The sequence below is a fragment of the Anaerobacillus sp. MEB173 genome, assembly GCF_052119505.1.
Lineage (GTDB): Bacteria > Bacillota > Bacilli > Bacillales > JBJMAU01 > JBJMAU01.
In genome coordinates this window covers 57,672-173,014 of sequence record NZ_JBJMAU010000007.1, presented here as the reverse complement: position 1 = coordinate 173,014, position 115,343 = coordinate 57,672, and the positions used below count along the sequence as shown (strand labels likewise).

Here is a 115,343-nt window from a genome sequence, read left to right as displayed (position 1 = left end):
AGATTGTAAATTCTGGTGCCATGATTCCCCATGGGTAACTAAGTAAAGTTTCTAAATCCATTTCTGCTTACCCCCCTATCCCTGACAAAATAATTTGCAACGTCACTTGTAATGGTTCAGCTAATACGCTTGGAATAACCCCAATTAATACGATAAAACCAATTAAGATTAACACAGGGACCATCTCTATTGGACGGATATCATTAAGATCCATCCACTCATCTTTTGTCGGTCCAAACGTTACATTTAATGTAGCTCTTAGTAAATAGACAGCCGTCAGAATGATACCTAATGTACCAACTGCTGCAATGATTGGAAACTGATTGAATAAGCCTAAAAATGCTAAAAATTCACTGATGAATCCTGACATCCCTGGTAACCCTAGTGAAGCCATAGCCCCGGTTAATAAGAAACCAGATGCGATCGGCATCGATCTCGCAAGTCCACCAAGCTTATCAATTTGTGAAGTTCCTGTTCTTTCATAAAATACACTGACAAGGAAGAACAGTAATGCTGAAATTAAACCATGTGATACCGTTTGGAAAATTGCCCCTTGAACACCTGCTTCATTAAGAGCAGCGATTCCGATTAAGACAATCCCCATGTGTGAAATACTTGAATATGCAAGCACCATTTTTAAATCGGTTTGGATAATCGCTAAGTATGCTCCGTAAATCAAGTTGAACACACCAAGGATTGCAAGAAGTACAGCTAATGCCTTTACTTGCTCTGGAAAAATCCCTAAACCAAAGCGGATTAAACCGTAAGCACCGATTTTTAAAAGAATTCCTGAGTGAAGCATAACGATCGCTGGAGGAGCTTGTACGTGAACGCGAAGCATCCAGCTGTGTAATGGGAAGATCGGCAGCTTTACACCAAAGGCTACTAATAAAGCAATGAGCACTCCCCATTTAAATGAATCATGTTCAGGTCCAAGCATACCCATCATCATTGTCAAAGCTTCAATATTTAATGTTCCAGTACGAACAAAGATAGCGACAAAAGCAATTAACATGACAGCGGAACCTAAACCGTTGTAGATTAAGAAGCTGTTTGCTGCTTTTTCACGATCAACATATCCCCATTTTCCAATTAAGAAGAACATTGGAATCAATGTTAACTCGAAGAATAGGAAGAATAAGAATAAGTTTTGTGCTGCAAATACTCCAAGCATACCAATCTCTAAAAGTAGGAAGAGCATGAAATAACCTTTCCATTCTTTTTTAATATGAATGGAAGCAATCGCTGCAAGTGTTGATACAATTGCCGTTAATAGTATTAAAACCATTCCTAAGCCGTTAAGCCCTACTTCGTAAGCAACAGGTAATCCATAGCCCATTGCTTCTGCACCAAATGTGATCCATTCGTAATATTCAACGAACTGGTTACCCGCGACTGTACGATCAAATGATGCATACGCATAAATTGCGAAAGCTAATGGTAATAACGTTGCTAAGAACCCAAGCAGCTTAATTCCTTTTTCTTGGTTCTTCGGCATAAATGCCAACAGAATGATCCCAATTAACGGGGAGAAGATGAGTAGACTTAGAAAATATGATTCGTTCATCTAAAATACCCCCCTGTGACAGTCAAGACAACAATAATAATAACAAGGCCGAGAAAGGCGACTGTTCCATATGTCTGTGTTTGACCGTTTTGAATTTTTGCGCCGATTTTTCCGACCGCTTGTGTCAGGCCAATGACTGCTTTCATTGCTCCTTCAACAAGGTAACGATCGATAAATAAGCATAGATAACTAATTACAGTCGTTCCATTCACAAATGTACGATTGTAAATTTCATCAATGTAATATTTGTTATACGAAAGTGCATATAAGCCACTGTACGATTTCGCAAGATTTTCTTGGGAAATACTGCGCTTACCGTAGATTAACCATGCCAAGTAAATACCTGCCAGTGAAACGATGACTGCTACAGGCATAATCCAGCCTGGGTCGTGCACATACGTATGACCACGAGTCCATGGGCTATCTGCCAGCCAATCACCTAAGAATGTTCCAAACCAGTGTGTATGTACAAACCCTGATACAACTGCAAGCACTGCAAGCACCATCATTGGGAATGTCATCACTGTTGGTGATTCATGAACTTTGCTGTGATCTCCACGCGGCTCACCCATGAATACCATAAAAAATAATCTAAACATGTACAACGCTGTTAAAAATGCAGTGATTGCTGCCATCGCAAAAAGTACATAGCGGCCATCTTCAAATGTTGTGAGGAGTATCTCCTCTTTACTGAAGAATCCTGAGAATAACGGGAACCCGGCAATCGCTAAACAGCCGATTAAGAATAATGGTCCAGTAATTTTCATCTTCTTCCACAATCCACCCATTTCAAAGATGTTTTGTGTGTGCACTGCATGAATGACACTACCTGCAGCTAAGAATAGTAATGCTTTAAAGAAAGCATGCGTCATTAAGTGGAACGTCGCTGCAACATAACCAGCTGAACCTAACGCAAGCATCATGTAACCAAGCTGACTCACTGTTGAGTAGGCAAGAACACGCTTAATGTCTTTTTGTGTAAGACCAATCGATGCAGCGAAAATCGCTGTAAAACCACCGATTACAGCTACTGTTGTCATCGCTGTAGATGATGCTGCAAACAGCGGGAACATTGTTGCGACTAAATATACACCGGCTGCAACCATTGTTGCGGCGTGAATTAACGCTGATACTGGTGTTGGACCTTCCATCGCGTCTGGTAACCACGTATGCAGTGGGAACTGACCCGATTTACCGATCGCACCAACAAAGATCAAGATCGCTGTTAATGTGATCATTCCTTCAGTCAAACCGTTCGCCTCTACTACAGTAAAGATGTCTGCAAAGTCGAAGCTTCCAACTTGCCAGAATAATAAAATCATCCCGATAAATAACCCAACGTCACCAATACGAGTCACGATAAAGGCTTTTTTCGCAGCTGCTCTTGCTTCTGTTTTGAAGTAATAGAAACCAACGAGTAAGAACGAGCAAACCCCTACCAGCTCCCAGAAAATATAAAGCTGTAATAAGTTAGGCGAGATGACCAGCCCTAACATTGAAAACGTAAATAACGCTAAATATGAATAAAATACTGGGAAACGTCTCATATCTGTCGCAGTCATGTAGCCTTTTGAATACATATGTACTAAAAAACTAACCAATGTAACGACAACGAGCATTAACGCATTTAACTGGTTAACTTCATATCCCATTGTGATTGTGCGCTCACCAATGGATAGCCATTCAAACACAAACTTCACATCAGGTGAAGTAAACCGTTCAAACAATACCATCACTGACATAATAAAAGCGACTAACATTAATGCCATTCCTACATAAGCAGAACTTTCCTTCAACTGACGACCAAAGAGGACGAGAATGAAGAAGGATAGGAGTGGTAAAAGCGGTATTAGCCATACAATTTCCATCATAATCTATCAAGTCCCCTTTCTATCGCTTCATTAGGTCCATCTCATCCACATTAACCGTTTTGCGGTTACGGTATAGTGCAATGAGGATTGCTAGACCTACGGCTGCCTCTGCAGCGGCGACGGTTATCGTAAATAGTGCAAAGATTTGTCCTGTCATGCTTGGAATCATCCCATATTTTGCAAAAGCGACTAAGTTAATGTTAACAGCATTAAACATTAACTCAATTGAAATAAGGACGATAATGGCATTACGCTTCGTTAGCGCACCATACATTCCTACACAGAAGAGAAGTAATGCGACAACAAGGTATACGGATAAAGGAATGCTACTCATTTCCCTTCGCCTCCTTCTCATCTTCATCTTCATTCTTTGCTAAAACAATTGCTCCAATTAAGGCAACAAGCAGGATCACACCGACAGTTTCAAATGGAATGACATACTTCGAGAAGATTTCAATCCCTACCTGTCTCGTATTAAACTCATGTAATGATGTTGCTTGTTGTCCAAACGACAAATCATTAATTCCGATAAACACGATGATAAAGAAAGCTGCAACCCCTGCAAATGAAAGCAAGCCTCTTTTAAACCCTACTGTTACGGTTGATTTATCATCATGCTTCGTTAACATGATTCCGAAGAGCATTACAATTGAAACGGCTCCTGAATAAATTAAAACTTGAACAAACGCAATAAATTCTGCTGATAATAGCACATATAATCCAGCAATACTTAAAAAAGTGAATGATAATGCAACAATGATGTGAACAACCTTTTTTAAGTTAATCATTAACACTGCACCACTGACAGTAATGAGGGCAAGCACAAAAAATGCGATTAATTCACCATTCACGGCTTATTTCCCTCCCTCACATTTGTATCATTGGCATCCAACCATTCCAGGTTTTTAAATAAATCGTCACGACTATACTCTGCTAATTCAAAGTTATTCGTCATGATGATTGCTTCGGTTGGACAAACTTCTGTACAAAGATCACAAAGGATACAAATTTCAAAGTTAATATCATACGTATCGATTACTTTCCCTTTTTTGCTCGGATCCGGATGTGGTTTTCCTGTTAGTTGAATACAATCCGTAGGGCAAATATTTGCACACTGATTACAGACGATACATTTTTCAGGGTAGAATTTCTGGATACCTCGGAACCGGTCAGGAAACTGTACAGGTTCATCAGGATACATTGTAGTGACCTTGTCTTTTGAAAATTGTTTTAGAGTGTATTTAAACCCTTTAAATAAACCTTGCCCAAACATGCTCTCACCCCTTTATATCAAATAGTAAATAGTTTCCCATTTGAACTTATATTTTAGAAGAAAAGCTCTTTAATCACTGCTGTAATAATGATGTTTACGATTGCTATTGGCAATAATACCTTCCAAGCGAATTCCATTAACTGGTCTCCACGCATACGCGGAAGTGTACCACGAACCCAAATCATAAGGAAGACAACGGCACAGAACTTGATGCCAAACCAAATCACTCCTGGAATAAAATCTAAGAATGAAAATGGTGCATGCCAGCCACCAAGGAATAATACTGTTGTTAAACAAGCCATCGCAAATAAGTAAACATACTCAGCAAGCATAAAAAAGGCCATACGGAATCCTGAGTATTCAATATGATACCCGGCAACAATTTCCGATTCACCCTCAGGTAAGTCAAATGGTGTACGGTTCAATTCAGCATTGGCACAAATTAAGAAAACTAGAAAACCAATAAACTGCGGAATGATGTACCATACATTTGCTTGGGCATTTACAATGTCAATTAAGTTTAAGCTTCCTGTAAGCAGTACTACCCCAACAACAGACAGAACAAGTGGCACTTCATAAGAAATCATCTGTGCAGCACCACGCATACCGCCTAGAAGGGCGTATTTGTTATTTGAAGCCCATCCTGCAGTTACAATCCCGATCGTTGTAATCCCTGAGATTGCCACATAATATAATAGCCCGACCCCGATATCGGTAAAATATAAGTTTTCGGAGAACGGAATAACCGCAAGAATAACAAAGGAAGGCGCAAAGGCAATAACCGGTGCAAGGATAAATAGTGGTTTATCTGCTTTCTTTGGAATTGTATCTTCCTTAAGTAATAGCTTTAAAACGTCGGCTACTGTTTGTAATAATCCAAAACGGCCACCTAGACGGTTAGGTCCGATACGTAATTGTAAGTATCCTAGTACTTTACGTTCAGCAAGGATAGCATACGAAACGAATCCTAGTATAACACCTAAAAAGGCTGCGGCAATGCCAAAGTAAATGACAAAGTTTAGCCATGTTGGTGTAGAGGTTAATAGATTGTTAATCATTATCCATCTACCTCCCCTAGAACAATATCAATTCCACCAAGGATCGCAATCAAGTCTGCCATTGTACTTCCTTCTAATAACTTAGGTAAAATTTGCAGGTTATAAAACGAAGGACGTCTGAATTTCAAGCGGTAAGGCTCTTTCTTTCCTTTACTTGCGATATAACAGCCAATTTCTCCACGTGGAGATTCAATGCGAACAAACGTCTCACCAGCTGGCGGCTTAATAATTCTAGGCGTTTTCGCCATAATCGGTCCCTCACTTGGGATCTGCTCTACGGCTTGCTCAAGAATCCGAATCGACTGTTCGATTTCTTCCATACGGCATAAATACTTTGCATACACATCGCCTTCTTCACGAACTGGAACATCAAAATCAAAGCGATCATAGATTGAATAAGGTTCATCTTTACGAAGATCCCATTTCACACCTGTACAGCGTAAGTTTGTACCACTTAATGAATAGTTGATCGCTTCTTCTTTCGTATAGGTTCCAACACCTTTGACACGCTTCAAGAAGATTTCATTTCCAGTTACAAGATCATGGTAGCCTTTGTATTCTTCTTTTAAGTATGGTAGTAGTTCGCGGACTTTTTCAATCCATCCGTCTGGAGCATCCCATTTGACGCCCCCAACACGCATATAGTTAAATGTTAAACGTGCACCGGAAATTTCGTTCAGTAAATTGATAATCATTTCCCGATCTCTAAAAGCAAATAAAAACGGGCTCATTGCTCCAAGGTCAAGTAAGAATGTACCAAATGCAACAAGGTGACTGGCAATTCGACCTAGTTCCATTACGATAACACGTAAATATTCGGCACGTTCAGGGATTTCCAAATCCATCATTGTTTCTACTGCATGACAAATGACATAGTTATTTGTCATCGCCGATAAATAATCCATGCGGTCAGTATATGGAATGATTTGTGTATACTGTAAGTTTTCAGCTAGTTTTTCTGTGCCGCGGTGAAGGTATCCTACAACAGGGATCGCTTCTTTAATAATTTCACCGTCAAGTTTTACAACGACTCGAAAAACTCCGTGCGTACTTGGATGCTGAGGACCTACATTTAGTAGCATTTCTTCAGTATGAATCATGTCTACACCTCCTCATCAAAAGGTTCGTAATCTTTACGTAATGGGTACCCTACCCAATCATCAGGCATCATAATTCTCGTCAAATTTGGATGTCCTGTAAATATGATCCCCAACAGGTCATAAGTTTCACGTTCAGGCCAGTTGGCTCCTTCCCACAATGGTGTGAGCGATTCAATCTCTGGCTTATCTCTATCAATTTTAACTTTTAGCGCTACCGATTGACGGTTTTTGTAAGAGTAAAAGTGATTATAGACTTCCATATGAGTTTCAAAGTCAGAGCCATGTAAGTTTGATAAATAATCAAAGGCAAGCTGCTCATTATGCTTTAAGAACTGGGATACCTTAAAATAGGAATCAGACTTAGCCACTAATGTTGGAACATCTTTTCCTAGCTTGTTGATATAGTAGTCTTCAAGAACATCTTCACCTAAATGCTCATGAATTACTTTTACATATTTATCAAGATACGGTTGATTTGGTGATGGTTCTTCGACTACTTCTGCAGGCTCTTCCGCAGCTGCTCCACCCGCTGCTTTCGCCTTCGCTGCTGCTACAGCTTTTGCCTTGGCAATTGCTGCTGCTTTTGCTTTCGCTTTCTCATCATCACCGGCACCACCGCCAGCAGCCTTTGCTTTAGCCGCTGCCGCTGCTTTCGCCTTCGCCGCAGCTACAGCTTTTGCTTTCGCATCTGCATCTGCTCCGCCTGCTTCTGCCTTTCCTGCTGATGCTGCTTTTGCTTTCGCTGCTGCCGCCGCTTTCGCCTTCGCTGCCGCTGCTGCCTTTGCTTTCGCATCTGCATCTGCTCCGCCTGCTTCTGGCTTTTCTGCTGATGCTGCTTTTGCTTTCGCTGCTGCCGCCGCTTTTGCCTTCGCTGCCGCGGCTGCCTTTGCTTTCGCATCTGCATCTGCTCCGCCTGCTTCTGCCTTTCCTGCTGACGCTGCTTTTGCTTTCGCTGCTGCTGCAGCTTTTGCCTTCGCTGCCGCTGCTGCCTTTGCTTTCGCATCTGCATCTGCTCCGCCTGCTTCTGGCTTTTCTGCTGACGCTGCTTTTGCTTTCGCTGCTGCCGCCGCTTTCGCCTTCGCTGCCGCGGCTGCCTTTGCTTTGGCTGCTGCGGCTGCTTTTGCTTTTTCATCACTCATCGGCTAGTCACCCGCTTCCCAGTTTTTGCTTCGTAGCGGATTTTTTCCTGTAATTTATTAATTCCATAAATTAATGCTGCTGGATTAGGAGGACATCCTGGAATGTATACATCAACAGGTACAATTTGATCAACACCTTTAACAACCGCATAAGATTTTACATATGGACCTCCTGCTGTAGCACATGATCCCATCGCGATTACCCATTTTGGTTCAGGCATTTGGTCATAAAGTCTGCGCACTAAAGGTGCCATTTTCTTCGTTACTGTTCCTGCAACAATCATGCAGTCAGATTGTCTTGGTGAAGTACGGAAGATAATCCCAAAACGGTCTTGGTCGTAGTGAGACGCCCCTGTTCCCATCATTTCAATCGCACAACAAGCTAGACCAAATGTCAATGGCCATATCGAGTGACTTCGTGCCCAACCTTTGACTTGTTCTAGCGTCGTAAAGAATATATTTCGATTTAATTCCTCTTGTAATTCTGGAGTAATTCCATCTAATTTTAGTTCCATGTCAACACCTTCTTCTTCCACGCGTAAAGTAATCCAATAATTAACATTACCATAAAGATAACCATCTCAATTAGCGCAAAAATACCAAGATAGTCATAGGCAACTGCCCATGGATATAAGAAAACGGTTTCTACATCAAACAATAGAAATAACAAAGCAAACATATAATACCTTGCATTAAATCGGATCCAACTTTCTCCAAATGGATCTACACCACTCTCATATGTAGTCTTCTTGGCTTCCGTTGGTTTGTTTGGCCTTAACAGACGTCCAAACGTCAACGCAACTACAGGTAGAAGTATTCCAAGGAAGATAAATACTGCTACAAACAAATAGTTGTTTTGATACAAATTGTACAGTTGATCCATGTCTCTCCCTCCAAACATGATATTTCCAATATATGATAATACTTTTTCGTCCGTACCCATTATAGCAAATAGTAATTAGGGTGTCGACATTCACAAAACTGTTAAATTTAGCATTTCACCAAAAAAGTAAAGTATTATGAGTCTTCGACAACTTTTTTCTCCAAAAAAATTTTTTTTACCCCAAAAAACATGTAGGAAAATAACGAAAAAGCCTATCACAACAGGCATTTTTACACTATTCTTACGTTGTAAAACATGGTTGATTTTCTTTAAAAATCTTTTCTTATTATAATGCTTTATCAAGCTACATACTGTGAAAAATGTCATAATGGGGGAAATTGCCAAATAGTAATTTGAGATGTGCTCCGCTTATTCACTTTAGTGACTGACGTAAAGTTGAAATTGATGTTCAGGATAAATACCGCTATACTAAAGCTTGTATAAAGTCAGTCATAGAAACTAGTCACTTCAATACATTCGGATCACCTCGATTTCTAGGTGATCGTATTGGAGTGACTTTTTTTTGTGAAAAAATCAGTGAGAAAGGAGTGTAAATGGTGTTACAGTTTGAACAAAATTTTGAAGTATGGTTACAGGAGAACATTTCTATCGAAACAAATCGAAGAAGACGTGAAATTCTAGAAAAAGGATTGGGACATGGAACTTTTGAATTTCTCCGCTCAATATGGTATCCCACGGTTGGTAATTTTGATCACCTCTATCCTGAATGGGAAGTACGCGATTTCAACAATGGTTACCGTTACCTCGACCTTGCTTATATGCCTGGGGGTGCTAAAGGTGGAATAGAGATTCAAGGATTCGGGCCCCATGCCAGAGATCTCGATGTTAGGCGATTTAAAGACCTTTGCTGGAGGCATTCCTTGTTAGCACTTGATGGCTGGACGTTCTTGCCGATTGCCTATTTATCCATTAAAGAAGAGCCAAAACAATGTCAACAGCTTATTCTTGCTTTCATTGGTAAATTCCTCTCAACAAATGTTCCTTCCCAACTATCTTACCTTGAAGCTGAGGTTGTACGTTTTGCCCGACGTTTACTGCGCCCCATTACCCCGCTTGAAGTTTCAACTCACCTTAACATTAGCGCCCGTCATACTAGACGAATTTTACAGAACCTTGTTGAGTCTCGAATTTTAAAAATCGTAAGTGGTAAAGAACGAATACGTGCATATACGCTAAATTATTAAGGAGAGAAATTTTTAGCGGACAGGAGAGACCTTAATACACTGAAAACTAGACTTCTTCCTTACGTAACGGTCACCAGAGACCTTATTCTCCCTTTTCCAACACAATCCTATCCATTATTAAGACAATAGTGTCCCTGATGGCCGCTTAACTTCTAAACACCTAACTTTTTCCTACAATAAGGTCTCTCTTGGCCGCCTAACACTTTTATATCAATTTCGCGGCCATCATGTCCCTTATGTCAAGTTTCCCAACACTATTCTCCCCATATTCAGACAATAATGGCTTTGATGGCCGCTTGAATCTACTGCTCTCTATAGCATTTCAACAGTTCCGTCCTGCTTAAGCTAAGACCAATCCAAATCCAATCCAAATCCCCTTCAACGCAAAAAGCGTCCAGGGCTTTTGCCTTGAACGCTTTTATACTTTAGTGCAATATTACTTCCCTGATACATTAAGGCGGTTAATGGCTCTTTTAAGGGCAAGTTCAGCACGTTTAAAGTCAATTGAATCACTTTTATCTTGTTGCATGCGACGTTCGGCACGCTCTTTTGCAGCACGAGCACGCTCAACATCGATATCTGATGGCAATTCAGCAGATTCCGCTAAAACCGTTACTTGATCAGGACGAATTTCTAAGAAGCCACCACTGACAGCAACGAGCTGTACATCTGAACCGGTTTTTAACCGAACAGCACAAACGGTTAGAGGAGCCACCATTGGAATATGTCCAGGTAAGATCCCAAGCTCACCGCTTTGAGCTTTGGCACTTACCATTTCAACATCTCCATCAAAAATCTTGCCATCAGGGGTTACAACATTGACATTGATCGTCTTCATGTAAAACCCTCCTTAACAGCAGCTGGAAATGGGGTCTCCCCCACAACTCCAGCTAGAGTACCTTACTCTAGTCAATCGTATTACTTCCTATTTAATAGGCTGCTGTGCAATTGCTGCTTAAGGTACATCTATTATTAAGCCATTTGTTTTGCTTTTTCAACAACTTCTTCAATACGTCCTACTAGACGGAATGCATCCTCTGGCAGGTCATCATATTTACCTTCAAGAATTTCTTTAAATCCTTGAACAGTTTCTTTAACAGGTACGTATGAACCAGGTTGGCCAGTAAACTGCTCGGCAACGTGGAAGTTTTGTGATAAGAAGAACTGAATACGACGAGCACGGTGTACTACTAGCTTGTCTTCTTCAGATAACTCATCCATACCTAAGATAGCAATGATATCTTGTAATTCTTTATATTTTTGAAGTGTTTGCTGTACACGACGAGCTACTTCATAGTGTTCTTGTCCAACGATTTCTGGAGAAAGAGCACGAGATGTTGACGCTAATGGGTCAACGGCAGGGTAGATACCCATCTCAGAAAGTTTACGCTCTAAGTTTGTCGTTGCATCTAAGTGAGCAAACGCTGTAGCTGGAGCCGGGTCAGTATAGTCATCGGCAGGTACATAAATCGCTTGGATTGATGTAACTGAACCTTTTTTCGTTGACGTGATACGCTCTTGTAATTGTCCCATTTCCGTAGCTAATGTCGGTTGGTAACCTACCGCTGAAGGCATACGTCCAAGTAGGGCTGATACTTCAGAACCTGCTTGTGTAAAGCGGAAAATGTTATCAACGAACAATAGTACGTCTGCACCTTGCTCATCACGGAAATGCTCAGCCATTGTTAAACCAGATAAGGCAACACGCATACGTGCTCCAGGTGGTTCGTTCATCTGACCGAATACCATCGCCGTTTTCTTAATAACTCCAGAATCACTCATCTCGTGGAAAAGGTCATTCCCTTCACGAGTACGCTCACCTACACCGGCGAATACAGAGATACCGCCGTGCTCTTGAGCAATGTTGTTGATTAATTCCTGGATTAATACGGTTTTACCTACACCGGCACCACCGAACAAACCGATTTTTCCACCTTTGATATAAGGAGCAAGTAAGTCTACAACTTTAATTCCTGTTTCAAGAATTTCTGTTTTTGTAGATAGATCCTCATATTTAGGTGCTGCACGGTGAATTGGATCTCTCTTTACATCTTTTGCTACTGGCTCATTAAGATCAATCTCTTCACCTAGAACGTTAAATACACGGCCTAGTGTTGCTTCACCTACTGGTACAGAAATTGGCGCTCCTGTGTCAAGAACTTCAAGTCCACGAACGACACCGTCAGTCGAAGACATCGCTACAGTACGAACTGAATCGTCACCAAGGTGTAACGCAACTTCTAGTGTTAAATCGATATCAACTTCACCAGCTGATTCAGCTTTTTTCTGAATCTTAAGTGCATTATAGATCTCAGGTAATTCACCACTGTTGAACTTAACGTCAACAACTGGTCCCATTACTTGAGTGATGCGTCCTTTATTCATCATTTTCCCTCCTAACTTGCTTGTAAACAATACCGATAACCTACTCTAAGGCTGCTGCCCCACCGACGATTTCCGTAATCTCCTGTGTAATCGCAGCTTGACGAGCTCGGTTATATGAAAGTGTTAATGAATCTATTAATGCCGTCGCATTATCCGTTGCAGAGCTCATTGCAGTCATACGAGCACCGAATTCACTTGCTTTTCCGTCAAGTAACGCCCCGTAGATTAAGCTTTCTGCATATTGAGGTAACAACTGTTCTAAAATTGCTTCTTCAGATGGTTCATATTCATACGAATATTTCACATCACTATCTCCCATATCAGTTAACGGTAATACTTTCTTCTCCGTTACTGTCTGCGTGATTGGACTTACGAAGTGGTTATACCATAGATATAACTCATCGAATAGTTCATCAGCAAACATCTGAACTGTCGAGCTAGCAATTTCCTTCACATCATTAAAAGCTGGTTGGTCCGATAAGCCGGTAATCTCGTGGATAATCGGCATATTTCGCTTCTTAAAGAAGTCACGTCCGACACGACCCATAACGATAATGCCGTATTCATCAGTTGAAGAATGACGCTCATTGATCGTTTTTAACACCGCTCTTAACACACTACTGTTGTAGGCACCAGCAAGTCCACGATCAGATGTAATGACAATATAGCCCGTCTTTTTTACAGGACGTTCCTGTAGCATAGGGTGAGATGTCCCGCTGCTCCCAGAAGCTATACTAACCACAACATCACGGATTTTATCTGTATATGGTTCAAATCTTTTCGCATTCTCTTGTGCTCGGTTAAGTTTCGCCGCAGCTACCATCTGCATCGCTTTGGTAATCTGCTTTGTTTTCTTTGTCGAGTTAATACGATTTTTAATATCGCGTAAAGAAGCCAATTTTATTTCACCACCTTTTCGCAAAAACTGGAATTCCGTTCATTTTCCTTTGATAGATGAAGCTAATCCTTATTCAGATACGGCAAAGCCTTTCTTCATCGCTTCGATTGCCGCTTTCATGTCTTCATCTGCAGGAAGTTTACCAGTTGTGCGAATGTGATCTAGTAAATCTTTCTTGTTATGTTCTAAGTATGTGAACAATTCAGATTCAAAACGGCGAATATCTTCAACAGGGATATCATCTAAGAAACCTTTTGTTAAGGCATAAAGAATCGCAACCTGTTTTTCTACTTGCAACGGCTCATGTAAACCTTGCTTTAATACTTCTACAGTACGCGCACCACGGTTTAATTTCGCTTGTGTTGCTTTATCAAGGTCAGAACCGAACTGTGCGAACGCTTCTAACTCACGGTAAGACGCTAAGTCTAGACGAAGAGTACCTGATACTTTCTTCATCGCATTGATTTGTGCAGATCCCCCTACACGTGATACAGATAAACCGGCGTTTACAGCTGGACGTACCCCTGAGAAGAATAAGTCTGACTGTAAGAAGATTTGTCCGTCAGTGATTGAGATAACGTTTGTTGGGATATATGCAGAAACGTCCCCTGCTTGTGTTTCGATAAATGGTAATGCAGTTAGTGAACCAGCACCTTTTGCATCACTTAATTTAGCAGAACGCTCTAATAAACGACTGTGTAGATAGAATACGTCCCCTGGGAATGCTTCACGTCCTGGAGGGCGACGTAGTAATAATGAAAGCTCACGATAAGCTGCTGCTTGTTTTGATAAGTCATCATAAATAACAAGAACGTGCTTGCCGTTATACATGAATTCCTCACCCATTGCTACCCCAGCATATGGAGCTAAGAATAGTAATGGAGCTGGTTGAGATGCACTCGCAGAAACTACGATTGTGTAATCAAGTGCACCGTGTTGACGTAATGTTTCAACAACGCCTGCAACTGTTGATTCTTTTTGACCGATCGCAACATAGATACAAATCATATCTTGATCTTTTTGGTTCAAGATAGTATCGATCGCTACCGCTGTTTTACCAGTTTGACGGTCACCAATGATTAACTCACGTTGTCCACGTCCAATTGGAATAAGAGCGTCAATCGCTTTAATTCCTGTTTGAAGTGGCTCGTGTACTGATTTACGGTCCATTACCCCTGGTGCTGGACTTTCAATCGGACGAGTTTTTGTTGTTTCGATTGGACCTTTTCCATCAATAGGTTGTCCTAATGGGTTAACAACACGTCCAAGAAGTTCTTCACCTGCTGGAACTTCCATAATACGTCCTGTACGTTTTACTTCGTCACCTTCACGAATTTCCGTATATGGTCCTAAAATAACGATACCCACGTTATTCTCTTCTAAGTTCTGAGCCATACCCATTACACCGTTAGAGAATTCAAGAAGCTCTCCTGCCATTGCGTTTTCAAGGCCATGAGCTAGAGCAATCCCGTCCCCTACCTGGATAACAGTACCAACATCGTTTACTTCAATTTCAGACTGATAGTTTTCAATCTGCTGTTTAATAAGAGAACTAATTTCATCTGGTCTGATGCTCATTTACTTCACCCCTATCTCCTAACATTTCCAGTAACCAATTGGCGCTCAAGGCGTTGTAATTGTCGTTTTACACTACCGTCATAAATACGGTCGCCAATTCGAATCTTAATTCCACCAATTAATTCAGGATCAATGATGTTTTCAACACGAAGTTGTTTTTTGCCGAGTTTCTTTGCAAACCCGCTTGTTAATGTATTTATATCTTCTTCAGAAATTGCTTTTGTCGTATAGACTTTCGCTTCAGCAATTCCTTGATCTTCATTCGAATGTTTGTTGAAGTCGTCAATCATCTCTAAAAGAACATTCTCTCTGCGATGATCGATGAGAACAAAGAAAGTATTCATCACAGTATCACTTACTGCTTTCCCAAAGATACTTTTAAAGATTTCCTTTTTCTTTTCAGCTGTTACTTTTGGATGTCCAAGCACTTCTGAAAAGACTGGATTCTCTTTTACTGCTTGTTGAACAGTACGTAATTGCTCTTGGGTTTCTGTAAGCGTACCTTTTTGTTTCGCTACTTGAAAAAGAGCAACAGCATAACGATTGGCTACAGCGTTTTTACTCATAGCTCTTCGCCTACTTCTTTAATGTACTCTTTAATCATCTTCTCTTGCTCTTGTTCATTAAGTTCCTTCTCGATTACTTTAGAAGCAATAAGAACTGATAAAGAAGCTACTTGCTCACGTAATTGTGTAACAGCACGTTCTTTTTCAGTTTGGATCTCTTTAAGAGCATCTTCTTTTAATCGCTCTGCTTCAGCACGTGAAGCTGTAACGATTTCGTTACTTTGTTGCTGAGCAAGTTTCTTCGCACTCTCAACGATTTCTTGCGCCTCTTTACGAGCTGTTTGAATCGCCACTTTTTGTTCAGAAACAAGCTTTTCAGATTCTTTGCGGTTTTTCTCCGCTTGTTCAATCTCGTTGACAATATGTTCTTCACGCTTTTTCATGATCCCCATAATTGGACCGAAAGCGTATTTTCTTAATAATGCTAATAAGATTACAAAGATGACGATTTGATAAATGATGTCACCCCAGTGAATTTCGAACACAGCGCTCACTCCTCTCTTATGAAGGTAATACAAAAGGAATGGCGAAGGTTCCACCTAGAACTAGCTTCGCCATTATGAACCAATCAAAGTACTTATTCTATTGCCCCATTACCATAAACGCGATAACTACGGCGATGATCGGTAATGCCTCTACAAGGGCAACCCCGATGAACATTGTCGTTTGTAAAGTTCCACGTAATTCTGGTTGACGAGCAATCCCCTCAACTGTACGACCTACGATAAGACCGTTACCAATACCAGCACCTAAAGCTCCTAAACCTACTGCGATTGCAGCTGCAATAAGACCCATAATTTGTGTCCTCCTTCAATTTGTGTTTGTAATATGATAAAATAGTATTTTTAAGTTCCTCTTATAAAAAGAGAGAAATCGTATAAATAAAGTAAACTTTTTAAAAATTAATGGTCGTCAGCAACCTTATGCGCTAAGTAAACCATTGTTAACATTGTAAAAATAAATGCTTGGATTGTACCGATGAACACACTAAAGCCTAACCATGCCAGGAAAGGAATAGCTCCAAAGATCGCTCCAAAAATTCCACTAGTACCAAGTGCTACAAGTAATGCAATTAAAACCTCACCTGCATAGATGTTACCGTAAAGACGAAGACCAAGAGTTAAGAAGTTTGCAATTTCCTCGACAACTTTAAGAGGAAACATCCACCAAAGTGGACTAAAGAACGTCTTACCCCAGCCACCAACACCTTGCATTTTGATGCCGTAGTAGTGGGTCAAAATGATGACCATTCCGGCAAGTGTTAATGTAATATGTGGATCAGCTGTCGGTGATTTCCACCACAAGACATGACCCGGCTCGACAACGATCGCAAACGGTAGCCCTAACATGTTTGATACAAATATGTACATAATCAATGTTAGCCCGAGCGTTAAAAAGCGTCCGCCTGTCTTCCAGTCCATAGTACTGTTGATAATACCTTTAACAAAGTCAATAAGCCATTCCATAAACCCTTGCATTCCTGATGGTCGCAGCTGTAAGGAACGAGCACCAGAAACCGCAATGATAAAGACAATCACGGATGCAACTGTTGTCATCAGCACATTCGAAAGATTAAAAGTAAGTCCTAAAAACTCGGCTGATGGATATCCATGCTCCATTATTTTTCACCTCTTTCTTTATACAAGCGTTTATGTTGAAATAGTGAATCTATAAAGATGATAATATAGGTTACCATTAACCCAATTACCACACTTACCAAATCAAAGTGTTCAGGATAGCGGGTAGCAATAGTGACTGCAAGGACTGCGAGCGCGAGCCTTGTAAGAAATCCAAGTGAATGTGCCTTTTTCTTCTCACCTTCACCTTTAGCGCTTTTCTCTACAGCTTGTCCCAAACGATTAATTTTACTGTACATACTCCAAAGGTTGAAATAACTAAAGATCGTACCAAGGAGTAAACCTAGAAATATAGTTGAATATGAAGTGAATCCCCAACCTAGCACAAAAAAGGCAGCCAGGAAGAGAGTGTATTTGGTGTAACGCCTCATGTTTGCAGAATATTGATCCATCACTTATCTCCTAAATAATCTCCAATAAAGCGAACGATTCCATAAATCCCAGCGGCAAGTCCTACGAAAATTCCAGTAATTAATAACCAAGGTTCCGTTCCGAAGTACTGATCCAGCCATCTTCCTCCAAACACACCAACGAGGACTGGTCCGACAAGATATGACAAAATTGCTGACATGGCTGCCATCGCCCGAAACATTTGTTTTTGCGGTTTTTTATGTACCAACTCATTCGCCTCCTGGGTAAGGAGTGATAAAAGTCACTGCAAAATTGTAAACCTTATCAATTTCGCCTTTTTAATCGTACAATAGTGAAAACTTTATGTCAACGAGTTTTCACATAAAAAAAACGGTGAAATTTCCCTCGAAATTTCGTTCACACTTTTGACAAATTTGTACGAATTTTTGCCAAATTTCTACGTTTAATGTTTGACTTATCAGATAAATCTAACTATTATATATTTTTTGTCTGTTATTTTGTCCTATGATTCGATATTTCCTTATTTTTTCTATACTATGCAGAATACTATATAAATATAACTATCTAATTGCAAATTTTAATCAAAAAGTGTGACCGTTTGAGTTATTGATCACACTTTTCTTTTTATTTTATCAGCTCTTGTTGTCCCTCCATACTGTGCTTCAATTCTGGTAATCCAATGTACAATGTCGTTTCAAATGTATCTTCTTTTCCGTCTTTTTTGGCGAAAATTAGCGCTTTATAGACTCCTTCGTCGAGCTTTTCCTGATCTATTTCCACCTCTAGTAATCCACGCTCCACATTCTTTTTGACATCTAAGTACTTGATAAACTGGAATGTATCCGGATCGTATAAGGCAATTCCTACCTCCTCTGCACCGCCGGGTAAATACATTTCATAACGATACGTTTCCGGTTGATCTCCAAAGTCAAAGTTAAAGGCCATTAATCTCGGATAATCAGGCTCTTCAATAAAAAATAAATACGGTATATGCAAATCTTCTTTTCCGCCTTTGACCAGAATTTCACCGTTATGAATACCTGTACTTAAGACAGATGGCATAATATCGATCTCAACAGTAATGTTCTTCTTCTCCTTTGGCTTTAATGTGAAGGAAAAAGGTACTTTCCACTGAACGCCATCAGGAACAACAAACGGTGGTTCAATGTAATATGTCACTTCTTGATCGGACTGATTTTCGACCGTAAGTTGAATTTCTTTTTCCTGTCTCTCATCACTTCTGAGCATTTTTCCGAATGTAACAGCACCAGGATAGACAAGTGTATCAGCTGTAACAGCTTTGTTAACTTGAATTCGCCCTGCACCTTGTTCATGCGGTGGATAGACATCACCGTTTCGGTCAGTAATCAGTGTCGCCGTATTCATTAATGCTGCTTTTACCTGTTGTGGTGTCCAGTCAGGGTGGGCCTGCTTGATTAATGCGGCCGCCCCGGCAACATGTGGTGCAGCCATGCTTGTACCATTTAAACCCAGGTACCCTTTTGGGACAGTACTATGAATATCTACCCCTGGAGCAACAACATCTGGTTTGACCTCCCACGTAAAGGTGACCGGACCTCTTGAGCTGAATGGCGCAAGCAAATCTTCTTCTTGCCGGTAAAATGTTTTTAAGAAAAGATCCTTCTTCTCCATCTGCTCTAATAACCATTCACCATCTTCATTTGAGAGTGAAGCAACCGGAATGTTAATCCCGTCAGCATCCAATGTCCCTACAAATTCTCCTTCGGTGTTGTTATAAATGAGTACGGCTTTCGCACCATTACTCTCAGCATTTTTTGCTTTTGTAGAAAAAGGAATAATCCCACGCTTAATCAAAGCTACTTTTCCTTCTACATCTGTACATTCATTCTCTCGTCCAAGGCCGCAATTAACGAGTGGAAAATCACGCTTTATCGTCCACGGCTTTGAACCACGCAATAATTGCAGTGAAAACTCCTTATCTTCAGAGCGATCAATCGTTAAATAGGGTACTTTGAGCGGCGGTGATGATGCCCCAACTGAAATGGCTTTTGTTGACGTACCCGGTGAGCCTACCGTCCACATTTTTGGTCCACTGTTTCCATTTGACGTTACAGCAATGACACCTTGCTCAACAGCCCGGTCAAGAGCAGTGCTTGTCGGCCAATCCGGTCCATTAACAGTATTACCCAGGGATAGGTTAATCACATCCGCACCGTCTGCTACCGCTCTTTCAATGGCTGCAATCACTTGCTCTGTTGTCCCATGGCCACCCGGACCTAATGCCCGGTAGGCGAGAATCTTTGCCTCAGGCGCTACACCTCGAATTTTTCCGTTTGCAGCAATAATCCCAGCGACATGGGTTCCATGCAATGTTGCCATTCCTTGTCCTGCAACAGTTTCCATCGGGTCATCATCTTCATCAATCAGGTCGTAACCACCTTTATAACTTTTTTTTAAGTCGGGATGATTGTAGTCAATACCCGTATCGATCACAGCAACCGTCACACCTTTTCCTGTTAAATGCTCACCATTTGAATCCAGCTCCTTCCATATCTTCTCGCCCCCAATAAAAGGAACACTATCATCAATAGTCGCTTGATAGGTTACAACCTCATCAACCCGAGTGACACCGCTGACCGCCGCTAGCTTATCTATATCCTTTTCCTTTACTTTGTAGGAGAAGCCCGAGAATAAGAAGGTAAACATTTTTCTAACTTCCCCTTCAGGAATCAGTTTCTGTACTCTTTCCATGACTTCACTTGGATTATCTTCTACTTCTACAATAACAATCTTTTCTTCATCGGACTTTTCCACGGGAACTGGAGGGCGTTCAGGAAATTGACTCGCAAGACCTAACGAAGTATTCATTGTTAATGATGCTATAACCATGATGGTTGAAAACAAGAGTATTTTTATCTTCAAGCACTTCCCTCCTATCCATCCATTTCTTCTCTTTATATCTTTTCTCAAAATGTAGTTGTTATGTATGCGGGATAATTTGGAGGAAATTGGAACTTGGCTGATAAATCGCGTATCCTATAATTTCTGAGGGCTTCAGAGGTAAAAAACAACTCCCATTTTGATAAAAATAGTTAACTAGAATAACTTTTTATAAAAAAATACACGTAAGGAAGTAATTTCCTCACGTGTATTCATCACTATACTTTAAATGGCTCCGGACGCTCATTATTTCTTTGGAAATGATAAAGGATCGCTTTTACAATTCGCTCTGATGCATGTCCATCTCCATATGGATTCGAAGCTTTTGCCATTTTTTTGTATTCTGTTTCATCGGTTAACAATTCTTTTGCTAAGCGGTAAATATCCGCTTCCTCAGTTCCAGCAAGCTTTAGTGTACCTGCCTCGATTCCTTCAGGACGTTCTGTTGTATCTCGAAGCACGAGTACCGGTGTTCCCAAAGAAGGGGCCTCCTCCTGCACTCCACCTGAATCCGTTAAAATTAAGTATGCTCGCGCGGCGAAATTGTGAAAATCCTGCACACCTAAAGGCTCAATTAAATGAATGCGCGGGTCATTACCTAACTCTTCACCAGCAATTTCGCGGACAACAGGATTTAAATGAACCGGGTATACGACTTGAAGATCATTATGTTCCTCAACAAGTCGCTTAATTGCACGGAACATATTACGCATTGGCTCACCAAGGTTTTCGCGACGGTGTGCAGTTAGAAGAATAAGACGATCATCCCCTAACCTCTCTAACACTTCATGCTGATAGCTCTCAGTCACTGTAGTTTTTAAGGCATCAATTGCTGTATTGCCTGTTATGTATACCGCCTTTTCATCCTTATTTTCACGAAGCAAATTGTCAGCCGATTTTTCTGTTGGCGAAAAATGCAAATCAGCAATGACTCCCGTTAACTGCCTGTTCATTTCTTCAGGAAATGGAGAGTATTTATTCCACGTGCGTAACCCTGCCTCGACATGACCAACTGCAATTTGATTATAAAACGCAGCTAAGCTTGCAACAAAAGTCGTTGACGTATCCCCATGCACTAAGACGATGTCAGGCTTAACCTCTTTCATAATTCCATCGAGCCCTGATAAAACATTGTTTGTCACATCAATTAGCGTTTGGCGCTCTTTCATGACATTTAAATCATAGTCTGGCGTCACCTTAAAAATCTCTAAAACTTGATCGAGCATTTCGCGATGCTGACCAGTCACCGTCACAATGGATTCAATTTCCTCAGGATATTTTTCAAGCTCCAATACGAGTGGAGCCATCTTAATCGCTTCGGGTCTCGTGCCGAAAATGGTCATGACTTTTATTCGTTTCATGTCTACTCTCCTCCCCCACAAACAAATGATTTATTTCGTTCCGAACAAACGGTCTCCAGCATCCCCTAAACCTGGGACAATGTAGCCTTTCTCGTTTAACTTCTCATCTAATGCCGCTAAGTAAATGTCAACATCCGGATGGTCATTTTGAATGACTTCAACACCTTCAGGAGCAGCAATTAAACACATGAGCTTAATGTTTTTGGCACCGCGCTTTTTTAAACTGTTGATCGCTTCAGAAGCCGATCCACCAGTTGCAAGCATCGGGTCAATGACAATAAATTCTCTTTCTTCTACGTCAGTTGGAAGCTTAACATAATACTCTACTGGCTGCAATGTTTCCGGGTCGCGGTATAAGCCAACATGTCCTACCTTAGCTGCCGGAATTAACTTCAAAATACCATCAACCATACCAAGACCTGCACGTAAAATTGGCACAAGACCAAGCTTCTTCCCGGCAATTGTCTTTGATTTCGCAGGGCCTACCGGCGTTTCCACTGTAACCTCTTGCAGCGTTAAATCACGTGTAATCTCAAAAGCCATTAAAGCCGCTACTTCATCAACCAACTCACGAAACTCTTTTGTTCCTGTTGATATATCACGAATATACGTTAACTTATGTTGAATTAATGGGTGATCAAAAACAAATACTTTGCTCATTCTCTAAATTCTCCCTTTCTAAGTACAAGTAATAGGTCTTTTTATTAAAAGTAGTTTTATGTAATCTTCTTAAAAAGTTTCTCACAGATAACGAATCCCTATACTTGCCCACTTTCATACACTCCTTGCAAATTTTACATAAAAAACATTGTCGATTCAAGGGAGATTTTATGAATTTAGAGTTTAGAGTGTAGAGTGTAGAGTTATTTTTGGATTTTTCAAGAAGGTTTTTTAAAAGATCTCTTAAAACATCAATGGATTATCCCACACCAACTCTAAACTCTACACTAAAAAAAGGCGCACGCGGCGCCTTTTCATATTAAAGGTTTGGATACATTGGAACTTTTTTCGTTAATGCTGCAACTCTTTCGCTTGCTTCTTTCAGTTTAGCTTCGTCTGTTGTGTTTTTTAGCGTAAGGGCGATGATTGCACCGATTTCATCCATTTCTTCCAGACCAAATCCACGTGATGTAACCGCAGCTGTTCCGATACGAACACCACTTGTTACGAATGGACTTTGCGGGTCAAACGGTATCGTATTTTTATTTGCTGTAATACCGATATTATCAAGCGCTTCTTCAGCCGCTTTCCCTGTTAAGTCTAAGCTGCGAACGTCTAAAAGAATTAAGTGATTGTCTGTACCGCTTGAAACAAGGTTAATACCTTCGCTCATAAGTTTTTCTGCAAGACGGTTCGCATTGTCAATCACATTCTGCGCATACGTCTTGAACTCATCTTGAAGTGCTTCACCAAATGCTACTGCTTTTGCAGCAATAACATGCATTAAAGGACCGCCTTGAATTCCAGGGAAAATTGACTTGTCAATTTTCTTTGCGAACTCTTCTTTGCAAAGAATCATACCGCCACGAGGGCCACGTAATGTTTTGTGTGTCGTAGTCGTAACAAAGTCTGCATATGGTACAGGATTCATGTGCAAGCCTGCTGCAACAAGACCTGCAATGTGCGCCATATCAACCATGAAATAAGCTCCTACTTCATCAGCAATTTCACGGAAACGCTTGAAGTCAATTGCACGAGGGTATGCACTCGCACCAGCAACGATTAATTTCGGCTTATGTTCTTTAGCTTTTTGAAGAACATCATCATAGTTAATTGTTTGTGTTGCTTCGTCTACTCCATACTCAATAAAGTTATATTGAACACCACTGAAGTTAACTGGGCTACCGTGTGTTAAGTGACCACCGTGAGAAAGGTTCATTCCAAGAACTGTGTCACCTTGCTCTAAAATTGTAAAGTAAACAGCCATGTTCGCTTGAGCACCTGAGTGAGGCTGCACGTTCACATGCTCAGCTCCAAAAATTTGCTTCGCACGATCACGAGCTAAATTTTCAGCAACGTCAACATGCTCACAACCACCATAGTAACGGCGGCCAGGGTAACCTTCTGCGTATTTATTTGTTAATACTGATCCTTGCGCTTCCATCACTGCTTCACTAACGAAGTTTTCTGATGCAATTAATTCAATTTTGTCTCGTTGTCTACCTAATTCGTCTTGAATTGCTTGATATACTGCAGGATCCTGACTTTGTAGATTTTTCATTTTTTATTTAGTCCTCCTTCAATATCTTACAAAACTAATCTTTCGGCTTATTATTAATTTTCCAAAAACTATTTCTATATTAACATGTTTTCAATATTAAAACCCGTACTTTTTTACATTTTTTTTAATAAACCTTCATGTTTTACATCAAATCGACAAAAAGCAGCCAGTTTATTTGCATGAGAAATCGGATTTTACCGGATATTCCGCCCTTGGACCACCGATATATTTCGGTCTTGTCTTCGCCATGGCCACATGGGCTTCACCAATTTGCTTTACCTTGCTTCTCACAGGAACGGCAACATGCTTAAGGTGCATTCCGATCAATGTATCACCGATATCAATCCCAGCATCCGCTTTAATAAATTCAACGACGACCGGATCACTTAGATTTTGATAGGCATATGTAGCCATTGACCCTCCAGCCTTTAACGAAGGTACAACTGATACCATTTCATAGCCATACTTCAAGGCTGTGCTTCGTTCCATCACTAAGGCGCGGTTCAAATGCTCACAACATTGAAATGCCACCTGCACCCCGCTTTTTTGCTGAAGGACTTTTATCGCTGAAAAAATCCCTTCTGCTACCTCAACGGTTCCGGAAGTCCCGATTCTCTCACCAATCACTTCACTCGTGCTTGTCCCAACTACTAACAAATGCGCTTCACTCATTGGAAACGAGTCGTACAAATCATCAAGCGCACCAGACACCTGATCAAAAATCAAAGCCATGGAAACACCTTCTTTTTAGTTTAGAGTGTAGAGTTTAGAGTTTAGAGTGTTTGTAAGCTATCCCAAGAAGTCTTTCAAGAACTCCCCTGAGTTACCCAAAAGCAACTCTAAACTATACACTCTAAACTCTAAACTAATTTAATTACTTCTCCTCATACTCCGTAATCTTCCCAACTCTGTTTGCATGTCGGCCGCCTTCGTATTCGGTTTCGAGCCATACTTTGGCGATTTCCCGAGCTAGTCCCGGGCCGATTACTCGTTCACCCATGGCAAGAACATTGCTGTCGTTGTGTTCTCTTGTTGCTTTTGCACTGAAAAGGTCGTGCACAAGGGCGCAGCGGATACCTTTTACTTTGTTCGCAGCGATTGACATTCCGATGCCGGTGCCGCAAATGAGAATGCCGCGGTCAACCTCATTTGCCGCTACCTTTTCAGCAACTGGAATCGCGTAATCCGGGTAATCGACTGATGTGCTGCATTCACAGCCTAAATCAACATATTCAATTCCCATTTCATCCATTAATGCTTTAATTTCTTCTTTAATATTTATTCCACCATGATCTGAACCAATGGCTACTTTCATTTTTTACCCCTCCAACGTTATTGTTATGTAGTAAATTTACCGATTGTTTGTTTTAATTTTTCTGCTTGTTTTGATAATTGTTGAGCAGTAGTGGCAATCTCCTGAATCACACCGGTTTGTTCTTGGGTTGTTGATGACACTTCGACAGCGCCTGCTGACGTTTCTTCAGCAATGGCAGCAACCTCTTGAGATTCTCTTGTCGTGTCATTCACGTAACTCATTTGTTTTGCGACAAGCTCGGTTATTTCGTTTACTGCATGGGCGACCTCTGTTACAGTTTGTGCCATTTCCGTGATTGCTATGTTCGTTTCAGTACCTTGAACTGAATGATTTTTCGCCACTTTTACTTGTTCACTAATTTGCTTAACAACTGCACTTACTTCATTCTGGATATTTTGAATGAGCTTTGTAATTCCTTGCACAGCCTTTGAACTTTCATCCGCCAGTTTACGGACTTCATCGGCAACAACGGCAAATCCTCTTCCTTGTTCACCAGCACGCGCTGCTTCAATTGACGCATTCAAAGCGAGTAAATTCGTTTGAGCAGCTATATCTCCTACTAATGAAATAATTTCTTCGACCTGTTTTGCGTGGGATTCTAAACGGCTAACAGAGGCTAAAGAATCTTGATTGTCTTCCGAAAGTTTTTGAATACCTGCTACGAGAGAATAAATGACTTTTTGACTGCCTTCTAGCGCATCAACCATGTTTCTTGATAGATCTTTCGATGAATTGGCCCGATGTTGAACTTGTTCGGCAAGATTCTTAATGTCCTCAATGGATTCGGCCGTATTTTGTATCGCTATTGCACTACTTTCAGCACCTGCAGCAATTTCATCAATTGTTCGGGAAATACTTTCCGATTGGGTAGCCGCTGATTCAGACGCCAAGGTAATTTCGGTAACTTTTTGATTTGTTTGCGCAAAATTGTTATCAATGTCATTTACCATCAAACGAAGATTTTTCAGCATTTCATTAAAAGCCAGTCCTAGTGCACGGATTTCACCATCCGACTTCTGAACAACGACATCTTCCCGAATATCACCATTTGCCGCCCTTCTAGCTGACAGCTCCAACTCATGCAGTGGCTTCGTGATTAATTGCGAACCGAAAAAGGCAAAAATAGCACACCAGATAACCCCGAACACCAACGTCATAATAATAAGAAATGTGTCACTTATTCCTAATAGCTCGCTTAACGTTTCATTCAGAAAGAAAATAAAAAAAGCACTTGTTGCATATGTAATACTTGCTAATGCACAGACACCGATTACCATTTTCTTTCTTAAGCTAGAACGGTATTTCTTCTTCTCCTCCATTAGCTGATTCCCCCTAAATTATTAGCTAGACAAGTACTTCTGATTGAAACGGTCGATCAATTCTTCTATCTCTTTCGCTGTCTCGCGATATACTTCGACCGTCCCACCGAAGGGATCTTTAATATCATTACTAGGAGCTTTTCTTAGTAATTCTTCGATCGCCTTTCGATAAGGATGTACCTGTTGATTTAACTCTTGCTCCAGCATATACATCTCTTGTCTTGCATCATTGCTATTCACATTTTGAAACTTTTCTAGCTTATCTTTATTTTCGGCTAATAGTTGAGCTTGTTTAATCTCTAATTCTGTATAAAGTCGATCTAATTCTTTTTGATATTCCTTCGCAAAAGAATCACCAATCACGAATTCCTTTAATGTATGGATTTTGTCTGCGTATGTTGGAAATCTATGTTCTAAACCTCTTTTGTGGTTTTCAGTCATCGTTAAAATAACATCTGCCCATTGAATCAGCGAATCATCAATTGCCGTTGCAGTGTGATTGCATGGGATTCCTTTTTCCGCCAAAACAGCTTTCGTACCCATCGAGGCTTCACTTCCCGGAAAGGCATTAACACCTGCAGATTTCACTTCAATTTCACCATTTGTTTTATGCCTTAAGATTGCCTCTGCCAAAGGGCTCCTGCACGTATTTCCGGTACAAACAAAGAGGACTTTTTTCATCGCTTCACTTCCTTCCTATCTTACATTATGTTACATCGTTTTCACGTTATACATCAGGTTTCAGTCCTAATAAAAAAAGAACCATTAAGGTTCTCTTTAAAAATTTTGTATATTTTAGTATATTTCATTTTCCTGCAGTTCGTCTATAGTTAACCTTTGTTTTTCATACAAGTGTCAGACTTATGACTAGACCGGCAGCAAAAGTTTGATTCCAAAGGCGAGGAGAATAAGTCCTCCTAATATTTCCCCATAGGAACCAATCCAGCCTTTCATATATTTCCCCATCAGTAAACCAACCCATGTCAAACACATGCTCATCAATCCAAAGGCCATTAGAACAATGATAGTTTTTGCGCCAAATAAACCGAGACTTAATCCAACGGAAAAACTATCGAGACTCACGCTGATTGCAAATAACAGTAAGCCGTAGCCTGCGGGTCGAATGAGGACATCATCGTTATTTCGCAATGAGGAAATACACATTTGAGCACCTAAAAAAATGAGTAAGCCACCACCAATATATGTAGCAATTACCCCTAAGTGTAGGGATAGAAATTTTCCGATGATAATACCCGCTAACGGCATAATAACGTGAAAGATTCCAATTGTTACCCCGATATTGAAAATTTGCCGCAAGCGAAGACCTAACATTCCCATACCAATTGCTAAAGAAAAAGCGTCCATTCCTAAGGCAAATGCCATGATGAATAATGTAACAATCTCTGAGAACATGCAATCCCTCCTTGGACTTGCTTCAATTAACTTTATGCAAGTCCAAGGGAAAATAGACATTGATAATTTACTGACAGATGAAGTTTCCTGATGCTGCCTTCTCTAGTCGGTTCATGACTGCTTTCCCGACACCTTCTTCTGGAAAGACTTCGGAAAAGATAATATGAACATCGTGATCATCAAAGGTGCGTAAAGCATCATAAAGCCTGCGGGCAACTGACTGTAAATCTGCTCGAACACCGCAAGCTAAGACGAGATCTGCCTTATAATACGTTTCATTTTCACTCGTCGTCAGCACTCCAACTTTATGCCCTTTATCTTGTTCCTTTCTCACAAGCTGTTGAATAAACTCCCGACCCCCGCTTACGAGATACATCTCTCCTTTTGGAGCATAGTGCTTATATTTGACACCCGGTGATCTTGGTGCTTGTCCATTTTCAGAAAGCGCAGGATCAACACTCACTTCCCCGACCACGTGTTCAAGCTGCTCTTTCGTTACCCCGCCAGGACGCAGGATCATCGGCACCTCTTCTGTACAATCAACGACCGTTGACTCAACACCAACACCTGTCTCTCCGCCATCAACAAGTCCACTGATTCTGCCTTTCAAATCATCATAAACATGTTTGGCAGCTGTTGGACTTGGCTTCCCAGATAAATTGGCACTTGGAGCAGCAATTGGAACACCTGCCAATTCAATTAACGCTAACGCTACAGGATGATCAGGCATTCTTACAGCGACAGTATCAAGTCCTGCCGTTACTTTATCCGCTACATCTTTTCCCTTTGGCAGAACAAGTGTCAATGGACCAGGCCAGAACGCTTTGATTAGTGCTTCCGCTTTTTCCGGCACTTGTGAGACAACCTCTTTTAATTGTGCATAATCGGAAATATGGACGATAAGTGGATTATCACTCGGCCGTCCTTTTGCAGCATAAATTTTATCAATCGCTTCATTTACTAATGCATTTCCTCCCAATCCATATACCGTTTCAGTCGGAAATGCGACCACCTCATTGTGGCTAAGCAAGATGGCCGCTTCTTTTAATTGTGGACAACCTGTTAATTGTTCCCCATTTTTATCCACAATCCACACCATTGTTTCCACATGCTCTGTCATGACAATTACCCTCATTTCATCTCAAAATAAAACAAGTTATCCACTAACTGTGAATAACTTGTGCATAACTTTCCATTATCCCCAACTTTTTTAGTGTAGAGTTTAGAGTTGTTAGTATGTTGATCAGAGAAGTATTTTAAATACCTCTTTGAAAAACCCAAAATAACTCTACACTCTAAACTCTCAACTCTACACTATCTACACATGTTTTCTCATTAGCTTTTCCAATGAACAGGCCATCACTTTGGTTTGTCCTGAAACAAACTGGCCAAAGTGATTTGATTTTTTCAAATGAACAGGAATCTCTTCCTCTCGTAAAGGCTCAAAGCCGATATGTTCAAAGAACGGAATAGCATTATTCGTTAACAGATATAATGTACGAACTCCTCTTTGTTTAGCGAACGCCATTGCCAGCTCTAAAAATTGAAGTCCAATCTTAGCATCCCAACTTGTTGACGCCATCACCAAAGACCGTAATAAGCCGTCCTCATCACTTAGACGCTCAATTCCAACCGTGCCAATTACCTGCTTCTCCTCATTTTCAGCGACTAAAAAATGATCAATCTGATCTTCAATCCCTTGATCTGATAAACCTGCTCTTGCAACTAAGCGCTGAACCGGTAATATATCCTTCTCTTCCGCAACTCGAATCACAATACTCATCACGTTCCCCCTACCTATTTCATACATGATAGCTTGTACTTCTACCAATGTGTATGCTAACGAGGGAAGGAGTAGAACAAAAATCCTTTAATTTAGAATTAAAAATTTAGAATTTAGAATTGGTAAAAGGTTTTCAGGTAGTCAACCTTCTTTGAATCAACCAAAACAATTCTAAATTCTACATTCTAAATTCTACATTTTATTAAGCAAACAAGGTTTTCATTTTATCGACGAGGCCTGTGAAGACTTCGAAGACGAAGAAGTTGACTTCGATTCCTTCTTCTTTTTCTTCTGCATTTTCACTGTCATCGGCTTGAGCGACTGCATCTCCATTGGCAAAGTCAAGGAAGCATAGCGGCGGGAAGAGAACACACCACCAATTTTCACCTTTTCCTTCACCTATAGTAATTAGGATTGCTTCATAATTACCTGCTGGGTAGACATAGTTTCCATAAAGCTTCGTAGGAAATTGAACTTCATCATCGAATGTCACGTTAAATGACTGTTTGCTTCCAATTCGATCAAGCTCACTCGCAACAATCGCCTCAATGTCAGCTAAATTGTCTTGAATTACTTCTCTTGCTTGATCACGGTCAACTAACTCTCCAACCCATTCGGTAACAGCAATATTAACTTTATCACGAATTTCACGTTTGATCCATTGATCTTGCGGTGAATCGCTATTTGCTAGAATGCGTAAGCGAATCGCTTCTTCAGGAATACGGCTTTCATCGTATGCCGCCACGATTTGATGATTGTTTTGACCTTCCCAACTCATGATTAAAACAAAAAATGATATGAATAAATAAATAAGTCCCTTTTGGTTCATTTTTTCCCCCACCTTTCACTAGTCACAGTGTGGTCGGGAAAAGCAAAAAACAAACCTAGAATTGTACGACAAATTTTTTATATTCTGAAAACTCAACAGAAATGTAAAATTTATAATGTAAAATGTAAAATTGATGTGGGATTATTCAGGAAGCCTTAAAAAGGACCTCCTGAGTTTACTAAACTAATTTTACATTTTACATTTTACATTTCATCAAGCATTCCAAACACCATTCGGTCTTTCCCATTGATATCATGAACGACTTCTACCGTCATCATTGGAAAGGCCTCTTTCAGCATGGCGGCAACAGTTTCTCCTTGTCCTATGCCAACTTCAAAAGCAATCAGTCCTCTTTCGTTCAGCACTTTTGGAATTTCCTCCATAAGGCGGCGGTAGAAGGCATAGCCATCCTCTCCTCCAAATAAGGCACGATGTGGTTCATTACCACGAACAAGAATATCAAGCTGCTCTAATTCCGTTTCTGGAATGTACGGCGGATTCGAGACTACAATATCGACTTTTTCCCCTGCTTCAATCAGCGGCTGCAGTAAATCCCCATGAACAAAACGAACATCCGCACACAGCTCTTTCGCGTTTTGTTTGGCAACAGTTAAAGAAGCTTCTGCAATATCAATCGCTGATACAGCAAGCAGACGATGTTCTAATGCGAGCGTAATTGCAATCGCTCCACTTCCTGTTCCCACATCAACAACACGCAGCGACTGCCCTTCACTAAAATGCTTTTTCACACGTTCCAACACTCCGTAAACAAGTTCTTCCGTTTCCGGACGCGGAATCAGAACCTCATTATTCACAACAAAACGACGACCGTAAAACTGCTCAACTCCTGTAATATATTGGACTGGCGTTCCTTCCGTCACTTGCTTAATATCCGCTTGAAAAATCTCAAACTGCTCATTATCCATAGGCTCAGAGAAGTTCATAAACAGTTGTGTACGATTATCAAAGTTTAAATGGTGGATGAGCAATATTTCAGCAATCGTCCTCTCGCGCCCCTGTTCTTCTAAAAAAGAAGAAGCCCAGTTGAGGGCTTCATGTACTTTAACCTGATCCATTATTCTTCCGCCTGCTTCATCAAGGTAGCTTGCTCTTCTACGATTAAAGCATCAATAATTTCATCAAGCTTTCCTTGAAGAATCTGCTCCAGCTTTTGAATCGTTAAACCGATACGGTGATCTGTGACACGACTTTGCGGAAAGTTGTACGTACGAATACGTTCAGAACGGTCACCTGTTCCAACTGCAGATTTACGCGTTTCCGCATATTCTGCTTGTGCTTCTTGTAAAAATTTATCATAAACACGAGCCCGTAATACTTTCATTGCTTTTTCTTTATTTTTAATTTGCGATTTTTCATCCTGACACGAAACAACCGTATTTGTTGGGATGTGTGTTAAACGAACTGCTGACATCGTTGTATTTACACTTTGTCCCCCAGGACCACTTGATGCAAATGTATCAACACGAATATCCTTTTCGTGAATTTCTACTTCGACTTCCTCTGCTTCAGGTAAAACTGCAACAGTAGCTGTCGATGTATGGATTCGTCCACCTGATTCCGTTGAAGGAATACGTTGAACACGGTGCGCCCCGTTTTCATACTTCAGCTTTGAGTAAGCACCTGCGCCATTCACCATGAAAATAATTTCTTTATATCCACCAAGTTCAGTGTAGCTTGCTTCAATTACTTCTGTTTTCCAGCCTTGACTCTCAGCAAAACGACTGTACATTTTATAGAGATCACCAGCAAACAATGCGGCCTCGTCACCGCCTGCTGCACCACGAATTTCAACGATAACGTTTTTATCATCGTTAGGGTCTTTTGGTAAAAGGAGTACTTTTAGTTTTTGCTCAAGCTCTTCCTTACGATCGCTTAATTCGCTCAACTCCATTTTTACCATTTCATACATTTCATCATCAAGCTTCTCTTCAAGCATTGATTTTGCATCTTTATATTGTTGTGATACGTCTTTATATTCTCGATACGTCAGTACTGTTTCAGATATATCAGATTGTTCTTTTGAGTAGTCTCTAAGCTTCTTTGAGTCACTAATGACGTCCGGATCACTCAAGAGCTCATTTAATCGGTCATAACGGTCTTCAACCGCTTGTAAACGTTCTAACATTTAGTTCACCTCATCTTAGTCCTGTTTTAAACAGGCGACTACCTTTCACATGAAAGTTTCAATTTATCCATAACATTCTAATTATAGTATAAACGTCGATTAAAATCAAAATAATTATGTATTTCAGCCTAGTCAAAAAAAGGATATCTCAAGTAACAGTCACCTCGATCAAAAAATAGAGTATTAATCTCTATTTTTTGTAAGCGTTCGAGGAGAGCTTTTACTTATGAGACATCCCCTTTTTCTTTATTATTGTTTCTGTTGTCCGCCTTCATTTACATTTAGGTGTACATCATAGCGAGGAATCGCATCGTTTAACGATTTTTTCAGCGCATTAAGCTTCTTTTCCCGCTCATTTTTTGGATAGGAATCTGTAAAGTGGACATTCACCCAAGCATCCTTACCAATAATCGCAACCAGTCCAGGGCGAATCCCTTTTTCATTAGCAACGACTAAGCGAATCATCTGTTCATCATCACCAAGGTCAGGACGAGTGTTGTCCAATGTTTTAAAGCTGGGGCTGTGATTTATATGGCCATCCTGCAAATAATCGCCACGATGATTATCATAAATCACCCCGTAGTTGATTGGACCCGGCCCAAAAAAGTGATAATTCATCCGCTCCATCGTGCCAGCTTCAGGTCGATCATTTGGCACTTGTAATGCTTGCGGTGGATTTGCTGGTGAGCATGCGGCAAGTAAGCTTAAAGCCAGTCCACAAGTAAGGATTGCTTTCTTCATTGAAAACACCTCCTGTACTTATGTTACCCTCCACTCAGAACAAATCACCCGTTAAAATTGACCAGTCGAACCTTCTTTTCCGGCTTATGAGGCACTTCATGGCACTGTCGGCACCGTGGCTCATATGATTCAGAAGCACCGACTAAAATGATCGGATCATCATAAGACGCTGGCGCTCCATCAATAAGCCGCTGTGTTCGGCTCGCCGATGCCCCACACGAAAGACAGATGGCTTGGAGCTTTGTGACCGATTCAGCTAATGACATTAATTCAGGCATCGGGCCAAAAGGCTCTCCGCGGAAGTCTTGATCTAGACCCGCTACAATAACGCGGACACCACGATCAGCTAAGATGCTACAAACATCAATAATCTGCTCATCAAAAAATTGAACCTCATCTACCGCTACGACCTCAGTTGTATCAGCAACAAGTGCCAAAATTTCTTCTGATGACTTAACCGGTTGGGCGACGACCTTTGTCCCATTATGTGAAACAACCTCCGATGAACTATAGCGGTTATCAAGTGCCGGTTTAAAAACCTCAATTTTTTGTCTCCCGTAGCTTGCACGGCGAACCCGACGAATAAGTTCTTCTGATTTTCCGCTAAACATGCTTCCACAAACAACTTCTATCCAGCCATGATTGTGCCTACCTTGCATTGATTGCACCCCTTTTTAAGTTTAGAGTTTAGAGTGTAGAGTTGTTTGCAAGCAACTTCTAAAAAAGTGTTAGAAAAATCTTCAAAGGATAGACCCTCAACCTTAACTCTAAATTCTTAACTCTACACTCTAAACTAAAGATCTTTAAATCATGGTTTTATAATTTCAAATCGTAAGGAAAAGAAAAAGCAGACAAGAGCAAATGCACTTGCCTGCTGTACTTTATAGATTACTTCATGTTGTAACGCTTCTTGAAGCGGTCAACACGTCCACCAGCATCAGTAAGTTTCTGCTTACCAGTGTAGAATGGGTGTGAATCAGAACTGATCTCCACTTTTAGAAGAGGATAATTGTTTCCATCTTCCCACTCGATCGTTTCATTTGATCCTTTAACAGAACCACCTAAAAACTTGAAGCCAGTGCTTGTATCCATAAATACTACCTTTTTGTAATCAGGATGAATACCTTGTTTCATTCTTTTCATCTCCTTCCGCCCTGAATCTATTCGAAACAGAGTTAACTTTTCACACATGACGAAATTATAACAAGGACCGAGCCAATTTGCAACTCCAATTTCTTCATGTTGAAAGTGAAATTCTTCGAAGCCCTTTTAGTTTAGAGTTTAGAATGTAGAGTTTAGAGTTGTTTGGTAAGCTGCTTCAGGAAGTTTCCACGAAGCACGTACTCACATAGGTTTTCACTCTAAATTCTAAACTCTACACTCTAAACTTTAATTTAAAGCCTCTAATTTTAGATTTTACATTATTAATTATACATTGCTCTTTAGTTTCTCACTTTCCGTTTCGTTCCATTCATGTCGTTTTCGATGGATTCGAAAAAGTCGATGTTTGTTTTTGTTTCTTTAATTTTCTTAATGAAATGATCGACAAAATCTGGTGAATCCGTCATTGTTTTACGAATTGCCCACAGTTTATCAAGATGATCTTTCGGTAGAAGCAATTCTTCTTTTCTTGTTCCTGAACGACGGATATCGATCGCTGGGAAGATACGGCGTTCGGCAAGTTTGCGGTCAAGATGTAATTCCATGTTCCCTGTTCCTTTGAACTCTTCATAAATAACATCATCCATACGCGAACCTGTTTCAACAAGTGCTGTAGCTAAAATGGTTAAACTTCCGCCTTCTTCAATGTTACGGGCAGCACCGAAGAAACGCTTTGGACGGTGGAATGCCGCAGGATCAATCCCCCCGGATAATGTTCGTCCACTTGGCGGGATGACTAAATTATACGCTCTCGCTAAGCGTGTAATACTATCCATAAGTATAACGACGTCTTTTTTATGCTCAACCAGTCTCATTGCTCGTTCAAGTACTAGCTCAGCTACCTTAATATGATTTTCCGGCACTTCATCAAATGTTGAGCTTACAACTTCAGCTTTCACCGAACGCTCAATATCGGTTACTTCCTCAGGACGCTCATCAATAAGTAAGACAATCAATTCAGCCTCTGGATGATTTGTTGTAATGCTGTTGGCGACTTCTTTTAAAAGCGAGGTTTTCCCTGCTTTAGGAGGGGCTACGATCAGTCCACGTTGTCCGAAACCAACCGGAGAAATTAAGTCAATGATTCGCGTTGATACTTTCCTTGGTTCTGTTTCAAGGACAATTTTTTTATCAGGGTAAAGCGGAGTAAGCGCAGGAAAATGCAGGCGGTCTTTTGCCGTATCCGGGTCTTCACCATTCACTGCCTCTACATGCAATAATCCATAATAACGTTCGTTTTCTTTTGGAGGGCGAACTTTCCCCGACACTTTATCACCGCTTCGTAATTCAAACCTTCTAATTTGTGAAGCAGAAATATAAATGTCCTCTGAGCTTGGTAAGTAATTAATCGGTCGTAAAAAGCCAAAGCCTTCTGACTGAATAATATCAAGTGTTCCTTCCATGAACATAAGTCCATCTTTCTCCGCTTGTCCTTTTAAAATAGCAAAGATAAGTTCCTTTTTTGTCAATTTACTATAGTAAGATACTTTATATTCCCGGGCTAGCTCATATAATTCGCGGAGCTTTAGATTTTCTAATTCTGTAATATTGAGTCCCATATTTTATTTACACCACACTTTTAGTTTTTAATTTCAATACAATATGCACTGACTTGCTTCTATAAAAAATAAAAATAAGAAATAAATTCGAAAGAAAAAATGCTTAGAAAAAAGAAATGGTAGAACTAGCGGTTGAAAAAATATACTGAAGGATCTTTTCACTTTTGAAGGGTGAATAAGAAGAAGAGATTAGTAAGTTAAAAATACAAGGGTTGCAATACTTATTTTAACCAAATTATTATTATTTATTCAAGTAAAATGTTCAAAAATGTTGATAAATTTTAACTAATATCATCATTATAACACAAACAGGAACGTTTGTTTTTATTTTTTGTAAAATAATAGAAAAAAGCGATTTTTCTCTAGCAAGCTATGAGTTCAAAATCGCTTCTTCATCTTTATTCTTATGGCCGAATGACTAGATCGGGCTTTTTCTTGAAGCTATGCTTTCCATCAATAAAACGAACTGTCCCTGATTTTGCTCTCATGACAACGGATTGCGTCGTTCCGGTTGCCCCTTTGTAACGAACACCTTTCAGTAACTCGCCATCAGTTACGCCTGTCGCAGCAAAAATGGCATCATCACCTTTAACAAGGTCTTCCATCAGTAAGACACGGTTTACATCTTCAATGCCCATTTTCTTACAACGTTCCAGCTCCTCATCTGACTGCGGTAAAAGCTTTCCTTGAAGTTCTCCACCCAGACATTTCAGAGCAACAGCCGCGATGACACCTTCAGGAGCGCCGCCAGAGCCAAGGAGCATGTCAACACCAGTATCATCAAATGCCGTATTTATGGCCGCAGCAACATCACCATCTTGCATAAGCTTAATTCTCGCTCCGCTTTCTCGAATTTCATGAATAATCTGCGCATGGCGCTCACGGTTTAAAATGGCAACAACTACATCAGAAATATCTTTATTCTTTGCTTTGGCTACCGCTCTTAAATTATCGATAACTGGAGCATTAATATCGACCTTTCCTACAGATTCTGGTCCAACGGCAATTTTGTCCATATACATATCAGGAGCATGCAAGAGATTCCCATGGTCGGCAACAGCTAACACTGCTAATGCATTCCAATCACCATTGGCAACGATGTTCGTGCCTTCCAATGGATCAACTGCAACATCGACACGTGGCCCATACCCAGTGCCTAATTTCTCCCCAATATAAAGCATCGGTGCTTCATCCATTTCACCTTCACCAATGACGACAGTTCCTTTCATTGGTACCGTATCAAAAACATTACGCATAGCTTCCGTTGCTGCTCTATCCGCTTCTTCTTTGTTTCCACGCCCCATCCATCTAGCCGAGGCTAGCGCTGCCGCTTCTGTAACACGAACTAATTCCATTGTTAAGCTTCTTTCCAAATCCCTCTCCCCCTATTATGTTTTATTCAGCTGTTAGTTGATTAGAAACCGAGACCTTAACCAGCCGTATCCTAACCCAACTCTCCAACTTTATTACGTTGTTTCCACACGTTCCAGCTCTTCACTCCCTAAATTTTCACGCCAAACTTTGGCGCCAATTCCCAGGAGTTTTTCTTCAAGAGATTCGTATCCGCGATCAATATGTTCCAAGCCTGAGATTTCAGTAATTCCTTCAGCCATTAAACCAGCTACAATTAAGGCTGCACCAGCACGTAAGTCACTTGCTTTCACTTTGGCTCCTTGCAATTGCACAGGTCCGTTTACTAGAGCTGAACGTCCTTCTACTTTTACATTTGCGCCCATTCTTCTTAGCTCATCAACATGCTTGAACCTGGCATTGTAAATCGTATCGGTAACAATACTAGTACCTTCAGCTTTCGTTAATAAGCTTGTAAAAGGTTGCTGTAAATCAGTCGGAAAGCCGGGATATACGAGGGTTTTTACATCAACCCCCTTAAGGTTTCTGCCACTTTCAATTAAGATTTGGTCATCAAAAGTGCGAACAACAACATCCATTTCTCTAAGCTTGGCAATTAATGACTCGACATGATGAGGGATAACATTATCAATTAAGACTTGTTGCCCCATTGCCGCTGCGATAATCATATAGGTTCCGGCTTCAATACGGTCCGGTATAATCGAATGTCGGCACCCATGTAACTTATCAACACCATCAATGCGGATGACATCCGTTCCTGCTCCTTTTATTTGGGCGCCCATACTTGTTAATAGCGTTGCAACATCAATGATTTCTGGTTCTTTCGCTGCATTTTCAATAATCGTTCTTCCTTTAGCTCGAACAGCAGCTAACATAATATTAATCGTTGCTCCTACACTGACAACATCCAAATAGATACGTGCCCCTTTCAGTTCATCGGCACGCAAATAAATAGCTCCTTGCTCATTGGTCACTCTTGCTCCAAGAGCCTCAAAACCTTTAATATGTTGATCAATTGGTCTTGGCCCCAAGTTACAGCCACCCGGCAGTCCAATAACCGCCTTTTTAAATTTACCTAACATCGCTCCCATTAAGTAATAGGAAGCACGCAGCTTTTTTACTCGGCCATTTGGTAATGGCATCGAAATCATACTTTCCGGATGTACAGTTAACGTATCACCCTCTAACGTAACTTTCCCACCAATTTCTTCAAGTAATTCTGATAAAGTTTGCACATCCGAAATTGACGGTAAATTATCGATTGTCACTGTAGAATCTGCAAGAATTGCTGCCGGGATTAACGCAACAGCACTATTCTTAGCACCACTTATTTGAACTTTTCCTTCGAGTGGATATCCACCTTTAATCATTAATTTTTCCATAACAGCTTCCCTTCTTATCGGTTATCTCACTTCCGGTCTGTGTTGCCAATAGAAATGTAACAAAAATTAAATGAGATTAGAAAATCTTATGGAACACGAAACAATATTTTCGTTTTTCGTATTTTTATACTAATAATTTACAATAAAGTAAAAAACGAAATTTATCAAACAGTATAACCAAGTTTAGTAAAATCATGTACGGTACTATTATACTTTTTTCATGCTCATATTGAAAAGCACCATTCTCTTTGAGTCGTTAGAAAAGGTGCTTCTCAATTTGGGGCTGCCAGGCTTCAAAAAAGGTATTTACTAGCCAAAAAATTGCTATCGCTTGTTCCAATCAGCTAAAAATTTCTCGATACCTTGATCTGTTAATGGATGGCGTACTAATTGTGTTATGACGTTATACGGAATTGTGGCAATATGTGCACCGCGCAGTGCTGCTTCAGATACGTGAAGTGGATGTCTGATTGATGCTGCAATAATCTCTGTATCGATATCATGAACGGCAAACATCTCTGCGATTTGCGAAATAAGGTCTAAGCCATTATGCCCGATATCATCAAGACGACCGAGGAAAGGAGAAACGTATGTAGCGCCAGCTCTTGCTGCTAACAATGCTTGAACGGCTGAGAAGACAAGAGTCACATTCGTCGTGATTCCTTCATCATGGAATGTACGAACAGCTTTTAGCCCTTCTAATGTCATCGGTACTTTAATCGTAATATTTGGAGCAATCTTTGCTAATTCTTTCCCCTCTTTGATCATACCTTCTGCTTCGAGAGAAATAACCTCTGCACTGACCGATCCAGAAACGACCTCAGTAATTTCTTTCAAACGCGTATGAAAGTCTATACCTTCCTTTGCTACAAGAGACGGATTCGTTGTGACACCAGCAAGAATGCCTAACTCATTAGCTTGACGTATCTCTTCTAAATTAGCTGTATCAATAAAAAATTTCATCGTAAAACACCCTTTCAAATTAGTTTAGAATTTATAGTGTAGAGTTTAGAGATGGTGTGGGCTTTTCTTCGGTGTTAATAGAATGTAGAATTTAGAATGTAGAATATAGAATTGCTTGAAAGAAATGCTTCGAAGTTCTTCCTGCAGCCTTTAATTCTACATTCTAAATTCTAAATTCTACATTAAAAACTTCTTTGAATTCGCTGAGAATATTACATTTTACATTATAAAAGAGAAGAGCTGAAAGTTTGAGTCGAGTGTATGTAACTCTAAACTCTAAACTCTCAACTCTTAACTCAGGTTTACGCTTTTTGTGATGAACCGAATTCACGCATTTTGCCGATTACTGTTTGTTTGATTGTTTCACGAACTGGTCCTAAGAATTTACGTGTATCATATTCATTAGGCTTTTCAGCTAAAACTTCGCGTAATGTTTTTGTAGATGTAATTTGGTTTTCTGTGTTTACGTTAATTTTGGCCGTTCCAAGTGAAATGGCTTTTTGAATATCCTTCAATGGAATTCCTGTTCCACCGTGAAGAACAAGTGGTACACCTGTAAGCTCCATGACTTCTTTCATACGGTCAAAGCCTAGGTTTGGTTCACCCTTGTATGGTCCATGAACTGACCCTAACGCTGGGGCAAAGCAATCAACACCTGTTTCACGTACTAATTGATCACACTCAGAAGGGATTGCATAAGCAGCTTCTGCTTCTTCAACCACTAAATCATCTTCTTGTCCGCCAATACGGCCAAGCTCAGCCTCAACTGAGATTCCTAGCGTATGAGCAACATCAACAACGCGCTTTGTTAACGCAATGTTCTCTTCTAGCGGGTGATGTGAACCGTCAATCATTACTGATGTGAAACCAGCGTACATTGCTTCCACACATTTCTCAAAGCTCGAACCATGATCAAGGTGGATGGCCACTGGTACCGTTGTTTTGTATTCTTCCATTAATGCTTTAACCATACTTACAACAAGCTTAAATCCGCCCATATATCGTGCTGCACCCTCGGATACTCCAAGAATAACAGGTGAGTTTTCTTCTTGCGCCGCTTGCAAAATTGCCTGCGTATACTCCAGGTTATTAATATTAAACTGACCAACTGCATAACCTTCTGCTTTGGCTTTCTCAAGCATTTCTTTCATTGAAACTAAAGGCATTATAAAAAATCCTCCTTTTAAATTGAACAATTTATGAGATGGGTCTTCTTGATCTCTGAAATTGCTGAATGTCATACTAAGTAAAGGTTCCCCTTCGATCTGTTGCATTATGTATTACACAAATTCCATAAAAAAGACCTATCACCATATTATAGCATAAGTTCCAAGGAGGGATTGTTTTAATGTAGAATTTAGAATTTAGAATGTAGAATTATTTAGCAGATTCAAGAAGATTCTACTTTGATTTACTTTCACCAATTCTAAATTCTAAATTATCAATTCTAAATTATACATTCAGTTGTTTCTTCACTACGTCTCTTACTTCGTCGATGTCGAATGGTTTGGCGAAGTGAGTCACTGCTCCGAGATCCATCGCTTCGTTAATCATGTCTAGTTCGCCGTATGCTGTCATCATAATCACTTGAATGTCCTTATTAATTTCTTTAAGACGTTTTAAAATTTCCAGTCCATCCATACCCGGAATTTTCATATCCAAGATTACTAAGTCGGGCATATCATTCTCCACAGTTGTTAGTGCTTGAACACCGTTTGCTGCCTGGAAGGTAGTATAGCCATCCTTTTGAAAAATTTCATTTAATAAAACACGAATTCCATATTGGTCATCTACTATTAAAATTTTTTTTGACATTATCTTCCCTCTTTTCGTGAATCTGTAACGGTATCAAAATCTTATCTTAAAACTATTCGCCACTTCCCACCTTTTTCCTTCTAAAAATGCCATATATATTTAAAATTCCCCAAATTAATTAAAAAAAGTCTGAACAGCGAAGAGCCATTCAGACTTTGTCATTATTCTTTCGTTAAGATTGATGCATTGATAAATTCTCTGAAAAGTGGTTGTGGTCTCGTTGGACGCGAGACAAACTCCGGATGGAATTGTGTTGCGACAAACCATGGGTGATCGGCAATTTCAATAATTTCAACTAGACGACCATCAGGGCTTGTCCCGGAGAACGTAAGTCCCGCTTTTTCCATTGCATCACGGAATTCATTGTTAAACTCATAACGATGACGATGACGTTCATAAACAACTTGTTCACTATAAGCTTGGTGCGCAACTGAGTCCTGTTGCAACTTACAAGGATATAATCCTAAACGAAGCGTACCGCCAAGGTCCTCAATGTCCTTCTGTTCTGGCAATAAGTCAATGATTGGATATTTCGTCTCAGGATTAAGTTCAGCAGAATGCGCTCCATGTAGACCTAATACGTTACGGGCATATTCTACTGTTGCTAACTGCATTCCAAGACAAATTCCTAAGAATGGCACTTTGTTTTCACGGGCATATTGGATCGCAGTAATTTTCCCTTCAACACCACGGTCTCCAAAACCACCTGGTACTAAAATACCATCTACATCCGATAGTAACTCAGCTGCATTTTCAGCATTCACTTCTTCGGAATTAATCCACTTGATTTCGATATCTGTATCAAACGCATAACCAGCGTGCTTTAATGATTCTGCTACAGATAAATACGCATCAGGAAGGGCTACATACTTCCCTACTAAGGCAATTTTTGTTGTACCCGAAAGGTTTGTTACTTTGTTAACAAGTGCTTTCCACTCAGTCATGTCTGCTTCATTACAGTTTAATTTTAAGTAGTCACAAACATACTTATCCAGCTTTTGTGCTTGTAATTCTAACGGCACTTGATAAAGAGTTTCTGCATCACGCGCTTCAATTACAGCTTCTTTTTCAATATCACAGAATAAGGCGATTTTTTCCTTCATATCATCTGGTACTGGTTTTTCTGTACGAACGACAATGACGTTTGGTTGAATTCCCAGACTGCGCAGCTCTTTTACACTATGCTGTGTCGGCTTTGATTTCATTTCGCCAGCTGCTGCTAAATATGGGATCAGTGTACAATGGATGTACATTACATTATTAACGCCTACATCGCTTTTAATTTGGCGAATCGCCTCTAGGAACGGCAGCGACTCAATATCACCAACAGTCCCCCCAATTTCAGTAATTACGACGTCTGGGCTCGTCTCACGGCCAGCACGGAAGACACGCTCTTTAATTTCGTTTGTGACATGTGGAATAACTTGAACCGTTCCACCTAAATAATCACCACGGCGCTCTTTCTTTAATACAGTTGAGTAAATTTTCCCTGTTGTAACATTACTGTTTTTACTTAAGTTAATATCAATAAAACGCTCATAGTGACCTAAGTCTAAATCTGTTTCAGCACCGTCATCCGTTACAAAAACCTCCCCATGCTGATAAGGACTCATTGTACCCGGGTCAACGTTAATATATGGATCAAATTTTTGAATTGTTACTTTCAGCCCTCTATTTTTTAGTAAGCGTCCTAGTGAAGCTGCGGTAATTCCTTTTCCTAAAGATGATACGACGCCACCAGTTACAAATATATACTTCGTTGCCATTCTGTTACCCCTTCTTTCAATCATTCTTTGTATACTGCCAATCATAAGCTCATGTTATGATTTTCTACACTCTTACCAGATAAAATACAAAAAAAAAACAAAAGTGACAGCAATCCCTTATATAAAAAGGGGGCCTACTTTTGCTTTTCGTATCGTTTAATCGCTTATATATATTCATTTAATAAAACTTTTTCAAAAGCCCAAAATTGATTTTACTTTACTCACTAATTAAAAGTCAAGTAAATCAAAAATTTATTTTAGAACATCATCGTCTTCATCAAAGTCACTATCGAAATCTTCATCATCAGTGTCATCAAAATCGTCATCATCAGCATCATCATCATCACCGTCGATGTCGTCTAACTCATCTTCTAAATCCTCAAAATCATCCTCTTCATGATCGAACAACTCATCATCATCAAGGAATTCATCATCATCTAAATCATCATCAGAAGCTTTCTTCTTTTTCGATTTTCCTGTTGTAATATCCTCTTCACTTTGTTCAAACGGATACCAGCTGCGAAGTCCCCAACGCGTCTCTCCCAGGCAAAGAAAGCGACCATCAACGTTTAAATCCGTATACAAAAATGACGTGCGATCTTTCACTTCATCTTCAGTCATCCCTTTAATTTCGGCAACTTTTTTCATCAGGTCATAATATACAAACGGTTGTTTATTCTCTTTCATTAATTCATATGCAACCTCAACCATCGACATTTCTTCAATTTCTTCTTTGCTATAATTATCAACAAAACTCAAGGCTAAGCACTTCCTTTCTACTCTTATCACTTGTCTATTTTATTGTAAAAGTTGAACCAGTAATTTTTAACTTATGTATTTGTCCATTACCTTCTATATTGACTAGAAAACAGGAAAATCATACCTTCCATTATAAACATAAATGAAAACAATATGCTAGTAAACCCTTTTTTAATTTAGAATTTAAAATTTAGAATTTAGAATTGGTGTATGTATCTTCATTGATGTTTTTTTAGTGTAGAGTTTAGAGTGTAGAATTTAGAGTTGTTTGAAAGAGATACTTCGAAGCTATTCTTATAGACCTTAATTCTACATTCTACATTCTACATTCCCTCGAAGCTTTCCCCTCAGCCCTCAACTCTAAACTCTACACTCTAAACTCTAAACTTCTTAATTCATGTAAAAAGAAAGAAATAGAGGTCCCCCTCTATTTCTTCTAAAGAACATATTACATATTTCTTCGATATTGTCCGCCTACTTGGTAGAGGGCGTTTGAGATTTGACCCAGGCTGGCAACTTTTACAGTTTCCATTAGCTCTTCAAAGACGTTTCCGCCTGATACAGCTACTTCTTGAAGACGTTTTAAGGCAACCTCTGTTTTATCTGCATGCTTCTCTTGGAAGGCACGTAGATTAATAATTTGCGATTCTTTTTCTTCCTTCGATGCACGAGCTAACTCCATTTCGAACTCTTCTTCTGAAGGTGCGTTTGGATTTAGGTACGTGTTCACCCCGATAATTGGAAGACTGCCATCATGCTTCTTCATTTCATAGTACATAGACTCTTCTTGGATTTTTCCACGTTGATATTGTGTTTCCATTGCGCCTAGTACGCCACCGCGGTCATTGATACGTTGCAGTTCTTGTAGTACTGCCTCTTCAACAAGGTCTGTTAACTCATCGATGATGAATGAACCTTGAAGCGAGTTTTCGTTCTTCGCTAAGCCTAGCTCTTTTGTAATGATCATTTGAATCGCCATTGCACGACGTACTGATTCTTCCGTTGGTGTTGTAATCGCTTCGTCGTATGCGTTCGTATGAAGTGAGTTACAGTTATCATAAATCGCCATTAACGCTTGTAGCGTTGTACGGATATCGTTAAAGTCAACTTCCTGTGCGTGTAGTGAACGTCCTGATGTTTGGATATGATACTTTAACTTCTGGCTGCGCTCGTTTGCACGATATTTGTTCTTCATTGTTGTTGACCAGATTCTTCTTGCTACACGTCCAAGTACAGCATATTCAGGATCCAGACCGTTACTGAAGAAGTACGAAAGGTTTGGTGCAAAGTCATCAATCTTCATTCCACGGCTTAAATAGTACTCAACAAATGTGAATCCATTTGCAAGTGTGAATGCTAACTGACTGATAGGGTTTGCTCCTGCTTCAGCAATATGATAGCCAGAGATCGAAACAGAATAGTAGTTTCGTACTTGGTTTTGAATAAAGTACGCTTGAATATCACCCATCATACGTAGTGCAAACTCAGTTGAGAAGATACACGTATTTTGTCCTTGGTCTTCTTTTAAAATGTCCGCTTGAACTGTTCCACGAACAGTTGCTAGCGTAATCTTTTTGATTTCCGCTTTTTCTGCATCTGTTGCTTCACGACCTTTTTCAGCCTCAAATTTCTCAATTTGTTGAGCGATGGCTGTGTTCATGAACATCGCAAGGATGATTGGCGCTGGACCATTGATTGTCATTGAAACAGATGTTGACGGAGCACAAAGATCAAAGCCTGCATATAGCTTCTTCATGTCATCTAGTGTACACACACTTACTCCACTCTCACCGATTTTCCCAAAGATATCCGGACGATAATCTGGATCTTGACCATAAAGTGTTACAGAGTCAAATGCTGTACTTAAACGCTTTGCATCGTCGTCTTTTGATAAGTAGTGGAAACGACGGTTTGTACGGTCAGGTGTTCCTTCACCAGCGAATTGACGTTTTGGATCTTCACCTTTACGTTTGAATGGGAATACTCCCGCAGTGTAAGGGAATGAACCTGGAACGTTTTCTTTAAGCGACCATTTTAAAATTTCGCCCCAATCTTCAAACTTCGGAAGCGCAACCTTTGGAATATCAAGACCTGATAAACTCTTCGTTGTTAACTCAGTAACAATTTCTTTGTCACGAACTTTTGTCACGAATTGTGTACCTGAATACTTTTCTTTTAACGCATCCCAGTTATCAAGGATAGCTTTTGCTTCTGGGTGCAGTTTACTTTCATAATGAGCTTTAACGCCTTCAAGCTGCTTGATTGTGCTTTCGTTCTCTTCAGCATTCAAGTCTTGAAGTGCTTGGATTGTACCAGTAACTTGGAACATTTTGCGAGCAATTTCAACTTGCTCATCCGTGTAAATTTTGTAATTGCGTACTGTTTGGACGATTTCATTTAAGTAGTGCGTACGATCAGTTGGAATGATGTTATTCTTTTTCACAACATCTTTACTAACGGCAATGTTTGTCTCCCACTCAGTTCCACACTTCGAATTGATTGTATCAACAAGTGCAGCGAATAATGTATTTGTACCGATGTCATTAAACTGACTCGCAATTGTACCATAAACAGGCATTGTATCAGGATCTACATCAAAGAGATTACGGCTTCGCTGGTATTGCTTCTTAACATCTCTAAGTGCATCTTCTGAGCCTTTGCGCTCGAACTTATTGATCGCAATAATATCAGCAAAGTCAATCATGTCGATTTTCTCTAATTGAGATGGCGCACCAAATTCACTTGTCATGACATACATTGCTACATCTGAAATTTCAGTAATTTCAGCATCACCTTGGCCGATACCACTTGTCTCAACGATAACAAGGTCATAGCCAGCTGCTTTTGTTACAGTGATCGCATCACGAATCGCATTCGAGATTTCCGTCTTTGAACCACGAGTCGCTAAACTTCTCATAAATACACGCGGTGTGTTGATTGAATTCATACGAATACGGTCACCAAGTAATGCTCCACCTGTTTTTTGCTTTGTAGGGTCAATCGAAAGGATCGCTACAGTTTTTTCTGGAAACTCGTTTAAAAATCTGCGAACAAGCTCATCTGTTAATGAACTCTTTCCAGCCCCACCAGTACCCGTAATCCCAAGTACAGGAGTAGTGCCAGCAAGTTCTTTTAGTTGAGTAAGCGTTTGTTCAGCTGTTGCTGCTACCTCACCTTGCACATCTTCCGTATTTTCTGCAAGTGTAATCATACGAGCAACGGCGCGGACATTCTTCTCCTTCAATAGTTCAATCTCATTAGTGAGGTCTTTGACAGTTGGGAAATCACATTCTTCAACCATAATGTTGATCATCCCTTGAAGTCCAAGCTTACGGCCATCCTCTGGTGAGAAAATGCGAGCAATTCCATATTCATGAAGATCTTTAATTTCCGGAGGGATGATTACACCTCCACCACCGCCAAAAATTTTGATATGTGTTGCTCCTCTTTCTTGAAGGAGGTCATACATGTATTTGAAATATTCAACGTGACCACCTTGGTAAGATGTTACAGCAATCCCTTGCACATCTTCCATAATCGCTGCATTCACAACTTCTTCAACAGAACGGTTATGTCCGAGGTGAATAACCTCAGCACCAGTACTTTGAATAATTCTTCTCATTATATTAATCGTAGCATCATGCCCATCAAATAGCGCTGATGCCGTTACAAAACGAACATGATTTTTCGGACGATAAATTTCAACGTTAGCCATGCTAAACCTCCATATCTTAATTTAGAATTGAAAATTTAGAATTTAGAATTGGTGTAAGTAATCCCAGAGGAGTTTTTCTACCTTGAATTCACTTAAATAATTCTAAATTCTAAATTATAAATTATACATTCGTTTTTCATGCTTTCTCCCTCAGCAATTGCTTGATCTGCAGTTGTGTGTATTGCTCGAGGGTGTATTTTTTTCTTAGAGACCAGCGTCTGAAGGTCCACATGTGACCTTGGATTATGATGTTGTTGGCCCATAATTCTACTTCTTCATCTGTCAGTTCCAGCTGCCCCATTGCAACGCAATCTTTGATAATCTGCTCAAACATGTTCGTCATTTCATACTCTTTTTGCAGTACGTAAGGCAACGCTTCTTTCGGTAATGACTTCGCCTCCTGATACATGACAAGAACTTCATCCTGCATGACATCAATAATTTTGAAAAAGGAGGCGATCGCCAGCTTCAGGCGATCGAGGCCCTCTTTATCAGGCGGCAGTTGTCTGAGCAAACGTTCGCTCACCTCGTCGTAAATGGAGTCACAGACTAAATACAAAATATCTTCCTTTGAGCCAATATATTCATATAGGGTACCGATGCTAAAGCCTGATTCCTTAGCGATTTCCCTTGTTGTTGTGCGGTGAAAGCCTTTTTGTTTAAATAAGGTCACTGCGCCACGAATCATTTGCTCTCGACGTTTTTTGATCAGCTTTTGATCCTTCACCATGGAAGGAACATTCTTTTTCTTCAACAAGCTTTTACCTCCCCCTATTGTAAAGTCGTTCAGTCTCTCTCCACTATCTTTTACTTTATGCGGGTCGGTTTGGCTTTGCTCTCATCAACTTCTTCAACAGAAATGCCCAGTTCTATTTTTTTATTTTGGCGCTTCTTAGAAAGTAATGATTAGTCAGCTAAAAGCATTTTTGAAATTACAAGACGTTGAACTTCATTTGTTCCTTCATAGATTTGAGTAATCTTCGCATCACGCATGTAACGCTCTACCGGATAATCCTTCGTGTAGCCGTAGCCGCCAAATACTTGAACAGCTTCAACTGTTACTTCCATTGCTGTGTCCCCTGCAAATAGCTTGGACATTGCCGATTCTTTCCCGTATGGAAGTCCTTCACTTTCGCGCCATGCTGCTTGATATGTTAATAGTCTTGCTGCTTCTACCTTTGTCGCCATATCTGCTAATTTAAAGCCAATTCCTTGTTGCGCACCAATTGGTTTGCCAAACTGCTTACGCTCTTTTGCGTAATCTACAGACGCATCAAGGGCACCTTGTGCAATTCCGACTGCTTGAGCAGCAATACCATTACGTCCGCCATCAAGTGTCATCATCGCAATTTTGAAACCTTCTCCTTCTTTTCCTAGAAGGTTTTCTTTCGGTACACGGCAGTTATCAAAAATAATCTCTAATGTAGGAGATGAACGGATCCCAAGTTTCTTTTCTTTCTTACCAAACGAGAATCCAGGTGTTCCTTTTTCAACGATAAATGCACTGCAGCCTTTGTGCTTCTTCTCAGGATCAGTTAGTGCAAACACAACGTAAATTTCTGCTTCACCAGCATTTGTAATAAAGATTTTTGATCCGTTAATGATGTAATCATCGCCATCCAGCTTTGCAGTTGTTTTCATGTTACCTGCGTCCGAACCTGCACCTGGCTCAGTTAAGCCATATGCACCCATTTTCTTACCTTCTGCCATTGGACGAAGGAACTTTTGCTTTTGTTCTTCATTACCAAATTTATAAATTGGCCATCCAGCTAATGATGTGTGTGCTGATAATGTTACACCTGTTGACGCACATACTCTTGAAAGCTCTTCTACAGCAATAACATAGCTTAAGTAATCAGCTCCGATTCCACCATACTCTTCAGGCCAAGGAATTCCTGTTAATCCTAACTCACCCATCATATCGAAAAGCTCACGATCAAAACGCTCTTCTTCATCACGTGCTTCAGCACTTGGCTCTACTTCATTCTTCGCAAAATCGCGAACCATTTTTCTAATCATTTCTTGCTCATCAGTTAATTTAAAAAACATGTTTCTCTCTCCCCTATCTCAATTTAGAATTTATAATTTATAATTTATAATTTAGAATTGTTGTAAGTAACTCTAAGGAGAATCTTTTCTACCTGAATCCGCTGAAATAATTCTACATTCTAAATTTTACATTCTTAATTAATCATTTAGTAAATGTTTCCCAATAACAAGGCGTTGGATTTCGCTTGTGCCTTCATAGATTTGCGTGATTTTCGCATCGCGGAAGTAGCGCTCAACTGGGTATTCTTTTGTATAGCCGTAGCCGCCGAATACTTGAACAGCTTCGATTGCAACATCCATTGCTGTTTTTGAAGCAAACAGCTTTGCCATCGCTGCTTCTTTTCCACATGGAAGACCTTGAGAGCGTAAGAATGCTGCACGATATACTAATAACTTTGCAGCTTCTACTGCTGTTGCCATATCTGCAAGTTTGAACCCTAATCCCTGCTGAGCTCCAATTGGTTTACCAAATTGTTTGCGCTCTTTTGCATATTGTTGTGCTGCTTCCAGCGCTGCTTCAGCAATACCTAATGCTTGAGCTGCTATCCCGATACGACCTACATCAAGGTTCGCCATTGCAATCTTAAAGCCCATGCCTTCTTCACCAAGCAGATTTTCTGCTGGGATGATGCAATTATCAAAAATGAGTTCATTTGTGTTTGAGCCGTGTAAGCCCATTTTTCTCTCTTTCTTCCCAACCGTAAATCCAGGTGTATCTTTTTCAACAATAAATGCAGATACGCCTTTACTGCTTGTATCTTCTGGATTTGTTCTTGCAAATACTACATACGTATCTGCTTCGCCGGCATTTGTAATGAAGATTTTTGATCCGTTTAATACGTAGTGGCCATCCTTCTTCACTGCAGTAGTGCGCAGGCTCGCTGCATCTGAGCCTGCACTTGTTTCAGTTAAACCGAATGCACCTAAATACTCACCGCTCGCAAGCTTTGGCACATACTTTTGCTTTTGTTCCTCGTTCCCAAAGTATAAAATCGGATTCGTTCCAACAGACGTATGAACGGATAAAATAACCCCGACTGTGGCACTTACTTTTGAGAGCTCATTGATCGCAATAATATACGAGATAAAATCCATTCCCGCTCCGCCATACTCTTCAGAAATCGGAACCCCCATTAAACCAAGCTCTGCCATTTCTTTAATAATCTGACGTGGAAACTCTTCAGTTTCCTCCATATGTTCCACAAAAGGAGCAATTCTGTCGTTTGCGAAATCACGAACCATTTTGCGCATCATTTCTTGTTCTTCTGTAAAACGTAATTCCATTTCTCTCACTCCACTTCTATTCAATCAATGATTAGTTATATTGATAGAATCCACGTCCTGATTTCTTACCTAACCATCCAGCCTTCACATATTTGCGAAGTAATGGACATGGGCGGTATTTATCATCACCGAATCCTTCATGTAATGTTTCCATAATGTAAAGGCAAGTATCTAAACCGATAAAGTCAGCAAGTGTTAACGGTCCCATTGGATGGTTCATTCCTAATTTCATGACTTCATCAACCGCTTCAGGAGTCGCTACACCTTCAAATACTGTATAAATCGCTTCGTTGATCATTGGCATTAAAATACGGTTTGATACGAAACCTGGGAAGTCATTTACTTCAACCGGGATTTTGCCTAGCTTCTTCGACATGTCTTCGATTGCGTTATACACTTCATCTGTAGTCGCTAAACCACGAATGATCTCAACTAGTTTCATAACCGGTACCGGATTCATGAAGTGCATTCCGATTACTTGCTCAGGACGCTTCGTTGCAGCAGCGATTTCTGTAATTGGCAATGATGATGTGTTTGTCGCTAAAATCGCATGTGATGGAGCAATTTCATCCAGTTGAGAGAACAAGTTGCTCTTAATCTCCATATTTTCAACAGCTGCTTCAACAACTAGATCAACGTGTTTTGCATTATTTAAATCTGTAGATGGTGTAATACGGGCAAGAATCGCTTCCTTCTCAGCTTCTTCCATTCTGCCTTTTTCAACTTGACGGCTAAGATTTTTTGTAATTGTATTCATTCCGCGCTGTACAAAATCATCTTTTAAGTCATGAAGATAAACTTCAACGCCTGCCATCGCATGTACTTGAGCAATCCCAGATCCCATTTGTCCTGCACCAATAACCATTACTTTTTTAATGTCCAATATAAAAACCACCTTTTCTATTAAATTAGAATTAAAAATTTATAATTAACTTCACTGTCGGTAGTTCTTGGGTGACTTTTTTAATTTAGAATTTATAATTTAGAATGTAGAATTGGTTTGAAAGAATCTCCTTCGATGTACCAAAAACCTCAATGAGTTATCCAAAGAAGTAATTCTAAATTCTACATTCTTAATTCTAAATTATTAATTGCCTTTAACCTCGATCATAATCGCATCGCCTTGGCCGCCGCCTGAGCAGATGGAGGCGATTCCGATGCCGCCGCCGCGTCGTTTTAATTCGTGGGCGAGTGTGATGATGATGCGTGCACCACTTGCTCCGATTGGATGTCCTAATGCTACGGCACCACCGTTTACGTTCACTTTTTCCGGATCAAGACCGGCGATTTTTCCACTTGCCAGTGCAACAGCTGCGAACGCTTCATTTACTTCAAATAGGTCGATTTCTTCCAGCTTCTTCCCTGTTTTTTCAAGAAGTGCATTAATGACAAGACCCGGAGTTTTCGGGAATTGCTCTGCTTCAATTGAAAGTGCTGTATGACCAATAATTGTCGCCAGTACTTCTTTCCCTTCTTTTTGGGCACGCTCTTCTGACATTAATACGAGTGCAGCCGCACCATCGTTGACTCCCGGTGCATTACCTGCTGTGATTGTACCGTCAGCTTGGAATACAGGCTTCAGCTTTGTTAGTGTTTCAACTGTTGTATCTGCACGCGGTGACTCGTCTTTGTCAACGATGATAGGATCACCTTTACGCTGAGGCACTTCAACTGCAACGATTTCATCAGCTAAACGACCTGCCTCAACAGCAGCGATTGTACGTTGATGACTTGTATAAGCCCACTCATCCTGCATTTCACGCGTAAGCTCTAATTCTTTGGCTACATCATTTCCATACGTACCCATATGTACGCCGTTGAATGAACAAGTTAGACCATCATGAACCATTAGATCTTTGACTTGACCGTCACCCATACGGTGTCCCCAACGGGCTTTCGGCATAAAATATGGTGCATTACTCATTGATTCCATTCCACCAGCGACAATCACTTCGCCATCACCGACACGAATGATTTGGTCAGCCATTGTCACACTGCGCAGGCCTGATGCACATACTTTATTCACTGTTTCAGTGTGAACACTCCAAGGCAAGCCGCCATGATGTCCCGCTTGTCTTGACGGGATTTGTCCTTGTCCGCCTTGCAGCACATTTCCCATAATTAATTCATCAACATCATTAGGATTCACTTCGGCGCGAGCCAATGCTTCTTTAATGGCAATTCCGCCTAATTCTGCAGCTTTGAAACTACTTAATGCCCCACCAAATTTCCCAAAAGGTGTACGTACTCCACTAACAATCACTGTCTTTGTCATTCAACACTTCCTCCTCATTCTTCATATCATTATCTGTTACAAGGTGTCAGTCTAGTTGATTGCTTGTTCTTTTCTTCTTCACGCCTTCGAGCGAACGCTCAATCAGGAATGACTATTTTCCAAAACTTGATATAATGATCAAGCTCTCACTCTAATATTCTATTAATATAACAATCTAAGCGCTTTCAAAACTGAGACACTTTTTTACTATTGTCTTGAGTAATGGTTCAGCCTGTTAATTCCTTTTTTGTCTACTTTACACATTATTCATGCCAACGTAAAACTATTCTCTTTCATAAGAAAAGGGTTCAAGCTCACTCCAATAGAAAAGCGCAAGCGCCTTGCTAGCCGCGACAAGCACTGGAGGGCCGACAAAAAGTGTCCTGCTTTTTGGACACGTTTGACGGACCGAAGTGACCTCGAGCGGCTAGGTGCTGGAGCTAGACATCCGCGGAGGAGCCTGAACATTTACAATTTTCACTCTACTAGTACATTATACTATGATTTTCTACAAAAATTCTACTGAACTATTTCTTTTTCTTGATCAACTAGTGATTTTTCTAAAATCTCTACAATATCAAGCGTCTTCACGTCATCTTCTACTTCTTTCATCTTCGTTCCATCACTGATCATTGTTAAGCAGTACGGACAGCCGCTTCCGATCATTGTCGGATTCGCCTCAAGAATTTGTTCAGTACGAGCAACGTTAATACGAGTTCCAGTGTCTTCCTCTGTCCACATGAGACCTCCACCAGCTCCACAGCACATGCCGTTTTCGTGGTGACGAGATGCTTCTACAAGCTGCACGCCCGGAATCGCTTTTAACACATCACGAGGCGGCTCATAAACTTCATTGTAACGTCCAAGATAACAAGAATCGTGGTACGTAATAATTTCATTTACTTCTTTTGTCGGTGTAAGCTTTCCTTCTTTAATCCATTGATCCAGTAATTCAGTATGGTGGAACACTTCTGCTTCCAGACCGAATTCAGGGTATTCATTTTTCAACGTGTTATATGCATGAGGATCCGTTGTAACAATCTTTTTAATCTCATGCTTTTTGAATGTTTCAATGTTGGCATTTGCCAGTTCTTGGAATAAGAACTCGTTACCGATTCGGCGTGGTGTATCTCCAGAGTTTTTCTCTTTGTTTCCAAGAATCGCAAATTTCACGCCTGCTAGATTCATGACTCTTGCAAATGATTGAGCGATCTTCTGACTGCGGTTGTCGTATGAACCCATTGAACCAACGAAGAACAGGTATTCAAACTCTTCACCTTTCTTCTCCATTTCCTTCACTGTTGGCACGTCAATGTCTTCACGACCGTCACGCCAGTTTTCACGCTCTTTACGGCTAATTCCCCAAGGGTTACCTTGACGCTCGATGTTTGTAATTGCACGCTGAGCATCAGCATCCATTTTTCCTTCTGTTAATACAAGGTAACGACGCATATCAATAATTTTGTCAACGTGCTCATTCATAACTGGACATTGATCTTCACAGTTACGGCACGTTGTACAAGCCCAAATTTCCTCTTCTGTAATAACATCGCCAATAAGGCTCACATCATAATCCAATGTTGCAGCTGCTTCCGCGTTTCCTGCTCCTTGCATCGCCAGCTGGTTTGCTTTTGTATTGCTGAACGCAAACTCCGGTGCCCATGCTGCTTTTGACGTCACCGCAGCCCCTTTTTCTGTTAAGTGATTACGTAACTTGACGATTAAATCCATTGGTGAAAGCATTTTTCCTGTTCCAGTAGCCGGACACATATTTGTACATCGGCCACACTCAACACAGGCATATAAGTCAACTAATTGCTTTTGGTTAAAGTCTTCAATCTTCCCGACTCCGAATTCTTCTTTTGTTTCATCTTCAAAATCAATTGAAGCAAGTTGGCCAACTTTGTGTGTTCTTCCTAGGTAAACGTTCGCAATACCGGCAATTAAGTGAGCGTGTTTTCCTTGCGGGATATACACTAAGAAAGCAAGTAAGAATAATAAGTGCAGCCACCAGAATACAAAGAACAACGCTGCAGCCGCTGTTTCTGGTAACCACGCAAATGCAATTGCAATTGCAGATGCAACTGGCTCTGACCATGTTGGCTCATGACCGTGCCAAACCAGTGCCATACCATTGGCGAGTAGTGTCGCCGTCATTAATCCAGTTAGAAAGATATAAACTAGTCCAGCAAGCAGACTACGCTTTAAACGAACAAGTTTCTCAATGTAACGGCGATAAAAACCCCAGATTGTCGCAACTAAAATCATTAACACAACAATTTCTTGTGAGAAAGTGAATATTGGATAAAGCGGCCCTAATGGAAGATGAGAATCGAATACAATTCCCTTCCAAATCAGATCAATGGCCCCAAATTGAACCATTAAGAAACCATAGAAAAACATGACATGCATGATTCCACTCTTTTTGTCTTTCATCAGTTTTTTCTGACCAAACACATTAACAAGAATGGCATCAATACGTTCTTTTACAGTTCGATCAAATTCTACTTTCTTCCCTAACTTAATATACTCAATCCTCGTTTTTACTAATTTCGCAAATAGATAGATTGCGTAACCTGTTACCGCTAAGAACAAAATTAGATTTAATAACGGTAAAAAACTCATAAAAAACTCTCCTTTCAATATCCGATTAAATTATTAAAATAATTGCATTTGATACGGTTTCCCTTTTAAATTCAGAATATTTAGTATCTCGAAAACGCTTTAAAAATACTATATTCTGAATTTAATTAATTTTGTAAAGTCATTATAACACAAAAAAACACTGAATGAGCATTCAGTCGGAGTAATTTTTAAAAATTTTTTTTCCTTGGATTTTTAATCATCACTTTTCAGCTTTTGGAAATAATAAAAAAATAGAGTAACGATAAGAATATTCGGATACATTCAAGGGGGCTAATAATGACTGCGTGGATCGTAATCTTTCTCATATTTTTACTTATCGTCTGGTTGCGTATTGATTTTGCTTTAGGAAAGAAAAAACAAAAAAGTGAAGCAAAACCCAGAAAGCAGGTCACTCGTTATGGTGAAGTTCAGCTATTTGACCATGGCCATGACCTTTTCGTTGATATGTTTCAAAAAATTGAAAATGCAAATGATCATATTCATATGCTTTTTTACATTATTAATGATGATAGTATTGGCCAAAAATTACTTGACCATTTAAAGGCCAAAGCAAAACAAGGTGTAACCGTCCGTTTATTGGTTGACCGCATTGGCTCAAAGCTGTCTCGAGCAACATTGCAGGAATTAAAAAAAGCCGGTGTTCTCTTTGCCTATTCTCATTCTCCTAAGTTTCCATATTTCTTTTTTACGTTAAATCGCCGTAACCATCGGAAAATAACCGTCATTGACGGAAAGATTGGCTATATCGGCGGCTATAACGTAGGTGATGAGTATCTGGGACGAGACCCTAAGTTTGGTCCGTGGCGTGATTTCCATCTCCGTATTGATGGAGATGGTGTTCAGGACTTGCAGGAACAATTTATTGAGGATTGGAAAATTGCTTGGGGAGAACAGCTAAACAGCGATGGCTACTATCCTCCTCTCGCAAAAGGAAGCATCGAATTAAAGATTCTGCCTACTGATGGAAGCTATTTGGAGGATACCTTTTTGCGCTTAGTGAATCAAGCAAACAAATCGATTACAATCGGTTCCCCTTATTTTATCCCCGGGGATGCTTTGCATTCTGAATTAATAAATGCTGCAAAGAGAGGCGTTTATGTTAAGATAATTGTTCCGAAAAAAGGTGATCATCCTTTAGTAAAGGAAGCAGCCTTCCCGTACTTCGGACCGCTTTTGAAATCTGGATGTCGCATTTACCGTTATTATCGCGGTTTTTACCATTCGAAAGTACTCATTATTGACGATCATCTATGCGATGTTGGCACAGCGAATTTTGATAAGCGCAGTTTTCATATCAATCATGAAATTAATTGCGTCATTTTTGATAAAGAATTTATTGAGCTCGTTCGTCAAGAAACAGAAAATGATATCGCTATTTCAGAGGAACTAACACTCGAAAAACTAAATAGCCGCTCTTTTTTTCATCGTGGAAAAGAACGATTTTCAACTTGGGTATCAGGGCTGTTGTAAATGAAAATTCGATTTGGTTTTGTAGCTAATGCATTAGGATTATGGGACTCATCCCCATCTAAGACAATGACTTTTGCCAGATGGGGACAGCTTTCCAAAGAAGAACGTCATGAAAAGCTTATTACCATTACTAGAAATAATTTAGCCAATACATTACGAGCACTTCATTATAATATTGCTCATCAGTTTCCATTACATCGTTTCTCATCTTCAATTGTTCCCTTAGCCACTCATCCAGATGTAAATTGGGACTATCTTTCTCCTTTTAAAGAACAATTTAAGGAAATTGGACGGCTTGTCCAAAAGAATCAATTACGAATAAGCTTTCACCCCAACCAATTCACACTCTTTACAAGCAAAGACGATAAAATTACGAAAAACGCTGTAACAGATATGTCATACCATTACAATGTATTAGAGGCCATGGGTCTATCGGAGACCGGAATACTTAACATCCATGTCGGCGGAGCCTACGGAAACAAAGACGAAGCAGTTAAACGATTTCACGAAAATATTAAGCAGCTTCCTCTTGAAATCAAGCAGCAAATGACATTAGAAAACGATGATAAAACGTATACGGCTGAGGAAACACTGGCAATTTGTCAGAAGGAAAAGATCCCGCTTGTCTTTGATTACCATCATCACCTTGCCAATCCTTCTGAAAAACCACTTGAAGATCTATTACCTGATATTTTTTCAACGTGGAATCATACACACTTCATTCCGAAAGTTCATCTCTCCTCTCCAAAATCCAATGATCAATATCGCAGCCACCATGATTTTGTTGAGCTTGATTACGTGCTTCCTTTTCTGAAACTAACCAAAGAGCTGCAGCAAGATTTTGATGTAATGATTGAGGCGAAACAAAAAGATCTCGCCTTAATCAAGTTACTTTATGAGCTATCCAAAGTCCGTGGATTTCAACGGATTGCAGGAGGAATAATTAAACTCAAATAACCACAAAAAGCACATTAGCCTCACGTAATGGCAATGTGCTTCTGCTTTTTTCTACTTCCTATTACTAACCACTAGTAACAGCAAATTTTCTTTCTATAAAGTCTTTCAGTAAATGATTAAATTCTCGGTAGTGTTTGGTTGGAACTTGATGCAATGATTTTGAAACATATACAATTTCAACATCATTAACGTTTTTTAAAAATATATCCTGGTAATGGTGCATATAATATTCTCTTTCACCATATACGAGTAAAATTGGGATCGTTAGTTCATGGAGACGGTTGCTTGATTTATAGTAAAGTCCTTCAATATAGGTTTTGGACAACACTTCAGGGTTGGTACAACGCATGTAATCTTCATGCTCTTTTTGTAAATCTTTTTCTTTCCAATGAGCTTTAGCCAGCACTTTCGCTAACAATCCCATAAATTTTGCCTTTGTTGTTAAAATTCCAAGCTTGAATTCGCTATTAAGGACAAAGCTGTTAACTTCTGAAAACCCACCACATAAAATTAATGCAGACGTACGATCAGGATAGGATAATGCAAATTCCTGGGCAATTGAACCTCCATTTGAATAGCCACAAAGTACAACTTTCTCAACCCCTGCATCATTAATTACAGCTAAGAGATCACTAACGATGAGTTCCATTGAAATCGCATCTCCACTATAATCACTTCTGCCATTTCCTCTTAAATCACATGTGATCACTTTAAAGTAGCGTGATAATTCTTTTTGCTTTGTAAAGGTTACATGTCCCATCCCAGGTGGATGGATAAAAAGAATCGGTAAACCATTGCCTTCTGTTTCATAATAAATGGGTGTTTCATTGTTATATGCATATGCCATTTACGGTCATCTCCATAACATTTTTCATAATAAGCTCAACTTCCAGTAAATAGTGGCATGATCCAACCTAATAATTTATAACCAAGAAAAATGCCAACAATCCCGACAATCCCAGAAATAACCGGCGGGGCTGGAATCGGCAATTTCAAAAATGCAAAAACTAATCCTACAATTAATCCAGCTAATAATGATAGTAATATTTCCTGCATCATTCTCACCCCTATTCTTATTTTTTAATGTTCCCAAAACAACCTTGTTTACCCACGCCACAAACAGGAAAAAGCCCCCAACACAAGCAATTGCGAAGAGGACTTTTTAAGTACAAATTTAGAATTAATAATTTAGAATTTAGAATTAAAACCTTTGTAGGTTACTGCAGGGTGGTTCTAAATACTTCCTTGAAGTAACCTACATCAATTATAAATTATACATTCTAAATTCTAAATTCGGTTTTACATTTTCTCCGGTGCTGATACTCCGATGAGTTTCAGGCTGTTTTGGAGAGTGATTTGAACTGCTTTTACCAGCGCCAGGCGGGCAGCGCTTTTTAGTTGATCTTCTTGATCAAGGACACGCTCAGCATTATAGAAGCTGTGCAGGTGTGATGCTAATTCGAATACATAGTTCGTAATACGGTGCGGTGAAAGCTTTTGAGCAGATTCATTTACAGCTTCAGGGAATTCACCAACCTTCTTAAGAAGGTCATATTCTTTTTCGGATTGAATCGCTGAAAGATCGACTTTGCCGTCAAACGTAATCCCCAACTCTTCCCCTTGACGCAAGATGCTGCAAACACGGGCATGTGCGTATTGAACATAGTATACAGGGTTTTCATTTGACTTCGATACAGCTAAATCTAAGTCGAAATCCAAATGCGTATCGGCACTTCGCATTGCAAAGAAATAACGAGTCGCATCAATGCCTACTTCCTCCATTAGATCACGCATTGTAACGGCCTTACCAGTACGTTTACTCATTTTTACCTTTTCACCGTTTTGATAGAGACTTACCATTTGAATGATTTCTACATCAAGCTGATCAGCATTATAGCCCAGCGCTTGGATTGCTGCTCTCATTCTCGGAATGTATCCATGGTGATCTGCTCCCCAAATGTTAATAAGCTTTTCAAAGCCACGCTTCATTTTATCTTGGTGATAAGCAATATCTGGTGTTAAATACGTGTAGCTGCCGTCGTTTTTAATTAATACACGGTCTTTATCATCACCATATGCTGTTGAGCGGAACCATGTTGCCCCGTCCTGCTCATATGTTTCTCCTTTTTCCTTTAAGAGGGCCAGTGTTTCTTCAACTTTACCTGAAGTGTATAACGATGTTTCCGAATACCAGTTATCAAACTCAACACGGAAATCCTTCAAATCATTTTTTAACTTCTCTAATTCACGTTTTAAACCGTACTCTCTAAAAAATTCCCAACGTTCTTCCTGAGGCATGTCCACAAATTTATTTCCATATTCCTCAGCGAGATCCTTACCAAAGCCAACAATATCCGCTCCGTGATACCCATCTTCAGGCATCTCTTTATCAAGGCCTAATGCTTTGAAGTAACGTGCCTCAACTGACAATGTCAAATTATGAATTTGGTTCCCGGCATCATTTATATAATATTCACGCTCAACGTCATAACCTGCTTTCGCTAAAATGTTGCAAAGTGAATCACCAACAGCCGCCCCCCGAGCATGTCCAAGGTGCAAGTTCCCAGTTGGATTGGCTGAAACAAACTCAACTTGAAGTCGTTTGTTATTTCCAGTATTTGTTTTCCCATACTGTTCTCCGGCTTGAAGAACTGTCGGGATTAAGTCTGTTAAATAATGATTATCCATATGGAAGTTGATAAATCCAGGACCCGCCACTTCAATGGTCTTAATGGAAGCTTTGTTTTGGTCTATGTTTGCCACTATTTCCTCGGCAATTTGTCGCGGTGCTTTTTTCGCAATTCTCGCCAGCTGCATTGCCATATTTGTTGCATAATCACCGTGAGACTTATCTCGTGGTAATTCAAGAACAACCTCTGGTAATTGCTCTTGATCTGCTAGTCCTGCTCTGACAACAGCTTCTTTAATTTCTTGTTTTAAACGGTCTTTCATTTGTTCAACAATATTCATTTTTTATTGACCTCCTCAATTTTCATCGTTATAAAATAATCGCCTACTTGTTCATCCTGTAGCGTTAATATGTATGCTATTTCGATCGTTCCTTGATTTCTCTCTTTTGTCCAGTCAACTTGTACTTTTTTTGTTTCGGTACTGATTAGCATTGACCCGTATGGACTTTGATAAACCGAATCTGTTGTGATTCCTGGGGAATACAACTGTCTTGACGATATAGACCCCTGTCTTACAATCGTAATCCCTTCTTCATTAATCTTAATGATATTCGAAACCTTTCCTGCCTCTTCAATCGTTTCTTCATAGCGGATAATTGTGCTAGTCTCTTTTTGATAAAGTTTGCCATTAGCCTTCATTGTAATCGTTTCACGTTCCCCTTGTACATGATTAATTGTTGTTTCCATATCAATGGTAACGCTAATGGGGTTCGTTGTTTTTTCCATTACTGCCACGTCCTTCTTATGCGATAACTTAACTATTATAATGGAAAATAGGGAGGGGATTCAAGAAAACCAATAGTAAAATGTAAAATTGAAAATGTAAAATGTAAAATTTAAACCTTTGCAGGAAACGCTCTGATATTTTTAAAAAGCATCCTTGAAACAGCTTTCACCATTTTACATTTTTAATTTTACATTTTACATTAAAAAAGCTAAGACCACTCCTTCGCAGCCTTAACTCTTTCAACTTTTAACTATCAACTATTTATTCTTGTTCACCCAGCCAAGCAGCATTTCACGCACAAATTTACTTGCGGCGATTTGCGTTTGTTCCGTTGGATCGTAGGCAGGAGCAACTTCAACAAGGTCAGAACCTACAATTTTTAAATCTGAGTTTGAAATCATTGTGATTGCACGAAGTAACTCTTTAGATGTAATACCACCAGCCTCAGCAGTTCCTGTTCCTGGTGCATGTGCCGGGTCTAAGACATCAATATCAATCGTTACATAGACAGGTCTTCCTTTTAATTCAAGAAGCACTTCTTTTAATGGTTCAGCTACTTCAAACTTAGCCATGTACATGCCAGATTCATTTGCATACTGAAATTCCTCTCGCATTCCCGAACGGATTCCTAATGAATAAACATTTGACGGCCCGATCAGTTCACACGCTTTGCGAATCGGTGTCGAGTGAGAAAGCGGTTCACCTTCATATTCCTCACGCAAATCAGCATGGGCATCGATATGAATAATCGCCAAATCAGGATATTTTCTGTACATTGCCTTGAAAATCGGCCAAGAACATAGATGCTCTCCACCAAGTCCTAATGGAAATTTCCCTGCTTCTAATAGCTTGTCAACAAATTCTTCAATCATATCAAGACTTCGTGCAGCGTTTCCAAATGGAAGCGGGATATCCCCTGCATCAAAGTAGTTTACTTCTTCAAGATGCTTATCAATATATGGACTATATTCTTCAAGCCCTAATGACACTTCACGAATACGGGCTGGCCCAAATCGTGAACCAGGTCGAAAACTTACCGTAAAATCCATCGGCATCCCATAAATTACTGCATCACTCTCTTCAAATGATGGTTTACTTAAAATAAAAACATTCCCAGAATAAGCCTCATCAAAACGCACGGGAAAACCCCCTTTATTAGTTTAGAATTTAGAGTTTAGAGTGTAGAGTTGTTCGACAGCTTATCCTAAGAAGTTTTTCAAAAACCTCTCTGAGTTAACCTAAATAACTCTAAACTCTACACTCTAAACTTTATTTTATTAGTTCCCCAACAAACTTCGGCAAGGCAAAGGCGGCTTTGTGGAGTTCTTTTGTGTAATATTTTGTTTCGATATCATGGAAGCGATCTTCGGCGACTTCTAATGGATCATATTTTTTTGAACCAATTGTAAACGTCCATAATCCACTCGGATACGTTGGGATGTTCGCTGTATATAGTCTCCTAATCGGGAACGTTTCTTTCACATCCTTGAATACATTTCGGATTAAATCACTGTGAAACCACGGGTTGTCCGTTTGAGCAACAAAAACACCATCTTCCTTCAATGCTTTTGAAATTCCCTCATAGAAACCTTTTGTAAACAGATTAACAGCCGGTCCTACTGGTTCGGTTGAATCAACCATGATGACATCATAGACATTTTCGCTTTTGGCAATATGCATAAATCCATCATCTACTTGTACATCGACACGAGGATTATCTAATTCCCCAGCAATCTCAGGTAAATACTGTTTCGAGTACTCGATCACTTTTCCGTCAATTTCAACGAGAACAGCTTTTTCAACAGAAGGATGCTTTAACACCTCACGGATGACACCACCATCTCCCCCACCAACAACAAGGACATGCTTTGGGTTTGGATGTGTAAAGAGCGGAACATGGGCAACCATTTCGTGATAGACAAATTCATCCTTTTGCGTCGTCATCACCATGCCATCGAGAATGAGCATATTGCCGAACTCTTCCGTTTCAACCATATCCAGCTTTTGAAAATCAGTTTGTTCCGTATGTAATGTCTGTTTAATTTTCGCTGTAATCCCAAAACGTTCAGTTTGTTTTTCCGTAAACCATAATTCCATATATCTTCACCTCTTCAAAATCATTCACTATTATCCTTCCCAGAAAGTAACACTTCCATCAAATGATTTTGTATACAGAAGCTGACCGCTCACTTTCGCTGAAAAGCATGCACTTCCGAGAAGTGAACTACAGTGAACAAAAAAAGTATAAAGGAAAATGGTGAAATTGCAAGGAAAATCTTTCCTAGCGCGTTTACTGACGTTTAAAACTTACTATTTTTACCCAAAATGGATGAATGGAGTTAAAAGTTTAGAGTGTAGAGTTTAGAGTTGTTCCGAACGTTTTTTCTAGGACGTCTTCCTTGAATTACCCTAATAAGGTCTTCACTCTACACTCTAAACTCTAAACTCTAAACTAAAGGGGGTGGATCAAATTTGGAAATTTTAACAAATAAGCGATTAAAAAGCAGCTGGAGAAGGTTCCGTCTATTATTTCGCTTAACATTACTAGTAGCAATTATAATAATGGGAGCACTTGTTGCTCTTCTTACGTATACGAAAATGCAAGGACCACCTCCAATCCAAGTTCAGCAAACAACTGTTATATATGGTAATGATAATTCCATCATCGGAGAGAAGCATTATGGGCAGAACCGGCACTGGGTTCCCCTGGATGAAATCAGCACGGATTTGATTCATGCAACGTTAGCGATTGAGGACCGGAAATTTTACAGTCATTTCGGGTTTGACATTATTCGTATTGGCGGTGCAGCTTTAACAAACATCCGTAAAGGAACAAAAGCCCAAGGGGCAAGTACGATTACGCAGCAATATGCTCGCAATCTTTACTTAGGCCATGATAAAACGTGGAAACGAAAAATGAATGAAGCGTTATATGCTCTGCGCTTAGAAATGAACTATTCAAAGGATAAAATCTTGGAAGGCTATTTAAATACGATTTATTATGGCCACGGCGCATATGGAATTGAGGCCGCGTCAAACTTATATTTTAATAAGAGTGCCAAAGATCTGACATTAGCTGAGGCCAGCATGTTAGCAGGAGTTCCAAAAGGACCTAGCTACTATTCACCGCTCTCAAATTTTGAACGAGCAAAAACTCGACAAGAAATCATCTTGAATGCCATGGCTGAAAATGGGTACATCACTCCGATCATGGCAAAGCAAACAGCAAGAGAAGAGCTGCAATTTGAAAGCAGTGAAGAGCAAGTTGAAACGACAATCGGCCCCTACTTTCAAGATGTGGTCAAAAGAATTCTTGTTGAAGAATATGATATCGATCAAAACGTTATCGAATCAGGTGGATTGCGAGTCTATACGACCCTTGACCCTGACATGCAGCAAAAAGCCGAACTATGGGTGAAAAATGAAATCGATCCGGCTTCCGATATTCAAGGCGCATTAGTTGCCATGGACCCTCGAAATGGAGATGTAAAAGCACTCATAGGCGGTCGCAATTACCAGGAAAGTCAATTTAACATTGCCACCCAAGCTAGAAGACCGGCCGGTTCAACGTTTAAGCCTTTTCTTTATTATGCTGCGCTGGAACAAGGCTTTACACCAGCAACAACATTACTAAGTGAACCGACAACATTTTTGTATGATGATGAAAGAAAAGAGTATTCGCCTGGAAACTTTAATGACAAATATGCCAATGATTTTATTACAATGGCTCAAGCTCTTGCACTATCAGACAATATTTATGCCGTGAAGACTCATATGTTTTTGGGTATGGATTATTTAGTCGAAACGGCAAAAAATCTTGGTATTACTAGTCCGCTTAAGAGTCTGCCATCATCGGCATTAGGTACAAATCCTGTAGGTGTATTAGAAATGGTGAAAGCGTACGGGGCGTTTGCAAACGGCGGGCGGGCGGTTGAGCCTCGCTTTATTAAAAAGGTCGTTGACCGCGATGGTAATACCCTGTTTGAACAAAATCCAAAATTAGAACATGTGCTGAATCCTGACTTAGCCTTTGTCATGACTGACATGATGACGGGAATGTTTGATTCAAGCCTAAATGACTATACATCTGTAACGGGTTCAAGCATTGCCAATCTCATAACAAGACCGATGGCTGGCAAGTCAGGATCAACAAGTACCGATAGTTGGATGATTGGCTATACACCTCAGCTTGTGACTGGAGTCTGGATTGGCTATGAGTACGGAAAAACGTTACACCCAATTAATGATACGCAGTACTCGAAGAAAATTTGGGTCAAATTTATGGAAGATGCTCTGCAGGATCAGCCAGTCCTTCCTTTCCGGCGTACATCGGGCGTTGTTGGTCTCTATATTAATCCGAAAAATGGTTTCCTTGCGACAGACGCTTGTCCTGTTCAGCGACTCACGTATTTTGCAAAAGGAACGGAACCAACAGAATATTGCATGGAGCATATTGAAGACCCATCCGTGGACCATGGTGAGCCTGAAGTAATAGATCCGGAACAAAAGGATAAATTTCTTGACCGTTTTAAAAAATGGTTCCATTAACTAAGAGATTTCTTATATTGCAATAGAAACATGAAAGGCGCAAAAGGTCATATCCCTTTTGCGCCTTTCATTGTCCTAGTATAAATGTGTGTGCTTTATACTAGCTTTAGTTTACTTTTAAATGAATGAAAGCTCAAGTACTTAATGTGAAATTCAAAAAGCTTTCATACATTTTTTAGAAAAGGTATAGACATTGCTGAAAAAAATGTTCTGTTTATTCACCAAGCAGCTGTTCCTTTAGTTCTACACTTGAACGATTCCATATGTCTTGATCAAAGTTTTTCAGGAAGTTGCCGAGGATCGTCTTTGATTCCTGATCCATTTTGTCGACAATAATACGGCGCTTTAACGCTTTATCCATATTATTTACATGTTCCGGCAGACTCTTATAACCACGACGGGATTCAGCATCAATGACCATCTCACATCCTGTGACGCCTACGTATGCCGGACCACCTTCAATATGTTCAATCGTCACCCAAACAAGCCAATATAATTTTCCATTAGGCACTTCATCTCTATTCGGAGAGAACTTAATTCGTTTCTCTACCTCACTGCGGGCATGCATCGCCCCCATATCAACATAGGCCTCTTTTTCAGCAAGGTCAACAATCACTGGAGAAATATTATTGAGACTTAATACCCCTTGTCCAAAGCCTTTATGCCCCGACGTTGAGTCACCACTAATAATAGTAAAGCCAGAACCTTTTTTCTTTTTCTTATCATCATTAAAAAGATCCATATTACGATCCCCTTTCCCATTCATTAATCTATGTATTGTCAGTTTACCACAGTACATTTATTGTTTACCTATTTTATGCCTTAGAAAACACATTCAGTATAATTATTGTCAGTTATGGTATAATTTAAAAAACGAATTTAGAATTTAGAGTGTAGAGTTAAGGGCTGTGGGATAAGCTTCGAAGCATTTCATTCAAACCACTCTAAACTCTACACTCTAAACTCTACACTAAAAAAGTTCTAAATTAAAAAGGGAGTTGTACATATGCCATACGTAACAGTAAAAATTCTTGAAGGTCGTAATGACGATCAAAAGAAAGCACTTGTTGAAAGAGTCACAGCAGCAGTTTCTGAAACGATCGACGCACCAGCAGAACGCATTCACGTCATCATTGAAGAAATGCAAAAAAACCACGTTGGAGTCGCTGGTAAACGATATAGTGACGTGTAGAAGACAAGATCCTGCAACATCTTCGTTGCAGGATCTTGTTTTTACAATTTAGAATTAATAATTTAGAATTAATAATTTAGAATTTAGAATTAAAAGCTTTAGAATTGCTTCGAAGCACCTCTTTCAAACCACTCTAAACTCTACATTCTAAACTCTAAACTAAAAAGGCTTCTTTGAATTTACATACACCAATTCTAAATTCTACATTCTAAATTCTACATTTCCTTTTAAGCTCCTCAATATACGTATACGCTTCTTCAACTTCCTCTTCAGAGTAATTTTGTTTTTCCTTGAGGGTGAAGACTTTTTCTTTTACTTCTTCTTTTGATAGATGATCGAAGTAGAGGACGGTTGAGACGAGTTCTAGGAAACGTGAACTTTGTCCATTCATTTTTTCAACAAAGCCGTCTAGTTGTGGTAAATCCCGTTCATAAAGACTTAAAAACTTCATTCCTTCATCCGTTAACGTATAGCGATATTGATAATACCCGCTCTTTTTTTCTTTGACTTCGCTTATAAAACCTAGGTTACACAGCTCTTCTACTCTTAATGTCAATTCTTCAGAATAAGGACCAAAGAAGTGAAAGTTAAACCGTTCATAAAACGGAAAGTTCATCTTTTTTGCGATATAAATCATTTTTTGCAGCTTTTTTCGACCAATAACTTCTCCCGCCTGTTGAAACATGGCCATAAGCTTCGCATGTTCTTTCAGCAAAACAGTTTCCCCCTATTTAAATAAAATATCTTTGATTTTCCGTTTTATCTCTCCATGCTCATGCTCGTCATCTAATAGATCCAATGGGAAATATAATTTATGATCAGTTCGTTTTTTTCCGGAAATCGCTTCAACGATCTCAGACTCACGAGATAATTCTCTTAGTTCACCTTTGGGCATTAATAGAAATATCGGAAGTCGTTCCTCCTCTTCACCCGGACGATAGAAGTCATATGGGAGATCGGATGAGGAATCAACAACCAAATAATAGTCCGGATCAATGTTTGCCTTTTTAAAAAGCTGGTGAAGTTCCATCCATTCGTTCATTTGAACATTTGGATTGCATTCGACATACTTGAACAATCTTCTATTAATAAATCTACCACAGAGGTCACGTAAAATGCGATCCCCCTCTTCCTGCCAAATTTGAAAATAATAGAGGATTATATGCTCATCCAGCTTTAAATAATCACTCAAGCTCAGTTTTTCGTCAAATAAACTGATAAAGTGTATCGGCTCCTGCTTAAAGCGATATCCCTCTTGATAGAGATGCTTCGCACGGTGCAGAATTTTACTTAAAATTACTTCTGCACTTCTTGTCACTGGGTGAAAGTAGACTTGCCAATACATTTGATAACGACTCATAATATAGTCTTCTATTGCATGCATTCCACTTTGTTTAATTACCGCTTGCTCTTCGGTTGGGCGCATCACACGCAAAATGCGTTCCATATCAAATTGACCATAGCTTACCCCCGTATAATAGGCATCACGAAGCAAATAATCCATCCGATCACTATCAATTTGACTTGAGATCAGACTCACAACAAGCTTATTCGGGTATGTCTTGGCAATCACATCCGCCACTTTTTGCGGGAAATCATCACCCATTTTTTGCAGTACATGATTAATTTCTGTTTTTCCTAAAATAATCTCACGTGTCCACTGTTCATGGTCAGTATGGAAAACTTTTTCAAATGAGTGAGAAAACGGACCATGACCCACATCATGAAGGAGAGCTGCAGCCAAACACAATAGTCGTTCATTATCATTCCAATGTGGCCGCCCTTGAAAAATGCTAATAATCCGGCGCATTATTTCATACACACCCAATGAATGATTAAAGCGCGTATGCTCAGCACCATGAAAGGTTACATATGTCGTTCCGAGCTGGCGAATCCTTCGCAAACGCTGGAATTCCTTCGTTCCGATTAACTCCCAAATTAAGCGGTCACGAACATGGATATACCGATGTACTGGATCTTTAAAAACTTTCTCTTCCTCTAATTGTCCCAATATGTTGTTCATGGCGACCCCTCTTTTTAATGTAAAATGTAAAATCGTCTTGAAAGTGTTACAACGGAGCATTTGCTTCCAAGTGTAGTTATTCAATTAAAGAAAAAAGACTACCTTTGTCGGTGTAGTGACTTAGGTAGACCTGTTCCGTTCGTTGTTTATTTATTTCTTTACGCAGTCTAAATCTCCTGCTTTATAAAGCTATCGGTTATTACTTAGAGATCGCTGTTTGATCTTTCTTTTTTGCTTTTTTCGCCACTTTCTCAATGAGTTCGTCCTCATTTTTCGCTGTGATTGGTCGGTTATTCACGATCGTAAATGCTTTTTTTCGGCCTGGTCCGCAATACGATTGACATCCGATATGAATTTCAGCGCTTGGGTCGACTTCTTTTAGTCTCGGTACTAATGTTTTTATATTTGTAGCCTGGCAGATATCACAGACTCTAAATTCATTTGCCACTGGTCACATTTCCTTTCATACATAACTTATCATTATCTTTGATTTTACAACGGATGTACTTGTTAGTGCAAACCTGTTTTCATTACTAACATTGCCAAATTCGATTGATTCTAGTATCGGAAACAACATTTATGCTATGCTATACTATTTCTAAATAGAAATTCAATCACTTTTGAACGGAGAAGAACAATGGATAGAAACACACAATGGCGATTTATCGACCAAACAACATTAGGCCCAACCTTTAATGCACTACAATCATTTGCAATTGATGACTCACTTTGTACGACCGTTGGAAATGAAGACTCCATTTCAACCATTCGCACATGGGTCCATCACAATACGATCGTATTGGGGATTCAGGATAGCCGCCTCCCTCATGTGCAAGATGGTGTATCATATTTGCAAGAGCAAGGCTATGACGTTATCGTTCGAAATTCAGGTGGACTTGCTGTTGTCCTTGACGATGAGATTCTTAACATTTCACTGATCGTTAAAGATGAAAAGAAATTTTCAATTAACGACGGCTATGACCTGATGGTACAGTTTATTCAGGAAATGCTTTCTTCCTATAAAGTAACAATTGAAGCAAAAGAAATTGTCGGCTCCTATTGTCCGGGCAGCTATGACCTAAGTATTGGCGGCAAAAAATTCGCCGGTATCTCGCAGCGCCGGATACGCGGTGGAGTCGCTGTGCAAATTTATCTTTGTGCAGCCGGAAGTGGCGCAATCCGGGCAGAAACGATCAAACACTTTTATAACTATGCCGTCCAAGATAAGCCAACAAAGTTTGCTTATCCAATAATAAAAAAGGAAACAATGGCCTCTTTGTCAGAGCTGCTTGGTGAACAATTGAGCATTCAAACATTGATGCTCAAATTACTGACTACATTTAAAAACCGCGGTGCAAGCCTTCATCCGGACCAGCTCACAAGTCAAGAGATCGAGCTCTATCAACATAATTATGAGCGCATTATCGAGCGAAACAAAAAAGCGCTTAATGAGTAAAAACTGTTTTAAGGAGCAGCTTCTTATTAGCGAAATTTGCCGTTTCCAGTCGAAGAATCGTTAAATCGTGTTGAACGAAAATAAATGAGTCGTTACCGAAAAGAAACTCACGAAAACTGAAAAGAAATCCTCCAAAACTAAAAAGAAACTACGAACTTACCTCGTTATCGCGACAAAGAGCTTGGATAGAGGCCATCTACCCAAGCTCTTTTTTCACTAGTTTTTCCCGTTCATCCCTTGCATTGCCGTAATTAAGGCAAGCTTATAGACATCCTCTGAATTACAACCGCGTGAAAGATCGTTTACAGGTTTATTTAACCCTTGAAGGATCGGTCCAATTGCCTCATATCCGCCTAAACGTTGGACCATTTTGTAGCCAATATTACCAGCTTCCAAACTAGGGAAAATAAATACATTCGCCTCGCCTTTTAACGGAGAATCCGGTGCTTTCTTTTTGGCAACGCCCGGAACAAAGGCAGCATCAAATTGAAACTCACCATCAATAACAAGATTTGGCGCTTTTCGTTTCGCGATCTCTGTCGCCTCTGAAACCTTCAATGTTTCAGGAGACACAGCCGATCCTTTCGTCGAAAAGCTTAACATCGCCACTTTAGGCTCAATGCCAAATACTTTTGCTGTATCTGCTGCTGCAATGGCCGTTTCTGCTAAATCATTGTTATCTGGGGAAATATTAATCGCACAGTCCCCAAAAATATATTTTTCGTCACCTTTTACCATAACGAAAACGCCAGAAGTTTTGCGTATCCCTTCTTTTGTTTTAATTAATTGCAATGCCGGGCGCACCGTTTCTCCAGTTGAATGTGCCGCGCCACTAACGAGTCCATGAGCCTTATCCATTTGTACAAGCATTGTGCCAAAGTAGTTCGCATCTTCCAGCAACAATTTACGTGCTTCTTCCTCAGTTGCCTTTCCTTTACGGCGCTCAACGAAAGCGGCAACAACTTGATCGAATTCTGGATACGCAGCAGGGTCATAAATTGTTACACCTTCCAATGTTAACCCTAACCCGTCTGCCTTTGCCTTCACTTCCTGTTCATTACCAATAAGAATCGGCTCTAACACCTCTTCTTTGGCTAACCGGTCGACAGCATCTAAAATCCGTTCATCTGTCCCTTCAGGAAAAACAATTGTAGGGTAGCTACTTTTAACTTTCCCTTTTATATCATTAAATAAATCACTCATCCGTAATAGCCTCCTAACATCTCTCTGTTCATCAATACATAGCATACTCTTCATTGTAGTAAAAAGAAACAAGCTTTCTTAATATAGAAATAGTAAAAGAATTTTAAATTTTCAAATCCTACCTCATTCCCCTTTACTAAAAGAATTTCCATAGAAAGTAGGGATCATACAAATGCCTTTTTAATTTAGAATGTAGAATGTAGAATGTAGAATGTAGAATGTAGAATTAAAACCTTTTTAAGAACTTCCAATGAAGAAAACTTCTGGGTATATCCTCCAAACAATTCTAAATTCTTAATTCTAAATTCTTAATTTGTTCACATATGTTGTTTCCTTAGTGATTGGATAAATTTTATGATATAGTTAACAATGATAAAAAGAAGTAATTATTCTAAATTATTCCTTAAGGGGTGTAAGTATTATGAGTCAAGCTGCGAAAACATTAGATGGATGGTATTGTTTGCATGACTTTCGTTCAATCAATTGGGCGGCATGGAAAGAGCTACCGAGCGAGGAGCGTCAACAACTAACAAATGAATTTATAAGTTTAGTTGAAAACTGGAATGGAACTGAGTCTGAGAAAAAAGGCAGTCACGCAATCTATACGATTGTTGGTCAAAAAGCAGATATCATGATCATGCTTCTTCGTCCAACAATGGAAGAATTAAATGAAATTGAAACAGCCTTTAATAAAACAAGATTTGCTGAATATACAATTCCTACATATTCATATGTTTCAGTTGTAGAATTAAGTAACTATATTCCTTCCGGCGATAATAGTGACCCTTACCAAAACCCGGAAGTTCAAGCCCGCCTATATCCAACTCTTCCAAAAACAAAACATGCTTGCTTCTATCCAATGGATAAGCGTCGTCAAGGTGATGATAACTGGTACATGCTTCCTATGGAAGAGCGCAGTAAGTTAATGCGCAGCCACGGAATGATCGGCCGAAGTTACGCTGGAAAGATTAAACAAATCATTACAGGTTCTGTTGGATTTGACGATTGGGAATGGGGCGTTACGTTATTCTCAGATGATGTTCTGCAATTTAAAAAGATTGTCTATGAAATGCGTTTTGATGAAGTAAGCGCTCGCTACGGTGAGTTTGGTTCATTCTTTGTGGGGAATATCTTAAAAGAGGAAGACATCTCTAAATATCTGCACATTTAATCATAATTAAAAAATCTGCTTCATACATTTATGTATGTAAGTAGATTTTTTTATTTACCCACTCTGTAGGCAGATAAAAATCCAAATAAGACTATAAGAATAAGCACCTATTTTAAAATTTGGATATATGTTAATACTGTAGCCTATTACAACGGGGGTGAATTAATGGCTGTTATTAAAACAAACTCAGAACAACGTAAAATGTTAGCTCGATTAATGCGGGCAGAAGCAGAAGGTGAAGGCGAGCTGGGGATGTTAATGGCTGGTAACACGATGGTCAATCGCGTTCGTTCAAGCTGTTTGGATTTCAAGGATATTAATACGATAGAAAGAATGGCATTCCAGTCACCAGGTGGTTTTGAAGCTGTTCAAAAGGGGTATTTTTACCAGGCAGCTCGTGAAAGGGATATCCGTTTAGCAGAAAGGCTTATTAATGGAGAGCGGTACCATCCTGCTGAGTTTTCTCTGTGGTTTTTCAGACCTGAAGGAGCATGTCCGGCTCAATGGTGGGGTCAGTGGAATTCTGGAAGATATAAATTACATTGTTTCTACACTCCATCAGCTGACGAATGTCCACAAGTATATACCGTTTATTAACATACGTCTTAGTTATAAACTAGATTTCTACTATTAGGAATCTAGTTGTACTTATAAAAGGTTTTTTTATAAAATTATAGCTTAGGAGTGATCAAATGTATCAATGGGATATGAACGCAATGCAGGGATACGGGATACCTCAGCAGCATTGGCAAATGGGCTGGCCGCAGCAACATGCGCAAATGGGCTGGCCGCAGCAGCATTGGCAAATGCCAACAGGTATGCCAGGTACTCCGGAGCCCCCACCACCAGGAACAGGAGGGCAATTTCCAGGTTTCCCCGGGCAGGAAGGGATGCTCCCACTCGAACAATCGTATATTGAGAATATACTGCGTTTGAATCGCGGGAAAATAGGAACATTCCACTTTACGTTCGAAAATAATAATGAATGGAATGCACTCGTTATCAGAGGTGTCGTGGAAGAAGCAGGACGTGACCACATCATTCTCAAAGATCCAGATTCAGATCGAGATTATTTAATGCTCATGGTAAACTTTGATTATGCCGTATTTGATGAGCACCTTGAATATGACTATCCTTTTAATGGAGCTGCAGGGCCAACCCAGCAACAATTAGCTACGTACTCGCCAAGATAACAAGAAGCACCGCTATGCGGTGCTTCTTTCGTATGTAATACAGCTCATTTCTACGCTCTGAACGCTGCAACAGCAACGAGAATCCAGCCAATGAGAAAGGCTACTCCACCGATTGGCGTTATCGCTCCCAGCTTTGTAATACCAGTAACACTTAACACATATAAACTTCCTGAAAATAGGATGATTCCAATAAATAAAGCCCAGCCAGCCCACACAATGGCAGTAGAATCAACAAACTTGTCTGCGAGAATTCCAACTAAGATTATCCCAAGTGCATGGATCATGTGGTATTGAACACCTGTTTGATATATTTCAAACATTCTTTCCGAAAGCCTAGGCTGTAAACCATGAGCTCCAAAAGCCCCTAAAGCTACTGCCAAAAATGCATTAATACTGCCTATCATAATAAAAAGCTTCAGCATTCCAATTCCTCATTTCAAGATAATAATATCGAATCATGATTAACAATACCACAACAATTACCAAAATAAAAAATCATCTGCTCAACAATTTACAAAATACAGCAATATTCATCGATCTATTTCATCTTAAAAGTCTAGCAATGAATCGCCATTCGCATCATCATCTACTAATTTTCGATCGGTTGTTTTCACTCCTGCTCTCTTACCTTCAATTTGTATTGGCCGACTCGTCTTTACATGAGAAGATTCAATATGCGTTGCTTCTAAGATAAGTTCACAGTAAGCTTTTATTACACTGGCACTCTCTCTAATTTCTCTTTCACTGACTTTACCGATTGTCACACCTTCTTTTAACTGCTGAACCTGTGTGGCAATCTTATCTACAAGCACTGAGACAGGTATTTCCATTTTCATAACCTCCTTTAACTAATCGACTTCTCATAAATCGCTAATTTTTCTTTATGTAATGTAGCCGGTAAAACAATATCAACCTTCGTCCCCTTATTTTCCTTACTGTTGATCTCCATTCTCCCTTGGTGATTTTCAATAATTTTGTAACTAACCATTAGTCCAAGTCCGGTTCCTTTTGTCTTCGTTGTGAAAAAAGGCTCTCCAATATGTGTCAGCTTCTCATCAGGAATCCCTTCCCCCTGATCTTCTATTGAAATAAGAACTTGATTGTGATCATACTCTCTCGCACTTACCTTCACTTCTCCTCCGTCAGGCATTGCTTCAATCGCATTTTTCACTAAATTGATGAGCACTTGTTTTAAATGATTAGCCTCACAATGAATCATTAATAGCGGTTCGAGCTGACTTTTAATAACGACATTTTCCATGATTGCTTGAGTGTTCAATAAGGTGATCACTTCATCAATTATTGTCTTTACATTATGCTGTTCAAACTTAGTTGCATTCGGCTTTGCCAAGACGAGAAATTCACTAATAATGCTATTAATTCGTTTCAACTCAGTTAACATAATGTCATACTTTCGCTGGTGGGTTCCATCTGTTTTTTGTAACAACTGAATATACCCTGATATAACCGATAATGGGTTTCGAATTTCATGAGCGACTCCAGCCGCTAATTGTCCAACTGCAGAAAGCTTCTCTGATCTTCGCAAGAATTCTTCCGTTTTCAAACGCTCACTAATATCACGAATAATAGCGGCGATGGCAATGACACAGCCTTCTTCATTTCGAATTGGCGAAATGGTAACACTTACCGCAACTTCTTCCCCGTTTTTGCGCAGTGTCACTATTTCAAAGTTACTTACTTGTCTGCCTTCTTCTAATTCAGCCCAGATCGCCTTAAGTTCTTCGATATTTGCCTCAGGAATAACAGGGACATGATGATGTATTAATTCGCTTTCTTTCCAACCGTATAACGTTTCAAAAGCTTTATTTATTTTAAGTGTCTTACCGTAACAGTCATGAACAATAATCGCATCTGTTGTTTGGCTGATGAACGACTCTAAATATTCCTTTGTCAATCCAAGCTCTGCTGCGGTTCTTCTCTCTTTCTTTTCTGCTTTTTGCCTTAATAATTCTGTCAGTCTATTTGAATAGATAAAAAAGACCGTGATTAATATCGCAAACAGAATAATATAAATGAGATCAATACTATCCGCTGCTGGAAAAATTTCCTCTTTATATGTAAGAAAACTATAAAGCGTAAAGCTTACCGTCAGTAACCCTGCTACAATTAGCGGCCGGTAATCTTTATAAATCGAACTTAAGATTAAAGCAAACCAAATGTAAATAAAATTAACAAGCAAGGGTTCATAAATAACAAGTGTAAAAAAGAAGCCGAACATCGCACAGATAATCGTATACATCGTAACGACTACATTTACTTTTTTCCATACTAAAAAGACGAGAGAACCACAAATAATTACTCCGGTTGGAACAATATATAGAAGTATGTATGGGTCTACAAAGGCATTAATTAATACACTAGTCGCTAAAAAGCAACAGAGCAGCTTAGCCATTAACTGGTTTCGATAATGAATTAGAGTCTCTTCTCCATTCATTTTATTACCTACCTTCTATTACAATCTTTTTCTTTTTACATTCTTTTATAAAGCAGTAAAAGGGGCCAAACCGCATCACAATAGTATTGTAATACAGAGCCCCCTCATGCTGTCTATTTATGATTTGTCGGAAGGATAATTGTAAATGTTGTTCCTACTTGTAACTCACTGTCTACCAGCATTCTGCCATTCATTTCTTCCTCAATAATTTTGTAGCTAGTCATTAAGCCAAGACCAGTTCCTGATTCTTTCGTTGTAAAGAACGGTGTTCCTAAATTCTCCAATGTCTTCTGATCCATTCCTGGACCGGTGTCCTCAAAAACAAGTTCAATTTTGTCCCGGTGGCTATTTGTTGTAATCGCCAATTGTCCTCCCGAATCCATTGCTTCAAATGCATTTTGGATTAAATTAATAAGCACCTGCTTCAAGCGTTTAGGATTAATCGTAATTAACGGTAACTCCGAAAAACTAATATCGACTGTTATATCCTTTAAAATCGCTTCTGACTGATAGAGTGTTACAACTTCTTTAATAACTTGGTTAATATCCGTTTCCATATTATCTTTCTCGTCCTTCGATGATCTCGTTAAGTTTAGTAAATCATTGACGATACTGTTTACTCTATCAAGTTCTTCGATAACAAGAGGATAATATTGTTTTTCCAAATATTGATTATCACTGTGATTAAACATTTGGATAAATCCTCGAATTGTTGTTAAAGGATTTCGAATCTCATGAGCAAAACCTGCGGCAAGCTGTCCTGCTGATTTCAGCTTTTCATTACGGATTAATTCCTGCTCCATATATTTCTTTTCCGTTATATCACTAAAAATAAGCAGCACTTCATCACTTTCAACGTCATCGAGTGTTGGCAGTGTTGTAATATTCATTAAAAAGCTATGCGATCGTCCAGCCATTTTACATTCAAAAAAGGACTTTGTCGCTGTTTGATTTCCCTCTGTGCACCATTCAAGCTGTGCCACCGCTTCAATAAAACGATTGAAGTCGATCGAGGCTGAGCAAATATCAGTAAGAGCTTTACCCAGAACATGTTCTTTGTTAAGACCGAACAGTTTCTCACAAACTGGGTTAAACGTCGTTATGACTTCATTTTTTTTGTCAAAAGAAATAATCCCATTTATTGTTGTTTCAATAATGAGAGAAGCCCTTTTGTGAGTTTTCTCCCGTTCTTCAAGCTTCTTAATCATGTGATTATACGTTGTATTTAACGTTTCAATCTCTTCATACTTTTTAAACCTTAATGGGCTCACTTTTTTCCCTGATGCAAAAGCTGAGGTTACATCAACTAACTGTTCAATTGGTTCAACAATAAATTTAGATAATTTAATTACGGCTATGAGAACGATTAATAGAACAATACTGAACAAAATCACATATTGTGCTAACAGTGATTTTAAAGGTGAATAGAGCTCACTTTCCGGGACGGAAATGATAACAAACCATTCATGATCAAACCCTGGCACCTGCGAAATAGGCGCTATAGAAAAAAGTAATTCTTTCTCTTCATTGAATAAAACAGTGTTATCATTGGCATACTCTCTAATTGTACCGATGTCAAAATTATTATTATAAAAGAAATTTTCAGAGAGAACGTAGGATTTATTTGGGTGGGCGATGATATCCCCTTTCCCATTGACTAGAAATGCATGGCCATTTAAACCAACACTCTTACGTTGGCTTGAAAAGCGATCAATCGTTTTCCAGAGCATTCTTAAATCAAAGGCTGGTGAAACAATCCCGATAATATTGCCATTTTCGTCTTTGACAGGTCCACCCATAACTAATACAGGTACTTTCAAAACAGGTGAAAAATAGATATCCGAAAGGAAAACTTCACCGGCACTTGCAGCATTAAACCAATTGCGTTCACTAAGGTTTTTCCCAATGACTTCATCAATCATACTGATTGTAATTGTCCCATCAGGCTCAATAAATATCGCATCATTATAAATGCCATGGACATCCAAAAAATACTGAAGCTCGTCTTTAATCGCTCCCGGTGCAGAATTAGAGTTACTAATGATCGGGTTTCCTAATAAGACTTTCAAATCAGCAATCCGTTCTTGAATCAACTCTTCAATCTCAACAGCTAAATTATCCGAATAAATCGATAACGTTTGCTCGAAATTTTCTGTCAAAACCTCTTTTTGCGATTGATATGATATATAACCAACAAAAAGCAATGGAATAAACGTAATTAATAAAAAGAAAACTAAAAGCTTTGAATGTAATGTATCAAACATAATTAGTGTACCCCGAATAATAAATTCATTGGTGTTCGATTGACGATGTATTTCTTTTCATTATAACAGTTCTAGTCATCTGTTTCGACTTATTATGACAAATAAATATTTTTTCACTTTCTTTGCCTTTTTGGTCATATTTTTTCATAACAATAACCAATATTCCTATTGGATAAAATAATCTGTAAATCTAGATTAAAAGCGAGGGGCTAAGTTTGAAGGAAAAAATTGTTACAGCCGTTAACTCTCAAATGCAGCAGAGGATCAATGATGAAATCCGTGGTCTTACATTCACAAAAAATTTCCGTTCGGCTACAGCCGAAGAATGGTACCTCTTTTTGCCTTCTTTTCAAGATAAGCGAACGAAAGGAGCCGCTGGAAAGGTGATTGTTCACTACAACTTATACGGAAACAAAGAGGTTTTCATAAATACAACGATTATTTTGGATGACCCAAGGCTATATCAGCCAGATCTGTATCCTCTTGTGTATGCAATTTGTGATGAAGTCATAAATCGTCTTATAGGCTTTGCAGATACTTTATTATCCGTTCACGCTGGCGATAACTCATATGATGCAGAGTATATCGGGAAGTAATGTATGGATATGCACGTTCTCAAGGATACCTTATTTTCGTCCACCCTTCGTGCAGGAGCAAGCCAACAAAACCGAGAGCCATTGAAAAAAAATAGACAACCGCTAATAGCATTGTGAAGGCAATCGATAATAGTAGTACAAGAGGAACTGTGATAACTGTTACGATACAAGCAATAATGAAATATAACCATCTCATGACGATCTCCCCGCCCTTCTCAAAGATAGGTGTACCAGTAAGTGTTATTCCATTTTTTTCATATCTGACTCTATATAAGATTAGCTAAACAAGATGAAAATTCCTTTGTTTTCACCAAATTACTCACTATCTGCAATGGAATTTATTAACGAAGTCGTATAAATAGCGATTTGTGGACTTTTATAGAAAGTATATTTCCTCTTGAGTTAAATCAATCTAAAGATGAAACACAAAACAAATGATTTTGAAAGGGGATTTTCGTTATGAGCAGGGCACGTACACGTAAAGCAAGGGATAAAAATGAAGCAAAATTGCCACAAACCCCCAAGAAAGATATCGCAACCGCAAATGACGATATCGAAATCGCTCAAGAAGTCAGTGAACAGTATGATCTTGAAGTTAAGCCAGGGTTCCAGCCAACAGCTGCAAAACGTAAAAACAACTCATAGTGCTAAGAGAGGGGATGTCTCACCCCCCTCTTTTCTACTCGTTTTTTTAATTGTTTTTTCAGTTTACTATTTGGAATCATTTACAATAAACCTTGTGAGTACATAATGTTGCCGCCAGTATCAAAAACTAACCAAATAAGGAGGCTAAAAAGCATGAATAAAATATCACCGGTCTTTTGGATTTCAATTCTTATGGCAGTTGTTTTTGTCTTATGGGGCGTTATCTTGCCGCAGCAATTAACAAGTGTTATGAATGTCCTACTCAGTTTCTTTCTTGTCAATTTTGGATGGTTTTACCAGATTGCCGCATCATTTTTCTTGGTGTTTGCACTGTTTCTCATTTTTAGCCGGTATGGAAAGATTAAACTTGGAAAAGACGAAGATAAACCAGAATTTAGTCGTCCAACATGGTTTGCGATGCTATTTAGTGCAGGAATGGGTATTGGTCTTCTTTTCTTCGGTGTTTCTGAACCGATCTCCCACTTTGCCGCTCCGCCAATGGGAGCCGGCGGTACTGCCGAGGCAGCGACATTAGGATTACGGTATACGTACCTTCACTGGGGTTTTCATGCTTGGGCAATTTATGCAACCATTGCTCTTGCTTTAGCTTATTTTAAATTTCGAAAAGGCGCTCCTGGTTTAATGAGTGCGACCCTTTATCCAATTCTTGGTGATAAAACAAAGGGACCGATTGGTGGATTTATCGACATCGTTGCTGTATTTGCAACTGTTTTCGGTGTAGCAGCTTCACTAGGATTAGGTGCGGCTCAAATTAATGGGGGCTTAAGTTATTTGACTGGAATACCGAATACATTTAGCATTCAACTCCTTATTATTGCGATTGTTACGGTACTTTTCCTATTATCTGCTGGTACAGGCATTAAACGCGGGATTAAATATTTGAGTAATACGAATATGATTTTGGCAGTCGTCTTATTTATAGCGATGTTATTTTTAGGGCCGACGATTTTCTTACTTAACTTATTTGTTACAACATTTGGGTCCTACATTCAGAACCTGCCTGCCATGGGGTTGCGCCTTGCACCATTTGACGCTGAAAGTGCTGCCTGGATTCAAGGTTGGACGATCTTCTATTGGGCATGGTGGATTGCTTGGGCGCCATTTGTCGGAACTTTTATTGCCCGTGTTTCAAAAGGACGTACAGTCCGGGAATTTACGATTGCGGTATTGATTGTTCCAACTGTTGTTTGTGCGTTTTGGTTTGCGGTCTTTGGTGGTACAGGTATACATCTTGAGTATAATTTAGGAATTCCAGTTTCTGAACAGACGCTTGAGACGGCTCTCTTCTTAGTTTATCAGAACCTGCCGCTTGGTACGATTTTAGCGGTCATTACCCTGCTGTTAATTAGCACATTCTTTATTACATCTGCGGACTCAGCTACATTTGTATTAGGGATGCAAACGACAAATGGGAGTTTAAATCCCCCAAACGTTGTTAAAATTAGTTGGGGACTCATTTTATCAGCGTCGGCTGTTGTATTAATGGCTTCAGGAGGACTAGAGGGTTTACAAACTGCGATTATTGTCAGTGCATTCCCACTCACCTTTATCCTCTTCCTAACGGCGATATCGACGTTACGCTCGTTTAACAAAGAGTTGGGACCAAAGAAGAAAAAAGTAAAAGAAAAGACAAAAAAGCCCGACCCAGAAGGAGAATTCAGCCCAACATAATATTGGGCTGAATTCTTTTCTGTTTCGGGCTAACGTTTCATTAAAACTTAGTATGATACGCTTCTAACTCCCAGCCGTGAACCGTTGTACGGAAGCTGTCCCATTCGCCACGTTTTAAATCAGTGTACTCATTATATACGTGGCTGCCTAATGTCTCTTTAATTAGTTCACTTTCTCCTAACGCTACTAATGCAGCTTCAAGGCTTGAAGGCAAGTTCTCAATCTTTAATTCATCCAGCTCAGCTTGGTTCATACTAAAGATATCTTCAACGACTTCAGCTGGCGGTGTTACATTGCGATTGACACCGTCAAGTCCAGCAGAAGCGATAACGGAAAATGCTAAATATGGGTTAGCTGATGGATCTGGGCAACGAATTTCAACACGGGTTCCTGCACCGCGAGTATTAGGAATACGAATCAACGCTGAACGGTTCGATGCTGACCAAGCAATGTAACATGGCGCTTCATAACCCGGAACCAATCGCTTATACGAGTTGACTAATGGATTTGTAACAGCAACAAAGTTTTTTACGTTATCAATTAATCCACCAATAAATTGGTATGCCTTTTCAGAAAGCTGACGGCTATCATTTTCATCATAAAATGCATTCTCTTGCTTCGCATCATCGAATAAGGAAATATTCACGTGCATACCACTGCCATTGATGCCGGCAATTGGTTTTGGCATAAATGATGCATGTAACCCAAATTGCTTAGCAATTGTTTTAACAACCCATTTGTACGTTGTTGCTAAATCAGCAGCTGTTAAGGCATCTGCATATTTAAAGTTAATTTCATGCTGGCCTTGTGCCACCTCGTGGTGAAGTGCTTCTATTGTGAAACCCATTTGCTTTAATGTTCGGTAAATTTCAAGTCGAACCTTTTCACCATTGTCATGAGGTGACGGTTCAAAGTATCCGGCATTATCTTGTGGCTTAGCTGTTGGACGACCTTCCTCATCTGTTTCGAATAAGAAAAACTCCAGCTCAGGGCCAACACTGATTGAATATCCTTGTTCCTTTGCTTTTGCTACAGTTTTTTTCAATACATTTCTTGGGTCGCCATCATAGTCCGTTCCACCAGGGTTTTTTACACTGCATAAGAAACGCGCTTCAGAATAATCTTCTTCCACTGACCAAGGTAATACCGCAAACGTCGTTAAGTCAGGTTGTAAGTATAAATCAGATTTATTAATAGGTGAAAAGCCTGTAATTGATGAACCATCAAACATAATTTTACCAGCTGCCACATCATCAATTTGTCTCGCTGTAACCGTAACATGCTTTAATGTTCCTTCGATATCAACAAATTGTAAATGCAATAACTCCACGTTGTTTGTTTCAATAATCTCCTTAATTTGTTCTAACGTAGCTCCTTTAGTTGGTACCATTGTCTTTGCCATTTATCAACACTCACCTTCCATGTAATGTTAGTTAACATCGCTTTATTTGATACTAATATTAAAGGAATTTCTGACTACTCACAACACTCTCGTCAGGAAATCTCACATAGGAATTATTATTAAAATCTCAGGGCTTTTGAGTGCTTCAACTGGAATTTCAATCGTATTTTTTCTAAAATGGTTTTATTAACCTGAAGCCATACTAGAACAGATAAATATTGAAATGTAAAGGGGCTCTTTCACATGTCTATTTATGATATAAACGTGAAAACAATCAAAGGAGATGAACAATCGTTAGCACAATACAAAGGAAATGTATTACTGATTGTCAATACAGCGAGTAAATGCGGATTCACCAAACAATACGCAGGACTTCAAGCATTATATGAGAAATATAAAGACGAGCACTTTGAAATTTTAGGCTTTCCCAGCAACCAGTTTGCCGGACAAGAACCAGAGGAAAACGAAGAGATCCTCTCGTTCTGTGAACTAAACTTCGGTGTCACATTCCCACTATTTACGAAAACTGATGTAAAAGGGTCAGCAGCTCACCCACTGTTTCAATACTTAACAGATCATGCTCCAGGTTTACTCGGCATAAAAGCAGTTAAATGGAATTTCACGAAGTTTTTAGTAGACCGTAACGGCAATGTAATCAAACGCTATGCTCCAAACGTCTCACCTGAAAAAATTGAGACTGACATTAAACAACTATTGTAAAAAAAGAAAAGCGCTCGATTCAATTAAAATCGGCGCTTTTCTTATGAAAATATATTAGCTAACTTTTACACTCAATTTATCTTTCAGTTTCATTAACATATCTTCAGTCATTTTATCTAAATCATATTCAGCCTTAAAGCCCCATTCTTCAGCTGCAGCAGTTGGATCAATTGAGTTTGGCCAACTATTTGCAATCGCCTGACGCACTGGATCGACATCATAGTCTAACTTAAAGTCTGGAATATGCTTACGAATAGACGCTGCAATTTGTTCTGGCTCGAAGCTCATTGCCGTTACATTAAAAGAGTTGCGGTGCTTAAGCTTGGAAGGATCTGCTTCCATTAACTCAATAATTGCATTAATCGCATCTGGCATATACATCATATCCATGTACGTTCCTGCACCAATATACGACGTATACTTTCCGTTTTTAATCGCTTCATAATAGATTTCAACAGCATAATCCGTCGTTCCGCCACCAGGTGGTGTAACATAAGAAATTAACCCTGGGAAGCGTAAGCCTCTCGTGTCAACTCTAAACTTGTGGAAATAGTAATCACATAATAATTCACCAGATACTTTATTTACACCATACATCGTTGTTGGACGTTGGATTGTATCTTGTGGTGTATTGTCTTTTGGTGTATCAGGACCGAATGCACCAATTGAACTTGGCGTAAAAAATTTACAATTGTGTTCACGGGCAACTTCCAGCGCGTTGACTAATCCACCCATATTTAAATTCCAAGCAAGAAGTGGATTTGCTTCAGCAGTAGCCGATAGTAAAGCCGCTAAATGCATAATTGTATCCACTTCATATTTTTTTGCAATATTATTCATTGCAGTTGCATTTGTTACATCAAGGATTTCAAACGGACCAGATTGAACAATTTGACTTTCGTTTTTTCTGATATCAGTTGCGACAACATTATTAGCGCCATATCTTTTTCTTAACTCTGTCACTAACTCTGATCCAATTTGTCCTAATGCACCAGTTACTAATATTTTTTTCATGTAAATGACCTCCTAACAGTTTGGTTTTACGGAGTCTCTAGATAATCTCTAATTCTTTCCCTACTTTTTCATAGATGGCGATCGCTTGATCAAGCATTTCTTTTGTATGAGCCGCTGTCGGCATATTTCTTACTCGTCCTGTTCCTTGTGGTACCGTTGGGAAGACAATTGACTTTGCATACACACCTTCTTCATACAGACGCTTACTGAATTTCTGTGTTAAAACCTCATCACCAACAATACATGGAGTAATCGGTGTTTCACTTTCGCCAATATTAAAACCTAGCTCTTTTAAACCTTTTTTCAAGTAGTTCCCGTTTTCCCACAGCTTGTCATGAAGCTCTGTACTTTCCGTAAGAATATTAATCGCCTCAATACAAGCGACAACATCTCCCGGAGTTAACGCTGTTGAAAACAAGAACGGGCGGCTTCTTACTTTTAACCAATCAATTAATTGTTGTTTTCCGGCAACATAACCACCAACAACCCCAATCGCTTTTGAAAGTGTTCCAATTTGGAAATCAACTTTATCAGACAAGCCAAAATGCTTCACTGTACCGGCACCTTTGCCAAGTACTCCTGATCCGTGAGCATCATCAACATAGGTGATAAGGTCAAATTCTTCTGCTATTGCCACAATTTCTGGTAGTTTGGCAACATCGCCATCCATTGAAAACACACCATCAGTTATGACCATCACCTTGTTGTATAGCCCTGATTCAGTCGCTTCCTTTGCTTTTGCACGTAAATCATCCATATCAGAATGGTTAAAACGAATAATTTTCGCTCTTGATAAACGACAACCATCAATAATTGAAGCATGGTTTAATTCATCAGATAAAATCGCATCATTTTTATCCATTACAGCAGAAATTGCAGCCATATTACAATTGAATCCAGACTGATAAGCGATCGCCGCTTCCGTATGTTTAAATTCAGCCAGCTTTTCCTCAAGCTTCACATGGATATCTAATGTACCGTTAATTGTTCGCACCGCTCCGGCACCAACACCATATTTCTTCGTCGCTTCCATATTCGCTGATATTAAGCGTTCGTCTGTTGCTAACCCTAAGTAGTTATTTGACGATAAGTTAATCAGTTCTTTTCCGGCAATTTTAATCATTGGACCGTTAGCACTCTCTAACGGATCGATGACATTGTATAGTCCTTTGCTTTTAAGATCCTCTAAATTTTCGTGTAAAAATTGCGTTAATGTTTTACTCGACACACAAATTCCTCCCTATATGGATCATTGATCTTATGAAAAACACACTTGTTACAGTCATGTTGTTTGTATTTCCAGAAAAACCAGATGTCTATATGGAATGAACACAACACATAGACAAGAACCCTTTAATTATCAATATCTTTGCATTAAATTTACCACAGATTATATACGATGTCTATAGGTAAAGTCCTCCTCAAAAAGACAAAATTATGATTTATATTTTCTTGATTATTTCCATTCAGCCGTTAGCTTACATTATCTGTACTATTATTTTATAAAAGTAATAATTAACTGGATCATTATTGGTCCACAAGTTTTTAATCGATCTATTCATTCAAACCAGGTTCATTCAAAACAAAAATAAAACCCGCTCGAATGGTAACGGTCCGAGCGGGCTTCTTCTTACTACATGGTTTCTGCTTTTTCTTTCGTTCGTCGAAATGTCATTCTGTGCAGCCGATCATTCGTATCATGTACAATGTTTGCTGCTGTACATGCAACGAAGTGACGGCTTGTTTGTAGTGGATGAGTTATCTTGTCTTTGCTCATCTCTTTTAGCTTATCAATGGTCACACCTTTATTTGCTAACGCTTCATTAAATTCCTTTTGCGCAGCTTGCTTTGCTTTAAAGAGCATCATTTGAATCCGGCTATAGACATTAACTGCACCATCACCCGTTGTTTCAATCGGTAAAAAGATGGCTTCAGGATGAATTTCGGTAATTAACGACTGCACGCCATCGGACACCCCTGAAGACGGCATACACCCAAACGGCTTAACAGAAATCGTCATATTTACTTTTCTCTTCTTCGTATTGAGAATTAATTTTCCAACTTCCATATGCCCTTCGCCACCGCGAACATTGTTGTCATAATACTCCTTCGCTGTTTGTGCGATTTCATCCATATCTGGTAAGTGGTAACCCTTAAGGCCAATTGCCTTCGCATACGTTTGGAAAAGAACTCTCACAGTTCGATCAGCGAGCTTTAACATACGCAAGCGTTTATGCGGATTTTTTCCTTCCAGTCCTTTGCTCTGGGAATCTGCTTTCTTTAAGCGCATCCGCTCTTTTGTATCATGGAGACCTTCCCAGATGAGGAACAAAATCCACGCAGTAATTGATTGAACTTCGACTTCAGCGCCTTCCTCTTCCAGAAACTTTTGCAGTTGATAATTTCCATCGCCCTCTGTTGTCATTGCCCAAAACTCGCCAATGATACTCACTTTTGGTTTTACAAGTGTACGATCAACCTTCACTGCACGAAGCACTTTACGACAACGATATAATGCTGGAAAGATTCCTTTTCGCTGACTCAGGGCATCATACAAAATGGTCTTACACCGTTCAATCGCGGCATTTGTCGCTCCTTCTTCAACTTCATAAGGCCGAATCCGATAGCCGATGGCATTTAAAATATCACCAATCAAAATCGTTTTAAGAAATGTAATAAAAAAGGCGCTGTCCAATTTTAATGCCGCTTCTTCGCCAGTTGCTTGCTTCAGGCCGCTTTGCTGTTGGAATAAAAGCACCCGAAAGCCATCAAATCCTGCGTCACGCAATGCTTTACGGTACTCCGTTACATACGTTCCGAAACGGCATGGGCCACACGATCCACTCGTAATAAACAAATAATTACGCACAATCTCCTCTTTTGTTTTCCCTTCGACATACCGTAAATGCTTCAAATGCTTAATTAAATTCCCAACGGTAAAATATGTAGGGTTACATTGCCCCCTGTTCCCATATTCCTTCCCAAAGCGTAACGAATCATTATCTGGGCAATCCAAATGCTGCACATTGTAGCCTAACCCTTTCAATCCCCCTTCGACCAAATAGTCATGGGCCATTGTCAAACCGCCGAAAAGAAGTGTTGTTGAGTCTTTATCCTTTGCTAAAAATTGCCGTGGCACTGGATCAAACCACTGATCGACAGAACTGTTTAAGTCTAACGCTTCTTCTTGTTCCTGCTTATATCTATTTAACTCTTCTTCAAATAGCTTCCCAACATCACTTTCCTTCTTCTCGTTTGTAAGAGGAATCTCTTTTACGAATTTCACCCTGAGGTCATCTCCTTTTTTATAATGTGCTAGGTTGTTGAGTGTTGTTCTGGCTTCTTCCCGGGAAATTTCAGACAAAGAAGCCCAAATGAACAAAATTTACATGTTTTGTGTACTGTTAACCTAATTTCGAATCGTCCATTAACTGACGGCGTTTTTCCTCAATTAACAGTTCAAGCTTTCTCTTCTTCGTTGCAACATCTTCTAATTTTTCTTCATGAAGTCCTAAGCTGTGTGCATATGTTTTGACGCGAATTTTAATTGAACCACTTGGTTTGTTGGCATCAATATCATGCAGTGCTGAGTACGGCGAACCAGAAGCAGAAATCACTGAATCAATTAAGCCGTATGTCGGTGCATCATGCCCGCACTTGAAGCTTGAAAGATCCAGAACAGCAACATTCGGATGACGTGCAGCAAATTTTGCTGCCCAAACTTTTTGAACACTGTTTGAGCTGAAGTTCTCTGGCCAAACGTCCGTTACGTCTAATGCATGCTCTGTACGACCCTTCTCCAAATCGTCTTTAAAGAACCGACGCAACCATGCTTCATCCTTTGGTATGGAACGCATTGATAAAATTGGATAGCCTAGAACCTGAAACTCATCAAGTACACCATGATTCAAGCCTGGATCTGAATGATACGGCCTGCCAATCATCAGTATGGCAATCCGATTTTCTTTCTCAACCTGCTCGAGGATATTACGTCCTTTCTCCTGCATTTCTTGATCAAACATTTCGATTGCTTTCCATGCTTCATCACAAGCAAAATTACTTTCATCCTCTGTCATTTGCAAAAAGTCTTTAAATGCTTCAAATAACTGCTTTTTCAATAAATTCGGTTCCGTTAACGTAACGGCAGGATCAAAATAGGTCACACCATTTTGCTTAAAGAAGTCCGTTTCCTTTGTGAAAGCAGCCTTGATCACATTCGGTGCTCCAGCTACGATTGGGCAACTTGCAGAATCGATGACATTTTGCAGATGTGTCGGAATATGCGTGATACAAGGGAAAAAGATCGCATCAAGAGGCTTTTTCTCACTATTTTTTTTGAAAAGGAGGTTATGCATATGTGCTTGCGCAACTTTCGATGGATAACATGGATCAATTGAGCCATACTTTCCACCTTGCTGCCACATCTCCTCACTCGTATAATCACTAAAGACAATATTTCGTTCATTAATGCCTAACGTTTCAAAATATGTTCGCCAAAATGGTGCAGTTGACCAAATGTTAAGTACTCGAGGAATCCCTATTCGCAGTTGTCCACGTCGTTCGATCGCTTCCTCTCGGGAACGCTCGAAAGGACGTTCTACCTTCACTTTACGATTGCCAAACCCAAGTAAACCTGGCTTTTCTTCTACATCCTCAACAACCGTCTCCGTGCCTGGCAGCGGCTCTGGATCATAAAAATGCTGGTACATCCGCTTCGCTTCATAATCAACAAGATTCGGATATTGCTTTTTCAACTGATTTCGCTCTCTCGTTAGCTTGATCACCGCATCTTTATCTTCAACTGTCCCTTTTTCACAGCTAAAGCCTGAGATGTATCGTGCTGTTTCTCCTGTTGGTGTCACGGTATCAATAAATGTTCGGCTGCAATGATTTGGACAAAAGTTACAACGTGTTGATTCATCATTGCGTGAGGCGTACTGCATCCCAACTGCATCATCCAAACCGAGGAACGTTGAATAACCTCGTCGCTTTACGACTCGAAGCGTTTCCATCGCTGCCCCAATTGCCCCGGCTTCTCCTGTATGAGGATGAACGTACACTTCAGCATCCGGGACACGCTCTTTAATGTAGTCAACCTGTGCTTTTACTGCTGCAAGGTTGTGCTGTGTACCACCTTGCAACACAAACTTGCGGCCAAGCTCTGCCATTCGCGGAATTTGAACAACATATTGCCAGACATTTTTCGGAAGTACCATCGCAAGTCCCGCTAACAGCTCTTCCTTCGCGTAACCTTCCTTTTGAAAGTTCACCCGGTCGGAATCCAGGAAGACAGCACAGCCATAGGAGAATTTGGGCGAAAGGTCGGCATTGAAAGCAGCATCAGCGTATTCTTGGATTGGGATTCCAAACTGATCAGCCATCGCTTGCAGGAGCATCCCGTTCCCCGCTGAGCATTGATTGGATAAACGGAAATTACGAATATCACCATTTTTCATAAAGAGAACTTTAATGTCTTGCCCGCCAATATCACAAATGACATCTACATCACCGAAATAATGAACCGCACTCATCATATGTGCCACTGTTTCGACAATATTGACATCTGCTTTTAACGTTTTTTCAAGAACATCAGCGGCATACCCTGTTGCCCCAAAGCCGATAATCTCAAGCTTTGCCCCTTGTTCTTCAACTTTGTCTTGGATTCTATTCAACAGTTCCTTCGTATCTTTAATTGGGTTTCCTTTCGATAACTGATACTCCTTCATCAGAATATTTCCGCCTTCATCAACGACAACAGCTTTTGAAGATGTGGAACCGCCATCAAGCCCGATAACAGCTTTTATTGTTTCTCCAGACTGAAAGCTTGCTGGCGTGAACTTCGGAATACTGTATTGCTGACGAAACTCTTCTAACTCCTCACGACTCTTAACAAGCGGTGCCCCTGCTTTCTCACCAAGCTTTGCCTTTCGTCCATGGGTAATGAACGTCTTCAAGTCTTGCAATCCTTTATATAAACCGACATCCGCCGGCTCATGCATTCCATAAATAACCGCCCCATATGCGGCATAGTACTGGGCATTTTCAGGGATAAAAATTAACTCTTCAATTGGAATGTCCTTTGGATAATCATAGCCGCGCTGATCCCATGATTCAGGAATTCTCTTTCTCCAACATTGCTGTAAAAATGGTAAATATGTATTTGGTCCACCTAATAACAGCACTTTATGCTTTAATGTGTTTCCTCGAGTTAATACAGACAGGTTTTGCATGACAATCGCATCCGCTAATGAGCACATAATTTCAGCAGAAGGAATACTGCTTTTTACAAGATTCACAATATCGGTTTCTGCAAAAACACCACACTTCGCAGCAACATGATGGAGCTTTGAATCATCAAAATCGAGCTTAGCAACCTCATCTTCAGGCATGCCAACTTTGATCATACATTTATCAATCGTTGCCCCTGTTCCTGACGCACATTTGTCGTTCATTGAGGTACTTGCCTGTTTATCTCCAGTTTCCTCATTTTCTTTGAAAATAATAATCTTCGCATCTTGTCCACCAAGCTCAACGACACTGCCAACATCAGGATGAAGCTCTTCAACAGCCATTGTCACAGCATTCACTTCCTGGACAAACTTCGCCCCTATATGCTCAGCAATGGGGCTTCCTCCCGAACCTGTTATGAAAATACGAATGTTTTCTTTACTAACATTTGAAAATTCATTACCAATCCGCACAAGGAATTCTTGAACCATTTCCGCCTGTTTTGTATTGTGCCTTTGATAATCAGACCAAACAATTTTTTTGTTTGTTGGATTCACAACCGTTGCTTTTACGGTTGTTGAACCAACATCAATACCAATAATAAGCGAGCTGAAATCATTATTCAGTTCGTCCAACGTCATCACTTCCTTACCATATATTACATTTAGTATTTGAAATAGGTTAACAACATATGCGTAGTGTTTAAATGTTTTCTTGAATAATTTTACAGTTATAGTTTTGACAAAAAAAAATCCTGTATCCACTGTTATGGATACAAGATTTTCATTTCTTCATTATTTATTCACTGAAATTGTCGTTTTCTCTCTTTTTACTTCAACTTGTTGAGAAGTAATATTCTGCGGATCAAGGCCTTTTCCTAATGTTCCATACAAATTCCCTTGACGAGGGTCAATAAGCTCTTCGTGTTGATAATATGCTCTAGGCGTTTTGTACAGTGCCTTTAGAGCACTTCCTAATGGCATTTCATGATAACGCTCCGGCCACATTTCTTTGATCTGCTGCTTCACTAATGGATAATACTTTGGATTCATCCCTGGAAACAAATGATGTTCTGTGTGATAAGAAAAGTTAAAATGAAGAACATCTACCCATTTTGGCACCGTTACAGTAAGACTGTTAGCAAGCGGATCGTTGACCGGTACAAGTGGATTTAAACGATGATTCGTTGAAATATAGGCCATAACAATAAAGTTGGCAATAAGCAATGGCAGCAAGAAAGCAAAGAACCAGTTTGCAAATCCGATCATAGTCAGTAGCCCGATCCAGCTTGCCCACGGAAGAATTAGCTGAAACCATACTTTTGGACGTTTTCTCGGGTTAAATTCTTTAATATATGTTACGAACATTTTCAATGAATGTAACGAAAATTGCAGTGTTAAGCAACTAAAGCTAAAAAATGAGCGAAACGATAATGGCAACTGATACACCCATCGTAAAAAAGGGACTTTCGCTAAACGTTCAAACGTAGGCCATGCATCAGGATCTTTTTCTTCATCTTGCGTATGAACATGGTGAGTTATGTTGTGCCACTTTCTCCATAAGCTTGGTCCTGTGCATAATGGCCAAAAAGCAATCGCACCTAAAAAATCACGAAGCCATGGATTTCTCACGACAACACCATGGAGAATTTCGTGACCTAAAAAGCCCATGGCAGCAAAGCTTGCTCCGATAATTACCGACAACATAACATTTAATATTGGATGTAAGTCAAATAGACTTATTGTTACAATGCTTGCTGTTATTACAAATAAATAAGCTAGTCCACCCAAAAGACGTGAAGGTACTGGTGAAAACACTTCTTTTGGTAACTTTGGTGATAACCGCGCTGCATACCAGCCTAGTGATTGATATTCCTTCATAATAAAAAGCCCCTTTCAAATGTCAAACCTGTTTTACTAATCTAACTACTAAGCAAAAGTAAACACTTATACTGTATATCTCTATATAAACGTTTACAAAGGTGCTCTTATTATGTGCAGATTAGAAAATATTAGTACTATATTCCATTAAACAACATAATTACAGTTCTAATGTTAACATATATTTTTGCAATTACAATCAGTTTTTATTACCAGGTACTAGCAATTAATGATAATTATTTATTTCTGCAAAAGTTTACCCTCTCTCTCGATTATCACGGTAATTATTGTGTACAATAGAAAATGAAATCAACTATAAATAATGACTAAAGGACTATGATAATGACAAAGAAAAAAATTGCCTGGATTACTGACAGCACTGCATTTATTACTGAAGATTTAAAAAATAACCCTGACGTATATGTCGTTCCGCTTGGTATCGTTTTTGGTAACGATGTCTATGAAGATGGAGTTAATCTCACTACAGAAGTATTATATGAACGAATTCGATCTGAAAAAGAAGTGCCAAAAACTTCACAGCCTCCAGTTGGAAAATTCGCTGAGTTATATGAGCAACTAAAAGCAGAATATGAATGTGCGATTGCGATCCATATCTCAAGCCAGTTAAGTGGGACGATGGACAGCAGCAAGTCTGGTAGCGATATAGCCGGGTTTGATGTCGAAGTGATTGATTCAAAAATTATGTCTTATGGAATTACAACGTTACTCTACAAAGGGATGGAATTAGCTAAAAAAGGTCAATCCCAGAAAGAGATTGCTTCTGCACTTAGAACAGAGGCGAACAAATCTGAAAATTTTATTCTACTAGGGAACTTAGAACAATTTTATAAAGGGGGACGAATGTCTGGAACGCAGTATTTGCTCGGAAATATATTGCAAATTAAACCGATCATCCGCATTAATCAAGAAGGGGCATTTGAACTTTTTGAGCGAGTGCGCTCCGAAAAGAAAGCAGTTAAGCGCCTAGTGGAATTGCTGAAGCAATCGTACGACAATCATACAATTCATGAAATTCAAATCATGCATGGAAATGTACTGGACAAGGCAAGGAAGCTTGAGGAACAAATAAAAGAAATCTACCCGGAACTAAATATTGTAATCGGTGAAATCAGTTCGACCATTGCCGCACATGCTGGTGAAGGAACCGTCGCAATCATATGGCATAATGAATAGGCAGGTGTATTAATGAATGGTCAATATCGAAAAAACATTTCTTCTGGGCTGCATGTAAACATCGTCCTAAAGCAAGATCAAAAAACAGGGAAACTTACAGCAGGCGTGGTAAAGGACATATTAACAAAAGCTAGCTTTCATCCACACGGTATCAAAGTAAGGCTTGAGGATGGCAGCATCGGCAGGGTAAAAGAATTACTTGGCTGAATCGTCCTACCTTAAACATGAAAAAAAAGGATGTCTCAAAAAAAAGTAACAGTCGCCTTGAACACAAAATAGAGTCTCTGATGTAACCTCTCAATTTTGTAAATCGTTCGCTGAGAACTGTCACTTATGAGACATCCTTTTCAATATTATAAGATCTGACTTAGAAACCGTTTTGTTCTTTCATGTTGCGGATTATTAAAGATGTCTTTCGGTGCACCCTCTTCAATGATATGGCCATCAGCCAGCATCACAACGCGATCAGCTACTTCTTTCGCAAAACCCATTTCATGAGTAACGACAACCATTGTCATTCCCTCTTTGGCTAAATCCTTCATCACTTGTAATACTTCACCGACAAGTTCAGGGTCAAGCGCAGATGTTGGCTCATCAAACAACATCGCTTCTGGTTCCATTGCCAGAGCTCTGGCAATAGCCACGCGTTGCTTTTGTCCGCCTGATAATTGCTCAGGATAAAAGTTCGCCTTATCGCTGAGACCAACTTTCTCCAGCAATTGATGTGCCTTTTTTACCGCACTTTCTTTTCCTTGTCTTTTTACGAACAATGGTGCCATCGTTAAATTCTCAAGAACTGATTTATGAGGGAAAAGGTTAAAATGCTGAAATACCATTCCAACACGTTCTCTTACTTTGTTTAGATCCGTCTTTTTTGGATCAATTTTATCACTATTTAAGTAAATGTCTCCTCCATTAGGTGTTTCTAAAAAGTTTAAACATCGTAATAGTGTACTTTTACCTGATCCACTCGCCCCAATTAAAACAACAACCTCACCTTTACTAACTTCGAGGTCAATATTTTTTAATACTTGCAGGTCTCCAAAGGATTTGACTAAGTTATTCACTTTAATCATGATGCTTTCCCCCCTTTTGAAACATCTAAACGAGCCTCAATCATGTTCACGATCTTTGTGAAGATTAAAACTAAGATTAAATAGTAAATTCCAACAACAAAATACGTTTCAAATGGCATAAAGTTTTCACCTTGGGCTTGTAATGCTGTATTAAATAAATCGGTAACAGCAATATACGCAACAAGAGAAGAATCTTTTAAGCCAATAATAAATTGGTTACCTAATGGTGGAATTGAACGTTTAAATGCCTGCGGAAATACTACTTTGCGCATTGCTAATGGATATGACATCCCAAGTGATCGAGCTGCCTCCATTTGTCCCTTATCTATGGATTGAATTGACCCTCTAAATATTTCAGCAATATAAGCACCAGAGTGAATCCCTAATGCTACCGCCCCTGCTGTAAAATTAGATAGTGGCAGGAAACTGGCAATACCATAATATAAGAACATAATTTGTACAATCAGTGGTGTACCACGAATAAGACCTATATAGATGTCAGCAAGAAAGTTTAACAGTTTTGAAGTAGATATTTTAAATAAAGCAAAGACAATTCCAATAATTGTTGCAATCAACAGAGAAACTGCTGTAATACTGATTGTTGTCCAAGTTGCCTTTAAAAATGCTGCCCCGTGCGAATTAAAAATCCCGATAATACTATCTAAAAACTCCACTTAATACTCCTTTCATGAAAAAAGGTGCGTAACGCACACGCACCTTTTATTTCATAATGTTCTCATTAAACCATTTCATACTAATTTCTTCGTATGTTCCATCTTCAATCATTGCAGCAATCGCCTCATTGATTTGCTCAACTAATTGTTCATTTCCTTTGTTAACAGCTACAGAGATTAAATCTTCATTTAATAGCTCATAAACTGGCTTAATTTTTAAGCCTCGCTCATTCATTGCTGATAAACCAACAATATTATCAGTAATAACGGCATCAATACGTCCTACAGATAAATCTTGCAGGGCGTTAACATCACTTGGGTATCCATTGATTTTATCAGAAAGCTCTTCAGCCATATCTCTCCATGTGCTCGATTGAATTACTCCAATAGTTTTACCTTCTAAATCCTCAGGTGATTGGATCTCTTCATCATCAGCATTGACAAAAATTTGTGCCCCAGAAATATAGTAAGGATTTGTAAAGTCGACTTGCTCAGCTCTTTCCTCTGTCGCAGTCATACTTGCGATAATCGCATCATAATGATTAGCACGTAACCCTTGAATAATTGTTTCCCATGGGTTTGTTACCGGATTTGCTTCAAGACCAAGACGGTTTGCAATTTCAGTCCCGATTTCCACATCAAATCCTGTTAATTCACCATCTTTTGTAAAGTTTAATGGCGGATATAAACCACTCATTGCAAACGTAAATTTTCCATCATTCACTAAATTAAATTCTGCAGATTCTTCTGTTGTCACTTCAGCAACCTCTTCAGTAGCATCAACGTCGTTTTCTGTAACTGCTTCTTCACTTGATCCACAAGCGCTGATCATAAGTAGAACAAGTACTAGCAGCATTGCAAATAAACCTTTTTTCATCATCTTTCCCCCTAATTGATTTCTCCAGCTGGTCCTCTCTATTTTTGTCCCAGCTTTATCTAGAAAGCAGATTTAGGCATAAAAAAAGCCGTATATTTTATACGGTTTGTTTACGACCCGCATCTAAACTTTGAAGATAGCACTTCACAACTTTTACAAAGAAAAAGCTGTGACAGTTCTGTCCCTTTTCGAGTACAGACCCAACTCCTATATCCAGGAAAATATAAGAATTTCGGCAATTTAACCTTTCATTTGTCCTCAATTGACCATTCCTGTGTCTTAAACAAACTACTTTTTTAAACCGCACCTCTACCTCATCTTTTAAATGAGGATTTATTATTTGATTATATTGAATAAAATAATTATAAAATAGTTTGATAGTTTATACAAGAAATGTTTGTTAGCATTTTCTTCCTATGTATAAAACCAAACTAATCCTTGACGTTATAGGACGTTTTATATTATACCAATAAATAGGGTTTATTATATTTATACTATTTAATGATAATAACATTTAACTAAGTTTTGAAGGGGCTTTTTAAATCTCATTACCTTAAAGCACCTATTAAAGGAGAATACTATGCTAGCTTGTCGTGAAGATGTTTTATTTTTAACAAACCAACTTGTCAATATTGAAAGTATTGTTAATACTGATGGGGAAAAGGAAATTAGCCAGGCAATTTTCACCTTGCTTTCCAACATCCCTTACTTTAAAAATAATCCTGACTACTTAATCAAATCACAAACAAGAAATGATGTACTAGAACGTTATAATGTGATTGCCTTTGTGAAAGGGACAAAAGGTCAAAGTAATAAAACCATGATTTTGATGGGCCATATGGATACAGTTGGAATCGACGACTTTAACCATTTAAAGGATAAAGCATGTTATCCAGGTGAGTTAATGGAAGCATTACAATCGGAAGAGCTACCCGCACTTGTAAAAGAGCATTTACAGTCTAATGACTACTTATTTGGCAGAGGCACACTTGATATGAAAAGTGGTGTTGCAAGCAACCTCTACTTACTTCAATATTATTCAGAGCATCCTGAAGAGCTTGAGGGCAACTTATTAGTTGTTGTTGAATGTAATGAAGAAGATAGTTCGCATGGAATTCTCTCTGCATTGGACGATTTAAAGTCACTAAGAGAACAACACCAATTTGACTATGTCGCTGCCATCAATGCCGATTTTGTCTCACCGAGGTATGAAGGTGATGAAAATCGTTACATTTATAAAGGTACAGTAGGTAAACTTCTTCCCTCTTTCTTTATTACTGGTTCAGAGACACATGTAGGGTCTTGTTTCGAAGGGCTTGATCCAAACTTTATTGCAGCCGAATTAACAAAACAAATTAACTATAACCCTGAGTTATGTAATGAAGCACACGGTGAAACAACTGTTCCACCCGTTTCATTAAAGCAGACAGATTTAAAACCAACATACACTGTGCAAACAGCACTTTCAGCATATGTCTATTACAACTTCTTCATTCACTCCTGGTCACCAGAAGATGTATTAGTGAAGCTTAAAGAGCAAGCGGAAATTGCGTTTACCAATGCTTTAAAAGCTTTTAATGAACGTTATGAAACATTTAGTAAGGTAAGTAAACAGCCTTATCAAGAAGTTCCTTGGAAATCCAGAGTAATGACTTACAGCGAAATGGAAGCTCTTTTAATTGAGGAACATGGTGAGCGCTATGTAACTCATATGAAAGAATTTAAAGAGCAATTGCTCTTAAATACAGAGTTAGATACGAGAATGTTTGCAGCACGAGTAGTTGAAGAAGCCTGGAAATGGATGACAGACCAAAGCCCGGCGATTATTCTTTTCTACTCTTCACTCTATTCACCAAGAATTGAAGTGACTGGGTCAACTGAAAAGGAAAAAAATCTGATCAATGCTTTAGATGCAGCTGTAGAAACCGTGCAACCGACATATAAGCATCCAATTGTGACGAGAAACTTCTTCCCATATATTTCTGATATGAGCTTTGTTGCCTTAAGCGATGATGAGAAAGGCATCCAAGCCGTGTCAGATAATAATCCTGGCTGGGGAAGTAAGCACTTTGTCGATTATGAAGCGATTAGAGATATCAATGTTCCCGTCATTAACATTGGTCCTTATGGCTTTGATGCTCATAAAAAATACGAACGGATGGAACTAAGCTACTCACTTGACATTGTTCCTAATTTAACTAACGAAGTAATCCAAAATGTATTAAAATAAGGTCGTTGGCTGCAAAACAAATAGGGAGCGCAAGATGCGCTCCCTATTTGTTTTGCCTATACTCTTTTCCTCTAACAACGCTACTACAACTTAAACGAGCTTTTCAATGAAACAATGCGGTTAAATACCAGCTTCTCTGCCGTTGTTTCTTTTGGATCGACATTGAAGTAGCCATGTCTGAAAAATTGATACTTATCTTGCGCCTTTGCTTCGTCCATATTCGGCTCTACAAAACCATTCACAATCTCTAAAGAATTTGGATTCACATGATCAAGGAACGACTCTGATTCTTCTTCTTCGTTCTCAACAATCAATGAATCATAAAGCCTGAATTCCGCAGACTTGGCGTTTGTTGCCTCAACCCAATGGATCGTTCCTTTCACTTTTCTCCCGGTAAAGCCTGTCCCACTCTTCGTTTCTGGGTCATACGTACAATGAAGCTCGATCACATTTCCTTCTTCATCTTTAATAACGTCCTCACATTTAATAAAGTAGGCATGCTTTAAGCGAACTTCATTTCCCGGGAATAGACGGAAATATTTTTTCGGTGGATTTTCCATAAAGTCCTCTTGCTCAATGTAGATTTCCCTTGAGAATGGGATTTGTCTTGTTCCCATCTCTGGATTTTCCGGATTGATTTCTGCATCAAGCATCTCCACTTGACCTTCAGGGTAGTTTGTAATTACAACTTTTAACGGCTTAAGTACCGCCATTGTTCGAGGTGACTTTAGTTTTAAATCTTCACGGACAAAATGCTCAAGCATTTGGACATCAACTGTACTATAGCTCTTTGCCACACCAATTTCACGGCAGAATGCACGAATGGCCTCTGGTGTAAAACCGCGGCGACGAAGCCCTGAAATTGTCGGCATCCGCGGATCATCCCATCCATCTACATAGTTTTCATCGATTAACTGCTTTAGCTTTCGCTTACTCATTACTGTATTTGTTAAGTTTAAGCGTGCAAACTCAATTTGCTTCGGTTTTGCTTCGACCTCACTATGTTCAACAACCCAGTTATACAGTGGACGTTGATCTTCAAATTCCAACGTACAAATCGAGTGAGTGACACCTTCAATTGCATCCTCCAGCGGATGAGCGTAAGCATACATTGGATAAATACACCACTTATCACCCGTATTATGGTGATTCGCATGAGAAATACGGTAAATAACTGGATCTCTCATATTAATATTCGGAGAAGCCATATCAATTTTTGCTCTTAATACTTTTTCTCCGTTCTTAAATTCCCCGTTTTTCATCCGTTCAAATAAATCAAGGTTTTCTTCGACACTTCGACTTCTCGACGGACTTTCTTTTCCTGGTTCCTTTAATGTACCGCGATATTCTCTAATTTCATCGACAGATAAATCCTCGACATAGGCTAACCCCTTTTTAATGAGTAAGACTGCACGGTCATACATTTCATCGAAATAGTTTGACGCAAAGCATAAGTTTTCCCACTCATAGCCTAACCATTTTACGTCTTCTTTGATTGAGTCAACGAATTCCTGATCCTCTTTCAACGGGTTCGTATCATCAAAACGCAAATTTGTTTTGCCATTGTACTCATCCGCTAAATCAAAATTTAAGACAATTGATTTAGCATGACCAATATGTAAATAGCCATTCGGTTCCGGCGGGAATCGCGTAACGATCTCGTTGTACTCCCCTGACTTTAAATCTTCATTAATAATATTTTTGATAAAGTTAGATGACGTTGTTTTATTCTCCATCCAATCTCAACCTTTCTCTCCACACAATAATTTACTGTTAGTTATATCATAAAAACCCATATATATCTATCTATCATTCCAAATCTGCATGAATTTAGTCACTTTTATCTTCTGCGGTTTTGTCCCTTCCCCTTCTTAATAAACACAACTTTTAAATAATTGCCTTCTTGAAACTCCTTAGCCGTTCGAAAGTCATCAGGTAATGAAAATTCTTCAAGGATTGTATACTTTTCATTCCTTTCTTTAAAAGCTGTCTCAATAAAACCTTTAAACTTCTCTATTCCAAATGTACTGCAATTTGTTGATGCGACAATCACACCGTCTTTTTCCGTGATTGCAATCGCTTCTTTTAGCAGGTTTTTATAATCTTTGGCTGCACTAAACGTATATTTCTTAGACCGTGCAAAACTTGGCGGATCAAGAATAACTAGATCAAAGGACAAGTTCTTTTTTACCGCATATTTAAAGTAATTAAACACATCCATTACGATAATATCCTGTGCTTCATAATCGATCCCATTGACACTAAATTGCTCAATCGTCTTACTCAAGCTGCGGTTTGCTAAATCAACACTTGTTGTTTTCTCAGCGCCACCCAATTCCGCTGCCACCGAAAATGCTCCTGTGTATGAAAACGTGTTTAAGACATTCTTCCCTTTTGCATAGCTGTCTCGAATCGCCTTTCTTACTTCTCGTTGATCCAAAAAGACACCAACCATTGCGCCTTCATCTAAATAGATAGCAAAATTAATGCCATTTTCTTTGACGATAATCGGAAACTCTCCACGTTCACCGCAAACAAAATCATCATCATCAATAGATGTGCCTTTTGTATCAAATCGCTTCTTTTCGTAAATTGCTTTATAATCAGTTAGCGTTTTAAGCGATTGAATGACTTCCTCGTTAAATGTGTAAATCCCCTCACTGTACCAACTGATTACATAATAACCATCGAAATAATCAACCGTAAGTCCACCGATTCCATCACCTTCGCCGTTAAACACACGAAAGGCTGTTGTTTCGGAATCAGTAAAGAAGTGCTTGCGTTTGTTTAATGCTGTTCTAATCTTCTTTTCAAAAAAGTGAGCATCAAGCTGTTCATTCTCCTTATGAGTAAGAACCCAGCCATAGCCTTTGTTTTGTTTTCCATAATAGCCTCTGCCAATGAATTGATTCCGTTCATCAACGAGCGTAATGATCGTCCCTTCTTCTGTTAGATCATCTATGTTCATTATTGCTTCCTTAAAAATAAGTGGATACCCACCTTTAAATTTATTCACATGTTTGCGTTTTACTTCAACTTTCACTTCACTATTCATCGTTTCATCCCTTATCATTTTTTTCCGATCTACTGCTTCTATTTTACACATTCTTTCCCTATTACAAAAGAAATGCGAAAAAACTGAGAGTAACTACTACTCTCAGTTTAAAACAATTGATGAATGGCTAAACATTATGATCTTACTATTGAAGGATGAATCGTTCGATTGTTTTTTGTTCTATCTCTGTATCCGTATAAATAAATGTAATTTCACTGCCTTCTTCTAGTTCAACCAATTGTTCTTGGGCGTGCTCTGTTAATTGAAATGCAGTTGGAATTCCATCAAGCTCTACTTCAATTGTGTGCGGATCCGCTTGACCAACATACAATCCTACACCTTTATAATAGATCGAGTTTTCAACAGTGAATGCTTCTGTTGTGACTGCCTCGCCCTCTACTAAATTTAAGAACAGATCAATCGTATAATTCCCGTTTGGCAAGCCTTCGATTTCAAATTCATTTACTAACCCTTCACTTGGCTGCAGTGTATGCTCTTGTAACGCCATAGAGAACGCCGCATCATCAGAATATTGAGCAACTTTTTGGCCTTCCTCATCATAGACAATATAATCTGCCTGTAAACTACTTGAGAAGACTAACTCTACTTCCTTATCAGTCTCATTACTGACAGAATAAACAACCTTAACAGTGCCATCCTCTTCATTTGTAATATCTACGTGACTTACTAATTCAACTTCGGCAGCTTCCTCATCTGTACCTTGTTCTTTTTCAACCTCATTACCTTCATCAATTACTTCAGGCTCACTATTTGTATCAGAAGTTCCACAACCTACTAATAACCCAGCTGCAACTAGTGAAGAAAGTAAGAGATAACTTATTTTAGTTCGTTTCATCACCAACAACCCCTCATATAATTTTTATAAATATCACTTCAAACTATTAGACGTTGTTACTCTGAAAAAGTCTCATCATTTCTAAAAAAATAATTAACCTTGAATCATTGTTTCTAAATTGTTCATATTTAAATACATAGACTGTAATGTGTTAAACAGATAAAAACGACACAAGTGCAGGACGATTCGAGTTTTGATATAGAATTTCTACTTTCTTTCCTGATAACGCTGTAAAATGACTTGCCGTTCCATAAGCGACTTGCAAAACCATAGCTTCACCATTAATCATAAACTCCACAAATGAAGAGTCAACAGCACCAATAACTGTAGCTGAACTCTTAAGAATACCCGTTTGCTTAATTGTTAACTTTTGTCCGATAATAACGAGATCATCCCGCAATTGATTATCTGCCTTGATCTTCGAGATGGTAGTATTAAATCTCTTAGCAATACTCCACAGTGTATCTCCTGGAGCGACTGTATAAACAGCATTCATCACCTTTTCTTCAACTTCCAGAGTTTCCGCAACGTTTTCCTTTTGTTCTACCACTTTTTGTTCCGCTAAGTACTCTTCATGCATTGGAAGCTCAAGCTTTTGTCCTACTTTAATTAAATCTGTATGTAATTGATTCACTTGTTGTATTTGTTGAACAGTCACACCATGCTTTTTTGCTAAACTATAAAGTGTATCTCCAGCCTGTACAGTATATTCCCCTTGGCAAGCACTTGTTTCCTCTGTTCCTACATATAATATACTACCCGTCGCTAAAGTACCTGCAAAGGCATAGCCTAACCATTTTCTTTTCCTAACGTTTGCATCCCTTAATTTTTTTTCTTGAATTCTTTCTTTACGAGTCTTCGTTACAGCAATAACTTCTTCTACCATGTTGAATTCTTCCCCCATTTTCTATCTAATCAATGACAAATATAGCCACTTTTGTCGAAATCAATATTATTTTCGGGTCATTTTCTGTTTTTTGAGGGTCGTTATTATAATCAGGTGAAAAGATATAGAAATAGATTTATTAGTAAATATTACAAGAATCTTTATTACTGTATCTACCCTAAATTGCATCCGTCCATTATCACACAAAAAAACTGCTCTCAATGATACTGGACCGTTAGTTTTAGAAAAATTGATGCTAGAAAATAGTTAAAGATAGAAAGAAACGTCTCTCTTTTTTCTAAAGAAACTCTTCACCTATCTATTTTCTGACGCAGGTTTATCTAAGAATAAATCTGGAAAAAGTGATAGAGGAAAGAACTTATCTAACATTTTTCACATAACAGGAAATAGAAATAAGGAGGAATTGAGATGGTTGAAAACTTTATGTATGAGATTGGGTGTATTTTGGCTGAATACGAGGAATTAGAAAAGATTGAAACACTAGGTCACGGCGTGTACGAAGTTACGCTGCTGCTTGATCAATATAAAAATAGCTTAGAGTAGGATGAAGGATTTAGTTAAAAGTTAATAGTTAAGAGTTGAAGTTATTTTGGGCTTCACAGTGAGGTTTTTAAGTATTATCGACTAACTAAAAAGAAGGAGCAGCTTATTTAAGCCTGCTCCTTCTTCATGACTACCGCACTTCCTTCTATTACCACTTCATTGTGTTGATTAAAGACATTTGTTTTGATCGTTAAAATATGTTTTTCCGGCCGCTTTTCAACAACCTCTCCTACCACAGTTAACGTGTCTTCCACTCGAACCGGTGCAGTAAATCTACAATTTTGTGATAAATAAATTACATTTTTACCCGGAAGAAGTGTACCAATTAAAGTAGAAATATAACCTGCTGTTAGCATCCCGTGAGCAATTCGCCCTTTAAACATTGTTTTGTTGGCGAACTCGTCATCGATATGAATCGGATTAACATCGGTTGTAAGAACAGCAAAATCAAGGATGTCTTGATTTGTAACTGTTGTCGTATACGATGCCGTATCTCCAATCTTGATTTCATCATAAGGAATATCAACGATTGATTTAGATTTCTCAATCAGTACTTTATGATGAGAAGGATGTCTTTCTACTTTAAAAAGGTGCTTTCATTTCGGCTCAAAGTTCTCCCACGTTTTCTTTGTTTGCTCTTCCATCATTTGAACAAGGTCATATTGTGATGTTTTCACTTGAGACATGAAATTAATAATCATATCTTTTGTTTCAGCTTGAATATTATTTTGCTCTTTCACAACTTTCTTTGCAGACTCATACATTCTTTCTTGAGACTTCTCAACCATCGCTAACCAAGCTTTGCTAGGCGTTACAGAGATTTGTTGCATACGCTCAAGAATATCACTCATCTTCGCATTCCAATTGTCAAACATACCAGCAACTTCTTCATTACTAATGTCTTTAATGTTCGCATTCACAGATTGTGTGAATTTATCGAGTGTATTTTTGATTTCACCTTCTACTTTAAATAAACTTCCAGTCATTGAAGTAAATAAGTCTTGTTGTTTTTTGAAAGCTTCCAGTGAAGTTTTGCCCATTTCTTGTTGAGTATCATACACTTTTTGCAAACTGTTTTCCCAGTTTTCCCAAAGCATACCCATAAGTTTATTTGTTTGAATGTTTGTAGGTGTTAACACATTAAAACCTCCTAAAGTTTAAATTTAAATTAAATTTATGTGCCGGCAGTTGAATGCTGCCGTATCACTTTTCGTTAGTGTCTTCCTCTCTCCTTCTTGAAGAAGGAGGCATAAAGAAGTTTGAATACATGTTAAAAAAGCTGTCTAACATTGATTGATATTGCTCAAGAGAATTTGCCCATAAATCTAAATACTGTTCTCCAGCTTCAGTTATCGAATAAATTCTTTTGGCAGGTCCACCGCTAGAAGTATCCCATTCGGACTTAACTAAATCGTCCTTTTCCAACTGTCTTAATATACGATAGACATTTCCTTGATCGACTGAAGAGAAGCCAAATTTAGCCAGATTCTGTATGAGTTTATAGCCATGCAGACTAAATCCCTCACGTAAGCTTAATAGTAGGAACGGAACCATAAAGTTCTTTGGTGAACTACTAATGTTCTTTTCAACACTTTTCTTCTGACTCTCTGTTTTATCCTTTTTGTTGTCTGTCATAAAAAAAACCTCACATAAATTTCTTTTTCCTATATGTGTAATTTACACCTATAGATTCTAAATGTCAAACGCAAATTACGATTTTTACCTGTTTTACAAAAACGATTTTTGTTACATAACAGAGAAATTTGTAGAAACTTTTGGAAAACTTTAAATTGTTTAATGGATATAGAAGATTTACACTAATATATGACAACAAATACAGAAGGGAGTTCGAACATTGTCTGAACAAAAAACATTTGACCCGTACTCAATTTGGAAAGATTACTATAAGAACGTTGAAAATTATTGGGGACAAACAATGGATGAAAAGATGAAAACCGAAGAGTTTTCAGAGTGGTTAGGCAAGGTCGTTGATCTAAATTTGCTTTATAAGCAAATGGCTGATAAATCAGCGAAACAATATTTAGAGCAAATGAACCTGCCATCTCGTGAAGATTTATCAAGTCTTTCATCTTTAATTGTTAACCTTGATGCAAAGGTAGACGATTTAGAAGAACAATTAGAAGAGAACTTAGAAAATCAACTTTCGACACCAGACGTCAAAAAAGAACTTTCAACATTAAAGAAAGACGTGAAAGATCTTGGAGCAAAGCTTGATGAAGTTCTGGAATTCATCAAATCCAGCCAAACAAATCAAAAAAGCAATAACACTAAAGCAAACAGCAACAATAAATAAAATCGGCAAGTAATCTATTTACCTGAAATTCTATAAAAACATCTTAAGGAGTGTGTCAGAAAATGACTAATTTACAAGGAAAAGTTGCAATCGTTACAGGTGGAGCAGTAGGAATCGGAGCAGCAATTACAAAAGAACTAGCACAAAACGGAGTTAAAGTCGTAATCAACTATAACAGCAGCAGCCAAGCAGCTGAAAGCTTAGTAGCTTCTATTAAAGAAAATGGCGGAGAAGCACTAGCTGTTCAAGCTGACGTTTCTAATTCTGACCAAGCAGCAAAATTAGTAAGTGCAGCTGTTGATACATATGGACAATTAGATATTTTGGTAAATAACGCCGGTATTACAAGAGACCGTTCATTTAAGAAGCTTTCTGAAGAAGACTGGAGAAAAGTTATCGATGTTAACTTAAACAGCGTATACAACACAGTTTCACCAGCATTAGCTCATATTTCACAATCAGATGCAGGTAGAATCATCAGCATTTCATCTATCATTGGTCAAGCGGGCGGATTTGGTCAAACAAACTATGCAGCTGCAAAAGCAGGTATGATCGGCTTCACAAAATCTCTTGCTCTTGAGTTAGCAAAATCAAGCGTAACTGTAAACGCTATTTGCCCAGGATTCATCGAAACTTCAATGGTAGCTGAAATTCCAGAAAACGTTCTTGAGCAAATCGTTGCAAAAATCCCGCAAAAACGTTTAGGTCAAGCTGAAGAAATCGCAAAAGGTGTACTTTTCTTATGTAAAGACGGAGCTTACATTACAGGACAACAATTGAACATTAACGGTGGTTTATACATGTAATTAAGTAGTAAATCGAGAAAGGTGTGAAGAAATAGAATGATCGCTGAAAAAGAGTTAGAAAATATAGTAGATTTAATGCCTGATGAAGCAAAACAATCGTACCGCCGTTTCAAACGGGCAATGGAAGTTTTAACAACTGAACCGGAACCTGAAGTTGGATTAACACCAAAAGAAGTCATCTGGACAAAAAACAAAACAAAATTATATCGTTATATTTCAGATACACCGAAAAAGCACAAAACTCCTCTACTAATGGTATATGCTTTAATTAATAAGCCTTATATCTTAGATCTAACAAAAGGCAACAGTCTAGTAGAATATCTACTTGAACAAGGCTTTGATGTTTATATGTTAGATTGGGGTACTCCTGGATACGAAGACCGTAACATGAAGCTCGACGATTATATTTTAGACTATATTCCTCGTGCGGTTAAAAAGGTTCTTCGCACATCGAAATCAGAAGATGTATCTGTATTAGGCTATTGCATGGGTGGAACAATGACATCAATCTTCGCATCTTTACACCCAGAGCTTCCTATCAAAAACCTTGTATTTATGACAAGTCCATTCGACTTTGAAGATACTGGTTTATACGGATGCTTCCTGAACGATCGCTATTTTGATGTCGACAATGTTGTCGAAACTTTAGGTATGATTCCTCCAGAAATGATTGACTTTGGAAACAAAATGTTAAAACCAGCATCAAATTTCCATGGTCCATATGTGAGTTTAATTGAAAGATCGGATAACCCTAAGTTTGTCGAAAGCTGGAAGCTTATGCAAAAGTGGGTTTCTGACGGAATTCCATTCCCTGGCGAAGCTTACCGCCAATGGATTCGTGACTTCTATCAACAAAACAAGCTTATTAAAGGAGAGCTTACGATTCGTGGCCGTAAGGTAGATCTAAGTAACATTAAGGCTAATGTCTTAAACCTCTCTGCTGAACGTGATCACATCGCAATGCCGCACCAAGTAGAAGCTCTAATGGAGAACATTTCAAGTGAAGATAAACAATACGTTTCTGTACCTACAGGCCACGTATCTGTTACATTCGGACCAAAAGCTGTTAAAATCACGTATCCAACTGTTGGAAACTGGTTAGCAGAACGTTCAAATTAATCCAGTTTAAATTTTCCAAAAATCACTGCTGAAATAATACCTAACAAACAGCAAAAAAACTGCCATTGGCAGTTTTTTTGCTGTTCTTTTTATCCTGAAAGGGCACAGTCCCTTCTACTTATTCATATGGGCAAGAAATCCTCCGAGAAGATCTTCTAGATCATCTACCTCATCGTTTTCCTCTTTACGCTCGCTCTTATCTTGCTCATGATTCATATTCTCCCAGTTTAAATCCTCTAAATCGTCGTCAAAATGATCATCTACATCTTGATATTGTAGAGAATCCTTAACTTCAACCTCAACATTACGCTCCTGCTCTATCGTTTCCATCGCAGAAGCAATATCGTTTTGGTTAAGCTCCTCCTGAAGATACAAAGACTGGTCTATATCAACCGAATTACTATTAAGTGAAGCAAGTAATGCTGTTGAGCGAACCGGATCGGAAATCAATTGATAAATAATATTTCCTAGCAGCGCTTCAGAGTGCTCATGCTTTAACCAATCGCGTTGAGCCTTTGTTAAGCCTCTAGGTAATGGTATGGTTACCGTTTCTTTTTCTCTGGAAAAAGAAGAGCTAACACCATCCATGACAAATTTAGCTATTTTACTTGAAAAGTTCCTCTTCTCAGTCTCTTTTAGCCTTTGTAAATGTTTTAATAAATGATCAGGTGTATCAGAGGGGATACGAAACGATATCGCTTGTCCCCTCTTCACCTCATTTGAGGCAGCTCTCTTCATAGAATCACCCTATTTATTTCTTAACAGCTTTTTGCTCTTGGACAGCTTTTTCTTTTTCTTTATTTGCTTTTCTAATGAAGTCTGAGATTAGCTTATAATAAGCGTTAGCCATCATCCAGATACTTTCCTTCTCATCTTCAAAAAAGTCGATATTAAAGCCATCTAGGTTGTTATTTAACGTTTTTAAATAATCCTTTAAGACAATCGATCCGCCACCGACAAAGTAGCAAATTTCAGTCTGCGAGTTCTTTGCCCACACATTACGTAATAAACGGTATTGTTTCTTCGCTAAATCTAGCAAAATACGATCCGTAATATCATGAACACTCGTACGACTTCCTCTAACCATAATATGATTGCGATCATTTTTCTTCGTTAAAATTTCAACAACATCACGACGGCTGTCAAGCTCAACACCATGTTTTGTTCTAATTTCTTCTCTGATTGCCTCTAATGACTCTGACACACCAAGGTTAAATCCTTGAGCCTTATCATCATCTACGTTTCGGTTTTTAATAACAGCGATATCTGTTGAAAGACCGCCAATATCCTGGATCAATATACGCTTATCAATTAAATCTTTATTAATAATGTTTAAATTATTATCCATGACAAGGTTTATGTACGCAGCAAATCCCTCAGGATAAATTTTAACCTCATCAAATTTAATATTTACTTTTATCCCTTGATATTTAGGAGTAACTAGAAACTCTACTTGGTGAACAGATCCTACGAGCTTTGAACGATATCCTGCATCTCTGCCTTCCTTTACTTCACGAAGTGGTAGGCCCGTACCTAATGTATAGCTGCTATCAATTACATTATTAATGCGTCGGAATACATTCTCATTCTCTGGTCTAACAGCATCTAACGCTAACGCCGCAAAAAGCATCACTAACGTTTGATCCTCATCTGATTTAGCACTTCCAAGATCTAATTCAGTTGCATTGTTGCTTTTCGTCGCCAAATGTCCAACACGGTAAATAACATTATTCTCCTTTAGAGCAGGGGAGTGAACGCGAATATGAATCCCCTCTAACGGATCCTTGGTATCTAATTCTTCAATTCCGATGACTGGTCGATCTTCAATATCCCTTGCAATAACGTTCGGAATGTTTAATTCGGCTTCCATCTTACCAAATATCGCCTTAACAGAGTCATTTCCTACATCTACTGCCGCAATTCTTGATTTATTCATCTACACATCAATCCTTCCTAAATTTTTTCCTAATGTCTTTCTGTAACTGGAAATTTATTGATACTACTAGAATAAAGTAGTTTACTATATTCTACAATGCTTTCAACAAAAAAGTAATACTAATGTAAAATTGCAAACTTTTCCGTGCACAAGTATACATTTTTGTATACGTTATTAAACCAATATGTACACGCGTTTGTTTACAAGTTTACAAGATCGTAAACGTTTGTATACATTTCCGTTTACACGTAAACACTTATAGTAAACATGTATACACAATCCGTTTACACAGAAAAACTCTATTATTTTCACCTGAGTTCGAACACTTTCTCCCTCTTTCCCTTATAAAGGGCTACACTAATCTAAAAATTATTAATCGGAATGACATAGCAAATTATACCTATCGATTCCTACACTGTCGACTATGTCGAAAACTACTACCTTGTCTTAATCACCAATTAACTCTCTCCATACTTTCATGTTTCAAATATATTGAGTAGTACTAGGCTGACTTAGTGCTACTTCCTTAATAATTCACTGGTTTTAATTCATGATTTTCCACATAAGTCTTGTCTTAAGCTCTTTATTAGTAATGAAACAAACTTACCTCACATTTTTTTACATAACTTCCGTGGAACTTCTTCTCTTAAATGTAAACATTTACGTTTACATTTATACATTTTTTGTAAACGTGATCACATCAACATGTATACGCATTTGTTTACAAGTCTACAAGTTCGTAAACAAATGCTTACATTTTTGTGCACATGTACACGCAATTTGTATACGTGTATACATTATTCGTTTACAGAGAGAAATACCCTAAAAAACAACATTTAATTTTCTATCTGTTCTCCCCCACCCTCTCCCTGATTTTCAAACATTAACTACTTTTTATTTTCAGTTGGTAAGATATAGCGATACGCCACTGGTGATCCTATTACAGTTGACGTATTAATATTGCCAAATGGAATTAGTTTGTCGATCAACATCCTCATACTGTTCATATTTGAAACTGCAGCTTTTAAAAAGTAACTCACCTCTCCTGTTACCCGATGACACTCAATAACCTCTTCCTCTTGCTGAATAAACTCTTCAAATTCCTGTAATGGTACTTTGACTTCACTTACTTGAATAATTAGGAGAATTTCCCTGCCTACCGCTGGTAAAGATACTCTTGCACTGAATTCCTCTATCACTCCCCTCTCCTGCAATCTGTGCATCCGCTCTGTAATACTTGGCCGGCTTAACGCTAATTCATTAGAAAGTTCGCTAATTGTCATTCTGGAATTTTTTTGTAAAAGCTTTAATAGTTGAATATCAATCTGATCCATATAAACCTATCCTTTCATTATGAATGATTTTTGCCACTAATTTATGCAAAGTAAACATAATATTATCATAATTCCTCCGATTTGTTATGTAAATCGATCGTTTTATATTCTATCATTATATTAAGTCATTATTTATTAGTTATTATTTTAAAAAATCAAGATTACATAACAATAACTCTTATTTACTAGTATGTGAAGAAATGAGGTAAGAATGATGAATAAATTAGTAAACATATTGCTCGGATGCTTATTAACGAGTATCGGTGTCATTATTTTAAAGCACTCGAACATTGTTACTGGGGGAACTGCAGGATTATCATTAAGTGTTGCCTACTTGTTTACTCTCCCCTTTGCTGTTGTATTTTTTCTAATTAACATCCCATTTTACATTTTTTCAGTACTAAGAATGGGCTGGAACTTTACACTTTCGACAATTTTTTCGATAACAATTTTGTCACTAATGACTGGAATCGACGTTTTGTTACCTAACTTTACGATACCAATTTGGATCGGGTCCATTCTAGGTGGGTTTATTATTGGAATTGGTGTTTCGATTTTGTTTATGAACGGTGCTTCATTAGGTGGAGCTAACATCCTTGCTCTTTACTTACAGAAAAAATTTAACTTTAACCCTGGTAAAACAAATTTCGTCTTTGATTTCATTGTTGTCCTTACAAGTATTTATACAATCGGGTTGGTTAGAGGGATCTTTTCAATCATATCAATTGCCATAATGGCAAGAGTAATTAGTTATTTTAAAAATGAAATTGCAACAAGAAACCACGCTACTGATAAGAAAGAAAAATATGAACTGCAATCAGCAAAACAGCAAATTCCTGTTGCCAGATAAAATGGGAAAAAGCGTACCACATCATATGAGGTTGGTACGCTTTTTCATATTAACACCCTTGCTTTATCTGTTTACTTCTCAACTGTCCACATGCTGCATCAATATCTGTGCCGTGCTCCTGACGGATAACACAGTTAATGCCACGTTTCTTTAAGGTATCATAAAAAGCAAGGACTGTTTCTTTTTCACTGCGTTGATATTGGTCATGTTCATCTACCGGGTTATATGGAATTAGATTCACATAAGTGAGATGGCGCTTATCACCAATCAGGTCAGCCAGTTCACTAGCTTGTTCCCTTTGGTCATTCACACCTTTTAATAAAATATATTCAAATGTTACACGGCGGTTCGTTGTTTCCGTATAATAATCAATCGCCTGCATTAACTTATCGATTGGGATCGCTTTATTAATCTTCATAATACGAGAACGCAGCTCATTATTCGGCGCATGTAATGAAATTGCCAAGTTAACTTGCAATTTAAGATCAGCAAATTTATAAATTTTATCTGCTAGACCACTCGTTGAAACGGTAATATGTCTTGCTCCAATCGCAAGCCCTTTTTGATCTTTAATTACTTCTAAAAAGTCAATTAAGTTGTCAAAGTTATCAAATGGTTCACCAATACCCATGACAACAACGTGGCTTACTCTCTCATCTTTACCTGCTTCGTCAAGATGATGCTGGACATTCATAATTTGCTCAACAATCTCACCAGCAGCTAAATCACGGTCCTTCGTTAATAAGCCACTTGCACAAAAACTGCAGCCAATATTACAGCCAACCTGAGTTGTAACACAAACAGACAATCCGTATTTATGTCTCATTAATACCGTCTCAATAAGATTTCCGTCCTGCAACCTAAACAAAAATTTCACCGTACCGTCAGCAGACTCTTGCTTCGTATGCAGCTCTAAAGTTTCAATAACAAAGTTGTCTTCTAACAATTGCAGACAGTCTTTATTTACATTTGTCATTTCAGCAAAAGTAGTGACTCTTTTTTTATATAGCCAATCCCACACCTGTGAAGCACGAAATTTTTTATGCCCATGCTGTAACAACCAAGATGTCAGCTGTTCCAACGTCATTCCATAAATTGATTTTTTATTCATTACTTACCCTCTTTTCAAAAACGTAAAATTCATTCTTTATTCTACTTAAAGTAGCCCAAACAAGCAATTTGTTTTACTTATCCACCATATAAAGTCTAGTTTATACATTATATCCTTGCCAATTCGAAAGAGGATTAGCCATTTTGCTAATCCTCTTTTCTTCATTATATATCGACAATATTTGTTAATTAACCAACTGTTGTTTCCAAATCTTCAATTGGCTTTTCATTATACTCGGTATCTTTACGGGCATTAAACTGATCTGCTTTTTCAACTTTTACCGAAATATTATAATCAGGGATACCTGCATACTTATCATAACGACCTTTTGGTAATAGGAAATTTCCTTCCGGGAAGTGAACACCTAGATTCCCTCGAGCAATGGAAACAAACTTGGCACGCCCTTGGAACACGCCGAACTGATTGTAGACAACGATCCCTTCTCCTTCACTAATACTTAGTTCTCTCGCATCTTCTGAATGAATAAGCACATCATATCGCTCTGAACGGTTAAATGGATCAACTTCACTGTAAACCATCGAATTAAACTGTTTGCCACGTCTCGATGTAATATAGAAATCTCCTGGTTTTTTATTTAAATTTGGAAT

At 39.0% G+C, this 115,343-nt stretch carries 111 protein-coding genes and 1 riboswitch (2 of these 112 cut by a window edge); of the genes, 21 read left to right on the top strand and 90 right to left on the bottom strand.

Annotated elements, in window-relative coordinates; all coding sequences use genetic code 11:
* The 11 genes in view from nuoN to ACJ2A9_RS15540 are tightly spaced (at most 53 nt apart) and all read right to left on the bottom strand, a layout consistent with a single transcriptional unit that may run on beyond the window.
* Positions 1–61, bottom strand: partial view of an NADH-quinone oxidoreductase subunit NuoN gene (nuoN, locus tag ACJ2A9_RS15590; RefSeq protein WP_441422592.1) — the start only. Its footprint begins 1,442 nt before the window's first position; the window shows 61 of its 1,503 coding nt (coding positions 1–61); the start codon lies at positions 59–61; its stop codon lies beyond the left edge, outside the window.
* A gap of 6 nt (positions 62–67) precedes the next feature.
* Complete coding sequence (locus tag ACJ2A9_RS15585; protein WP_441422591.1) at positions 68–1,567, bottom strand: complex I subunit 4 family protein; 1,500 nt, start codon at positions 1,565–1,567, stop codon at positions 68–70.
* A complete protein-coding gene (gene nuoL, locus ACJ2A9_RS15580) occupies positions 1,564–3,438 on the bottom strand; it encodes an NADH-quinone oxidoreductase subunit L (RefSeq protein WP_441422590.1) in 1,875 nt (624 codons plus the stop codon). Before nuoL ends, ACJ2A9_RS15585 begins: the two co-directional genes overlap by 4 nt.
* A gap of 19 nt (positions 3,439–3,457) precedes the next feature.
* Positions 3,458–3,772 carry an NADH-quinone oxidoreductase subunit NuoK gene (gene nuoK, locus ACJ2A9_RS15575; RefSeq protein ID WP_441422589.1) on the bottom strand — a complete coding sequence of 105 codons (315 nt, stop codon included), beginning with the start codon at positions 3,770–3,772 and terminating at the stop codon, positions 3,458–3,460.
* A complete protein-coding gene (locus ACJ2A9_RS15570) occupies positions 3,765–4,289 on the bottom strand; it encodes an NADH-quinone oxidoreductase subunit J (RefSeq protein WP_441422588.1) in 525 nt (174 codons plus the stop codon). The genes nuoK and ACJ2A9_RS15570 overlap by 8 nt, the downstream gene beginning before the upstream one ends.
* Positions 4,286–4,711: an NADH-quinone oxidoreductase subunit NuoI gene (gene nuoI / locus ACJ2A9_RS15565; protein WP_441422587.1), complete on the bottom strand. Its 426-nt coding sequence runs from the start codon at positions 4,709–4,711 to the stop codon at positions 4,286–4,288. The genes ACJ2A9_RS15570 and nuoI overlap by 4 nt, the downstream gene beginning before the upstream one ends.
* A 53-nt stretch (positions 4,712–4,764) precedes the next feature.
* Positions 4,765–5,769: an NADH-quinone oxidoreductase subunit NuoH gene (gene nuoH / locus ACJ2A9_RS15560; RefSeq protein ID WP_441422586.1), complete on the bottom strand. Its 1,005-nt coding sequence runs from the start codon at positions 5,767–5,769 to the stop codon at positions 4,765–4,767.
* Positions 5,769–6,869, bottom strand: coding sequence for an NADH-quinone oxidoreductase subunit D (locus tag ACJ2A9_RS15555; protein WP_441422585.1), 1,101 nt, complete (start codon positions 6,867–6,869; stop codon positions 5,769–5,771). The genes nuoH and ACJ2A9_RS15555 overlap by 1 nt, the downstream gene beginning before the upstream one ends.
* Before the next feature lie 2 nt (positions 6,870–6,871).
* Positions 6,872–8,008 carry an NADH-quinone oxidoreductase subunit C gene (locus tag ACJ2A9_RS15550; RefSeq protein ID WP_441422584.1) on the bottom strand — a complete coding sequence of 379 codons (1,137 nt, stop codon included), beginning with the start codon at positions 8,006–8,008 and terminating at the stop codon, positions 6,872–6,874.
* Positions 8,005–8,523 carry a NuoB/complex I 20 kDa subunit family protein gene (locus ACJ2A9_RS15545; RefSeq protein WP_441422583.1) on the bottom strand — a complete coding sequence of 173 codons (519 nt, stop codon included), beginning with the start codon at positions 8,521–8,523 and terminating at the stop codon, positions 8,005–8,007. The genes ACJ2A9_RS15550 and ACJ2A9_RS15545 overlap by 4 nt, the downstream gene beginning before the upstream one ends.
* On the bottom strand, positions 8,514–8,891 hold the full coding sequence (locus ACJ2A9_RS15540) for an NADH-quinone oxidoreductase subunit A (RefSeq protein ID WP_441422582.1): 378 nt from the start codon (positions 8,889–8,891) through the stop codon (positions 8,514–8,516). Before ACJ2A9_RS15540 ends, ACJ2A9_RS15545 begins: the two co-directional genes overlap by 10 nt.
* 557 nt (positions 8,892–9,448) lie before the next feature.
* Here ACJ2A9_RS15540 and ACJ2A9_RS15535 point away from each other — a divergent pair.
* Entirely contained in the window at positions 9,449–10,096 is a 648-nt protein-coding gene (locus ACJ2A9_RS15535) for a transcriptional regulator (RefSeq protein ID WP_441422581.1), read from the top strand.
* Positions 10,097–10,532: 436 nt separating this feature from the next.
* Here ACJ2A9_RS15535 and ACJ2A9_RS15530 read toward each other — a convergent pair whose 3' ends face one another.
* The 42 genes from ACJ2A9_RS15530 to ACJ2A9_RS15325 form a co-directional block, all read right to left on the bottom strand.
* The gene (locus ACJ2A9_RS15530; protein ID WP_441422580.1) at positions 10,533–10,934 is read right to left on the bottom strand and encodes a F0F1 ATP synthase subunit epsilon; all 402 of its coding nucleotides are present in this window, start codon (positions 10,932–10,934) and stop codon (positions 10,533–10,535) included.
* Positions 10,935–11,068: 134 nt separating this feature from the next.
* Complete coding sequence (gene atpD, locus ACJ2A9_RS15525; RefSeq protein WP_441422579.1) at positions 11,069–12,481, bottom strand: F0F1 ATP synthase subunit beta; 1,413 nt, start codon at positions 12,479–12,481, stop codon at positions 11,069–11,071.
* Between the two features lie 40 nt (positions 12,482–12,521).
* The gene (locus tag ACJ2A9_RS15520; protein WP_441422578.1) at positions 12,522–13,379 is read right to left on the bottom strand and encodes a F0F1 ATP synthase subunit gamma; all 858 of its coding nucleotides are present in this window, start codon (positions 13,377–13,379) and stop codon (positions 12,522–12,524) included.
* Positions 13,380–13,448: 69 nt separating this feature from the next.
* Positions 13,449–14,957 (bottom strand): F0F1 ATP synthase subunit alpha, encoded by a 1,509-nt coding sequence (gene atpA / locus ACJ2A9_RS15515; protein WP_441422577.1) that lies wholly within the window; start codon positions 14,955–14,957, stop codon positions 13,449–13,451.
* An 11-nt stretch (positions 14,958–14,968) separates the two neighbouring features.
* Positions 14,969–15,523 (bottom strand): F0F1 ATP synthase subunit delta, encoded by a 555-nt coding sequence (locus ACJ2A9_RS15510; protein ID WP_441422576.1) that lies wholly within the window; start codon positions 15,521–15,523, stop codon positions 14,969–14,971.
* Positions 15,520–16,008: a F0F1 ATP synthase subunit B gene (gene atpF / locus ACJ2A9_RS15505; protein ID WP_441422575.1), complete on the bottom strand. Its 489-nt coding sequence runs from the start codon at positions 16,006–16,008 to the stop codon at positions 15,520–15,522. Before atpF ends, ACJ2A9_RS15510 begins: the two co-directional genes overlap by 4 nt.
* A gap of 97 nt (positions 16,009–16,105) precedes the next feature.
* Positions 16,106–16,318 carry a F0F1 ATP synthase subunit C gene (gene atpE / locus ACJ2A9_RS15500; protein ID WP_441422574.1) on the bottom strand — a complete coding sequence of 71 codons (213 nt, stop codon included), beginning with the start codon at positions 16,316–16,318 and terminating at the stop codon, positions 16,106–16,108.
* Positions 16,319–16,425: 107 nt separating this feature from the next.
* On the bottom strand, positions 16,426–17,142 hold the full coding sequence (atpB, locus tag ACJ2A9_RS15495; RefSeq protein WP_441422573.1) for a F0F1 ATP synthase subunit A: 717 nt from the start codon (positions 17,140–17,142) through the stop codon (positions 16,426–16,428).
* Positions 17,142–17,552, bottom strand: coding sequence for an ATP synthase subunit I (locus ACJ2A9_RS15490; protein ID WP_441422572.1), 411 nt, complete (start codon positions 17,550–17,552; stop codon positions 17,142–17,144). Before ACJ2A9_RS15490 ends, atpB begins: the two co-directional genes overlap by 1 nt.
* Positions 17,552–17,779 (bottom strand): AtpZ/AtpI family protein, encoded by a 228-nt coding sequence (locus ACJ2A9_RS15485; RefSeq protein WP_441422571.1) that lies wholly within the window; start codon positions 17,777–17,779, stop codon positions 17,552–17,554. Before ACJ2A9_RS15485 ends, ACJ2A9_RS15490 begins: the two co-directional genes overlap by 1 nt.
* Positions 17,780–18,156: 377 nt before the next feature.
* Positions 18,157–20,436, bottom strand: coding sequence for a S8 family serine peptidase (locus ACJ2A9_RS15480; RefSeq protein WP_441422570.1), 2,280 nt, complete (start codon positions 20,434–20,436; stop codon positions 18,157–18,159).
* A 236-nt stretch (positions 20,437–20,672) separates the two neighbouring features.
* Positions 20,673–21,815 carry a non-hydrolyzing UDP-N-acetylglucosamine 2-epimerase gene (wecB, locus tag ACJ2A9_RS15475; RefSeq protein ID WP_441422569.1) on the bottom strand — a complete coding sequence of 381 codons (1,143 nt, stop codon included), beginning with the start codon at positions 21,813–21,815 and terminating at the stop codon, positions 20,673–20,675.
* A 30-nt stretch (positions 21,816–21,845) separates the two neighbouring features.
* Complete coding sequence (gene upp / locus ACJ2A9_RS15470) at positions 21,846–22,475, bottom strand: uracil phosphoribosyltransferase (RefSeq protein ID WP_441422568.1); 630 nt, start codon at positions 22,473–22,475, stop codon at positions 21,846–21,848.
* 319 nt (positions 22,476–22,794) lie between these two features.
* Positions 22,795–24,036: a serine hydroxymethyltransferase gene (gene glyA / locus ACJ2A9_RS15465; RefSeq protein ID WP_441422567.1), complete on the bottom strand. Its 1,242-nt coding sequence runs from the start codon at positions 24,034–24,036 to the stop codon at positions 22,795–22,797.
* 171 nt (positions 24,037–24,207) lie between these two features.
* The gene (locus ACJ2A9_RS15460; protein ID WP_441422566.1) at positions 24,208–24,768 is read right to left on the bottom strand and encodes a TIGR01440 family protein; all 561 of its coding nucleotides are present in this window, start codon (positions 24,766–24,768) and stop codon (positions 24,208–24,210) included.
* Positions 24,769–24,910: 142 nt separating this feature from the next.
* Positions 24,911–25,351, bottom strand: a complete 441-nt coding sequence (gene rpiB / locus ACJ2A9_RS15455; protein ID WP_441422565.1) for a ribose 5-phosphate isomerase B — start codon at positions 25,349–25,351, stop codon at positions 24,911–24,913.
* 23 nt (positions 25,352–25,374) lie between these two features.
* Positions 25,375–26,670 (bottom strand): methyl-accepting chemotaxis protein, encoded by a 1,296-nt coding sequence (locus ACJ2A9_RS15450; protein ID WP_441422564.1) that lies wholly within the window; start codon positions 26,668–26,670, stop codon positions 25,375–25,377.
* A 21-nt stretch (positions 26,671–26,691) separates the two neighbouring features.
* A complete protein-coding gene (locus tag ACJ2A9_RS15445) occupies positions 26,692–27,351 on the bottom strand; it encodes a low molecular weight protein arginine phosphatase (RefSeq protein ID WP_441422563.1) in 660 nt (219 codons plus the stop codon).
* A gap of 186 nt (positions 27,352–27,537) precedes the next feature.
* Positions 27,538–28,083 carry a manganese efflux pump MntP gene (locus tag ACJ2A9_RS15440; protein WP_441422562.1) on the bottom strand — a complete coding sequence of 182 codons (546 nt, stop codon included), beginning with the start codon at positions 28,081–28,083 and terminating at the stop codon, positions 27,538–27,540.
* 67 nt (positions 28,084–28,150) lie between these two features.
* Positions 28,151–29,191 (bottom strand): L-threonylcarbamoyladenylate synthase, encoded by a 1,041-nt coding sequence (locus tag ACJ2A9_RS15435; RefSeq protein WP_441422606.1) that lies wholly within the window; start codon positions 29,189–29,191, stop codon positions 28,151–28,153.
* A gap of 210 nt (positions 29,192–29,401) precedes the next feature.
* Complete coding sequence (locus tag ACJ2A9_RS15430; protein WP_441422561.1) at positions 29,402–29,866, bottom strand: GNAT family N-acetyltransferase; 465 nt, start codon at positions 29,864–29,866, stop codon at positions 29,402–29,404.
* Positions 29,867–30,068: 202 nt separating this feature from the next.
* Positions 30,069–30,695: a stage II sporulation protein R gene (gene spoIIR / locus ACJ2A9_RS15425; protein WP_441422560.1), complete on the bottom strand. Its 627-nt coding sequence runs from the start codon at positions 30,693–30,695 to the stop codon at positions 30,069–30,071.
* A 203-nt stretch (positions 30,696–30,898) separates the two neighbouring features.
* Complete coding sequence (prmC, locus tag ACJ2A9_RS15420) at positions 30,899–31,771, bottom strand: peptide chain release factor N(5)-glutamine methyltransferase (protein WP_441422559.1); 873 nt, start codon at positions 31,769–31,771, stop codon at positions 30,899–30,901.
* On the bottom strand, positions 31,771–32,841 hold the full coding sequence (prfA, locus tag ACJ2A9_RS15415; RefSeq protein WP_441422558.1) for a peptide chain release factor 1: 1,071 nt from the start codon (positions 32,839–32,841) through the stop codon (positions 31,771–31,773). The genes prmC and prfA overlap by 1 nt, the downstream gene beginning before the upstream one ends.
* A gap of 249 nt (positions 32,842–33,090) precedes the next feature.
* The gene (locus ACJ2A9_RS15410; RefSeq protein WP_441422557.1) at positions 33,091–33,582 is read right to left on the bottom strand and encodes a hypothetical protein; all 492 of its coding nucleotides are present in this window, start codon (positions 33,580–33,582) and stop codon (positions 33,091–33,093) included.
* 44 nt (positions 33,583–33,626) lie between these two features.
* Complete coding sequence (locus tag ACJ2A9_RS15405) at positions 33,627–34,241, bottom strand: thymidine kinase (RefSeq protein WP_441422556.1); 615 nt, start codon at positions 34,239–34,241, stop codon at positions 33,627–33,629.
* A 229-nt stretch (positions 34,242–34,470) separates the two neighbouring features.
* Positions 34,471–34,716, bottom strand: coding sequence for a type B 50S ribosomal protein L31 (locus tag ACJ2A9_RS15400; protein ID WP_441422555.1), 246 nt, complete (start codon positions 34,714–34,716; stop codon positions 34,471–34,473).
* Between the two features lie 308 nt (positions 34,717–35,024).
* Positions 35,025–36,302: a transcription termination factor Rho gene (rho, locus tag ACJ2A9_RS15395; protein WP_441422554.1), complete on the bottom strand. Its 1,278-nt coding sequence runs from the start codon at positions 36,300–36,302 to the stop codon at positions 35,025–35,027.
* 404 nt (positions 36,303–36,706) lie between these two features.
* Positions 36,707–37,675: a class II fructose-bisphosphatase gene (glpX, locus tag ACJ2A9_RS15390; protein WP_441422553.1), complete on the bottom strand. Its 969-nt coding sequence runs from the start codon at positions 37,673–37,675 to the stop codon at positions 36,707–36,709.
* Positions 37,676–37,768: 93 nt separating this feature from the next.
* Positions 37,769–39,055 carry a UDP-N-acetylglucosamine 1-carboxyvinyltransferase gene (locus ACJ2A9_RS15385; protein ID WP_441422552.1) on the bottom strand — a complete coding sequence of 429 codons (1,287 nt, stop codon included), beginning with the start codon at positions 39,053–39,055 and terminating at the stop codon, positions 37,769–37,771.
* Between the two features lie 324 nt (positions 39,056–39,379).
* Positions 39,380–40,018 carry a fructose-6-phosphate aldolase gene (gene fsa, locus ACJ2A9_RS15380; RefSeq protein WP_441422551.1) on the bottom strand — a complete coding sequence of 213 codons (639 nt, stop codon included), beginning with the start codon at positions 40,016–40,018 and terminating at the stop codon, positions 39,380–39,382.
* 302 nt (positions 40,019–40,320) lie between these two features.
* A complete protein-coding gene (fba, locus tag ACJ2A9_RS15375; RefSeq protein ID WP_441422550.1) occupies positions 40,321–41,184 on the bottom strand; it encodes a class II fructose-1,6-bisphosphate aldolase in 864 nt (287 codons plus the stop codon).
* Positions 41,185–41,470: 286 nt separating this feature from the next.
* Complete coding sequence (locus ACJ2A9_RS15370) at positions 41,471–41,833, bottom strand: response regulator (protein WP_441422549.1); 363 nt, start codon at positions 41,831–41,833, stop codon at positions 41,471–41,473.
* Between the two features lie 161 nt (positions 41,834–41,994).
* Positions 41,995–43,599 carry a CTP synthase gene (locus tag ACJ2A9_RS15365; protein WP_441422548.1) on the bottom strand — a complete coding sequence of 535 codons (1,605 nt, stop codon included), beginning with the start codon at positions 43,597–43,599 and terminating at the stop codon, positions 41,995–41,997.
* Positions 43,600–43,851: 252 nt separating this feature from the next.
* The gene (rpoE, locus tag ACJ2A9_RS15360; RefSeq protein ID WP_441422547.1) at positions 43,852–44,358 is read right to left on the bottom strand and encodes a DNA-directed RNA polymerase subunit delta; all 507 of its coding nucleotides are present in this window, start codon (positions 44,356–44,358) and stop codon (positions 43,852–43,854) included.
* Between the two features lie 448 nt (positions 44,359–44,806).
* Positions 44,807–48,073: a fused isobutyryl-CoA mutase/GTPase IcmF gene (gene icmF, locus ACJ2A9_RS15355; protein WP_441422546.1), complete on the bottom strand. Its 3,267-nt coding sequence runs from the start codon at positions 48,071–48,073 to the stop codon at positions 44,807–44,809.
* A gap of 136 nt (positions 48,074–48,209) precedes the next feature.
* Positions 48,210–48,827 (bottom strand): TetR/AcrR family transcriptional regulator, encoded by a 618-nt coding sequence (locus ACJ2A9_RS15350; RefSeq protein ID WP_441422605.1) that lies wholly within the window; start codon positions 48,825–48,827, stop codon positions 48,210–48,212.
* 152 nt (positions 48,828–48,979) lie between these two features.
* Positions 48,980–50,122 (bottom strand): acyl-CoA dehydrogenase, encoded by a 1,143-nt coding sequence (locus ACJ2A9_RS15345; protein ID WP_441422545.1) that lies wholly within the window; start codon positions 50,120–50,122, stop codon positions 48,980–48,982.
* 138 nt (positions 50,123–50,260) lie between these two features.
* Positions 50,261–51,406 (bottom strand): acyl-CoA dehydrogenase, encoded by a 1,146-nt coding sequence (locus tag ACJ2A9_RS15340; RefSeq protein WP_441422544.1) that lies wholly within the window; start codon positions 51,404–51,406, stop codon positions 50,261–50,263.
* 31 nt (positions 51,407–51,437) lie between these two features.
* A complete protein-coding gene (locus ACJ2A9_RS15335) occupies positions 51,438–52,289 on the bottom strand; it encodes a 3-hydroxybutyryl-CoA dehydrogenase (RefSeq protein WP_441422543.1) in 852 nt (283 codons plus the stop codon).
* Between the two features lie 204 nt (positions 52,290–52,493).
* Positions 52,494–53,681 carry an acetyl-CoA C-acetyltransferase gene (locus tag ACJ2A9_RS15330; protein ID WP_441422542.1) on the bottom strand — a complete coding sequence of 396 codons (1,188 nt, stop codon included), beginning with the start codon at positions 53,679–53,681 and terminating at the stop codon, positions 52,494–52,496.
* Between the two features lie 519 nt (positions 53,682–54,200).
* Positions 54,201–56,306 (bottom strand): heterodisulfide reductase-related iron-sulfur binding cluster, encoded by a 2,106-nt coding sequence (locus ACJ2A9_RS15325; RefSeq protein ID WP_441422541.1) that lies wholly within the window; start codon positions 56,304–56,306, stop codon positions 54,201–54,203.
* Between the two features lie 297 nt (positions 56,307–56,603).
* On the opposite strand from ACJ2A9_RS15325, the gene cls reads away from it, so the two are divergent.
* A complete protein-coding gene (gene cls, locus ACJ2A9_RS15320) occupies positions 56,604–57,797 on the top strand; it encodes a cardiolipin synthase (RefSeq protein WP_441422540.1) in 1,194 nt (397 codons plus the stop codon).
* Positions 57,798–58,754, top strand: coding sequence for a UV DNA damage repair endonuclease UvsE (gene uvsE, locus ACJ2A9_RS15315; protein WP_441422539.1), 957 nt, complete (start codon positions 57,798–57,800; stop codon positions 58,752–58,754). It abuts the gene before it with no gap.
* Positions 58,755–58,818: 64 nt separating this feature from the next.
* On the opposite strand, the gene ACJ2A9_RS15310 is transcribed toward uvsE, so the two are convergent.
* The 6 genes from ACJ2A9_RS15310 to speE all read right to left on the bottom strand — a co-directional run bounded on the left by ACJ2A9_RS15310 (position 58,819) and on the right by speE (position 64,268).
* Complete coding sequence (locus tag ACJ2A9_RS15310) at positions 58,819–59,601, bottom strand: alpha/beta fold hydrolase (protein ID WP_441422538.1); 783 nt, start codon at positions 59,599–59,601, stop codon at positions 58,819–58,821.
* A 35-nt stretch (positions 59,602–59,636) separates the two neighbouring features.
* Positions 59,637–59,810, bottom strand: coding sequence for a XapX domain-containing protein (locus ACJ2A9_RS15305; RefSeq protein ID WP_441422537.1), 174 nt, complete (start codon positions 59,808–59,810; stop codon positions 59,637–59,639).
* Between the two features lie 243 nt (positions 59,811–60,053).
* A complete protein-coding gene (argS, locus tag ACJ2A9_RS15300; RefSeq protein WP_441422536.1) occupies positions 60,054–61,724 on the bottom strand; it encodes an arginine--tRNA ligase in 1,671 nt (556 codons plus the stop codon).
* Positions 61,721–62,170: a DUF1934 domain-containing protein gene (locus tag ACJ2A9_RS15295; RefSeq protein WP_441422535.1), complete on the bottom strand. Its 450-nt coding sequence runs from the start codon at positions 62,168–62,170 to the stop codon at positions 61,721–61,723. Before ACJ2A9_RS15295 ends, argS begins: the two co-directional genes overlap by 4 nt.
* 258 nt (positions 62,171–62,428) lie before the next feature.
* A complete protein-coding gene (gene speB, locus ACJ2A9_RS15290) occupies positions 62,429–63,310 on the bottom strand; it encodes an agmatinase (protein WP_441422534.1) in 882 nt (293 codons plus the stop codon).
* A 130-nt stretch (positions 63,311–63,440) separates the two neighbouring features.
* Positions 63,441–64,268: a spermidine synthase gene (gene speE / locus ACJ2A9_RS15285; RefSeq protein WP_441422533.1), complete on the bottom strand. Its 828-nt coding sequence runs from the start codon at positions 64,266–64,268 to the stop codon at positions 63,441–63,443.
* A 375-nt stretch (positions 64,269–64,643) separates the two neighbouring features.
* On the opposite strand from speE, the gene ACJ2A9_RS15280 reads away from it, so the two are divergent.
* The gene (locus tag ACJ2A9_RS15280; RefSeq protein WP_441422532.1) at positions 64,644–66,719 is read left to right on the top strand and encodes a transglycosylase domain-containing protein; all 2,076 of its coding nucleotides are present in this window, start codon (positions 64,644–64,646) and stop codon (positions 66,717–66,719) included.
* Between the two features lie 214 nt (positions 66,720–66,933).
* Here the strand turns inward: ACJ2A9_RS15280 and ACJ2A9_RS15275 are convergent, their stop codons facing one another.
* A complete protein-coding gene (locus tag ACJ2A9_RS15275) occupies positions 66,934–67,461 on the bottom strand; it encodes a YwhD family protein (protein WP_441422531.1) in 528 nt (175 codons plus the stop codon).
* Positions 67,462–67,725: 264 nt separating this feature from the next.
* On the opposite strand from ACJ2A9_RS15275, the gene ACJ2A9_RS15270 reads away from it, so the two are divergent.
* Positions 67,726–67,911 carry a 2-hydroxymuconate tautomerase gene (locus ACJ2A9_RS15270; protein ID WP_441422530.1) on the top strand — a complete coding sequence of 62 codons (186 nt, stop codon included), beginning with the start codon at positions 67,726–67,728 and terminating at the stop codon, positions 67,909–67,911.
* A gap of 208 nt (positions 67,912–68,119) precedes the next feature.
* Here ACJ2A9_RS15270 and ACJ2A9_RS15265 read toward each other — a convergent pair whose 3' ends face one another.
* The 3 genes from ACJ2A9_RS15265 to ACJ2A9_RS15255 form a co-directional block, all read right to left on the bottom strand.
* The gene (locus ACJ2A9_RS15265; protein WP_441422529.1) at positions 68,120–68,626 is read right to left on the bottom strand and encodes a YwgA family protein; all 507 of its coding nucleotides are present in this window, start codon (positions 68,624–68,626) and stop codon (positions 68,120–68,122) included.
* Positions 68,627–68,638: 12 nt separating this feature from the next.
* Entirely contained in the window at positions 68,639–69,934 is a 1,296-nt protein-coding gene (locus ACJ2A9_RS15260) for an HD domain-containing protein (RefSeq protein WP_441422528.1), read from the bottom strand.
* Positions 69,935–70,133: 199 nt separating this feature from the next.
* Entirely contained in the window at positions 70,134–70,382 is a 249-nt protein-coding gene (locus tag ACJ2A9_RS15255; protein ID WP_441422527.1) for a DUF1450 domain-containing protein, read from the bottom strand.
* A 189-nt stretch (positions 70,383–70,571) separates the two neighbouring features.
* On the opposite strand from ACJ2A9_RS15255, the gene ACJ2A9_RS15250 reads away from it, so the two are divergent.
* Positions 70,572–71,390 carry a lipoate--protein ligase family protein gene (locus ACJ2A9_RS15250; protein WP_441422526.1) on the top strand — a complete coding sequence of 273 codons (819 nt, stop codon included), beginning with the start codon at positions 70,572–70,574 and terminating at the stop codon, positions 71,388–71,390.
* Between the two features lie 216 nt (positions 71,391–71,606).
* Here ACJ2A9_RS15250 and pta read toward each other — a convergent pair whose 3' ends face one another.
* Positions 71,607–72,593, bottom strand: a complete 987-nt coding sequence (gene pta / locus ACJ2A9_RS15245) for a phosphate acetyltransferase (RefSeq protein ID WP_441422525.1) — start codon at positions 72,591–72,593, stop codon at positions 71,607–71,609.
* Between the two features lie 421 nt (positions 72,594–73,014).
* Here pta and hemQ point away from each other — a divergent pair, with 421 nt between their 5' ends.
* From hemQ to gerQ, 3 genes are all read left to right on the top strand, one after another.
* Entirely contained in the window at positions 73,015–73,764 is a 750-nt protein-coding gene (gene hemQ / locus ACJ2A9_RS15240; RefSeq protein ID WP_441422524.1) for a hydrogen peroxide-dependent heme synthase, read from the top strand.
* A 165-nt stretch (positions 73,765–73,929) separates the two neighbouring features.
* Positions 73,930–74,361 carry a cell wall hydrolase gene (locus ACJ2A9_RS15235; protein WP_441422523.1) on the top strand — a complete coding sequence of 144 codons (432 nt, stop codon included), beginning with the start codon at positions 73,930–73,932 and terminating at the stop codon, positions 74,359–74,361.
* Between the two features lie 95 nt (positions 74,362–74,456).
* Complete coding sequence (gene gerQ, locus ACJ2A9_RS15230) at positions 74,457–74,957, top strand: spore coat protein GerQ (RefSeq protein ID WP_441422522.1); 501 nt, start codon at positions 74,457–74,459, stop codon at positions 74,955–74,957.
* Between the two features lie 50 nt (positions 74,958–75,007).
* On the opposite strand, the gene ACJ2A9_RS15225 is transcribed toward gerQ, so the two are convergent.
* The 4 genes from ACJ2A9_RS15225 to ACJ2A9_RS15210 all read right to left on the bottom strand — a co-directional run bounded on the left by ACJ2A9_RS15225 (position 75,008) and on the right by ACJ2A9_RS15210 (position 79,676).
* Positions 75,008–75,379 (bottom strand): DUF423 domain-containing protein, encoded by a 372-nt coding sequence (locus tag ACJ2A9_RS15225; protein WP_441422521.1) that lies wholly within the window; start codon positions 75,377–75,379, stop codon positions 75,008–75,010.
* 126 nt (positions 75,380–75,505) lie between these two features.
* A complete protein-coding gene (locus ACJ2A9_RS15220) occupies positions 75,506–75,787 on the bottom strand; it encodes a YwdI family protein (protein ID WP_441422520.1) in 282 nt (93 codons plus the stop codon).
* Positions 75,788–75,801: 14 nt separating this feature from the next.
* A complete protein-coding gene (locus ACJ2A9_RS15215) occupies positions 75,802–77,412 on the bottom strand; it encodes an ATP-binding protein (RefSeq protein ID WP_441422519.1) in 1,611 nt (536 codons plus the stop codon).
* A 113-nt stretch (positions 77,413–77,525) separates the two neighbouring features.
* Entirely contained in the window at positions 77,526–79,676 is a 2,151-nt protein-coding gene (locus tag ACJ2A9_RS15210) for an ATP-binding protein (protein ID WP_441422518.1), read from the bottom strand.
* Positions 79,677–79,927: 251 nt separating this feature from the next.
* On the opposite strand from ACJ2A9_RS15210, the gene ACJ2A9_RS15205 reads away from it, so the two are divergent.
* Positions 79,928–80,272 carry a hypothetical protein gene (locus ACJ2A9_RS15205; RefSeq protein ID WP_441422604.1) on the top strand — a complete coding sequence of 115 codons (345 nt, stop codon included), beginning with the start codon at positions 79,928–79,930 and terminating at the stop codon, positions 80,270–80,272.
* A 19-nt stretch (positions 80,273–80,291) separates the two neighbouring features.
* On the opposite strand, the gene ACJ2A9_RS15200 is transcribed toward ACJ2A9_RS15205, so the two are convergent.
* On the bottom strand, positions 80,292–80,468 hold the full coding sequence (locus tag ACJ2A9_RS15200) for a hypothetical protein (RefSeq protein WP_441422517.1): 177 nt from the start codon (positions 80,466–80,468) through the stop codon (positions 80,292–80,294).
* A 263-nt stretch (positions 80,469–80,731) separates the two neighbouring features.
* Between ACJ2A9_RS15200 and ACJ2A9_RS15195 the strand changes: the two genes are divergently transcribed.
* Positions 80,732–80,917 carry a YfhD family protein gene (locus tag ACJ2A9_RS15195; RefSeq protein WP_441422516.1) on the top strand — a complete coding sequence of 62 codons (186 nt, stop codon included), beginning with the start codon at positions 80,732–80,734 and terminating at the stop codon, positions 80,915–80,917.
* Positions 80,918–81,070: 153 nt separating this feature from the next.
* Entirely contained in the window at positions 81,071–82,609 is a 1,539-nt protein-coding gene (locus tag ACJ2A9_RS15190; RefSeq protein WP_441422515.1) for a glycine betaine uptake BCCT transporter, read from the top strand.
* Positions 82,610–82,649: 40 nt separating this feature from the next.
* Here ACJ2A9_RS15190 and glnA read toward each other — a convergent pair whose 3' ends face one another.
* Positions 82,650–84,011 (bottom strand): type I glutamate--ammonia ligase, encoded by a 1,362-nt coding sequence (gene glnA, locus ACJ2A9_RS15185; RefSeq protein WP_441422514.1) that lies wholly within the window; start codon positions 84,009–84,011, stop codon positions 82,650–82,652.
* 243 nt (positions 84,012–84,254) lie between these two features.
* Between glnA and ACJ2A9_RS15180 the strand changes: the two genes are divergently transcribed.
* A complete protein-coding gene (locus ACJ2A9_RS15180) occupies positions 84,255–84,731 on the top strand; it encodes a glutathione peroxidase (RefSeq protein WP_441422513.1) in 477 nt (158 codons plus the stop codon).
* 54 nt (positions 84,732–84,785) lie between these two features.
* Here ACJ2A9_RS15180 and ACJ2A9_RS15175 read toward each other — a convergent pair whose 3' ends face one another.
* The 5 genes from ACJ2A9_RS15175 to ACJ2A9_RS15155 all read right to left on the bottom strand — a co-directional run bounded on the left by ACJ2A9_RS15175 (position 84,786) and on the right by ACJ2A9_RS15155 (position 93,853).
* Positions 84,786–85,745: an L-threonine 3-dehydrogenase gene (locus tag ACJ2A9_RS15175; protein ID WP_441422512.1), complete on the bottom strand. Its 960-nt coding sequence runs from the start codon at positions 85,743–85,745 to the stop codon at positions 84,786–84,788.
* A gap of 37 nt (positions 85,746–85,782) precedes the next feature.
* Positions 85,783–86,973, bottom strand: coding sequence for a glycine C-acetyltransferase (locus tag ACJ2A9_RS15170; RefSeq protein WP_441422511.1), 1,191 nt, complete (start codon positions 86,971–86,973; stop codon positions 85,783–85,785).
* Positions 86,974–87,378: 405 nt separating this feature from the next.
* Entirely contained in the window at positions 87,379–89,031 is a 1,653-nt protein-coding gene (locus ACJ2A9_RS15165; protein ID WP_441422510.1) for a 2-hydroxyglutaryl-CoA dehydratase, read from the bottom strand.
* Positions 89,032–89,149: 118 nt separating this feature from the next.
* Complete coding sequence (locus ACJ2A9_RS15160) at positions 89,150–92,608, bottom strand: BadF/BadG/BcrA/BcrD ATPase family protein (protein WP_441422509.1); 3,459 nt, start codon at positions 92,606–92,608, stop codon at positions 89,150–89,152.
* A gap of 159 nt (positions 92,609–92,767) precedes the next feature.
* On the bottom strand, positions 92,768–93,853 hold the full coding sequence (locus ACJ2A9_RS15155) for a fatty acid desaturase family protein (protein ID WP_441422508.1): 1,086 nt from the start codon (positions 93,851–93,853) through the stop codon (positions 92,768–92,770).
* Positions 93,854–94,195: 342 nt separating this feature from the next.
* Between ACJ2A9_RS15155 and ACJ2A9_RS15150 the strand changes: the two genes are divergently transcribed.
* Positions 94,196–95,047: a DegV family protein gene (locus tag ACJ2A9_RS15150; RefSeq protein WP_441422507.1), complete on the top strand. Its 852-nt coding sequence runs from the start codon at positions 94,196–94,198 to the stop codon at positions 95,045–95,047.
* Between the two features lie 12 nt (positions 95,048–95,059).
* A complete protein-coding gene (locus tag ACJ2A9_RS15145; RefSeq protein ID WP_441422506.1) occupies positions 95,060–95,254 on the top strand; it encodes a YwbE family protein in 195 nt (64 codons plus the stop codon).
* A gap of 146 nt (positions 95,255–95,400) precedes the next feature.
* On the opposite strand, the gene ACJ2A9_RS15140 is transcribed toward ACJ2A9_RS15145, so the two are convergent.
* From ACJ2A9_RS15140 to ACJ2A9_RS15130, 3 genes are all read right to left on the bottom strand, one after another.
* Positions 95,401–96,123 carry an amino acid ABC transporter ATP-binding protein gene (locus ACJ2A9_RS15140; protein ID WP_441422505.1) on the bottom strand — a complete coding sequence of 241 codons (723 nt, stop codon included), beginning with the start codon at positions 96,121–96,123 and terminating at the stop codon, positions 95,401–95,403.
* Complete coding sequence (locus ACJ2A9_RS15135; protein ID WP_441422603.1) at positions 96,120–96,779, bottom strand: amino acid ABC transporter permease; 660 nt, start codon at positions 96,777–96,779, stop codon at positions 96,120–96,122. Before ACJ2A9_RS15135 ends, ACJ2A9_RS15140 begins: the two co-directional genes overlap by 4 nt.
* Positions 96,780–96,843: 64 nt before the next feature.
* Positions 96,844–97,674, bottom strand: a complete 831-nt coding sequence (locus tag ACJ2A9_RS15130; RefSeq protein ID WP_441422504.1) for an ABC transporter substrate-binding protein — start codon at positions 97,672–97,674, stop codon at positions 96,844–96,846.
* Positions 97,675–97,803: 129 nt separating this feature from the next.
* A riboswitch (Lysine riboswitch) is annotated at positions 97,804–97,994 on the bottom strand.
* Positions 97,995–98,254: 260 nt separating this feature from the next.
* Here ACJ2A9_RS15130 and ACJ2A9_RS15125 point away from each other — a divergent pair.
* Entirely contained in the window at positions 98,255–99,904 is a 1,650-nt protein-coding gene (locus ACJ2A9_RS15125) for a M20/M25/M40 family metallo-hydrolase (protein WP_441422503.1), read from the top strand.
* An 83-nt stretch (positions 99,905–99,987) separates the two neighbouring features.
* Here ACJ2A9_RS15125 and ACJ2A9_RS15120 read toward each other — a convergent pair whose 3' ends face one another.
* The 4 genes from ACJ2A9_RS15120 to ACJ2A9_RS15105 form a co-directional block, all read right to left on the bottom strand.
* Positions 99,988–101,640, bottom strand: a complete 1,653-nt coding sequence (locus tag ACJ2A9_RS15120) for a glutamine--tRNA ligase/YqeY domain fusion protein (RefSeq protein ID WP_441422502.1) — start codon at positions 101,638–101,640, stop codon at positions 99,988–99,990.
* A 104-nt stretch (positions 101,641–101,744) separates the two neighbouring features.
* Positions 101,745–102,959 (bottom strand): class I SAM-dependent rRNA methyltransferase, encoded by a 1,215-nt coding sequence (locus ACJ2A9_RS15115; protein WP_441422602.1) that lies wholly within the window; start codon positions 102,957–102,959, stop codon positions 101,745–101,747.
* A gap of 145 nt (positions 102,960–103,104) precedes the next feature.
* Positions 103,105–103,815, bottom strand: a complete 711-nt coding sequence (locus ACJ2A9_RS15110; RefSeq protein WP_441422501.1) for a BsuPI-related putative proteinase inhibitor — start codon at positions 103,813–103,815, stop codon at positions 103,105–103,107.
* 151 nt (positions 103,816–103,966) lie between these two features.
* A complete protein-coding gene (locus tag ACJ2A9_RS15105; RefSeq protein WP_441422500.1) occupies positions 103,967–104,701 on the bottom strand; it encodes a LysM peptidoglycan-binding domain-containing protein in 735 nt (244 codons plus the stop codon).
* Positions 104,702–105,130: 429 nt separating this feature from the next.
* On the opposite strand from ACJ2A9_RS15105, the gene ACJ2A9_RS15100 reads away from it, so the two are divergent.
* Positions 105,131–105,265, top strand: coding sequence for a hypothetical protein (locus ACJ2A9_RS15100; RefSeq protein ID WP_441422499.1), 135 nt, complete (start codon positions 105,131–105,133; stop codon positions 105,263–105,265).
* A 107-nt stretch (positions 105,266–105,372) separates the two neighbouring features.
* Here ACJ2A9_RS15100 and ACJ2A9_RS15095 read toward each other — a convergent pair whose 3' ends face one another.
* From ACJ2A9_RS15095 to phaQ, 3 genes are all read right to left on the bottom strand, one after another.
* A complete protein-coding gene (locus ACJ2A9_RS15095; protein ID WP_441422601.1) occupies positions 105,373–105,816 on the bottom strand; it encodes a MaoC family dehydratase in 444 nt (147 codons plus the stop codon).
* A gap of 45 nt (positions 105,817–105,861) precedes the next feature.
* Positions 105,862–106,404 (bottom strand): hypothetical protein, encoded by a 543-nt coding sequence (locus ACJ2A9_RS15090; RefSeq protein ID WP_441422498.1) that lies wholly within the window; start codon positions 106,402–106,404, stop codon positions 105,862–105,864.
* A gap of 64 nt (positions 106,405–106,468) precedes the next feature.
* Complete coding sequence (phaQ, locus tag ACJ2A9_RS15085) at positions 106,469–106,900, bottom strand: poly-beta-hydroxybutyrate-responsive repressor (RefSeq protein WP_441422497.1); 432 nt, start codon at positions 106,898–106,900, stop codon at positions 106,469–106,471.
* A 220-nt stretch (positions 106,901–107,120) separates the two neighbouring features.
* On the opposite strand from phaQ, the gene ACJ2A9_RS15080 reads away from it, so the two are divergent.
* The 3 genes from ACJ2A9_RS15080 (at position 107,121) to phaC (ending at position 109,504) form a co-directional block, all read left to right on the top strand.
* Positions 107,121–107,579, top strand: a complete 459-nt coding sequence (locus ACJ2A9_RS15080) for a polyhydroxyalkanoic acid synthase subunit PhaR (RefSeq protein ID WP_441422496.1) — start codon at positions 107,121–107,123, stop codon at positions 107,577–107,579.
* A 62-nt stretch (positions 107,580–107,641) separates the two neighbouring features.
* Entirely contained in the window at positions 107,642–108,385 is a 744-nt protein-coding gene (locus ACJ2A9_RS15075; RefSeq protein ID WP_441422495.1) for a 3-oxoacyl-ACP reductase, read from the top strand.
* Between the two features lie 36 nt (positions 108,386–108,421).
* Positions 108,422–109,504, top strand: coding sequence for a class III poly(R)-hydroxyalkanoic acid synthase subunit PhaC (phaC, locus tag ACJ2A9_RS15070; protein WP_441422494.1), 1,083 nt, complete (start codon positions 108,422–108,424; stop codon positions 109,502–109,504).
* 114 nt (positions 109,505–109,618) lie between these two features.
* Here the strand turns inward: phaC and ACJ2A9_RS15065 are convergent, their stop codons facing one another.
* The 3 genes from ACJ2A9_RS15065 to ACJ2A9_RS15055 all read right to left on the bottom strand — a co-directional run bounded on the left by ACJ2A9_RS15065 (position 109,619) and on the right by ACJ2A9_RS15055 (position 112,774).
* A complete protein-coding gene (locus ACJ2A9_RS15065; RefSeq protein WP_441422493.1) occupies positions 109,619–110,242 on the bottom strand; it encodes a hypothetical protein in 624 nt (207 codons plus the stop codon).
* Positions 110,243–110,255: 13 nt separating this feature from the next.
* Complete coding sequence (locus ACJ2A9_RS15060; protein WP_441422492.1) at positions 110,256–111,440, bottom strand: Alp7A family actin-like protein; 1,185 nt, start codon at positions 111,438–111,440, stop codon at positions 110,256–110,258.
* An 887-nt stretch (positions 111,441–112,327) separates the two neighbouring features.
* Complete coding sequence (locus tag ACJ2A9_RS15055; protein ID WP_441422491.1) at positions 112,328–112,774, bottom strand: Lrp/AsnC family transcriptional regulator; 447 nt, start codon at positions 112,772–112,774, stop codon at positions 112,328–112,330.
* 214 nt (positions 112,775–112,988) lie between these two features.
* Between ACJ2A9_RS15055 and ACJ2A9_RS15050 the strand changes: the two genes are divergently transcribed.
* Positions 112,989–113,624, top strand: a complete 636-nt coding sequence (locus ACJ2A9_RS15050) for a YitT family protein (RefSeq protein WP_441422490.1) — start codon at positions 112,989–112,991, stop codon at positions 113,622–113,624.
* Between the two features lie 49 nt (positions 113,625–113,673).
* Here the strand turns inward: ACJ2A9_RS15050 and rlmN are convergent, their stop codons facing one another.
* On the bottom strand, positions 113,674–114,735 hold the full coding sequence (rlmN, locus tag ACJ2A9_RS15045) for a 23S rRNA (adenine(2503)-C(2))-methyltransferase RlmN (protein ID WP_441422489.1): 1,062 nt from the start codon (positions 114,733–114,735) through the stop codon (positions 113,674–113,676).
* 188 nt (positions 114,736–114,923) lie between these two features.
* Positions 114,924–115,343 carry the end of an FdhF/YdeP family oxidoreductase gene (locus ACJ2A9_RS15040; protein ID WP_441422488.1) on the bottom strand. 1,938 nt of this gene lie beyond the right edge of the window, so 420 of the gene's 2,358 nt are visible here — the last part of the coding sequence; the start codon falls outside the window, past its right edge; its stop codon occupies positions 114,924–114,926.

Excerpts from the sequence above, each read along its gene's own strand:
- atpD (WP_441422579.1), bottom strand. The coding sequence starts at position 12,481 with ATGAATAAAGGACGCATCACTCAAGTAATGGGACCAGTTGTTGACGTT.
- ACJ2A9_RS15370 (WP_441422549.1), bottom strand. The coding sequence starts at position 41,833 with ATGTCAAAAAAAATTTTAATAGTAGATGACCAATATGGAATTCGTGTT.
- cls (WP_441422540.1), top strand. The coding sequence starts at position 56,604 with ATGACTGCGTGGATCGTAATCTTTCTCATATTTTTACTTATCGTCTGG.
- ACJ2A9_RS15225 (WP_441422521.1), bottom strand. The coding sequence starts at position 75,379 with ATGCTGAAGCTTTTTATTATGATAGGCAGTATTAATGCATTTTTGGCA.
- wecB (WP_441422569.1), bottom strand. The coding sequence starts at position 21,815 with ATGAAACGAATAAAAGTCATGACCATTTTCGGCACGAGACCCGAAGCG.
- ACJ2A9_RS15220 (WP_441422520.1), bottom strand. The coding sequence starts at position 75,787 with ATGGAAATACCTGTCTCAGTGCTTGTAGATAAGATTGCCACACAGGTT.
- nuoI (WP_441422587.1), bottom strand. The coding sequence starts at position 4,711 with ATGTTTGGGCAAGGTTTATTTAAAGGGTTTAAATACACTCTAAAACAA.
- icmF (WP_441422546.1), bottom strand. The coding sequence starts at position 48,073 with ATGGCTAACGTTGAAATTTATCGTCCGAAAAATCATGTTCGTTTTGTA.
- rpiB (WP_441422565.1), bottom strand. The coding sequence starts at position 25,351 with ATGAAAGTAGCCATTGGTTCAGATCATGGTGGAATAAATATTAAAGAA.
- phaC (WP_441422494.1), top strand. The coding sequence starts at position 108,422 with ATGATCGCTGAAAAAGAGTTAGAAAATATAGTAGATTTAATGCCTGAT.
- ACJ2A9_RS15195 (WP_441422516.1), top strand. The coding sequence starts at position 80,732 with ATGAGCAGGGCACGTACACGTAAAGCAAGGGATAAAAATGAAGCAAAA.
- hemQ (WP_441422524.1), top strand. The coding sequence starts at position 73,015 with ATGAGTCAAGCTGCGAAAACATTAGATGGATGGTATTGTTTGCATGAC.
- ACJ2A9_RS15365 (WP_441422548.1), bottom strand. The coding sequence starts at position 43,599 with ATGGCAACGAAGTATATATTTGTAACTGGTGGCGTCGTATCATCTTTA.
- ACJ2A9_RS15055 (WP_441422491.1), bottom strand. The coding sequence starts at position 112,774 with ATGGATCAGATTGATATTCAACTATTAAAGCTTTTACAAAAAAATTCC.
- ACJ2A9_RS15310 (WP_441422538.1), bottom strand. The coding sequence starts at position 59,601 with ATGGCATATGCATATAACAATGAAACACCCATTTATTATGAAACAGAA.
- ACJ2A9_RS15050 (WP_441422490.1), top strand. The coding sequence starts at position 112,989 with ATGAATAAATTAGTAAACATATTGCTCGGATGCTTATTAACGAGTATC.
- ACJ2A9_RS15260 (WP_441422528.1), bottom strand. The coding sequence starts at position 69,934 with ATGAACAACATATTGGGACAATTAGAGGAAGAGAAAGTTTTTAAAGAT.
- rho (WP_441422554.1), bottom strand. The coding sequence starts at position 36,302 with ATGGGACTCAATATTACAGAATTAGAAAATCTAAAGCTCCGCGAATTA.
- gerQ (WP_441422522.1), top strand. The coding sequence starts at position 74,457 with ATGTATCAATGGGATATGAACGCAATGCAGGGATACGGGATACCTCAG.
- ACJ2A9_RS15115 (WP_441422602.1), bottom strand. The coding sequence starts at position 102,959 with ATGAATAGTGAAGTGAAAGTTGAAGTAAAACGCAAACATGTGAATAAA.
- ACJ2A9_RS15145 (WP_441422506.1), top strand. The coding sequence starts at position 95,060 with ATGAATGGTCAATATCGAAAAAACATTTCTTCTGGGCTGCATGTAAAC.
- ACJ2A9_RS15405 (WP_441422556.1), bottom strand. The coding sequence starts at position 34,241 with ATGCAAGGTAGGCACAATCATGGCTGGATAGAAGTTGTTTGTGGAAGC.
- ACJ2A9_RS15490 (WP_441422572.1), bottom strand. The coding sequence starts at position 17,552 with ATGGATCAATATTCTGCAAACATGAGGCGTTACACCAAATACACTCTC.
- ACJ2A9_RS15585 (WP_441422591.1), bottom strand. The coding sequence starts at position 1,567 with ATGAACGAATCATATTTTCTAAGTCTACTCATCTTCTCCCCGTTAATT.
- uvsE (WP_441422539.1), top strand. The coding sequence starts at position 57,798 with ATGAAAATTCGATTTGGTTTTGTAGCTAATGCATTAGGATTATGGGAC.
- ACJ2A9_RS15450 (WP_441422564.1), bottom strand. The coding sequence starts at position 26,670 with ATGGAGGAGAAGAAGAAATACCGTTCTAGCTTAAGAAAGAAAATGGTA.
- ACJ2A9_RS15110 (WP_441422501.1), bottom strand. The coding sequence starts at position 103,815 with ATGAAACGAACTAAAATAAGTTATCTCTTACTTTCTTCACTAGTTGCA.
- nuoH (WP_441422586.1), bottom strand. The coding sequence starts at position 5,769 with ATGATTAACAATCTATTAACCTCTACACCAACATGGCTAAACTTTGTC.
- ACJ2A9_RS15125 (WP_441422503.1), top strand. The coding sequence starts at position 98,255 with ATGCTAGCTTGTCGTGAAGATGTTTTATTTTTAACAAACCAACTTGTC.
- ACJ2A9_RS15130 (WP_441422504.1), bottom strand. The coding sequence starts at position 97,674 with ATGAAAAAAGGTTTATTTGCAATGCTGCTAGTACTTGTTCTACTTATG.
- prmC (WP_441422559.1), bottom strand. The coding sequence starts at position 31,771 with ATGGATCAGGTTAAAGTACATGAAGCCCTCAACTGGGCTTCTTCTTTT.
- ACJ2A9_RS15065 (WP_441422493.1), bottom strand. The coding sequence starts at position 110,242 with ATGAAGAGAGCTGCCTCAAATGAGGTGAAGAGGGGACAAGCGATATCG.
- ACJ2A9_RS15430 (WP_441422561.1), bottom strand. The coding sequence starts at position 29,866 with ATGAGTATTGTGATTCGAGTTGCGGAAGAGAAGGATATATTACCGGTT.
- ACJ2A9_RS15100 (WP_441422499.1), top strand. The coding sequence starts at position 105,131 with ATGGTTGAAAACTTTATGTATGAGATTGGGTGTATTTTGGCTGAATAC.
- pta (WP_441422525.1), bottom strand. The coding sequence starts at position 72,593 with ATGAGTGATTTATTTAATGATATAAAAGGGAAAGTTAAAAGTAGCTAC.
- ACJ2A9_RS15215 (WP_441422519.1), bottom strand. The coding sequence starts at position 77,412 with ATGAATGGAGAAGAGACTCTAATTCATTATCGAAACCAGTTAATGGCT.
- rlmN (WP_441422489.1), bottom strand. The coding sequence starts at position 114,735 with ATGAATAAAAAATCAATTTATGGAATGACGTTGGAACAGCTGACATCT.
- ACJ2A9_RS15330 (WP_441422542.1), bottom strand. The coding sequence starts at position 53,681 with ATGACAAAGACAGTGATTGTTAGTGGAGTACGTACACCTTTTGGGAAA.
- ACJ2A9_RS15545 (WP_441422583.1), bottom strand. The coding sequence starts at position 8,523 with ATGGAACTAAAATTAGATGGAATTACTCCAGAATTACAAGAGGAATTA.
- ACJ2A9_RS15150 (WP_441422507.1), top strand. The coding sequence starts at position 94,196 with ATGACAAAGAAAAAAATTGCCTGGATTACTGACAGCACTGCATTTATT.
- ACJ2A9_RS15250 (WP_441422526.1), top strand. The coding sequence starts at position 70,572 with ATGGATAGAAACACACAATGGCGATTTATCGACCAAACAACATTAGGC.
- ACJ2A9_RS15460 (WP_441422566.1), bottom strand. The coding sequence starts at position 24,768 with ATGGCTTTGATTTTTGATCAGGTGTCTGGTGCGCTTGATGATTTGTAC.
- ACJ2A9_RS15410 (WP_441422557.1), bottom strand. The coding sequence starts at position 33,582 with ATGAAGAAAGCAATCCTTACTTGTGGACTGGCTTTAAGCTTACTTGCC.
- ACJ2A9_RS15200 (WP_441422517.1), bottom strand. The coding sequence starts at position 80,468 with ATGAGATGGTTATATTTCATTATTGCTTGTATCGTAACAGTTATCACA.
- ACJ2A9_RS15270 (WP_441422530.1), top strand. The coding sequence starts at position 67,726 with ATGCCATACGTAACAGTAAAAATTCTTGAAGGTCGTAATGACGATCAA.
- ACJ2A9_RS15105 (WP_441422500.1), bottom strand. The coding sequence starts at position 104,701 with ATGGTAGAAGAAGTTATTGCTGTAACGAAGACTCGTAAAGAAAGAATT.
- ACJ2A9_RS15140 (WP_441422505.1), bottom strand. The coding sequence starts at position 96,123 with ATGATTAAAGTGAATAACTTAGTCAAATCCTTTGGAGACCTGCAAGTA.
- ACJ2A9_RS15210 (WP_441422518.1), bottom strand. The coding sequence starts at position 79,676 with ATGTTTGATACATTACATTCAAAGCTTTTAGTTTTCTTTTTATTAATT.
- prfA (WP_441422558.1), bottom strand. The coding sequence starts at position 32,841 with ATGTTAGAACGTTTACAAGCGGTTGAAGACCGTTATGACCGATTAAAT.
- ACJ2A9_RS15385 (WP_441422552.1), bottom strand. The coding sequence starts at position 39,055 with ATGGAAAAATTAATGATTAAAGGTGGATATCCACTCGAAGGAAAAGTT.
- ACJ2A9_RS15510 (WP_441422576.1), bottom strand. The coding sequence starts at position 15,523 with ATGAGTAAAAACGCTGTAGCCAATCGTTATGCTGTTGCTCTTTTTCAA.
- ACJ2A9_RS15555 (WP_441422585.1), bottom strand. The coding sequence starts at position 6,869 with ATGATTCATACTGAAGAAATGCTACTAAATGTAGGTCCTCAGCATCCA.
- ACJ2A9_RS15190 (WP_441422515.1), top strand. The coding sequence starts at position 81,071 with ATGAATAAAATATCACCGGTCTTTTGGATTTCAATTCTTATGGCAGTT.
- ACJ2A9_RS15275 (WP_441422531.1), bottom strand. The coding sequence starts at position 67,461 with ATGGATCTTTTTAATGATGATAAGAAAAAGAAAAAAGGTTCTGGCTTT.
- ACJ2A9_RS15075 (WP_441422495.1), top strand. The coding sequence starts at position 107,642 with ATGACTAATTTACAAGGAAAAGTTGCAATCGTTACAGGTGGAGCAGTA.
- atpA (WP_441422577.1), bottom strand. The coding sequence starts at position 14,957 with ATGAGCATCAGACCAGATGAAATTAGTTCTCTTATTAAACAGCAGATT.
- ACJ2A9_RS15550 (WP_441422584.1), bottom strand. The coding sequence starts at position 8,008 with ATGAGTGATGAAAAAGCAAAAGCAGCCGCAGCAGCCAAAGCAAAGGCA.
- ACJ2A9_RS15155 (WP_441422508.1), bottom strand. The coding sequence starts at position 93,853 with ATGAAGGAATATCAATCACTAGGCTGGTATGCAGCGCGGTTATCACCA.
- ACJ2A9_RS15445 (WP_441422563.1), bottom strand. The coding sequence starts at position 27,351 with ATGAAAAAAGTCCTCTTTGTTTGTACCGGAAATACGTGCAGGAGCCCT.
- ACJ2A9_RS15175 (WP_441422512.1), bottom strand. The coding sequence starts at position 85,745 with ATGAAAAAAATATTAGTAACTGGTGCATTAGGACAAATTGGATCAGAG.
- fsa (WP_441422551.1), bottom strand. The coding sequence starts at position 40,018 with ATGAAATTTTTTATTGATACAGCTAATTTAGAAGAGATACGTCAAGCT.
- spoIIR (WP_441422560.1), bottom strand. The coding sequence starts at position 30,695 with ATGAACCAAAAGGGACTTATTTATTTATTCATATCATTTTTTGTTTTA.
- ACJ2A9_RS15205 (WP_441422604.1), top strand. The coding sequence starts at position 79,928 with ATGCAGCAGAGGATCAATGATGAAATCCGTGGTCTTACATTCACAAAA.
- ACJ2A9_RS15235 (WP_441422523.1), top strand. The coding sequence starts at position 73,930 with ATGGCTGTTATTAAAACAAACTCAGAACAACGTAAAATGTTAGCTCGA.
- ACJ2A9_RS15345 (WP_441422545.1), bottom strand. The coding sequence starts at position 50,122 with ATGTTTTTTAAATTAACTGATGAGCAAGAAATGATTAGAAAAATGGTT.
- ACJ2A9_RS15340 (WP_441422544.1), bottom strand. The coding sequence starts at position 51,406 with ATGGAATTACGTTTTACAGAAGAACAAGAAATGATGCGCAAAATGGTT.
- ACJ2A9_RS15440 (WP_441422562.1), bottom strand. The coding sequence starts at position 28,083 with ATGTTCTCAGAGATTGTTACATTATTCATCATGGCATTTGCCTTAGGA.
- ACJ2A9_RS15295 (WP_441422535.1), bottom strand. The coding sequence starts at position 62,170 with ATGGAAAAAACAACGAACCCCATTAGCGTTACCATTGATATGGAAACA.
- nuoL (WP_441422590.1), bottom strand. The coding sequence starts at position 3,438 with ATGATGGAAATTGTATGGCTAATACCGCTTTTACCACTCCTATCCTTC.
- fba (WP_441422550.1), bottom strand. The coding sequence starts at position 41,184 with ATGCCTTTAGTTTCAATGAAAGAAATGCTTGAGAAAGCCAAAGCAGAA.
- ACJ2A9_RS15060 (WP_441422492.1), bottom strand. The coding sequence starts at position 111,440 with ATGAATAAATCAAGAATTGCGGCAGTAGATGTAGGAAATGACTCTGTT.
- ACJ2A9_RS15180 (WP_441422513.1), top strand. The coding sequence starts at position 84,255 with ATGTCTATTTATGATATAAACGTGAAAACAATCAAAGGAGATGAACAA.
- ACJ2A9_RS15325 (WP_441422541.1), bottom strand. The coding sequence starts at position 56,306 with ATGAGTTTTTTACCGTTATTAAATCTAATTTTGTTCTTAGCGGTAACA.
- upp (WP_441422568.1), bottom strand. The coding sequence starts at position 22,475 with ATGAGCAAAGTATTTGTTTTTGATCACCCATTAATTCAACATAAGTTA.
- atpB (WP_441422573.1), bottom strand. The coding sequence starts at position 17,142 with ATGGAGCATGGATATCCATCAGCCGAGTTTTTAGGACTTACTTTTAAT.
- speE (WP_441422533.1), bottom strand. The coding sequence starts at position 64,268 with ATGGAATTATGGTTTACGGAAAAACAAACTGAACGTTTTGGGATTACA.
- phaQ (WP_441422497.1), bottom strand. The coding sequence starts at position 106,900 with ATGACAGACAACAAAAAGGATAAAACAGAGAGTCAGAAGAAAAGTGTT.
- argS (WP_441422536.1), bottom strand. The coding sequence starts at position 61,724 with ATGAATATTGTTGAACAAATGAAAGACCGTTTAAAACAAGAAATTAAA.
- nuoK (WP_441422589.1), bottom strand. The coding sequence starts at position 3,772 with ATGAGTAGCATTCCTTTATCCGTATACCTTGTTGTCGCATTACTTCTC.
- glnA (WP_441422514.1), bottom strand. The coding sequence starts at position 84,011 with ATGGCAAAGACAATGGTACCAACTAAAGGAGCTACGTTAGAACAAATT.
- atpE (WP_441422574.1), bottom strand. The coding sequence starts at position 16,318 with ATGGGTCTTATTGCAGCTGCAATCGCAGTAGGTTTAGGAGCTTTAGGT.
- glyA (WP_441422567.1), bottom strand. The coding sequence starts at position 24,036 with ATGAAAAATCTACAAAGTCAGGATCCTGCAGTATATCAAGCAATTCAA.
- ACJ2A9_RS15540 (WP_441422582.1), bottom strand. The coding sequence starts at position 8,891 with ATGGATCAACTGTACAATTTGTATCAAAACAACTATTTGTTTGTAGCA.
- ACJ2A9_RS15530 (WP_441422580.1), bottom strand. The coding sequence starts at position 10,934 with ATGAAGACGATCAATGTCAATGTTGTAACCCCTGATGGCAAGATTTTT.
- ACJ2A9_RS15305 (WP_441422537.1), bottom strand. The coding sequence starts at position 59,810 with ATGCAGGAAATATTACTATCATTATTAGCTGGATTAATTGTAGGATTA.
- ACJ2A9_RS15400 (WP_441422555.1), bottom strand. The coding sequence starts at position 34,716 with ATGAAACAAGGTATTCATCCTGATTACAAAAAGGTAGTATTTATGGAT.
- ACJ2A9_RS15120 (WP_441422502.1), bottom strand. The coding sequence starts at position 101,640 with ATGGAGAATAAAACAACGTCATCTAACTTTATCAAAAATATTATTAAT.